This window comes from Streptomyces sp. NPDC052910, assembly GCF_055585605.1.
Genome location: NZ_JBVJJR010000003.1, coordinates 624,820 through 734,497, shown reverse-complemented (window position 1 = coordinate 734,497; position 109,678 = coordinate 624,820). Strand labels below are relative to the sequence as shown.

The 109,678-nt window shown below is 72.5% G+C and carries 106 protein-coding genes, 4 tRNA genes and 1 pseudogene (1 of these 111 cut by a window edge); 58 read left to right on the top strand and 53 right to left on the bottom strand.

All coding sequences use genetic code 11. The annotated features are described in order from the left end of the window. The first annotated feature begins 126 nt into the window (after window positions 1–126). Together recO and ACZ6X9_RS14310 are read left to right on the top strand one after the other, a co-directional pair. Window positions 127–873, top strand: coding sequence for a DNA repair protein RecO (recO, locus tag ACZ6X9_RS14315; protein WP_469778286.1), 747 nt, complete (start codon window positions 127–129; stop codon window positions 871–873). 18 nt (window positions 874–891) lie between these two features. After that, complete coding sequence (locus ACZ6X9_RS14310; RefSeq protein ID WP_469778285.1) at window positions 892–1,740, top strand: isoprenyl transferase; 849 nt, start codon at window positions 892–894, stop codon at window positions 1,738–1,740. A gap of 142 nt (window positions 1,741–1,882) precedes the next feature. Here the strand turns inward: ACZ6X9_RS14310 and ACZ6X9_RS14305 are convergent, their stop codons facing one another. From ACZ6X9_RS14305 to ACZ6X9_RS14290, 4 genes are all read right to left on the bottom strand, one after another. Further along, window positions 1,883–2,302 (bottom strand): Fur family transcriptional regulator, encoded by a 420-nt coding sequence (locus tag ACZ6X9_RS14305; RefSeq protein ID WP_469778284.1) that lies wholly within the window; start codon window positions 2,300–2,302, stop codon window positions 1,883–1,885. A gap of 226 nt (window positions 2,303–2,528) precedes the next feature. Next, complete coding sequence (locus tag ACZ6X9_RS14300) at window positions 2,529–3,449, bottom strand: iron chelate uptake ABC transporter family permease subunit (RefSeq protein WP_469778283.1); 921 nt, start codon at window positions 3,447–3,449, stop codon at window positions 2,529–2,531. Beyond that, the gene (locus ACZ6X9_RS14295; protein ID WP_469778282.1) at window positions 3,449–4,240 is read right to left on the bottom strand and encodes a metal ABC transporter ATP-binding protein; all 792 of its coding nucleotides are present in this window, start codon (window positions 4,238–4,240) and stop codon (window positions 3,449–3,451) included. Before ACZ6X9_RS14295 ends, ACZ6X9_RS14300 begins: the two co-directional genes overlap by 1 nt. A gap of 83 nt (window positions 4,241–4,323) precedes the next feature. Beyond that, window positions 4,324–5,310 (bottom strand): metal ABC transporter substrate-binding protein, encoded by a 987-nt coding sequence (locus ACZ6X9_RS14290; RefSeq protein ID WP_469778281.1) that lies wholly within the window; start codon window positions 5,308–5,310, stop codon window positions 4,324–4,326. A gap of 208 nt (window positions 5,311–5,518) precedes the next feature. Between ACZ6X9_RS14290 and ACZ6X9_RS14285 the strand changes: the two genes are divergently transcribed. From ACZ6X9_RS14285 to ACZ6X9_RS14275, 3 genes are all read left to right on the top strand, one after another. After that, the gene (locus tag ACZ6X9_RS14285; protein ID WP_469778280.1) at window positions 5,519–6,901 is read left to right on the top strand and encodes a glycine--tRNA ligase; all 1,383 of its coding nucleotides are present in this window, start codon (window positions 5,519–5,521) and stop codon (window positions 6,899–6,901) included. Window positions 6,902–7,498: 597 nt separating this feature from the next. Continuing rightward, window positions 7,499–8,101 carry a GNAT family N-acetyltransferase gene (locus ACZ6X9_RS14280; RefSeq protein WP_469778279.1) on the top strand — a complete coding sequence of 201 codons (603 nt, stop codon included), beginning with the start codon at window positions 7,499–7,501 and terminating at the stop codon, window positions 8,099–8,101. Between the two features lie 194 nt (window positions 8,102–8,295). After that, window positions 8,296–8,805 (top strand): hypothetical protein, encoded by a 510-nt coding sequence (locus ACZ6X9_RS14275; RefSeq protein ID WP_469778278.1) that lies wholly within the window; start codon window positions 8,296–8,298, stop codon window positions 8,803–8,805. Window positions 8,806–8,880: 75 nt separating this feature from the next. Here ACZ6X9_RS14275 and ACZ6X9_RS14270 read toward each other — a convergent pair whose 3' ends face one another. The 3 genes from ACZ6X9_RS14270 to ACZ6X9_RS14260 all read right to left on the bottom strand — a co-directional run bounded on the left by ACZ6X9_RS14270 (window position 8,881) and on the right by ACZ6X9_RS14260 (window position 11,598). Continuing rightward, window positions 8,881–9,684, bottom strand: coding sequence for an NAD-dependent epimerase/dehydratase family protein (locus tag ACZ6X9_RS14270; RefSeq protein ID WP_469778277.1), 804 nt, complete (start codon window positions 9,682–9,684; stop codon window positions 8,881–8,883). Window positions 9,685–9,798: 114 nt separating this feature from the next. After that, the gene (locus ACZ6X9_RS14265; RefSeq protein WP_469778276.1) at window positions 9,799–10,224 is read right to left on the bottom strand and encodes a hypothetical protein; all 426 of its coding nucleotides are present in this window, start codon (window positions 10,222–10,224) and stop codon (window positions 9,799–9,801) included. Window positions 10,225–10,785: 561 nt separating this feature from the next. Next, window positions 10,786–11,598 carry a RibD family protein gene (locus tag ACZ6X9_RS14260; RefSeq protein WP_469778275.1) on the bottom strand — a complete coding sequence of 271 codons (813 nt, stop codon included), beginning with the start codon at window positions 11,596–11,598 and terminating at the stop codon, window positions 10,786–10,788. Between ACZ6X9_RS14260 and ACZ6X9_RS14255 the strand changes: the two genes are divergently transcribed. From ACZ6X9_RS14255 to ACZ6X9_RS14235, 5 genes are all read left to right on the top strand, one after another. Further along, window positions 11,597–12,835 (top strand): helix-turn-helix domain-containing protein, encoded by a 1,239-nt coding sequence (locus ACZ6X9_RS14255; protein ID WP_469778274.1) that lies wholly within the window; start codon window positions 11,597–11,599, stop codon window positions 12,833–12,835. The two genes, ACZ6X9_RS14260 and ACZ6X9_RS14255, sit on opposite strands and share 2 nt — an antisense overlap. A gap of 70 nt (window positions 12,836–12,905) precedes the next feature. Further along, window positions 12,906–13,157, top strand: a complete 252-nt coding sequence (locus tag ACZ6X9_RS14250) for a hypothetical protein (RefSeq protein WP_469778273.1) — start codon at window positions 12,906–12,908, stop codon at window positions 13,155–13,157. Next, a complete protein-coding gene (locus tag ACZ6X9_RS14245) occupies window positions 13,157–13,393 on the top strand; it encodes a hypothetical protein (RefSeq protein ID WP_469778272.1) in 237 nt (78 codons plus the stop codon). Before ACZ6X9_RS14250 ends, ACZ6X9_RS14245 begins: the two co-directional genes overlap by 1 nt. A gap of 59 nt (window positions 13,394–13,452) precedes the next feature. After that, on the top strand, window positions 13,453–13,677 hold the full coding sequence (locus ACZ6X9_RS14240) for a DUF7848 domain-containing protein (protein ID WP_469778271.1): 225 nt from the start codon (window positions 13,453–13,455) through the stop codon (window positions 13,675–13,677). Continuing rightward, window positions 13,674–14,225 (top strand): hypothetical protein, encoded by a 552-nt coding sequence (locus ACZ6X9_RS14235; protein WP_469778270.1) that lies wholly within the window; start codon window positions 13,674–13,676, stop codon window positions 14,223–14,225. The genes ACZ6X9_RS14240 and ACZ6X9_RS14235 overlap by 4 nt, the downstream gene beginning before the upstream one ends. Before the next feature lie 365 nt (window positions 14,226–14,590). Here the strand turns inward: ACZ6X9_RS14235 and ACZ6X9_RS14230 are convergent, their stop codons facing one another. Beyond that, complete coding sequence (locus tag ACZ6X9_RS14230) at window positions 14,591–15,208, bottom strand: SMI1/KNR4 family protein (RefSeq protein ID WP_469778269.1); 618 nt, start codon at window positions 15,206–15,208, stop codon at window positions 14,591–14,593. A gap of 21 nt (window positions 15,209–15,229) precedes the next feature. Then, a complete protein-coding gene (locus ACZ6X9_RS14225) occupies window positions 15,230–15,751 on the bottom strand; it encodes a hypothetical protein (RefSeq protein ID WP_469778268.1) in 522 nt (173 codons plus the stop codon). 163 nt (window positions 15,752–15,914) lie between these two features. Between ACZ6X9_RS14225 and ACZ6X9_RS14220 the strand changes: the two genes are divergently transcribed. Continuing rightward, window positions 15,915–17,144, top strand: a complete 1,230-nt coding sequence (locus ACZ6X9_RS14220; protein ID WP_469778267.1) for a sensor histidine kinase — start codon at window positions 15,915–15,917, stop codon at window positions 17,142–17,144. After that, window positions 17,132–17,776: a response regulator gene (locus tag ACZ6X9_RS14215; protein ID WP_469778266.1), complete on the top strand. Its 645-nt coding sequence runs from the start codon at window positions 17,132–17,134 to the stop codon at window positions 17,774–17,776. The genes ACZ6X9_RS14220 and ACZ6X9_RS14215 overlap by 13 nt, the downstream gene beginning before the upstream one ends. 24 nt (window positions 17,777–17,800) lie before the next feature. Here ACZ6X9_RS14215 and ACZ6X9_RS14210 read toward each other — a convergent pair whose 3' ends face one another. The 8 genes from ACZ6X9_RS14210 to ACZ6X9_RS14175 form a co-directional block, all read right to left on the bottom strand. Next, complete coding sequence (locus tag ACZ6X9_RS14210) at window positions 17,801–18,373, bottom strand: hypothetical protein (protein ID WP_469778265.1); 573 nt, start codon at window positions 18,371–18,373, stop codon at window positions 17,801–17,803. Between the two features lie 22 nt (window positions 18,374–18,395). Beyond that, complete coding sequence (locus tag ACZ6X9_RS14205; RefSeq protein ID WP_469778264.1) at window positions 18,396–18,857, bottom strand: hypothetical protein; 462 nt, start codon at window positions 18,855–18,857, stop codon at window positions 18,396–18,398. A 31-nt stretch (window positions 18,858–18,888) separates the two neighbouring features. Next, window positions 18,889–20,160, bottom strand: coding sequence for a hypothetical protein (locus ACZ6X9_RS14200; protein ID WP_469778263.1), 1,272 nt, complete (start codon window positions 20,158–20,160; stop codon window positions 18,889–18,891). Next, window positions 20,157–20,459 carry a DUF6317 family protein gene (locus ACZ6X9_RS14195; protein WP_469778262.1) on the bottom strand — a complete coding sequence of 101 codons (303 nt, stop codon included), beginning with the start codon at window positions 20,457–20,459 and terminating at the stop codon, window positions 20,157–20,159. The genes ACZ6X9_RS14200 and ACZ6X9_RS14195 overlap by 4 nt, the downstream gene beginning before the upstream one ends. Further along, window positions 20,452–20,760 carry an SAV_915 family protein gene (locus ACZ6X9_RS14190; protein ID WP_469778261.1) on the bottom strand — a complete coding sequence of 103 codons (309 nt, stop codon included), beginning with the start codon at window positions 20,758–20,760 and terminating at the stop codon, window positions 20,452–20,454. The genes ACZ6X9_RS14195 and ACZ6X9_RS14190 overlap by 8 nt, the downstream gene beginning before the upstream one ends. A gap of 118 nt (window positions 20,761–20,878) precedes the next feature. Then, window positions 20,879–21,460, bottom strand: a complete 582-nt coding sequence (locus tag ACZ6X9_RS14185; RefSeq protein WP_469778260.1) for a TetR/AcrR family transcriptional regulator — start codon at window positions 21,458–21,460, stop codon at window positions 20,879–20,881. 207 nt (window positions 21,461–21,667) lie between these two features. Continuing rightward, window positions 21,668–22,672 (bottom strand): aldo/keto reductase, encoded by a 1,005-nt coding sequence (locus ACZ6X9_RS14180; protein ID WP_469778259.1) that lies wholly within the window; start codon window positions 22,670–22,672, stop codon window positions 21,668–21,670. A gap of 253 nt (window positions 22,673–22,925) precedes the next feature. Continuing rightward, on the bottom strand, window positions 22,926–24,251 hold the full coding sequence (locus ACZ6X9_RS14175) for an MFS transporter (protein WP_469778651.1): 1,326 nt from the start codon (window positions 24,249–24,251) through the stop codon (window positions 22,926–22,928). A gap of 309 nt (window positions 24,252–24,560) precedes the next feature. On the opposite strand from ACZ6X9_RS14175, the gene ACZ6X9_RS14170 reads away from it, so the two are divergent. From ACZ6X9_RS14170 to ACZ6X9_RS14155, 4 genes are all read left to right on the top strand, one after another. Continuing rightward, window positions 24,561–25,511, top strand: a complete 951-nt coding sequence (locus ACZ6X9_RS14170) for a helix-turn-helix transcriptional regulator (RefSeq protein WP_469778650.1) — start codon at window positions 24,561–24,563, stop codon at window positions 25,509–25,511. 197 nt (window positions 25,512–25,708) lie between these two features. Next, window positions 25,709–26,842, top strand: a complete 1,134-nt coding sequence (gene dusB / locus ACZ6X9_RS14165) for a tRNA dihydrouridine synthase DusB (protein WP_469778258.1) — start codon at window positions 25,709–25,711, stop codon at window positions 26,840–26,842. 522 nt (window positions 26,843–27,364) lie between these two features. Next, window positions 27,365–30,082: a pyruvate, phosphate dikinase gene (gene ppdK / locus ACZ6X9_RS14160; RefSeq protein WP_469778257.1), complete on the top strand. Its 2,718-nt coding sequence runs from the start codon at window positions 27,365–27,367 to the stop codon at window positions 30,080–30,082. A 546-nt stretch (window positions 30,083–30,628) separates the two neighbouring features. Further along, window positions 30,629–31,651 (top strand): ArsR/SmtB family transcription factor, encoded by a 1,023-nt coding sequence (locus ACZ6X9_RS14155; protein ID WP_469778256.1) that lies wholly within the window; start codon window positions 30,629–30,631, stop codon window positions 31,649–31,651. 143 nt (window positions 31,652–31,794) lie between these two features. Here the strand turns inward: ACZ6X9_RS14155 and ACZ6X9_RS14150 are convergent, their stop codons facing one another. The 3 genes from ACZ6X9_RS14150 to ACZ6X9_RS14140 all read right to left on the bottom strand — a co-directional run bounded on the left by ACZ6X9_RS14150 (window position 31,795) and on the right by ACZ6X9_RS14140 (window position 34,912). Further along, entirely contained in the window at window positions 31,795–32,598 is an 804-nt protein-coding gene (locus ACZ6X9_RS14150) for a carbohydrate ABC transporter permease (RefSeq protein ID WP_469778649.1), read from the bottom strand. Window positions 32,599–32,713: 115 nt separating this feature from the next. Then, window positions 32,714–33,655: a carbohydrate ABC transporter permease gene (locus ACZ6X9_RS14145; protein ID WP_469778255.1), complete on the bottom strand. Its 942-nt coding sequence runs from the start codon at window positions 33,653–33,655 to the stop codon at window positions 32,714–32,716. Further along, entirely contained in the window at window positions 33,656–34,912 is a 1,257-nt protein-coding gene (locus tag ACZ6X9_RS14140; RefSeq protein ID WP_469778254.1) for an ABC transporter substrate-binding protein, read from the bottom strand. Between the two features lie 468 nt (window positions 34,913–35,380). Between ACZ6X9_RS14140 and ACZ6X9_RS14135 the strand changes: the two genes are divergently transcribed. Then, window positions 35,381–37,402: a glycosyltransferase family 2 protein gene (locus ACZ6X9_RS14135; RefSeq protein WP_469778253.1), complete on the top strand. Its 2,022-nt coding sequence runs from the start codon at window positions 35,381–35,383 to the stop codon at window positions 37,400–37,402. A 240-nt stretch (window positions 37,403–37,642) separates the two neighbouring features. Here ACZ6X9_RS14135 and ACZ6X9_RS14130 read toward each other — a convergent pair whose 3' ends face one another. After that, window positions 37,643–38,218 (bottom strand): hypothetical protein, encoded by a 576-nt coding sequence (locus tag ACZ6X9_RS14130; protein WP_469778252.1) that lies wholly within the window; start codon window positions 38,216–38,218, stop codon window positions 37,643–37,645. A gap of 237 nt (window positions 38,219–38,455) precedes the next feature. Here ACZ6X9_RS14130 and ACZ6X9_RS14125 point away from each other — a divergent pair, with 237 nt between their 5' ends. Beyond that, window positions 38,456–40,369 (top strand): APC family permease, encoded by a 1,914-nt coding sequence (locus tag ACZ6X9_RS14125; RefSeq protein ID WP_469778251.1) that lies wholly within the window; start codon window positions 38,456–38,458, stop codon window positions 40,367–40,369. A 222-nt stretch (window positions 40,370–40,591) separates the two neighbouring features. Here ACZ6X9_RS14125 and ACZ6X9_RS14120 read toward each other — a convergent pair whose 3' ends face one another. Continuing rightward, window positions 40,592–41,527 (bottom strand): oxidoreductase, encoded by a 936-nt coding sequence (locus tag ACZ6X9_RS14120; protein ID WP_469778250.1) that lies wholly within the window; start codon window positions 41,525–41,527, stop codon window positions 40,592–40,594. 160 nt (window positions 41,528–41,687) lie between these two features. On the opposite strand from ACZ6X9_RS14120, the gene ACZ6X9_RS14115 reads away from it, so the two are divergent. Together ACZ6X9_RS14115 and ACZ6X9_RS14110 are read left to right on the top strand one after the other, a co-directional pair. Continuing rightward, the gene (locus tag ACZ6X9_RS14115) at window positions 41,688–42,473 is read left to right on the top strand and encodes a TSUP family transporter (protein WP_469778249.1); all 786 of its coding nucleotides are present in this window, start codon (window positions 41,688–41,690) and stop codon (window positions 42,471–42,473) included. Between the two features lie 187 nt (window positions 42,474–42,660). Continuing rightward, window positions 42,661–43,623 (top strand): trypsin-like serine peptidase, encoded by a 963-nt coding sequence (locus tag ACZ6X9_RS14110; RefSeq protein WP_469778248.1) that lies wholly within the window; start codon window positions 42,661–42,663, stop codon window positions 43,621–43,623. Window positions 43,624–43,668: 45 nt separating this feature from the next. On the opposite strand, the gene ACZ6X9_RS14105 is transcribed toward ACZ6X9_RS14110, so the two are convergent. Beyond that, window positions 43,669–44,352, bottom strand: coding sequence for a SanA/YdcF family protein (locus ACZ6X9_RS14105; RefSeq protein WP_469778648.1), 684 nt, complete (start codon window positions 44,350–44,352; stop codon window positions 43,669–43,671). Between the two features lie 170 nt (window positions 44,353–44,522). On the opposite strand from ACZ6X9_RS14105, the gene ACZ6X9_RS14100 reads away from it, so the two are divergent. The 4 genes from ACZ6X9_RS14100 (at window position 44,523) to ACZ6X9_RS14085 (ending at window position 50,667) form a co-directional block, all read left to right on the top strand. Further along, entirely contained in the window at window positions 44,523–45,851 is a 1,329-nt protein-coding gene (locus ACZ6X9_RS14100; protein WP_469778247.1) for a deoxyguanosinetriphosphate triphosphohydrolase, read from the top strand. A 158-nt stretch (window positions 45,852–46,009) separates the two neighbouring features. Then, window positions 46,010–47,287, top strand: a complete 1,278-nt coding sequence (locus tag ACZ6X9_RS14095; protein ID WP_469778246.1) for an NAD(P)/FAD-dependent oxidoreductase — start codon at window positions 46,010–46,012, stop codon at window positions 47,285–47,287. A gap of 109 nt (window positions 47,288–47,396) precedes the next feature. Further along, window positions 47,397–49,301: a DNA primase gene (gene dnaG, locus ACZ6X9_RS14090; RefSeq protein ID WP_469778245.1), complete on the top strand. Its 1,905-nt coding sequence runs from the start codon at window positions 47,397–47,399 to the stop codon at window positions 49,299–49,301. 205 nt (window positions 49,302–49,506) lie between these two features. Then, on the top strand, window positions 49,507–50,667 hold the full coding sequence (locus ACZ6X9_RS14085) for an RNA polymerase sigma factor (protein ID WP_469778244.1): 1,161 nt from the start codon (window positions 49,507–49,509) through the stop codon (window positions 50,665–50,667). 60 nt (window positions 50,668–50,727) lie between these two features. On the opposite strand, the gene ACZ6X9_RS14080 is transcribed toward ACZ6X9_RS14085, so the two are convergent. Both ACZ6X9_RS14080 and ACZ6X9_RS14075 read right to left on the bottom strand, forming a co-directional pair. Then, window positions 50,728–52,158, bottom strand: a complete 1,431-nt coding sequence (locus ACZ6X9_RS14080) for an FGGY family carbohydrate kinase (RefSeq protein WP_469778243.1) — start codon at window positions 52,156–52,158, stop codon at window positions 50,728–50,730. A gap of 42 nt (window positions 52,159–52,200) precedes the next feature. Further along, the gene (locus tag ACZ6X9_RS14075; RefSeq protein ID WP_469778242.1) at window positions 52,201–52,488 is read right to left on the bottom strand and encodes a YtxH domain-containing protein; all 288 of its coding nucleotides are present in this window, start codon (window positions 52,486–52,488) and stop codon (window positions 52,201–52,203) included. A gap of 207 nt (window positions 52,489–52,695) precedes the next feature. Between ACZ6X9_RS14075 and ACZ6X9_RS14070 the strand changes: the two genes are divergently transcribed. The 3 genes from ACZ6X9_RS14070 to ACZ6X9_RS14060 all read left to right on the top strand — a co-directional run bounded on the left by ACZ6X9_RS14070 (window position 52,696) and on the right by ACZ6X9_RS14060 (window position 53,114). Then, window positions 52,696–52,768 (top strand) — tRNA-Asn (locus tag ACZ6X9_RS14070). 5 nt (window positions 52,769–52,773) lie between these two features. Then, window positions 52,774–52,849: transfer RNA gene (locus tag ACZ6X9_RS14065), tRNA-Asn, on the top strand. Between the two features lie 191 nt (window positions 52,850–53,040). Further along, window positions 53,041–53,114: transfer RNA gene (locus tag ACZ6X9_RS14060), tRNA-Ile, on the top strand. A gap of 103 nt (window positions 53,115–53,217) precedes the next feature. Here the strand turns inward: ACZ6X9_RS14060 and ACZ6X9_RS14055 are convergent. Continuing rightward, window positions 53,218–54,267, bottom strand: coding sequence for a DUF1259 domain-containing protein (locus tag ACZ6X9_RS14055; protein ID WP_469778241.1), 1,050 nt, complete (start codon window positions 54,265–54,267; stop codon window positions 53,218–53,220). 181 nt (window positions 54,268–54,448) lie between these two features. On the opposite strand from ACZ6X9_RS14055, the gene ACZ6X9_RS14050 reads away from it, so the two are divergent. From ACZ6X9_RS14050 to ACZ6X9_RS14040, 3 genes are all read left to right on the top strand, one after another. Beyond that, window positions 54,449–54,835 carry a thioredoxin family protein gene (locus ACZ6X9_RS14050; protein ID WP_469778240.1) on the top strand — a complete coding sequence of 129 codons (387 nt, stop codon included), beginning with the start codon at window positions 54,449–54,451 and terminating at the stop codon, window positions 54,833–54,835. Further along, window positions 54,828–55,466, top strand: a complete 639-nt coding sequence (locus ACZ6X9_RS14045; protein WP_469778239.1) for a histidine phosphatase family protein — start codon at window positions 54,828–54,830, stop codon at window positions 55,464–55,466. Before ACZ6X9_RS14050 ends, ACZ6X9_RS14045 begins: the two co-directional genes overlap by 8 nt. 116 nt (window positions 55,467–55,582) lie before the next feature. Further along, the gene (locus ACZ6X9_RS14040) at window positions 55,583–56,008 is read left to right on the top strand and encodes an OsmC family protein (RefSeq protein WP_469778238.1); all 426 of its coding nucleotides are present in this window, start codon (window positions 55,583–55,585) and stop codon (window positions 56,006–56,008) included. A gap of 87 nt (window positions 56,009–56,095) precedes the next feature. Here ACZ6X9_RS14040 and ACZ6X9_RS14035 read toward each other — a convergent pair whose 3' ends face one another. The 3 genes from ACZ6X9_RS14035 to ACZ6X9_RS14025 all read right to left on the bottom strand — a co-directional run bounded on the left by ACZ6X9_RS14035 (window position 56,096) and on the right by ACZ6X9_RS14025 (window position 57,962). Next, entirely contained in the window at window positions 56,096–56,719 is a 624-nt protein-coding gene (locus ACZ6X9_RS14035; protein ID WP_469778237.1) for a sortase domain-containing protein, read from the bottom strand. 124 nt (window positions 56,720–56,843) lie between these two features. Next, window positions 56,844–57,428: a hypothetical protein gene (locus tag ACZ6X9_RS14030; RefSeq protein WP_469778236.1), complete on the bottom strand. Its 585-nt coding sequence runs from the start codon at window positions 57,426–57,428 to the stop codon at window positions 56,844–56,846. A gap of 72 nt (window positions 57,429–57,500) precedes the next feature. Beyond that, window positions 57,501–57,962, bottom strand: coding sequence for a MarR family winged helix-turn-helix transcriptional regulator (locus ACZ6X9_RS14025; RefSeq protein ID WP_469778235.1), 462 nt, complete (start codon window positions 57,960–57,962; stop codon window positions 57,501–57,503). An 88-nt stretch (window positions 57,963–58,050) separates the two neighbouring features. Here ACZ6X9_RS14025 and ACZ6X9_RS14020 point away from each other — a divergent pair, with 88 nt between their 5' ends. Continuing rightward, window positions 58,051–59,073 (top strand): NADP-dependent oxidoreductase, encoded by a 1,023-nt coding sequence (locus ACZ6X9_RS14020; protein WP_469778234.1) that lies wholly within the window; start codon window positions 58,051–58,053, stop codon window positions 59,071–59,073. 41 nt (window positions 59,074–59,114) lie between these two features. Further along, complete coding sequence (locus tag ACZ6X9_RS14015) at window positions 59,115–59,543, top strand: organic hydroperoxide resistance protein (protein WP_469778233.1); 429 nt, start codon at window positions 59,115–59,117, stop codon at window positions 59,541–59,543. Between the two features lie 25 nt (window positions 59,544–59,568). Here the strand turns inward: ACZ6X9_RS14015 and ACZ6X9_RS14010 are convergent, their stop codons facing one another. After that, entirely contained in the window at window positions 59,569–60,303 is a 735-nt protein-coding gene (locus ACZ6X9_RS14010; RefSeq protein WP_469778232.1) for a carbon-nitrogen hydrolase family protein, read from the bottom strand. Between the two features lie 7 nt (window positions 60,304–60,310). After that, entirely contained in the window at window positions 60,311–61,597 is a 1,287-nt protein-coding gene (locus ACZ6X9_RS14005) for a pyroglutamyl-peptidase I (protein ID WP_469778231.1), read from the bottom strand. A 109-nt stretch (window positions 61,598–61,706) separates the two neighbouring features. Here ACZ6X9_RS14005 and ACZ6X9_RS14000 point away from each other — a divergent pair, with 109 nt between their 5' ends. Continuing rightward, window positions 61,707–62,519, top strand: a complete 813-nt coding sequence (locus tag ACZ6X9_RS14000; protein ID WP_469778230.1) for an MgtC/SapB family protein — start codon at window positions 61,707–61,709, stop codon at window positions 62,517–62,519. A gap of 132 nt (window positions 62,520–62,651) precedes the next feature. Here ACZ6X9_RS14000 and ACZ6X9_RS13995 read toward each other — a convergent pair whose 3' ends face one another. After that, window positions 62,652–63,545, bottom strand: a complete 894-nt coding sequence (locus ACZ6X9_RS13995) for an SGNH/GDSL hydrolase family protein (RefSeq protein ID WP_469778229.1) — start codon at window positions 63,543–63,545, stop codon at window positions 62,652–62,654. 323 nt (window positions 63,546–63,868) lie between these two features. Between ACZ6X9_RS13995 and ACZ6X9_RS13990 the strand changes: the two genes are divergently transcribed. Next, a complete protein-coding gene (locus ACZ6X9_RS13990; protein WP_469778228.1) occupies window positions 63,869–64,363 on the top strand; it encodes a DUF3145 domain-containing protein in 495 nt (164 codons plus the stop codon). Between the two features lie 46 nt (window positions 64,364–64,409). Then, window positions 64,410–65,300, top strand: a complete 891-nt coding sequence (locus tag ACZ6X9_RS13985) for an NAD(P)-dependent oxidoreductase (RefSeq protein ID WP_469778227.1) — start codon at window positions 64,410–64,412, stop codon at window positions 65,298–65,300. Window positions 65,301–65,373: 73 nt separating this feature from the next. Here the strand turns inward: ACZ6X9_RS13985 and fabF are convergent, their stop codons facing one another. The 5 genes from fabF to ACZ6X9_RS13960 all read right to left on the bottom strand — a co-directional run bounded on the left by fabF (window position 65,374) and on the right by ACZ6X9_RS13960 (window position 70,323). Continuing rightward, window positions 65,374–66,636, bottom strand: a complete 1,263-nt coding sequence (fabF, locus tag ACZ6X9_RS13980; RefSeq protein WP_469778226.1) for a beta-ketoacyl-ACP synthase II — start codon at window positions 66,634–66,636, stop codon at window positions 65,374–65,376. Window positions 66,637–66,703: 67 nt separating this feature from the next. Further along, the gene (locus ACZ6X9_RS13975) at window positions 66,704–66,952 is read right to left on the bottom strand and encodes an acyl carrier protein (RefSeq protein ID WP_469778225.1); all 249 of its coding nucleotides are present in this window, start codon (window positions 66,950–66,952) and stop codon (window positions 66,704–66,706) included. A gap of 108 nt (window positions 66,953–67,060) precedes the next feature. Next, window positions 67,061–68,077: a beta-ketoacyl-ACP synthase 3 gene (locus tag ACZ6X9_RS13970; RefSeq protein ID WP_469778224.1), complete on the bottom strand. Its 1,017-nt coding sequence runs from the start codon at window positions 68,075–68,077 to the stop codon at window positions 67,061–67,063. 12 nt (window positions 68,078–68,089) lie between these two features. After that, a complete protein-coding gene (locus ACZ6X9_RS13965) occupies window positions 68,090–69,049 on the bottom strand; it encodes an ACP S-malonyltransferase (RefSeq protein ID WP_469778223.1) in 960 nt (319 codons plus the stop codon). 98 nt (window positions 69,050–69,147) lie between these two features. After that, window positions 69,148–70,323 (bottom strand): PucR family transcriptional regulator, encoded by a 1,176-nt coding sequence (locus tag ACZ6X9_RS13960; protein WP_469778222.1) that lies wholly within the window; start codon window positions 70,321–70,323, stop codon window positions 69,148–69,150. 57 nt (window positions 70,324–70,380) lie between these two features. On the opposite strand from ACZ6X9_RS13960, the gene ACZ6X9_RS13955 reads away from it, so the two are divergent. Continuing rightward, entirely contained in the window at window positions 70,381–71,085 is a 705-nt protein-coding gene (locus ACZ6X9_RS13955) for a pirin family protein (protein WP_469778221.1), read from the top strand. 139 nt (window positions 71,086–71,224) lie between these two features. Here the strand turns inward: ACZ6X9_RS13955 and ACZ6X9_RS13950 are convergent, their stop codons facing one another. Further along, on the bottom strand, window positions 71,225–72,043 hold the full coding sequence (locus ACZ6X9_RS13950) for a serine hydrolase domain-containing protein (protein ID WP_469778220.1): 819 nt from the start codon (window positions 72,041–72,043) through the stop codon (window positions 71,225–71,227). 138 nt (window positions 72,044–72,181) lie between these two features. Between ACZ6X9_RS13950 and ACZ6X9_RS13945 the strand changes: the two genes are divergently transcribed. Further along, a complete protein-coding gene (locus ACZ6X9_RS13945; protein ID WP_469778219.1) occupies window positions 72,182–72,643 on the top strand; it encodes a MerR family transcriptional regulator in 462 nt (153 codons plus the stop codon). Here ACZ6X9_RS13945 and ACZ6X9_RS13940 read toward each other — a convergent pair. The 5 genes from ACZ6X9_RS13940 to ACZ6X9_RS13920 all read right to left on the bottom strand — a co-directional run bounded on the left by ACZ6X9_RS13940 (window position 72,607) and on the right by ACZ6X9_RS13920 (window position 77,683). Continuing rightward, entirely contained in the window at window positions 72,607–73,284 is a 678-nt protein-coding gene (locus ACZ6X9_RS13940; protein WP_469778218.1) for a response regulator, read from the bottom strand. The two genes, ACZ6X9_RS13945 and ACZ6X9_RS13940, sit on opposite strands and share 37 nt — an antisense overlap. Beyond that, window positions 73,281–74,513, bottom strand: coding sequence for a sensor histidine kinase (locus ACZ6X9_RS13935; protein WP_469778217.1), 1,233 nt, complete (start codon window positions 74,511–74,513; stop codon window positions 73,281–73,283). The genes ACZ6X9_RS13940 and ACZ6X9_RS13935 overlap by 4 nt, the downstream gene beginning before the upstream one ends. A 104-nt stretch (window positions 74,514–74,617) precedes the next feature. After that, window positions 74,618–75,487 carry a DUF4429 domain-containing protein gene (locus ACZ6X9_RS13930; protein WP_469778216.1) on the bottom strand — a complete coding sequence of 290 codons (870 nt, stop codon included), beginning with the start codon at window positions 75,485–75,487 and terminating at the stop codon, window positions 74,618–74,620. Window positions 75,488–75,571: 84 nt separating this feature from the next. Next, a complete protein-coding gene (locus ACZ6X9_RS13925) occupies window positions 75,572–76,798 on the bottom strand; it encodes an alpha/beta hydrolase (protein WP_469778215.1) in 1,227 nt (408 codons plus the stop codon). 186 nt (window positions 76,799–76,984) lie between these two features. Further along, complete coding sequence (locus ACZ6X9_RS13920; RefSeq protein ID WP_469778214.1) at window positions 76,985–77,683, bottom strand: TetR family transcriptional regulator; 699 nt, start codon at window positions 77,681–77,683, stop codon at window positions 76,985–76,987. 117 nt (window positions 77,684–77,800) lie between these two features. Here ACZ6X9_RS13920 and ACZ6X9_RS13915 point away from each other — a divergent pair, with 117 nt between their 5' ends. Next, on the top strand, window positions 77,801–79,396 hold the full coding sequence (locus tag ACZ6X9_RS13915) for an MFS transporter (RefSeq protein ID WP_469778213.1): 1,596 nt from the start codon (window positions 77,801–77,803) through the stop codon (window positions 79,394–79,396). A 100-nt stretch (window positions 79,397–79,496) separates the two neighbouring features. Here ACZ6X9_RS13915 and aceE read toward each other — a convergent pair whose 3' ends face one another. Beyond that, on the bottom strand, window positions 79,497–82,229 hold the full coding sequence (gene aceE, locus ACZ6X9_RS13910; RefSeq protein ID WP_469778212.1) for a pyruvate dehydrogenase (acetyl-transferring), homodimeric type: 2,733 nt from the start codon (window positions 82,227–82,229) through the stop codon (window positions 79,497–79,499). Between the two features lie 471 nt (window positions 82,230–82,700). Here aceE and ACZ6X9_RS13905 point away from each other — a divergent pair, with 471 nt between their 5' ends. The 6 genes from ACZ6X9_RS13905 to ACZ6X9_RS13880 all read left to right on the top strand — a co-directional run bounded on the left by ACZ6X9_RS13905 (window position 82,701) and on the right by ACZ6X9_RS13880 (window position 87,411). Then, entirely contained in the window at window positions 82,701–83,123 is a 423-nt protein-coding gene (locus ACZ6X9_RS13905; RefSeq protein ID WP_436781903.1) for a DUF3052 domain-containing protein, read from the top strand. Between the two features lie 222 nt (window positions 83,124–83,345). Further along, window positions 83,346–83,804 carry a peroxiredoxin gene (locus ACZ6X9_RS13900; RefSeq protein ID WP_004946731.1) on the top strand — a complete coding sequence of 153 codons (459 nt, stop codon included), beginning with the start codon at window positions 83,346–83,348 and terminating at the stop codon, window positions 83,802–83,804. A 130-nt stretch (window positions 83,805–83,934) separates the two neighbouring features. Continuing rightward, window positions 83,935–84,510, top strand: coding sequence for a TerD family protein (locus ACZ6X9_RS13895; protein WP_469778211.1), 576 nt, complete (start codon window positions 83,935–83,937; stop codon window positions 84,508–84,510). A 145-nt stretch (window positions 84,511–84,655) separates the two neighbouring features. After that, entirely contained in the window at window positions 84,656–85,231 is a 576-nt protein-coding gene (locus ACZ6X9_RS13890) for a TerD family protein (RefSeq protein ID WP_469778210.1), read from the top strand. Between the two features lie 185 nt (window positions 85,232–85,416). Further along, on the top strand, window positions 85,417–86,553 hold the full coding sequence (locus tag ACZ6X9_RS13885) for a DUF475 domain-containing protein (RefSeq protein ID WP_469778209.1): 1,137 nt from the start codon (window positions 85,417–85,419) through the stop codon (window positions 86,551–86,553). Between the two features lie 114 nt (window positions 86,554–86,667). Beyond that, complete coding sequence (locus tag ACZ6X9_RS13880) at window positions 86,668–87,411, top strand: TerD family protein (RefSeq protein ID WP_469778208.1); 744 nt, start codon at window positions 86,668–86,670, stop codon at window positions 87,409–87,411. A gap of 154 nt (window positions 87,412–87,565) precedes the next feature. Here ACZ6X9_RS13880 and ACZ6X9_RS13875 read toward each other — a convergent pair whose 3' ends face one another. Beyond that, window positions 87,566–88,960: a TerD family protein gene (locus ACZ6X9_RS13875; protein ID WP_469778207.1), complete on the bottom strand. Its 1,395-nt coding sequence runs from the start codon at window positions 88,958–88,960 to the stop codon at window positions 87,566–87,568. Window positions 88,961–89,303: 343 nt separating this feature from the next. Between ACZ6X9_RS13875 and ACZ6X9_RS13870 the strand changes: the two genes are divergently transcribed. The 4 genes from ACZ6X9_RS13870 to ACZ6X9_RS13855 all read left to right on the top strand — a co-directional run bounded on the left by ACZ6X9_RS13870 (window position 89,304) and on the right by ACZ6X9_RS13855 (window position 95,346). Beyond that, the gene (locus tag ACZ6X9_RS13870; protein ID WP_469778206.1) at window positions 89,304–90,479 is read left to right on the top strand and encodes an HpcH/HpaI aldolase/citrate lyase family protein; all 1,176 of its coding nucleotides are present in this window, start codon (window positions 89,304–89,306) and stop codon (window positions 90,477–90,479) included. 174 nt (window positions 90,480–90,653) lie between these two features. Continuing rightward, entirely contained in the window at window positions 90,654–93,581 is a 2,928-nt protein-coding gene (locus ACZ6X9_RS13865) for a phosphoribosyltransferase (RefSeq protein ID WP_469778205.1), read from the top strand. Between the two features lie 32 nt (window positions 93,582–93,613). Next, window positions 93,614–94,432 (top strand): HAD family hydrolase, encoded by an 819-nt coding sequence (locus ACZ6X9_RS13860; RefSeq protein ID WP_469778647.1) that lies wholly within the window; start codon window positions 93,614–93,616, stop codon window positions 94,430–94,432. 251 nt (window positions 94,433–94,683) lie between these two features. Beyond that, a complete protein-coding gene (locus ACZ6X9_RS13855) occupies window positions 94,684–95,346 on the top strand; it encodes an O-methyltransferase (RefSeq protein ID WP_469778204.1) in 663 nt (220 codons plus the stop codon). 339 nt (window positions 95,347–95,685) lie between these two features. Here the strand turns inward: ACZ6X9_RS13855 and ACZ6X9_RS13850 are convergent, their stop codons facing one another. Then, window positions 95,686–95,916 (bottom strand): FmdB family zinc ribbon protein, encoded by a 231-nt coding sequence (locus ACZ6X9_RS13850; protein WP_469778203.1) that lies wholly within the window; start codon window positions 95,914–95,916, stop codon window positions 95,686–95,688. Here ACZ6X9_RS13850 and ACZ6X9_RS13845 point away from each other — a divergent pair. Then, the gene (locus tag ACZ6X9_RS13845; protein ID WP_469778202.1) at window positions 95,915–96,499 is read left to right on the top strand and encodes an NUDIX hydrolase; all 585 of its coding nucleotides are present in this window, start codon (window positions 95,915–95,917) and stop codon (window positions 96,497–96,499) included. The genes ACZ6X9_RS13850 and ACZ6X9_RS13845 overlap by 2 nt on opposite strands. Before the next feature lie 349 nt (window positions 96,500–96,848). Here ACZ6X9_RS13845 and ACZ6X9_RS13840 read toward each other — a convergent pair whose 3' ends face one another. Then, window positions 96,849–98,339, bottom strand: coding sequence for a hypothetical protein (locus ACZ6X9_RS13840; RefSeq protein ID WP_469778201.1), 1,491 nt, complete (start codon window positions 98,337–98,339; stop codon window positions 96,849–96,851). A gap of 318 nt (window positions 98,340–98,657) precedes the next feature. On the opposite strand from ACZ6X9_RS13840, the gene ACZ6X9_RS13835 reads away from it, so the two are divergent. Next, a tRNA-Val gene (locus ACZ6X9_RS13835) sits at window positions 98,658–98,732 on the top strand. 94 nt (window positions 98,733–98,826) lie between these two features. On the opposite strand, the pseudogene ACZ6X9_RS13830 reads toward ACZ6X9_RS13835, so the two are convergent. Then, window positions 98,827–99,114: pseudogene (locus ACZ6X9_RS13830) on the bottom strand (site-specific integrase); the annotation flags it as partial. Window positions 99,115–99,519: 405 nt separating this feature from the next. Between ACZ6X9_RS13830 and ACZ6X9_RS13825 the strand changes: the two are divergent. Further along, the gene (locus tag ACZ6X9_RS13825; RefSeq protein ID WP_469778200.1) at window positions 99,520–101,133 is read left to right on the top strand and encodes an MFS transporter; all 1,614 of its coding nucleotides are present in this window, start codon (window positions 99,520–99,522) and stop codon (window positions 101,131–101,133) included. Here the strand turns inward: ACZ6X9_RS13825 and ACZ6X9_RS13820 are convergent. After that, complete coding sequence (locus ACZ6X9_RS13820; RefSeq protein WP_469778199.1) at window positions 101,093–101,905, bottom strand: AraC family transcriptional regulator; 813 nt, start codon at window positions 101,903–101,905, stop codon at window positions 101,093–101,095. The two genes, ACZ6X9_RS13825 and ACZ6X9_RS13820, sit on opposite strands and share 41 nt — an antisense overlap. A 326-nt stretch (window positions 101,906–102,231) precedes the next feature. Here ACZ6X9_RS13820 and ACZ6X9_RS13815 point away from each other — a divergent pair, with 326 nt between their 5' ends. The 5 genes from ACZ6X9_RS13815 to ACZ6X9_RS13795 all read left to right on the top strand — a co-directional run bounded on the left by ACZ6X9_RS13815 (window position 102,232) and on the right by ACZ6X9_RS13795 (window position 105,224). After that, the gene (locus ACZ6X9_RS13815; protein WP_469778198.1) at window positions 102,232–102,633 is read left to right on the top strand and encodes a PPOX class F420-dependent oxidoreductase; all 402 of its coding nucleotides are present in this window, start codon (window positions 102,232–102,234) and stop codon (window positions 102,631–102,633) included. A 359-nt stretch (window positions 102,634–102,992) separates the two neighbouring features. After that, the gene (locus ACZ6X9_RS13810; RefSeq protein WP_469778197.1) at window positions 102,993–103,670 is read left to right on the top strand and encodes a hypothetical protein; all 678 of its coding nucleotides are present in this window, start codon (window positions 102,993–102,995) and stop codon (window positions 103,668–103,670) included. A 124-nt stretch (window positions 103,671–103,794) separates the two neighbouring features. Next, window positions 103,795–103,977: a hypothetical protein gene (locus ACZ6X9_RS13805; RefSeq protein ID WP_436783550.1), complete on the top strand. Its 183-nt coding sequence runs from the start codon at window positions 103,795–103,797 to the stop codon at window positions 103,975–103,977. A 253-nt stretch (window positions 103,978–104,230) separates the two neighbouring features. Then, complete coding sequence (locus ACZ6X9_RS13800; RefSeq protein ID WP_469778196.1) at window positions 104,231–104,407, top strand: hypothetical protein; 177 nt, start codon at window positions 104,231–104,233, stop codon at window positions 104,405–104,407. A 484-nt stretch (window positions 104,408–104,891) separates the two neighbouring features. Beyond that, on the top strand, window positions 104,892–105,224 hold the full coding sequence (locus ACZ6X9_RS13795) for a hypothetical protein (protein WP_469778195.1): 333 nt from the start codon (window positions 104,892–104,894) through the stop codon (window positions 105,222–105,224). 122 nt (window positions 105,225–105,346) lie between these two features. Here the strand turns inward: ACZ6X9_RS13795 and ACZ6X9_RS13790 are convergent, their stop codons facing one another. Then, entirely contained in the window at window positions 105,347–105,802 is a 456-nt protein-coding gene (locus ACZ6X9_RS13790; RefSeq protein ID WP_469778194.1) for a gamma-glutamylcyclotransferase family protein, read from the bottom strand. A 160-nt stretch (window positions 105,803–105,962) separates the two neighbouring features. On the opposite strand from ACZ6X9_RS13790, the gene ACZ6X9_RS13785 reads away from it, so the two are divergent. Further along, on the top strand, window positions 105,963–106,676 hold the full coding sequence (locus tag ACZ6X9_RS13785) for a histidine phosphatase family protein (RefSeq protein ID WP_469778193.1): 714 nt from the start codon (window positions 105,963–105,965) through the stop codon (window positions 106,674–106,676). Between the two features lie 163 nt (window positions 106,677–106,839). On the opposite strand, the gene ACZ6X9_RS13780 is transcribed toward ACZ6X9_RS13785, so the two are convergent. Continuing rightward, a complete protein-coding gene (locus ACZ6X9_RS13780) occupies window positions 106,840–108,105 on the bottom strand; it encodes a serine hydrolase domain-containing protein (protein ID WP_469778192.1) in 1,266 nt (421 codons plus the stop codon). Between the two features lie 479 nt (window positions 108,106–108,584). Between ACZ6X9_RS13780 and ACZ6X9_RS13775 the strand changes: the two genes are divergently transcribed. Then, window positions 108,585–109,007: a hypothetical protein gene (locus tag ACZ6X9_RS13775; protein ID WP_469778191.1), complete on the top strand. Its 423-nt coding sequence runs from the start codon at window positions 108,585–108,587 to the stop codon at window positions 109,005–109,007. Window positions 109,008–109,312: 305 nt separating this feature from the next. Here ACZ6X9_RS13775 and ACZ6X9_RS13770 read toward each other — a convergent pair whose 3' ends face one another. Both ACZ6X9_RS13770 and ACZ6X9_RS13765 read right to left on the bottom strand, forming a co-directional pair. Beyond that, the gene (locus tag ACZ6X9_RS13770) at window positions 109,313–109,561 is read right to left on the bottom strand and encodes a plastocyanin/azurin family copper-binding protein (protein WP_469778190.1); all 249 of its coding nucleotides are present in this window, start codon (window positions 109,559–109,561) and stop codon (window positions 109,313–109,315) included. Window positions 109,562–109,668: 107 nt separating this feature from the next. Continuing rightward, window positions 109,669–109,678: the 3' end of a LysR substrate-binding domain-containing protein gene (locus tag ACZ6X9_RS13765; protein ID WP_469778189.1), read on the bottom strand. It continues 1,814 nt past the right edge of the window; only the last 10 of its 1,824 coding nucleotides appear in the window; its start codon lies beyond the right edge, outside the window — the gene reads right to left on this strand; its stop codon occupies window positions 109,669–109,671.

Genomic DNA, 109,678 nt, shown 5'->3' with positions numbered 1-109,678 from the left:
ATGGTGAGCCCGGGCGCGACAACCAGCCCGTCCGGTGTTTGAGGACAACCGCGCGGAGCGCGGTTTCGGGGGTGTGGGGGCGCAGCCCCCGCCGTCACCGGTCCCGCCGTGCGGGACAATGGCCCCATGACCCTCTTCCGCGACGACGGCATCGTGCTCCGCACGCAAAAGCTCGGCGAAGCGGACCGCATCATCACCCTCCTCACCCGCGCCCACGGCCGCGTCCGCGCCGTAGCCCGCGGCGTCCGCCGGACGAAGTCCAAGTTCGGTGCCCGGCTCGAACCCTTCTCGCACGTGGACGTGCAGTTCTTCACGCGCGGCGGGGAGCTGGTGGGGCGGAGCCTGCCGCTGTGCACGCAGAGCGAGACGATCGCCGCGTACGGCGGGAAGATCGTCACGGACTACGCCCGGTACACCGCCGGGACGGCCATGCTGGAGACGGCCGAGCGGTTCACGGACCACGAGGGCGAGCCGGCCGTCCAGCAGTACCTGCTGCTGGTGGGGGGCCTGCGGACGCTCGCCGCGGGGGAGCACGCCCCGCACCTGATCCTCGACGCGTTCCTGCTGCGCTCGCTCGCCGTCAACGGGTACGCGCCGAGCTTCGACGCATGCGCGCGCTGCGGGATGCCGGGCCCCAACCGGTTCTTCTCGACGGCGGCCGGCGGCGTGGTCTGCGGTGACTGCCGGGTGCCCGGTAGCGTCGTACCCTCCTCGGAGGCGATCGGGCTCCTCGCCGCCCTGCTGTCCGGGGACTGGGCCACGGCGGACGCGTGCGAGGCGCGGCACGTCCGGGAGGGCAGCGGCCTCGTCGCCGCATATCTGCACTGGCATCTCGAGCGGGGGCTTCGGTCGCTCCGCTACGTCGAGAAGTAAATAGGAGTAGTGGCAGCCATGGCACGACGCGGGTTTCTGGGCCGTTCCCGTCGCGAGTACCGCACCCCCGAGCCGCACCCGTCGGGCGCGCGGCCGCCGAAGATCCCGGGTGAGCTCGTCCCCGAGCACGTCGCGATCGTCATGGACGGCAACGGCCGCTGGGCCAAGGAGCGCGGGCTGCCGCGCACCGAGGGGCACAAGGTCGGCGCCGAGCGGGTGCTGGACGTGCTCCAGGGCGCGATCGAGATGGGGGTCGGCAGCATCTCGCTGTACGCCTTCTCCACCGAGAACTGGCGGCGCTCCCCGGACGAGGTGCGCTTCCTGATGAACTTCAACCGGGACTTCATCCGCAAGACCCGCGACCAGCTCGACGCGCTCGGCATCCGGGTGCGCTGGGTGGGCCGGATGCCCAAGCTGTGGCGCTCGGTGGCCAAGGAGCTCCAGATCGCCCAGGAGCAGACCAAGGACAACGACCTGCTGACGCTGTACTTCTGCATGAACTACGGCGGGCGTGCCGAGATCGCGGACGCGGCCCAGGCGTTGGCGGAGGACGTCCGCGCCGGCCGGCTGGACCCGTCGAAGGTCAGCGAGAAGACCTTCGCGAAGTACCTCTACTACCCGGACATGCCGGATGTGGACCTGTTCCTGCGCCCGTCCGGCGAGCAGCGCACGTCCAACTACCTGCTCTGGCAGAGCGCCTACGCGGAGATGGTGTTCCAGGACGTGCTCTGGCCGGACTTCGACCGCCGCGACCTGTGGCGCGCCTGCCTGGAGTACGCGCAGCGGGACCGGCGGTTCGGCGGCGCGATCCCCAACGCGGTGGAGCGGGGCGCGGAGGGCGCGGAGGAGACCGGCGCCCAGGTCTGAGCCGGCGGCGTGTGCGACCGGCTGCGCGAACGCCCGGCCCTCTCTCCGGGGGCCGGGCGTTCGCGTCGGCGGTTCAGGTTCAGGCGGTTCAGGCGGTGAACAGGCTTCAGGCGGTGAGGAAACTTCAGGCGGTGAAGAGGCTTCAGGCGGTGGCGGCGGTGCGGGCGCAGTCGCCGCAGGTGCCGAAGACCTCGACGGTGTGGGCGACGTCCACGAAGCCGTGCTCGCGGGCGATGGTGTCCGCCCATGTCTCGACGGCCGGGCCCTCGACCTCGACGGCCTTGCCGCACATCCGGCACACCAGGTGGTGGTGGTGTCCGCTGGAGCAGCGGCGGTAGACCGCCTCGCCCTCGCTGGTGCGCAGCACGTCCACCTCGCCGGCGTCGGCGAGGGACTGCAGGGTGCGGTAGACCGTGGTCAGTCCCACGGAGGCGCCGCGGTGCCTGAGCATGTCGTGGAGTTCCTGAGCGCTGCGGAACTCGTCCACCTCGTCGAGCGCCGCCGCGACGGCGGCGCGCTGCTTGGTGGCTCGGCCGCGTACCGGGGGACCGGCGGTCGCCACAGTTGCCTCCTCAAGCTCGGCTGACACACCCACGCACGGGTTCGCCGGCGTGCGGGCCAATTGTGCCAGGCCCCGCGCACCGGCCGGATGCCGCGATCCGTCATGATCCATGCGTTCCGGACGACCTGCGGAGTACAGGTTTGGTTAGCCTAACCTGCACCCCACGGTCGCCGCAGCAGGTGTGATCGCCGATGTGACCGCCGTCGCACACGGGAGGCCGGGGGCCTCAGACGCGTACGTCGTCGGGAGCGCCCGGGGTGCCGGGAGTGCCGGGGCTGCCAGGGGCGCCGGGATCCGCCAGTGTGCACCGCTCCTCGTCCAGCGCCTTCTTCCGGGCGCGCGACCGGGCCAGCGGCGTGGCGATCGCGGTGAGGGCGATGAAGACGCCGATCGCCATCAAGACGATGGTGGCGCCCGGCGGGACGTCCACGTAGTACGAGGTCGTGGTGCCGGACAGGGTGACCAGCACCCCGATGCCCACGGACAGCGCGAGTGTGGTCGCGAAGCTGCGGGCGATCTGCTGCGACGCGGCCACCGGGATCACCATCAGGGCGCTGACCAGCAGCAGCCCCACCACCCGCATGGCGACGGTGACCGTCAGCGCGGCCGTGACGGCCACCAGCAGGTTGAGCAGGCGGACCGGAAGGCCGGTGACGCGGGCGAACTCCTCGTCCTGGCAGATGGCGAAAAGCTGCCGTCGCAGGCCCAGTGTGGCGAGGATCACGAAGGCGGCCAGGATGCAGATCGCGACGATGTCCTGCCGCGAGACCGTGGTCAGCGAACCGAAGAGGTACGTGACCAGGTTGGCGTTGGACCCGTTGTCGGAGAGGTTGATCAGCATCACGCCGCCGGCCATGCCGCCGTAGAACAGCATGGCGAGGGCGATGTCGCCGCGGGCCTTGCCGTAGGAGCGGATCAGCTCCATCACGACGGCGCCCACCACGCACACCGTCGCGGCCACCCACACCGGGCTGGTGTGGAGCAGGAAGCCCAGGCCCACACCGGTGAGGGCGACGTGGCCGATGCCGTCGCCCATCAGCGCCTGGTGGCGCTGGACGAGGTAGATGCCGATCGCGGGGGCGGTGATGCCCACGAGGAGCGCGGCGAGCAGTGCGCGTTGCATGAACGCGGCGTCGAGGATCTCCATCAGCTCAGCAGCCCTGTCCGAGTCGGGCCCGCGGCCGGGCCGGCGTGCGGGTGTACGTGGTCGTGGCCGGGGAGCGCGTGCTGGCCCACGGCCTCGGGCGGCGGTCCGTCGTGCACGACGCAGCCGTCGCGGAGCACGATCGCCCGGTCGATGAGGGGCTCCAGCGGCCCCAGTTCGTGCAGGACGAGCAGGACGGTGGTGCCCCGGGTGACCTCCTCGCGCAGGGCGTTCGCCAGCACCTCCTGGCTGGCGAGGTCCACGCCGGCCATCGGCTCGTCCATGATCAGCAGTTCGGGTTCGACGGCGAGCGCGCGGGCGATCAGCACCCGCTGGTGCTGGCCGCCGGAAAGCGCGTTCACCGAGTCCTTGAGCCGGTCCGCCATGCCGACCAGCTCCAGCGCCTTCACCACGGCGTCGCGGTCGGCCCGGCGGCTGAACCCCAGCTTCGTCCGGGCCAGCCGGCCCGCGGAGACCACCTCGCGCACGGTCGCCGGGACGCCGGCCGCGGCGGTGGTGCGCTGCGGTACGTACCCGATCCGCGCCCAGTCGCGGAAGCGGCGCTTCGGCGTCCCGAACAGCTCCAGCTCACCGCCGGTCAGCGGGACCTGGCCGACGATCGCCCGGACCGCCGTGGACTTGCCGGACCCGTTGGCGCCGAGCAGCGCGACGACCTCGCCGCGCCGGACCTCCAGGTCCACCCCGCGCAGCACGGGCCGCGCCCCGAGCGACGCCGTCGCCCCGCGCAGGGATATGACGGGCCGCTCCGTGCCGGGTCCCGTGTCGGGTTTCATGTCCGCCTCCTCAGGCGCGCGCTGGTCGGTGGTCGCCTCGGTGCTCGCCCCGGGGGCGGCCGGGGTGCTGCTCGTCCGCGTGCTCACTTCGCACCGAGCGCTTTCCGCAGGGCCGTCAGGTTGGACTCCATGACCTCGAAGTAATCGTGTCCCCTGGACTCGTCCGTGATGCCCTCCAGCGGGTCCAGGACGTCGGTCCGCAGGCCGAGGTCGCCGGCGATGGTTTTGGCGGTGGCCGGGCTGGCGATGGTCTCGAAGAAGACCGTGCCGACGTGGTGGTCCTTCGCCAGCTTGTGCAGGTCCTTGATCCGCGCCGCGCTCGGCTCGGCCTCCGGGTCGACGCCGCTGACGGCCTCCTCGGTGAGCCCGTAGCGCTCGGCGAGGTAGCCGAAGGCGGCGTGGGTGGTGATGAAGGTGTCGGAGGCGCGGTTCCGCAGGCCGTCCGAGAACGTGGCGTTCAGCTCCTTGAGGCGGCCCACCAGGATGTCGGTGTTCTTCCGGAAGATCTCCCGGTGGTCCGGGGCGGCCTTGGCGAGGACCTTGTTGACGCCCTGGGCGACCTCGGCGTACTTCACGGGGTCGAGCCAGACGTGCGGGTCGGCGGCGCCTTCGTGGTCGTGGTCGCCGTGCTCTTCGTGGTCGCCGTGTTCGTGGCCGTCGACCTCGTCCCCGTGGGTCTCCAGGCGGGTGAGGGAGGCCGCGTCGGCGACGTTCTTCGCGCCGGACTGCTTGATCGCCTCGTCCACGGCGGGCTGGAGCCCCTTGAGGTAGACGACGGCGTCCGCCTTCTCCAGGGAGGCGACCTGCCGGGGCTTGAGCTCCAGGTCGTGCGGCTCCTGACCGGGCTTGGTGAGGCCGGTGACGTGGACGTGGTCCCCGCCGATCTGCCGGACGAGGAACTCCATCGGATAGAACGACGCCACGACGTCCAGCTTGCCGTCCTTCGTCGCCGACCGCTCGCCGGAACCGCAGGCGGAGAGTGTGCCGAGGCCGAGCACCGTCGCCAGGGCGACGGCGAGCCCGGTTATTCGGGGGGACCGGGAGGCGGGGCGGCGAGGGTTGTCGTTCATGACACTCATTTTCAACGAAAATGGAAACGATTGTCAACAAGAGCGGTCACCGGGTGGTCCGGACGTCGGCCCGCCGACCCGGCGGCCGACGGGCGCCCGGGCGGTGGCCGATCACGGACCGGTCGGGGCGGGACCGATTTGATGAGAGGGGGTGTCGCGCCGGTAACCTGAAGCATTCGCTGTTCGTCGTCGCAATGAAGAGAGCACCGTGGCCGCCGACAAGATCGACACCATCGTCAGCCTGAGCAAGCGCCGTGGCTTCGTCTATCCGTGCAGTGAGATCTACGGCGGTCAGCGTGCCGCCTGGGACTACGGACCGCTCGGTGTGGAGCTCAAGGAGAACATCAAGCGCCAGTGGTGGCGTTCCATGGTCACCTCGCGCGACGACGTGGTCGGTCTCGACTCGTCGGTGATCCTGGCCCGTGAGGTGTGGGAGGCGTCCGGTCACGTCGCCACCTTCACCGACCCGCTGACCGAGTGCACCTCCTGCCACAAGCGCTTCCGCGCCGACCACCTGGAGGAGGCGTACGAGGCCAAGCACGGCAAGCTCCCCGAGAACGGCCTCGCCGACCTCAACTGCCCGCACTGCGGCAACAAGGGCGGCTTCACCGAGCCCAAGCAGTTCTCCGGCCTGCTCTCCACCCACCTCGGCCCGACGCAGGACAGCGGCTCCGTGAGCTACCTGCGCCCCGAGACCGCGCAGGGCATCTTCACCAACTTCGCCCAGGTGCAGCAGACCTCGCGCCGCAAGCCGCCGTTCGGCATCGCCCAGACCGGCAAGTCGTTCCGCAACGAGATCACGCCGGGCAACTTCATCTTCCGTACCCGCGAGTTCGAGCAGATGGAGATGGAGTTCTTCGTCAAGCCGGGCGAGGACGAGCAGTGGCACGAGTACTGGATGGAGCAGCGCTGGAGCTGGTACACCGGCCTCGGCATGCGCGAGGAGAACATGCGGTGGTACGAGCACGCCGCCGAGAAGCTCTCGCACTACTCCAAGCGCACCGTTGACATCGAGTACCGCTTCAACTTCGGCGGCACCGAGTTCTCCGAGCTGGAGGGCCTCGCCAACCGCACCGACTACGACCTGAAGGCCCACTCCGCCGCCTCCGGCCAGGACCTGTCGTACTTCGACCAGGAAGCCGGCGAGCGCTACTTCCCGTACGTCATCGAGCCGGCGGCCGGCCTCAACCGCGCCATGCTCGCCTTCATGCTCGACGCGTACAACGAGGACGAGGCCCCCAACGCCAAGGGCGTCATGGAGAAGCGCGTCGTCATGCGCCTCGACCCGCGCCTGGCCCCGGTCAAGGTCGCCGTCCTGCCGCTGTCCCGCAACCCGCAGCTCTCCCCGAAGGCCAAGGGCCTCGCGGCGGACCTGCGCAAGCACTGGAACATCGACTTCGACGACGCCGGCGCCATCGGCCGCCGCTACCGCCGCCAGGACGAGATCGGCACGCCGTTCTGCGTCACCGTCGACTTCGACACCCTCGACGACAACGCGGTGACCGTGCGCGAGCGCGACACGATGAAGCAGGAGCGCGTCTCCCTCGACCAGATCCAGGCGTACCTGGGCGGGCGTCTGCTCGGCTGCTGAGGTCGCTCGCTGAGCTTGCTTGTTGAGCTCGCTTGCCGAGCTCGCTCTTTCCGAGCCTGCTTTCGGAGGCCCCGGTCCCGCCGCGTGCGGGGGCGGGGCCTTCGGGCGTGTGGGGCGGGGTCTTTGACCGACCGCGCCACCACCCGCGGCACGACACGCCGGCCCGGGCGGCCGTCGCCGTGGTGCCCGCGCCGCCGTGGGGGTGCGCTGCTGTTCCGCCCGCAATTCCCAGGTGCCGGTGGCGCAGCCGCCCGTGTGCCTGGGTTTGCCCGGGTGACGGAACTCCGGCCAGTCCCCGGCTTCGAACGATCCGTCACCTTTGAGTCTCAGTGTGCCGAAAGGCTCGGCCCGGTAAGTGCCGGCCATGTCCTGCCGGGTGATTCCCCCCCCGGGCGTTTGCCTTCGTCGCCGCACGCGGCGGGGTGCGCGCACCCGGTATCGGTGACGGACACGATCGCGACGAGAACGCAGGTCGCACCGATGGCACGCCGGCGCCTCCTGAACTCCGAAATCGCCGGAATACGCCCGGAATTGCAGACGCGGAATCGCATGCGTCACCGGGAGCCCTCATATGGCCTGCTGGGGCACACTGGGCCGATGCCGCGATTGATCACGCCTGATGTGCGCGTCCACCTCTCGTTCGTCGAAGCCATGGCCGAGTTCCGGGGGGAGGGGCGGGGGGTGCCCGAGGACGACTCGATGATCGGGCGGGACATCCTGCGTTTCCACCCGAGGTGGCGAGACCCCGAGGTGTTCGCGGAGTACGTGAAGTCGGTGCGCGCCGACACCCGGGAGGACACCCCCCGCCCCGCGGGCCGTGTCCCCGCCACCACCCTGTGGTACGTCGAGGGCGACACCTGGCTGGGACGCGTCGCCGTCCGCCACCGCTCCACACCACGGCTGTTGGAGTGGGGCGGCCACATCGGCTACGACGTCCGCCCCTCCGCCCGCCGCCGCGGGCACGCCACCGCGATGCTGCGTTCCGTACTGCCGGTCGCCGCGGGCCTGGACCTCGATCCGGTTCTGGTCACCTGCGACCCGGACAACGTCGCCTCCCGCAAGGTCATCGAGGCGTGCGGCGGCGTCTTCGAGGACGAGCGGAGCGGCAAGCTCCGGTACTGGATCCGCACCCGGCAAGGGGCGCCGGACGCGGCCCAGCGGGGTCCGGGCGACCGTGGCGGCCCGGCCGTCGAGGGGTGAGGCGCCCGAGGCCCCGGCCGTGGTGCTCGGCGGGCGCAGGGCGTCGTCGGGCTGCGGGTCGTGTCGGCCTGCCGGGTGCCCGGCCCCGCGGCCCCGGGCGGGCGGCAGGCGGGACGCGGGCGTTGGGCCCGGGGCGGGTCTCCGCGGTCGGTTGTGCGAGCCTGCTGTCCCAGACGCCGACCGGGAAGGCTCCGATGCATCGCGACGACGCCGTCAAGCAGCTCACGCATATCGCTCAGGAGCGGGCATTCGGCCGGCACGTCGGGTCCGACCGGCTCATCCAGGCCGGACTGGACGCGCTCCTCGCCGGGGTCGACAGCCCCTCTCTCGCCATGCTGGCCGGGCTCGGCCGGAGAGAGGAACCCGAAGCACCGGCGCTTTTCGACCGGGTTCTGGAGGAATTGGGGCTGACATTCCGCGCGCCCGCCGATCCGCGGGCCGCGCAGTGGGCGATGGCCTATTGGGTCGCCGGTCGGATCGCCGACGGAACCCTCAGCCCCGCCGCCGGCACCCATCTCATCCAGGCGGAAATCACCGACAACCTCGGCTATCCGGAGGAGTTGGCACCTCTTGTCCACTGCGCGCACAGCCTGCACTGCTGGGAAGAGAACTGGGGAGTCTCCCTTGAGGAACTCGACAGGGAGGCCGTCCAGGCGGCGAAGCGGTTCCTCAGCCGGGGGCCGGCGGTAGGGGAGGGGAGCTGACGGCTTGGCTCGTGTTCGCCGGGGCCAGGCCGGCCCAAGGGGCTTGTGTACAAGCGGGCTTTGGTGCCGGAGCGTTCACGGCCGCAGGTGTTTCAACGTGAACTCGGGCGAGGCGTAGGGGCCGCCTTGCGGAGCTTCCGGATCCGTACCGAGGTCAGTGTCGCTGAGGCGCGACGCGTGCTCTTCGGCGTTGTCGAGCGGCGTGTAGGCCAGTTCGGATTCCGCGGGGAGTTCCCAATAGCGGCGGGTATTGGCGGAGACGGCGTACACCGTGGTGAAGCGCGTGGACAGTGGGGCGGTCAGCGCGGCGCGGCAGAAGCCGACGGCATCGCGCGGGCTGAGCCACGTCGCCAGGTGGCGCGGTTCCGTGGGCGCCTCCTCGAAGCTGCCGATGCGCAGGCAGACAACGGAGACGCCGAACTTGTCCGCGTACAGCCGTCCCAGGGCCTCGACGGCCGCCTTGCTCACCCCGTACAGGCCGTCCGGGCGCACCGGATCCCGGGGGCCGGTGTGGTGGGCGGTGGGGTAGAAGCCGGTCACGCGGTTGCTGCTCGCCAGTACGACCCGTGGAATCGCCCCGCGCCGGGCGGCTTCCAGCACATGGTGGGTGCCCAGCACGTTGGCGTCCAAGAGGTCTTCGAGCGGTGCCTCGTCCGGCAGGCCGCCCAGGTGGATCACGGCATCCGCACCCGCGAGCGCGGCTTCGACGGCGGCCGCCTCCCGGAGGTCCACGGTGTGGACCACCTCGTTCGCGGCCTCGGCCCGGAGCGGCACGCGGTCGAGCAAGAGCAGGCGGCTCACCTCGCCGCGCAACGCTTCGCGCAGAACCGAGCCGATGTTCCCCGCCGCCCCGGTGATCGCCACTGTTCCCCATGCCACTGTACGTCTCCTTCGTGTGTACGTCTCCTTCGTGGTCGAGTGATCCTCTCATCGCCGGTCGCGGTAACCCACGGGCGGGGAACGGGCGATGGGGCTTGTGGCATCGAGCGGGCGTCAGTGGACGATGGACACGAAGCGGCAGGCGGCCGCGGCGAGGGCGGGATCACCGGCGACGTGGGCTCGCGCCAGGGCCGTGTCCGGCCGGATGCCGCGCGTGCACAGGCGCCAGGCGGTCCCCGCGTCCAGGCGGAGGAGCGCGGCGGGGCGTCCGGTGTCCGGTTCGGTCAGTGACCAGCGGGTCTTGGTGGCCGTGGCCGTGGCCGTCCGGACTCCGCCGGCCGGACCGTCGACCCTGACCCGGATCCGCGTGCCCAGCGGTACGCCGACCGTGTGCAGGGTGTGCGGCAGAGCCCGCATGAACGTGTCCGGGACCACCGACAGGAGCATCGGGTCCGGGTCGGTCGGCAGACCGACCGCGTGGTGGATCCGCCGGCGGTGGGTCCGAAACTCGGTGAGGTCCCGGGCGCTGTCCGGCCACATCGGCGCCGGATCGATCCCCGCCCAGGACACTCCCGGCGCCGGGGCGTACGGGTCCGCACCCTCGAAGAAGCGGGTGGTCCGGCCGCCGACCAGTCCAGGGTGTCCGTGAGCGCGGCCGGGCTGACCCGGGCGAAGGCGTTCACCCACTCCTGGTCGCCGCGGTGAATGAACGCTTCCGGCGTTTCGCCCGGCGCGGGGGCCGATCCGTGCCGGTGCCGGTGCCGGTGCCGGTGCCGGTGTCCGTGCCGGTCGCGGTCGCGGGCGAGGCGGCCCGTAGCCGTCGCCCACCACGTGCGCGGCGACGTCGCGCACGGTCCAGCCCGGCGCCGCTTCCTTGTGCCGGCCGGAAGGGGTCAGGCCGCGCAGCGTGGCCATGAGCGCGGCGTGTTGGGAGCGAACAGGGGGCGGGCGTCGATCGGCGTGCCGAGCCAGGGACGGCCCGGTACGTCACCAGGCGGGTGGCCCATGACCGAAGCGTGGCCCTCGCGGGGGCGCGTGGCCACCGCATTACCCGCTCGGGTCGTGCGGGCGTTCGGCCGCGCGGCCGGGTCGTCCGTCCGCTCAGCCCCGCGGCCGGGCCACCAGGCGGACGTCCGGGCCCGAGCGGGCCACGTCGAGCAACTCGCAGCGGAGCGTGTCGCCGATCGTGCCGATCGAGCCGCCCTGCAAGGCACTCTTGCCCCTGCCGAGGAAGGCCGGTGCGATGTACGCGATCACGCGATCGACCAGCCCGGCCGACACGAACGACGCGGCCAGGGTGGGGCCACCCTCCAGGAACATGCCGCGCACCTCGCGCTTGCGCAACTCGCGCAGCAACGACGCGATGTCCAGGCCCGCGCCGTCGCCGTCGCGGGACTTCGGGAGCCTGACGATGGTCGCCCGGCCTTCCAGGTGCGAGGCATCCGCCTCCTCCGACACCGCGATCAGCGTGGGCGCGGCGTCATCCAGGACGCGGGCGCTTACCGGCGTACGGGCGTGGGTGTCCACGACCACCCGCCACGGCTGCTGCTCGGCCGGTGCTGTGACCCGGAGGGCCGGGTCGTCCTTCGCCGAGCGCACGGCCAGGTGCGGGTCGTCCGCTTGCTGAGTGCCCGAACCCACGACGGTCGCCTGACAGGCGGCCCGCAGCGCGTGCACCTCGGCGCGGGACTCCGCACTGGTGATCCACTGACTGGTGCCGTCCGCCGCGGCGATCCGGCCGTCCAGGGTGGCGGCGTTCGCGTGGACGACGTAGCGGCGCCCGCTGACGGTTGCTCCTCGTCGGCGACGACGGCTCGACCACTGAAGGGGGGAAGTTCTCTTCGCGGCGCCGATGTTCGTAAGCCGCTGGCCTACGCTGGTAGTTGAGCGCCCACCATCAAGGGGAACATCCATGATCGATGTACCGGAACTCAGCATCGGGGAGCGGATCAAGCACTACAGGACGAAGAGCGGGAAGTCACAGGCGGCCCTCGGGGGGCTTGTTGGCCGTTCGGAAGACTGGGTGTCCAAAGTCGAGCGCGGACTCATCCCAGTGGACCGGTTGTCCGTCCTTCTCGACATCGCGCGCGTCCTGGGAATCCGCGACCTGGCCGATCTCACCGGTCCCACGGCTGCGCTGTCGCTCTCGCCCTCTCCGGAGCACCCCACAGTCCCGGCGATTCGACGGGCTTTGCACACGCCGCCCACCCTCCTCGGCTCCAGCCTGCCGGGTGAGCCCGTGTCCATCGACGAACTGTCCCGGCGGGTGGCTGAAACCTGGCAGGTTTACGAGACGCAGACACAGCGGTACGAGCCGGTCGGCCGGGTTCTGCCCGGTCTCCTCGCCGAGGCGTACTGGAGTGTGCGGAACGCCAACGCGGACAATGAGTTGGAGGCGGCACGTTCCCTCGTTTCCCTGCTGCACCTCCATCAGGTCTTCTTGCGGCGCGTAGGCGAACGCAAGCTGTCGTTGACGGCAGCCGATCGAGCGATGCAGATCGCCGATGCCACCGGGGACCCGGCCCTCATCGCTGCCTCCGTATGGAACGTGTGCGGCATCCTCACATCGAGCGGAGAAGTGGCGGACTCCCTCGAACTGGCCCGGGCGGCCATCGACCACGTGCGCCCCGGGGACCACGCCACCCCGGAACACCTCTCCGCTTACGGCGCGCTTCATCTCGCCGCTGTGATCGCGGCCGTGCGAGACGGTAAGGCGCCGGTGGCCTGGGACCTGCTGCGCGGTGCCGACGCCGTCGCGGCGCGCCTCGGGGAGGATCGCAACGACTGGCACACGTCGTTCGGGCCGACGAACGTCAGGATGCACGCCGTGCACTTGGCGGCCGAAGAGGGTGACGCGGCCGAAGCGCTGCGACTGGCCGACGACGTGGAGGTGCCCGACCCGGGCGGCGTACTGCCGTTGGAGCGCACGACGAGGTATCTGGTCGAGGTGATGCACGCGAACCGGTTGACGGGCGACGATTACGCCACGCTGTACATGCTCCGGAAGATCAGGGAGGCGAGCCCGGAGGAAATCCGCTATTTCCCCTTGGTCCGTGACGCGATCGGCGCGCTGCTCAAGCGCGAGCGACCCACGTACCGCCGCGAGCTGCGCGAACTCGCGGCGCACGTAGGGGTGCTGGCGGCGGCCTGACCCCGGAACGCGAGGCGGCCCGGAAAATGCTTCCGGGCCGCCTCCCGTTTCCCGTTCTACGGTCTGCCACATGACGATCACCGAGGGGAAGCCCGGGGCGGCGTCCGTGTCCGCGAACCCCGTGCGGGGCGTGCGGATCGAACGTGACCCCGACAAATCGCTGCACCACACCGAGGCCGGGCGGATCGCCTTGCCGCTCCGCGTCGTGGACAACGGCGTCTCGCTGGCGGCCGGCGAGCTCGTGCTGACGTATGACGCCGCCGCCGGGATGCGCCGGGAGCTCGACAGGCTTCTCGCCACCGCCGAAGGGGGTGCCGAGTGATGGCCGCCCCTCGCCGTAGCCCACAGGACCGCGCCCGCCGCGCCGCGTTGGCCGATGCCGCCGTGGGTGGGCCCCCGGCGGAGCCGGTCGGCGGCGCGCCCGCGCCCGTGCCCGGTTGCGACGTCTGCGCAGCCCTCGCGCGGCAGCGGGCCGTCGCGCGGCGGAACGCGGACTTCTCCCGCGTCGTGGACTGCGACGTCGAGCTGCGGCGGCACCCGCACGGGAGGCGGCGGTGACGGAGGCGCGTGTTCTGGTGCCGGCGAGGGATGGCGGGACAGAGCTTCCGGGCGAACCCGTGCGCCAGCTCCAGTGTCGGGACTGCCGGGACTACTGGGACTACTGGGACTGCCGGGAGGCGTCCCGGGCGGGCGAGGGCGTCCCGTCGGGCGCCGAGGCAGGGGCGCTGAAGCACGCGCGGCCGCACCCGGCGCACCGTTCGTACCGCGCGGTGATGACCTCGTTCCGGCGGGTGGACCCGGGCCCCGTGAACACCGTGGTCCGCGAGGAGGCGGTCCGATGAGCTACTCGCCGCTGCCCCTCACGTACCCCACCCAGCGCCACCCCGCCGCGCTGTGGCTGGTTTCCAGGGCTCTGCGGCCACGGGAGGTCCATGAGGCCTGGGCCGAGGGCAGGACGCCCGCGATCGAGATCGGGCACCGCTTCGACGTCGTCCATCTCCCGGCCGAAACGGTGGAGGGCGGCATCGCCGGGGTGCGGACGGACGACGTGGTCGAGGCGGCGTTCCGGGAGGCGGGGATCGGGTACGGCGTGGTGGTGAACCGCCGGCGGGACGTCTACAGCGTCCTGGTGGGGGCGGGCACGGCGCGGACCTGGTCCGCAGGGAGCGGGACGAGGGCCGTGGGGATCGACGACCCTCTGCGCTATCTGCGCACGCCGCACCCCGCGCGGCGGGAGGGGCCGGGCGCCTTCTGGCTGCTTCCCGCGCCGCATGAGGAAGAAGTGCTGGCCGGGGCGGTGGAGGTGCGTGCGCTGCTTGCGCGGTCGGCCGGGAGGTGGGGGAGGGGCGAGGCTTCCGTGACATGGGCGGTTCGGCCGGGACCGGCGTAGGGCGGGCCGACGCCACGTGGAGGGATCATCTGCGGTGCCCTCCTGTGTCAGGTTCCCGCACTTGGCGGCCCTCGCTGCCGAGTGTCCGGAGGCGCCGTACGACGGCTCACCCCGCCCGGGCGTCATCGAGCCGCGTTTCCGGCCGTTCGGGCCGTCGGGCCGGAGGTCGTTCGACAGCAACGCATGGACCTGGTCGTCGAGGTGCGGCCGAAGGGGTCCGAGAGTCGGGGCGGTTGACCGCCGTGGGGCTGTGTGACGGGATCCGGACGGCGACCGGGCCGGACGGCGTAGCGGGTGCGACTGTCGTTGCCCGTCGCCGCGTGGGCGCTGGGGGACGACAGCCGGCCGGATGACGCGGGGCGCCGTCAGGCGCAGAGCTTCCGGACCGCCCCCGCGAAGGCCGGGAGTTCACGGGCCGCTTCCGCTATGACGGTACTGGCGGGTTGTCGCCGGGCAGGAGCGAAGTGGGCGGCCAGTGCGACAAGTTCGGGGACGCGGCGGACGGAGCGGTGCTGCTCGCGGGGGTCGACGGCCTCGTACGGGCCGAAGCCGTCGGACAGCAGCCACAGGAAGGACGGCAGGTCGCGGGCGACGACGCCCAGTTCGTGGCCCGAGCCGAGGAGGACGACCGGCTGTTCGGTGAGTGGCGCGGCCGGGCGGGCGAGCCAGAGGGCGACGAAGCCGCCCGTGTCGTCCTGGCCGAAGACGCGGAACGCGTCTCCCGACACCGCGGGGTTGCCTGTCCAGGCCCGGAGCCACTCGGTGGTGTCCTCGGCGGAGACGAAGGCGGCGTAGGGCTCGAAGTCGATCCCGATCCGGGACCAGAACTCGAATCCGTCCCCGCTTCCCTCCACCCCCGTCCTGCCATCGTCCCTCCTCTCCACCCCCGTCCTCTCTCCGCCCGTCCGATCCGTGCGGCCGGAGCCGACGTACGCCAAGGCGCTCAGGCAGGCGGGGAAGCGGCGGTCGGCGGTGGTCGTCATCCGCGCAGGTTAGCGGTCTGCTCACCGGAGTGGCCGCGGCCGCGCGCCCTCGTACCCTCGTACCGCCACCGCCCCGCATACGGCGGCGAGCGGCAGTTCGGCGGCGAAGGCCATGACGAGGGCCGAGGTGAGGTCCCCGCCCGGGGCGGCCGTCATCACGTCGAACCAGGCGTCGATGACGAGCAGGGTGGCGGTGGCCGCGGCCGGGAGTGTGTGGAGGGGGTGGCGGCGTACGGCCAGGAGGCCCGTCGTGATCAGGGCGAGCGCCTCCAGCGCGTCCAGGCCGACCCAGGCCGCCGACCACTTCGAGGCGGTCGTCTCGGCCGGCAGGCTCGTGGCGAGGACGAACAGCCAGGGGAGCAGGGCGACTCCGCAGGCGGCCAGGGCGTAGCCGAGGAGGCGCGGGCGCGGCCGGGGTGCGGGGGTGAGGGGCGGGTGCAGGGGGATGACCTCGGCGGACGCGCCCGGGCCGTCCGCCGCGCCCCGCTCGTCCGCCGCGTCGCATCCGGAAGGCACGGGGTGAGGGAGGCGGAGGACGGTCATCGGGGCTCCTTGGCCGGACGGTGGGGTGGCACGTTCCACGATGGCCGCCGGGTGGGCGCCGGTCACGGGTGCCGCTGTCCGTTCCGGGGTGGCACTGGTTTCACCCCGGGGACGGGAGTGTGTGCCATGGCCCCCCGGGGAGCTGCGGAATTACGGTTCTTCCATGCACATGACCACCGTTTCGCGCCCTCTGCTGCGCCCCTTCCAGAACAGCGGCGGTCCGGTCGCCTTCCATGTCACCGGCGGCCTGATCCAGTTCCTGGGGCTGCTGGTGTTCGCCGTGCCGTGGCTGTCCGGCGGACCGACGCGGGCGCTGAGCGTCCTGGCGGTGATTTTCGGGATGTTCGCGCTCCTCGCGGCGGCCTCGCCCGTGCTGACGACGATGCAGCGGGCACGCTTCCGGGGCTGGCTGGGGGTGGACATACCCCGGCCGGAGCGGAAGACGGGGACCCGCTCGGAGCGGTTCTGGCGGCAGGTGCAGTACCACCTGGTGATCGGCCCCCTGATCACCGCCGCCGCGCTGACGGCGCTGGCCGTCGCGGTGGCGTCCGTGGCGGCGGTGAGCGTGTACGTCTGGATCTGGGCACTGCCGCCGGAGATCCGGCTGTCGCAGACCGGATACTCGACACTGGCCGCCTACGTGACCGCCGTCGGCGCGGCCGGACTGTACGCGGCGGTCTGGGCGATGAAGGCCCTCTCCCGGCTCGATACCCGCGTCGCACTGAGCCGCCTCGGCCCCACCCCCGCCGAACGGCTGGCCCGCCGGGTCGCGGAGGTCACGGAGAGCCGGGCGGGTGTCGTGGACGCGGCCGACGCCGAACGACGGCGCATCGAACGGGACCTGCACGACGGAGCCCAGCAGCGGCTGGTGTCGATGGCCGTCAACCTCGGCCTGGCGAAGATCACGCTCACCGATCTCCCCGAAGACGCGCGGAAGGTCATCGACGAGGCGCACCGCGAGGCGAAGGCGGCGATCCAGGAGCTCGGCGACCTCGTCCGGGGCCTCCACCCGGCCGTCCTGGAGGACCGGGGTCTGGACGCGGCCCTGTCCGGGATCGCCGACCGCGCCCCGCTGCCCGTCCGGGTGAGGGTGGACCTGACGTCACGGCCGGCGCCCGCGATCGAGGCGGTGGCCTACTTCGTCGTCTCGGAGGCGCTCGCCAACGTCGTCAAGCACGCCCAGGCGGCCCAGGCGGAGGTCACCGTCGAACGTTTCGGGGGGATACTGCTCGTGGTCGTCTCCGACGACGGCGTGGGCGGGGCGGACGAGGCGGGCGGAACGGGCCTGGCCGGGCTGGCCAAGCGGGTCGCGTCGGTGGACGGCACCTTCTCGATCAGCAGCCCTGTGGGGGGCCCGACCGTTGTGACTGTGGAGCTGCCGTGCGCGCCGTGATCGCCGAGGATTCCGTACTGCTGCGAGTGGGACTGGTGAAAGTCCTGGAAGCGGCGGGATTCGAGGTGGCCGCCGAGGTCGGCGACGCGGAGGCCGTGCTCGCGGCGGTCGAGGAACACCGGCCGGACCTGGTCGTCTCCGACGTCCGGATGCCGCCCGGCTTCACGGACGAGGGCGTGCGCGCGGCGCTCGTCATCCGCCGGCAGTGGCCGTCGACCGCCGTGCTGCTCCTCTCCCAGTACGTCGAGGAGCGGTACGCCACGGACCTCCTGACCGGCGACACGCGAGGCGTCGGCTACCTGCTCAAACAGCGGGTCGCCGACGTCGAGGAGTTCATCGACGCCCTGCGCCGGGTGGCGGCGGGCGGCACGGCGCTCGACCCCCAGGTCGTCTCCCAGCTCCTCCTCCGGCGGCACAGCGACCCCCTCGACCGGCTCACCCCACGCGAACGCGAGGTCCTGGAACTCATGGCCTCCGGCCGCTCCAACGCGGGCATCGCCTCCCACCTCGTCGTCAGCGAAAGCGCCGTCGCCAAGCACATCAACAACATCCTGGCCAAGCTGGACCTGCCGAGAGCGGACGCGGACCACCGACGGGTGCTGGCGGTCCTGCGGTTCCTGGGGGTGGCGTGAGAGGGGCCGACCCCCCTCGGCCGCTCACAGGGCGATGCGCAGCACCACGAACACCAGGAAGAAGCCGAGGGCCGGCCAGAACAGCCCCTTGACCAGACGCCACTGGCCCGTACGCCGCCGGGCATGCCGGTCCGCCGCCCATGTGCTGCCATGGACCACGAGCGGCACGCCGATGCTCAGCAGCAACAGGGCTGCCAGGAGCCCCGCGAACCAACCGCACGCGTTCACACGGTCGATCTTGTAGCAGATTCCGATGAAATCGCAGGAGGCGGTGACCCGGCGTCCCGGCCTGTATTCGCGGTCGATGTCGAGGCCGCTGCGCTTCGCGCCACCGTCCGAGGGCCGGAAGGCGCCCGAGCACTGGAAGGAATCCTTGCCTCCGCGATGGGAAGACGGCAGGCGCTCACACCGCTCGACGGTGAACGTCCCGCGCGTCCCCAGCAGCCCGGACGCATGACTGGAGATGCCGGCCCCGAACGCCCCGAAGACCAGCCCCGACAGGACGAGGAGAAGCCCGCCGAAGCGCACCGCCACACCGGACGACTTGGGCGCGACCGCCGGGGGCGGGTATCTGCGCGGGCGCGTTCTGTGTGCCATGCCGGTGGTTCCTCTTCCGTCCTCAGTTTTCGAGACCGGCACGCTTGCGTTCGTAGCGTTCGCCGACGGTGTAGCGGCCGAAGCTGCGGATGAAATGAGGCAGGACCACACCGAGCGCGACGGGTACCGCGAGGATCACGCCCGCACTGGTGAGAACGGTGAGGGCCTTGGTCGCGGCGGCACTCCGCCGGCTGGGCGAGCGGGCCCGCAGCCGCGCCGCCGTGATACCCATGCGGTCGATGTTCCGGATGTCGCGGGTGGTGAGAACGGCGATACCGACACCGAGCACGGTGTAGAGGACGAGGAAGACGACCAGGACCGTGTCTCCCGCCTGGCCGATCCCCACCATGAAGCCCGCGCACATCGCACCGGTGACCACCGCTCCCACGAACAGAACGAAAGTCCGGGTCAAGCGCCGCCACCAGTAGGCGGGCCCTCTGTCCACCCAGGACAGGCCGAACCAGTGCAGCGGGGCGGGGGGCATGGCACCGGGGGGAGAATCGAAAGTCCTCCTCTTACCCGAAGATGCCATGCCATGCCTTCTTCGCTACGCCTTCGCCCTTATGCCAGGCGCCCTTGGCTGTGTTGCCGACCTTGTCAGCCATGTCCTCCATGTCGTTGTGCCACCACTTGGAACTCGCTTTGGCGAAGCTTTCGCCGATGCCTTTGACCACGCCGTATTTGTGAATGTTCTCGCCCCAGTGGGCGTTGTGGGTGAGCTCGTAGCCGAAGGTCCCCACGCCGTAACCGGCGGCGACGCCGAGAGCGACGCCGCCCGCCACGACCGGATTGGCCGCCGAGGCGCCGACGATCGCGCTCTCCACCCCGGCTCCGACGGCCATCCCGGCGGCGGCGGGTGCCGCGTCCCGTACGAAAGCCTCGCCGTACGACCACCCCCGTGTCCGGTGGTCGTCGTACATTTGCAGGCCGACCATGGCGGCGGTCAGTCCTGTGCTGGCCACCCCTAGTTTCCCCACGGGCCCCACCTCCTTGGCCCGGTAGTTCTCCGCGATCTCGCCGATGGTGAGGCGTGAGGCTCCGCTGCCCTTGAACCTGCTCTCCCAGCCTCTGACGGAGTCGGTGCGCAGGCGCTGTTTACTGAGTGCGGCGCGGGCGGCCCGCCGATCGCGCAACCGTTCGTTCCACGCGTCGCTTCCTTTGGGCAGCCTTTTCGCCGTGCGCTTCAGGTCCTTGGCCTGCTGCTTGAGCCGCTCCAGCTTCTTCGCGCTCTCCTGGGTGAGGGCGGCGGGGGTCGTGTAGAGCCCTCGGAGAACTTCCGCGAGTGTGAACGAGTCCGCGCCGTTCAGCAGCTTCGGATTGCCTTCGTTGAGGATCTGCGCGATGACGGCGTTGAGGTGTTGCGTGGCCAGCTCACGCGCGTTCTGTGCTCGCGTGAGCGCGGTGTCGCGCCCCTTCCGGTACGCGTCCAGGGCCGTCCGCTGGTCTGTCGTGCCGGTGGCCCCGCCTTGGCTGTCCAGGGTCAGCCCGGCTGCTCGCGCCGCGTCCTGGGCGTCCCCCAAGTCATTCCTGGCGACGGACAGTTCCTCTGCCAGCACGCTGATGATGTCCGATACCTGGGACATCGCTTCTGAGATCGCCGCCGCGACGGTGCCGTCATGTGCCCATACGGTCTGGAAGGCCTCCGCGCCTTCGCCGCTCCATCCGGCCTCGTGAACGACCCCGGTCACCTTCTTGTTGAGGACCTTGGAGGAGGCGTCGTACTTCTCGATGGCCGAGGTGTAGTCCTTGACGACATCTTTGAGCCCGGCGATGTCGTCGTCGATCACTTCGTCTTGCCCATCATGTCGTCGAAGACCTCACGGACGTCGATGTCCTTGTCGCGGTACTCACCGGCGGCCGACCGGAGGCTGGTGCCGTGTTTGTCCACCAAGCCGGTGAGGAGTTCGTGCGCGATGCCGAACGCGTCACTGATGTGGGAGAGGGCTGCGCTGAGTCCGGAGTCGCCGACGCCAGGGGTGGGTGGTGAGGAGAGGTGCTTGAACTCACCGAGGTGCAGAGCCTCCCGGTGAAAGCCCTTGCCCGCGTCATCGATGTGCTCAACGGTCGCCTTGAGCCGATCAGTCATGTCCCACCTGCCGCTCCTCCTGCTTTCCCAGGACGTGCGGATCTACCACGACCATGGAGATGCCGGCCTCGCCGAGCAGCGCCCGCAGTGTGTTCACCGGGAGGGCCAGCCAGGTCTGATCGGGTCCATGGAAGGCCACTAGGCGGTCCGCTGAGGTGAAGGCCAGCCCGCAGATACGTCCGTCAGCGGCACGCCGCGTCTCGAACTCGACCTGATTCTCCATCCGTTCCCAGCCGTCCGCCGGGCGGGGGTGCGCCGGGGCGAGGACTATGTCGTCGTCGGCGAGCGTGACTGTGCTCAAGGTACGGCTCCCCTGCTGACCTGGGTGATCGGGCAGGAAGTCAGCCTAGGAAGGCAGCCGACGCGGGTCTATCAAGGCCGCGTTATCGAGGTGTCAAGGAGCCGTCAATATCGGTGTATTAGCCACGCAGTCCGTGGAGGACCAGGCCGCAGACCGTGTCGAAGGCCGCGTCGATGTCCGGGTCGGACCATTCCGGTGCGTAGGCGGGGTCGTGGAAGCGGTTGGTGGCGTCCCAGACGGCGCGGGCGGTGCGGGCGGGGTCCGGGAGGGAGAACTCGCCGCGTTCCGCGCCTTCGCGGAGGATGTCGGTGAGCTGGCCGACCATCGTCGCGATGTGCCGTTCGACCGTGGAACTGTTCTCGCCGACCAGGACCATGTAAGTGGCGAAGAGTTCCGGGTCGTCGCCCGCCTTGCGGCGCTTGGCGGCGAAGAGGGCGGTGAGCCAGTCGCGCAGCCGCTGTTCGGCGGGGGTGTCGGCGGAGGCGATGGCGGACAGGGCGGCGTGCGACTGGTCGAGCCAGCGGCCGGTGACGGCCTCGCGGAGGGCGGCCTTGCTGCCGAAGTGGCGGTAGACGCTGCCGTGGCTGACGCCGAGCGCGCGGGCCACGTCCACGACGGTGGCCTTGGCCGGGCCGAAGCGGCGCAGGACCTCCTCGGTGGCTTCGAGGATGCGGTCTTGGGTCAGGGGCTCGGGCGGCATGTGGGTACGGGTCCTTTCCTCCGGCGCCGACGCGCCTGGGACGACCGTACCCGGCCGGGGGTGTGTCCGGGGTGCGCGGGGCGGCGTCCCGGTGGGAGAGGAGCTGGAGAGGAGCGGGAGGGGACGGGGGCGGTGGGGGTGGCGGGGGACGGGAGGTTCGGCCCTCCCGCCCGCCGCTCCTGCCGGCGCCCCGCGCCGCCCCCTCGCTCACCGTTCGCTGTCCAGGTGTGCCATCTGGTCCGCCGGGTACCGGTCACCGGCCGCCGCGTTCGCGGGGACGGCGGCCTCGATGGCGGCGAGGTCGTCCGCGCCCAGGGTGACGTCCAGCGCGCCGAGCGCCTCGGCGAGGCGTTCGCGGGTGCGGGCACCCACCAGCGGGACGATGTCGGAGCCCTGGGCCAGGACCCAGGCGATGGCCGTCTGGGCGACAGTCGCGCCCCGCTGCTCGGCGACCTTGCGGAGGGCGTCGACCAGGTCCAGGTTGCGCTGGAGGTTCTCGCCCTGGAAGCGGGGGCTCACGCCGCGGAAGTCGCCGGCCGTGAGCTGCCGGTCGCGGCCGAAGTGGCCGCTGATCAGGCCGCGGGAGAGGACGCCGTAGGCGGTCACGCCGATGCCGAGCTCCCGGGCGGTCGGCAGGATGCGGTCCTCGATGCCGCGCGAGATCAGCGAGTACTCGATCTGGAGGTCGGCGATCGGGGCGACGGCGGCGGCCCTGCGCAGGGTGTCCGCGCCCACCTCGGACAGGCCGATGTGGCGGACGTGGCCGGCCTCGACGAGCTCGGCGATGGCGCCGACGGTCTCCTCGATCGGCACGTCGGGGTCGACGCGGGCGATCCGGTAGACGTCGATGTGGTCGACGCCCAGCCGCTGCAGGGAGTACGCGGCGAAGTTGCGCACCGCCGCCGGGCGGCCGTCGTAGCCGGACCAGCCGCCGTCCGGGTCGCGCAGGGCGCCGAACTTGACGCTGGTGAGCGCCCGTTCGCGGTGGGCGGCCGGGGCGGAGCGCAACGCCTCGCCGATCAGCATCTCGTTGTGGCCCATGGCGTAGAAGTCACCCGTGTCCAGCAGGGTGACGCCCGCGTCCAGGGCGGCGTGGACGGTGGCGATCGACTCGGCCCGGTCGGCCTCGCCGTACAGGGCCGACATGCCCATGCAGCCGAGGCCGAGGGCGGACACCTGGGGGCCGGTGGTGCCGAGAGTGCGGTACAGCACGGGGACTCCTTGAGGGGCAGGGGTGGGGAGGGATGAGGGGGGACACGGGAGGAGGAGAGGTGTGAGGAGCGGGCGGTCGGACCGACACCATCAGCCTGACACATGGAATGACAGATTTCAATATCTGTCATTCCATGTGTCGTCCCCGCATGTGTCGCCCCCGCCATGTGTCGCCCCCCGCCGTGAGTCGCCCCCCGCCATGTGTCCCCCTGCCGTGTGTCCCCCCGCCGTGCCGTATCAGCGCATCGCCGTGTCAATGCATCGACTTCGGCAGCCGCGTACTCAGCACCGCCGTCGCCGCCACCGCCACCAACTGCACCGCGAACGTCGTCACCACCGCGTCCCGCACCCCCATCGACGAGGACAGCGACAGGAACAGCGACCCCAGCGTCGCCACGCCCAGCGCCATGAACGACTGCTGCGTGGTGACCATCACCCCGCCGCCCACCCCCGCCTGCGGGGCCGGCACCTCGCTCAGCACCGCCCGCAGCGTGGGCGGCAGCAGCAGGCCCTGGCCCAGTCCCTGTACCGCCAGGGCCGGCATCGGGCCCCAGACGCCGAGGCCGTCCCAGCCCCAGAGGAACGTCAGGGCCATCCCGAGCACGCCCGCCGCCTGCACCAGCGTCCCGGCGGTCACCGCGCGGCGGCCGTAGCGGGCGCCCAGCCGGGGGCCGATCAGGGAGCCCGCGAAGAAGGTGAGGCACAGCGGCAGCAGGGCGAGGCCGGCTTCCATCGGGCTCAGCCGCAGCCCCTCCTGGAACACCACCGCCAGGATGAACATGTAGCCGCCCCAGCCCAGGGAGAAGGGCACCAGGACCGCCAGACCGCTGCGGACCGAGCGGATCCGCAGCAGGGACGGCGGCACCAGCGGGGTCCGTCCGGCGGCCTCCAGCCGCCGTTCGACCGTCCAGAACGCCGCGGCGGCGAACGGGAACGCGCACAGCAGCGCCCAGGCCCAGACCGGCCACCCGGTGGAGCGCCCTTCCGTCAGCGGCACCAGCAGCGAGGTCAGGGTCACCGCGAGCAGGACGGTGCCCGCGCCGTCCACCCGGGTCGGCCGGTCCGAACGCGTCTCGGGGATCGTCCGGGCCGCCATCAGCAGCGCGAGCACCGAGAGCGGCGCGTTCACCAGGAAGATCGGGCGCCAGCCGGAGCCCGCGATGTCGGCGGAGACGAGGAAGCCGCCCAGCATCTGGCCGATCACGCTCGACACACCGGTGGTGGCGCTGTAGAAGCTCATCGCGCGGGTGCGCCGCTCGCCGTGTGTCGTCGCCTGGATCGTCGCCAGGGCCTGCGGCAGGAGCAGTGCCGAGGCGGCGCCCTGGGCGATGCGGGCGACCACCAGGCTCCAGGCGTCCGGAGCCAGACCACAGGCCACGGACGTCACGCCGAACGCGGCCGTTCCCCAGAGGAACATCCGGCGCCGGCCCACCATGTCGCCCAGCCGGCCGCCGAGCACCAGCAGTACGGCGTACGCCACGCCGTACCCGCCGACGACCATCTCCAGGACGGCCGGACCGGCGTGCAGGTCGCGGTCGATGGCGGGCAGGGCGACGTTGACGATGAAGAAGTCCACCATCGGCAGCGCGGCGCCCAGGAGCACCGCGAGGAGACCGCCGGAGCCCAGCGCCGCCGCGCCCGGAGGAGCGGAAGAGGGGGAGGGAGGGGAGGGAGACGGGGAGGAGGGAGACGAGGCGGAGGGAGGGGCGGTCGGGGGAGAGGTCGTCGTGGGGGTGGGTATCTCGTCGGTTGTGCGTGCTTCGCTCACGGGACGACGATGACGCACCCCGCAACCCGGTACCAGAGAGCCTTTATCCTGGTACAAGGGCTACCCGGTAACGGTCCTGACAGCGGGCCGCCCGTACCGCAGGCTGGAGGCATGACCACGATGGTGCCGGAGTCGCCGGCCGCCCCGGCCGTCGACATCGACGATGCCGACGACGGGACGCGCCGCATCGACGATGCCGACGACGGGACGCGCCGCATCGACGACGCCGACGACGCGGCGCGCCGCGCCGAACTCGCGGCCTTCCTCCGCAGCCGCCGCGAGCGCATCACCCCCGAGCAGGTCGGTCTGCCGCGCGGCAGCCGACGGCGGACGCCGGGGCTCCGCCGGGAGGAGGTCGCGCTGCGCGCCGCCGTGGGCGTCATCTGGTACACGTGGCTCGAACAGGGCCGGGACATCCAGGTCTCCGTCCAGGTCCTCGACGCCGTCGCCCGCGCGCTGCTGCTCGACCGCGCCGAACGCGCACACCTCTTCGCCCTCGCCAACGCCTCGGACCCGGCCCCCAACGCCGAGCCCGCCGGCGTCCCGCCCGGGCTGCGCCTGATGCTGGAGCGACTGGAGCCGTTCCCCGCCTGCGTACAGAACGCGCGCTACGACATCCTGGCGTACAACCGCACGTACAAACACCTCATCTGTGACCTCGACGCCCTGCCGCCCGAGGACCGCAACTGTCTCTGGCTGCACTTCACCAACGAGACCTGGTACGCCGACGCGCTCGACCGGCAGGACGCCAAGCGGGCCATGGCGGCGAAGTTCCGGGCCGCGATGGCCGACCACATCGCCGAGCCGGCCTGGAAGTGCCTGCTCAAGCGGTTGCGGGAGGCGTCGCCCGAGTTCCGGGAGGTGTGGGAGCGGCACGAGGTGATCCCGCCCGCCGCCAACCGGCAGCGCACCTTCCGGCAGGCCCGGGTCGGCCTGCTGAACCTCGACCACAGCAACCTCTGGACCGGGCCGCACCCCGGCACCCGCGTGCTCGTCTTCACCCCCGCCGACGAGGAGACGCACCGGCGGCTGCGCCGGCTGCTGGAACTGGTGCGGGCCGAGGAGGGGTGACCCACGTGACCCAGGGGGGCGCGGCCGCGCGGGGCGCGGTCCGGCGTGACCGGAGCCACGGGATCCGGTCCGCCGGATGAGGGACAATGGACGGTCGCCGTTCCGCCGCCCCCACGGGCCTCACCGCCCACACCGGGACCGCGGACGGCCGCCCCGCACCCGCCCGCCCGCACTCGCACGAACCAGGAAGCCCCTCCATGACGCAGCTCCAGATCGGTCCGCACACCGTGCAGCCGCCGGTGGTCCTGGCCCCGATGGCCGGAATCACGAACGCGCCTTTCCGCACGCTGTGCCGTGAGTTCTCGGGCGGCAAGGGGCTGTTCGTCAGCGAGATGATCACCACCCGGGCGCTGGTCGAGCGGGACGCCAAGACCATGCGGCTGATCCACTTCGACGGCACCGAGAAGCCGCGTTCGATCCAGCTCTACGGCGTCGACCCGGTCTACACCGGCCGCGCCGTCCGCATGATCGTGGAAGAGGACCTGGCCGACCACATCGACCTCAACTTCGGCTGCCCCGTCCCCAAGATCACCCGCAAGGGCGGCGGCTCCGCCCTCCCCTACAAGCGGAACCTGTTGCGCGCCATCCTCCGGGAGGCCGTCGGCAACGCCGGGTCGCTGCCCGTCACCATGAAGATGCGCAAGGGCATCGACGACGACCACATCACCTTCCTGGACGCCGGCCGGATCGCCGTCGAGGAGGGCGTCACCGCCATCGCCCTGCACGGCCGCACCGCCGCCCAGCACTACGGCGGCACCGCCGACTGGGAGTCCATCGCCCGGCTGAAGGAGGCCGTGCCCGAGATCCCCGTGCTCGGCAACGGCGACATCTGGTCGGCCGACGACGCCGTGCGGATGATGCGCGAGACCGGCTGCGACGGCGTCGTGGTCGGGCGCGGCTGCCTCGGGCGGCCCTGGCTGTTCGGCGACCTGGTCGCCGCCTTCGACCCCGAAGGGCCGCGCGAGCCCGCCGCTCCCACCCTGCGCGAGGTCGCGCGGGTGATGCTGCGCCACGCCGAGCTGCTGGGGGAGTGGCTGGAGAGCGAGGAGCGCGGCGTCATCGACTTCCGCAAGCACGTCGCCTGGTACACGAAGGGGTTCTCGATCGGGTCCGAGTCGCGGCGGCAGCTTGCCGTGACGTCGTCGCTGGCGGAGCTGGACGCTCTTCTGAGCGGGCTCGACCTGGATCAGGCGTGGCCGGTGGGGGCCGATGGGCCTCGGGGGCGGACGTCCGGGCGGAACCGGGTGGTGCTGCCGGAGGGGTGGCTGGACGATCCGTACGACTGCGCGGTGGTGGGGGCTGACGCGGAGCTCGACACGTCGGGTGGGTGAGGGCGCCTTGCCCCGGCGGGGGGCGCCTGCGGCGGGCTGTGCCCCGGTCCCTCCCTTTCGCCGTTTCCTGCGGGGGCGCCGCCCCCGCACCCCCGAAACCGCGCTTCGCGCGGTTGTCCTCAAGCGCCGGACGGGCTAGTCCGGCGGCGTGATTCTCGCCACCTCTGATAGGGGGCCCGCTCACATGAGCGGAAAACGGGGGCATCCATCTTCCTAAGGGTGGCACTCAGTGCCACCCGCTCTGACTTCACAAACTGACGGCCGAACGGCCCAAATCTCGACGCACCGTGCTGTCGTGACTCCGCAGCGCGAAAGTGCGTTCAAGATGTGAAGGGTGCGCCCGTAAACCCCGTCCCCCCAAGCGACTTTCGATCTGCTGGCAGACGGGCGGTTACGCCCTCATGTCGTTGGAGTGGACCTCCTCAGAAGCCTTCGATCTGGGTACGCTCCCCGCCGTCAGGGCAACCCTCCCCACTGCGGCAGCGCTTTTCCCCGGGAGGTCCAGTGAAGGAGTCGAGTTCCGTGCCGGTATCCGAAGATCAGCAGAAGTTCGTCTACGACTTCACCGAGGGCAACAAGGACCTCAAGGACCTGCTGGGCGGCAAGGGCGCCAACCTCGCCGAGATGACCAACCTCGGTCTGCCGGTGCCGCCCGGGTTCACGATCACCACCGAGGCGTGCAAGGTCTACCTGGCCGAGGGTCAGGAGCCGCCGGCGATGCGGGACGAGGTCACCGCGCACCTGGACGCGCTGGAGGCCCGGATGGGCAAGAAGCTCGGGCAGGCCGACGACCCGCTGCTGGTCTCCGTCCGCTCCGGCGCCAAGTTCTCGATGCCCGGCATGATGGACACCGTCCTCAACATCGGGCTCTCCGACGAGTCCGTGGCCGGCCTCGCCGCGCAGGCCGGCGACGAGCGGTTCGCCTGGGACTCGTACCGCCGCCTCATCCAGATGTTCGGCAAGACGGTGCTGGGCGTCGACGGCGACCTCTTCGAGGAGGCGCTGGAGGAGGCCAAGGAGGCCAAGGGCGTCGCCACCGACGTCGAGCTGGACGCCGACGACCTCCGCGTCCTCGTCGAGCGGTTCAAGGGCATCGTCGCCGAGCGGACCGGGCGGGAGTTCCCGCAGGACCCGCGCGAGCAGATGGACCTGGCCATAAGGGCCGTCTTCGACTCCTGGAACGGCGACCGCGCCAAGCTCTACCGCCGCCAGGAGCGCATCCCCGGCGACCTGGGCACCGCTGTCAACGTCTGCTCCATGGTCTTCGGCAACCTCGGCCCCGACTCCGGCACCGGCGTCGCCTTCACCCGCGACCCCGCCAGCGGTCACCAGGGCGTCTACGGCGACTACCTGCAGAACGCGCAGGGCGAGGACGTCGTCGCCGGCATCCGCAACACCATGCCGCTCGCCGAGCTGGAGCGCATCGACAAGACGTCGTACGACCAGCTCATGCAGATCATGGAGACGCTGGAGACGCACTACCGCGACCTGTGCGACATCGAGTTCACGATCGAGCGCGGCAAACTGTGGATGCTCCAGACCCGCGTCGGCAAGCGCACCGCCGGTGCCGCCTTCCGGATCGCCACGCAGTTGGTGGACCAGGGCCTGATCAGCGAGGCCGAGGCGCTCCAGCGGGTGACGGGGGCGCAGCTCGCGCAGCTCATGTTCCCGCGCTTCGACGAGAAGGCCAGGACCGAGTTCCTCGGCCGGGGCATCGCCGCCTCGCCGGGCGCCGCCGTCGGCAAGGCCGTCTTCGACTCGTACACCGCCGTCAAGTGGTCCCGCTCGGGCGAGAAGGTCATCCTGATCCGCCGCGAGACCAACCCCGACGACCTCGACGGCATGATCGCCGCCGAGGGCATCCTGACCTCGCGCGGCGGCAAGACCTCGCACGCGGCCGTGGTCGCCCGCGGCATGGGCAAGACCTGCGTCTGCGGCGCCGAGGAGCTCGAAGTCGACACCAAGCGGCGGCGGATGACCGCTCCGGGCGGGGTCGTCATCGAGGAGGGCGACGTCGTGTCCATCGACGGCTCGTCCGGCAAGGTCTACCTCGGCGAGGTGCCGGTCGTCCCGTCGCCGGTCGTCGAGTACTTCGAGGGCCGGATGCACGCGGGCGCCGACGACGCCGACGGGCTCGTCCAGGCCGTCCACCGGATGATGGCGTACGCGGACCGGATGCGCCGGCTGAGCGTCCGCGCCAACGCCGACAACGCCGAGGACGCCGCGCGCGCCCGCCGGTTCGGCGCTCAGGGCATCGGCCTCTGCCGCACCGAGCACATGTTCCTCGGCGAGCGCCGCGAGCTGGTCGAACGGCTGATCCTGGCCGACACCGAGACCGAGCGCGACGAGGCCCTGGGCGCTCTCCTGCCGCTCCAGAAGGCCGACTTCGTCGAGCTGTTCGAGGCCATGGACGGCCTCCCGGTCACCGTCCGGCTGCTCGACCCGCCGCTGCACGAGTTCCTCCCGGACATCACCGAGCTCTCCGTGCGCGTCGCGCTCGCCGAGGCGCGCCAGGAGGCGCACGAGAACGAACTGCGCCTGCTCCAGGCCGTGCACAAGCTGCACGAGCAGAACCCGATGCTCGGTCTGCGCGGCGTCCGCCTCGGGCTCGTCATCCCCGGCCTGTTCGCCATGCAGGTCCGGGCCATCGCCGAGGCGGCGGCCGAGCGGCGGAACGCCAAGGGCGACCCGCGCGCCGAGATCATGATCCCGCTGGTGGGCACCGTCCAGGAACTGGAGATCGTCCGCGAGGAGGCCGAGCGCGTCATCGCCGACGTCGAGGCCGCCACCGGCACCAGCCTCAAGCTCACCCTGGGCACCATGATCGAGCTGCCCCGCGCCGCCCTGACGGCCGGTCAGATTGCCGAGGCCGCCGAGTTCTTCTCCTTCGGCACCAACGACCTGACGCAGACGGTCTGGGGCTTCTCCCGGGACGACGTGGAGGCCAGCTTCTTCACCGCCTACCTGGAGAAGGGCATCTTCGGCGTCAGCCCGTTCGAGACGATCGACAAGGACGGCGTCGGATCCCTGGTGCGCGCGGCGGCCGAGGCCGGCCGGGCCACCCGTCCCGACCTCAAGCTCGGCGTCTGCGGCGAGCACGGCGGCGACCCGGAGTCGGTGCACTTCTTCCACGAGGTGGGCCTGGACTACGTCTCCTGCTCCCCGTTCCGCATCCCCGTCGCCCGCCTGGAGGCCGGCCGCGCCGCCGCCCTGACCGGGGCGGGCAGCGACAGCCGGTGACACCGGCCGGATGAACTCCGGAGCCGCCGATGGGATGACCTCGACCCTCGGACCGACGGCGGCTCCGGTACCGCGGAAGGGGCGGTCTCGCGCACGGGACCGCCCCTTCCGCCTGTCCCGGGGCGGACGGAGGACGTCCGTGTCCGGTACGTGGTTAACCCGGGCGTAACGCGGGGGCCACGAGGAGATCACCGCAGCGGAGCCGACGGGTGACCGTACGTGCCCCGGTCGCCCGCTCCGGAGCCCGCGCATGGCGGAGGGGCGGCGCTCGTGCGGGAGCGCCGCCCCTCGTTTACTCCCCCACCGGGAGTTGTTGCCGCCCGCATCGGCTCGGGCGGCAACTCGCATACTCAGCGACCGCTTTTTCGCTCGCCACCCCCCACGGGAACGAGCTGGGGCGGCCCTGAGTGCGTGAATAGCATTTCGCTCCGGGGGTGTTCGCCGCGAGTCCTTTCAACTGTGGCCAAAAGGGCGTGGTAACAGCACGTATCGGTGTGCATACTCAGTGGGCGGGGGGTGACGGCGGATGTCTCATGTGGGGGTTTGGTGCTGCGTGTCCATTTCACTGGACTCGATCTGGCCCGGTTGCGCCTGGCCGGAGACCCGGACGTGCTCTGGGAAACCGTATTGAGTCTGCACCGGCTGCGGGACAAACAAGGCGAGTCGATCTACGGCGATTGGCGCACCGAAACCCGTGCTCGGTTGAATAGTGAAACTCGGCTGCTGGCCCCGCTGGTTCCGCCCCGGGGCTATTTCCCGGACTTCCTGACACCGGCCGAAGGCGTACTCGGACTGGAGACCGGCGTGGAGGCGCTGCGCGCGACTCCGGCCGAACGGGTCCACGACGAGCTCGGCCGGCTGTCCACGGTCCGCACCCTGCCGGCTTGGATACGATCGCTCGCCGAGGGCGACACCCGGGCGTTCGGCAAGCTGATCACCGCCCTGCACGACTACCACGAGGCGGCCATCGCGCCGTACTGGGCGCACATCCAGGCGCGGATCGAGGCCGACCGCGCCGTCCGCGGCCGGGCCCTCCTCGACGGCGGGGCGGACGCGCTGCTGTCCTCGCTGCCGCCCACGATGCGCTGGCACGCGCCCGTGCTGGAGTGCGACTACCCCGCCGACCGCGACCTGCACCTGAACGGCCGGGGGCTGCTGCTGGTGCCGTCCTTCTTCTGCCGGGGCAACCCCGTCACCCTGCGGAACCCGGACCTGACGCCGGTCCTCGTCTACCCGGCCCGGCACTGCTCGGAGTCCGCCCCTCCGGTGCAGGCGGCGCCGCGCTCGCTGGGCAAGCTGGTGGGGCAGACCCGGTCGGCGGTGCTGGGCTCCATCGGCGGCGGCTGCACGACCAGCGAACTCGCCCGCCGCGTCGGGGTGTCGGCGGCCTCGGCCAGCCAGCACGCGGGCGTGCTGCGCGAGGCCGGCCTGGTGCTCACCCTGCGGCACGGCAGCGCCGTACTGCACACCCTCACCCCGCTCGGCGCGGCCCTGCTGCGCGGCGGCCACCGGCCGCAGCCCCGCCGGGACCGCCCGGCGTTCCCCGAGCGGTCGTCCTGGGCCATGTAGGTTGCATGGGGCCTGGTGGTTTACATGGTTGGGGTTTTCTTTTTTCTGCGGGTTTTAGGAGGTCTGCGGGTTTTGGGGGTTCTGCGGGTTCGGCAGGTTCTGCGGACTCTGCGGGCTCTGCGGGTTTTGGGGGCTCGGGTGGGTCAGTCGTCGATGCCCGACCGTTCCACACCCGCCACGATGTACCGCTGGAGGAACAGGAACACCACCAGCAGCGGCAGGATCGAGACCGCCGCCGCGACGAACAGCTCGTGCAGGTTGACCGTCTGTGCGTTGGTGAACGCCGACAGCGCCACCTGGACCGTCCACGCCTCCCGGTCCTGGCCGATGACCAGCGGCCACAGGAACGCGTTCCACGCGCCGATGAAGATGATCGTGCCGACGGCGGCGAAGACCGGCCGTGAGTTGGGGACGACGACGCGCCAGTACGTCCGCCAGTACCCCAGCCCGTCCACCTGGGCGGCGTCCTCCAACTCCCGTGGGAAGCCCAGGAAGTACTGCCGGAAGACGAAGCAGGCGAAGGCGCTGAACAGGGTGGGCACGATCAGGCCGCGTAGGGTGGAGACCCAGCCCAGCGACGACACCAGCACGAACGAGGGCACGAACGTGACGGCAGCGGGGACCATCAGGGTGCCCAGGATCGCGTAGAAGACGGCGTTCGCGTGCCGGTACGGGATGCGGGCCAGGCCGTAGCCGGCGAGAGAGGCGAGGACGAGGGTGCCGACGGTCGTGGCGACCGCGATGAGCGTGGAGTTGAGCAGCGCGTGCGCCATCGGCACGTTCGGGTCGTCGAACAGCTCCCGGACGTTCGACCAATGCAGTTCGCGGGGGAAGAAGGTCCAGTCGCGGGCGGTGATGTCGCTCTCGGTGGCGAGCCCGTTCCGAACCAGCAGGTAGAACGGGATGAGGAACAGCACGGCCAGCGCGACGAGCAGGGCCGACCGCAGCGCGCGGCCGGCGCGGGCGAGGGCGTCGTGCGCGGGATTCTCACGGTGCGCGCGGGTATCACGACTCGCACGGGTATCACGACTCGCACGGTTCGCAGGGGATGGGGACACGGCGTCACTCCTCCTTCCGGCCGAGGCCGGACCAGCGTGCCTGGACGACCGTCACCACGGAGATCACCAGCGCCAGCACGACCGCCCCCGCGCTGCCCAGGCCCAGGTCCTGACCCTGGCCGAGCGCGGTGTAGTAGAGGTAGACCAGCGGCGGCCGGGCGTACGGCGGGTAACCGCGGGCGTCGGAGAGCAGGTTGAAGAACTCGTCGAACGCCTGGAACGCGTTGATGACGAGCAGCAGGGCCACCGCCACCGAGGTGGCGCGCAGCGCGGGGAACGTGATGTGGCGGAACGTCTGCCAGCCGGGGCGCGCCCCGTCGAGTGCCGCCGCCTCGTACAGCCGGACGGGGATCCGCTGGAGCCCGGCCAGGAACAGGATCATGTAGAAGCCGGTCTGGAGCCAGAGCCGGACCGAGCCGATGACCAGCCAGTACCAGGGCGGATGGGTGGTCGCCAGCCAGGCGACGGGCTCGGCGCCGAACCAGCCGAGCACGGTGTTGGCGAGGCCGAAGCGCACTCCGTTGAAGATGGACATCTTCCAGATCAGGGCCGCGACCACGTAGGAGCAGGCCGTCGGCAGGAAGAAGACCGAGCGGAAGAACGCCTGGGCCCACCGCAGCCGGTTGACCGCCAGCGCCAGGGCGAGGGAGAGCGCGAAGGTGGCGGGCACGATGATCGCGGTGAAGACCGCGAAGGTGACCATCGACGAGCGGAACTCGGGGTCGGTCAGGATGCGGCGGTAGTTGCCGAACCCGGTGAAGTCGCTGGGGGTGACCGTGTTGTGTGCGTCGAAGAAGCTGAGGTAGACGCTCCAGCCGAGCGGGACGTAGGTGAACAGGGCGAGGCCGGCGGCGAAGGGGCCGACGAAGAGCCAGAACCAGAGGGTACGGTTCCGCTGCCGGTGGGCGGCCTTCGGCGGGGCCGACCGGCGGACGGCCGTGGGCATTCAGGACCTCTTCCGGACGCGGGCGAGCTCGGCCTCCGTGGTCCGCACCACCGCCTTGAGCTGCCCCTCCGGGTCGGCGCCGTCCTTGATGATCCGGCTCAGCGCGTCCTGGTACGCGACCTTGCTCGCGACCGTCCACAGCAGCGGGTCGGCATGGCCGTGCTCGGCCGCGAACCGGGCCGCCTCCGCCGCCGGCCCTTGCCGGAGCCGGTCCGCCGTCCGGGCCAGGGAGACGCGGGCCGGGAGGTGCAGACCGTAGGAGAGCGCGAAGTCCTGCTGGTACGCGGTCTGTTCGACCCACAGCCAGCGGACGTACTCCTTGGCCTCCTCCTTCCGGGAGCTGCGCGCGCTGACCGCCGCCGCGTACGCGCCGACCGGAACCGCGGGCTTCCCCGCCGGGCCGTCGGCGGGGAACGGCAGCACCCCCACGTCGTCACCGAGCGCCTTGGTGATCTGCGGCAGCGCCCAGAGGCCGGACCACTGCATGGCGGTGAGCCCCTGGACGAAGGCGGACGGGTCGGACCAGTCGGCGGGCGCGCCGAGCAGCAGCGACTCGTCCGCGTACAGCTTGCGGATCCTGGCGAGGACGCGGGCGGCGGCCGGGTCGTCGAAACCGACCTTGCCGTCGGGGGTGACGGGGGAGAGGCCGGCGGCGTACAGCGGGGTCGCGCCGAGGACGCCCGCGCCGCCGTCGTTGCCGAGGAAGAGGCCCTTGGTCCGCCGGTCGGTGAGCCGGCGGGCGGCGTCCACCAGCTCGTCGAGCGTGCGCGGCGGCCGGACGCCCGCCTTGTCCAGCAGGCTCTTGCGGTAGTAGAGGAGCTGGGCGTCGACGGTCTGGGGGATGCCCCAGATCCGGCCGTCGTGGGTCTTGGGCGCCAGGACGGCCTGCTGGAAGTCGTCCTTGACGTCCTTGACCAGGTCGGTGAGGTCGACGACCTGTCCGCCGAGTATCTGGTCGAGGGTGGGGCCGTTGACCTCGAAGACGTCGGGGCCGGAGCCGGAGAGCAGGGCGGCGGCCGTCTGCTGGTCGTAGTTGCCGGGCCGCCACTGGACGGAGACCTTGGTCTTCTTGTAGGCGGCGGCGTAGCGCCGGACCGCCTGTTCGGTGCCCGCCTCCCCGTACTGGTGGTACCAGTGCGACAGGCCGCCGCCCGAACCGCCGCCGCGGCCGGTGTTGGAGCCGCACGCGACGGCGGTCCCGCCGGCGAGTGCGAGCCCTCCGCCGGCGGCGAGGAATCGTCTGCGGGTGATCGGCATGGTGCTGTCCCCCCTTGGGTGCGTCGGCTGAGCGGTGCCGGTGGGCGGGCAGTGCCGCGGGGCGGTCGGTGCCGTGGGGCGGGTGGTGCCGGTGGGGCCGGGCGCGCCCCCTGCCTTGCTTGCCCTGCGCCTTTCTCGCCTCGTGCCTTCGTCGCCACGTGCCCCGTGTGGACCGGTGGGCCGGTCCCCGGCGTGCCGGCCCGGCCGGTCCGCTCGGCCGGGCGGTGGCCCGGCAGGTCAACGATCAACGATGGGACGCGATCACGACAGGGGTGTTGCGCGGACATGTCGATCGTTCCGGCCATCGGAACGGGCCCGGTCGGAGCCCGGGACGGTCGATTTTCGGACAGTCGTTCGGGATATCACCCTCGTATACCCTGAAATGGCCCGTGCCGGGGACCCGGCCGGCACCGACCAGCCCACCCGGCCGGGAGCCACGCCCCGACCGCAGGAACGGAGCACGCACCCATGCCCGGCCCGGACGTCACGGTCATCATCGCCGCGTACAACGCCATGCCGTATGTGACCCGCAGCGTCACGTCCGTGCTGGACCAGACCCTGGGGGCCGACCGGATCGAGCTGATCGTCGTGAACGACGGCTCCACCGACGGCACCGCCGCCGAGCTGGACCGGCTCGCGGCCGGCGCGCCCTGCATGCGGGTGATCCACCAGCCGAATTCCGGCGGCCCCGCCGGTCCGCGCAACCTCGGTCTCGACCTGGCCGCCGGGCGCCACGTCTTCTTCCTGGACGCCGACGACCACCTCGGGCCCGAGGCCCTGGAACGGATGGTCGGCGCCGCCGACAAGAACGGCTCCGACGTCGTCCTCGGCCGGATCGTCGGCGAGGGCGGCCGCCGGGCACCGGCCTCCATGTTCGGCCGGAACCAGCCGAAGACCGACGTGTTCTCGTCCCGCGTCTACTGGACGCTCAACCCGATGAAGCTGTTCCGGCGCGAGCTGATCGACCGGCTCGGCCTGCGCTTCGAGACCGGTCTGTCCATCGGCGAGGACCAGCCGTTCACCGCGACCGCCTACCTGGAGGCCGCCGCGATCTCCGTCGTCGCCGACTACGACTGCCTGTACTGGGTGGCCCGCGAGGACGGCAACAACATCACCGCGCAGCCGCACGGCACCCGGATGCGCATGGACCTGTTCCGGATGATGACGGAGCTGGTCGCCCGGCACACCGAACCGGGCGACCGGCGCGACGTGCTGATGCACCGTCACTTCGCCGTCGAGCTGCGCGACGCCGTGCTCCAGTTGTGCCGCGAGCCCTACCGCGACACCCAGGACAAGCTCCTCAAGGAGCTGGGCGGACTCATCGAGCCGTACTACCACGAGGGCCTGGCCGCCCGGCTGCCCGCCATGGTCCGGCTCCGGTGCCACCTCATCCGGGAAGGGCTGCTCGACGAGCTCCTCACCGTCGTCCGCTGGGAGCTCGACCGGGGCGCCGCCAGCTACGGCATCACCACCCTGGCCGCCACCGCCGCCCAGGGCCCCGACATCCTGACCGAGGACGGCCGCGCGTACGCGGAGTACCCCTACTTCCGCGACTCCACGCTCAACATCCCCGACGACTGCTTCGACATCACCTCCGAGCTGCGCGTCCGCCACTTCCTGGAGACCGCCGAACTCCGGGACGGCGCACTGCGGCTGGCCGGGCACGCGTACGTGCACCGAATATCCGGCGAGACCGGCGTGGAACTGCTCGTGCGCAAACGCGGCAGCGACGTCGAGCACCGCCTCCCCGTGCGGCCCGTCCCCACCCCGGACCTGGGCGCGGACGAGGACGGCGGGCAGTTCCGGTACCCGGACGCGGGCTTCGACGTGACGGTGGACCTCGCCACGGCGGCCGGCGGGGCGCCGCTCGGCCCCGGCCTGTGGGACTTCACCCTCGCGGTCGACGTCCGGGGCGTCACCAAGCAGGCGCGCCTCGGCAGCCGGCGCGCGGAGACGGTCACTTCGGAAACGGTGACGGTCGTGACGGGGGAGGGGACGGCGGCGGCGCTGTTCACCACCAAGCCGTACGGGAACCTCTCGCTTGACGTGGGGGAGACCCGGCATCGCGTCCTGCCGCTGCTGGGTGTGGACGGGGCGTCGTGGGCCGGCGAGGGGTCCGCCGTGCTCGTCGTGAACGGGCGCTGCGAGCTGGCCGGTTGGCCGGTCGGCGCTCTGACGCTGCGGGCGACCGAGGTGGCGAGCGGCGCGGTGCGCTCGGTGCCCGTCGAGACCGGGGCGGACGGGGCCTTCGCCGTGCGGTACGACTGCGCCGCCTCGCCGGGGGAGTGGCGCTTGGAGCTGCGGCTCTCGGCCGGTGCCGGCGAGTGGGTCGTTCCCGTTCCGCCGGGGCGGCGGCTGGAGGCGGCGCGGTGGCAGCGGTTCGGGTTGCCGTGGTATGCGAAGGCGGTCGAGGGGCGGGATGTGTTGGTGTTGCGGACGGGGCGCGTCGAGCTGTTGAAGGGGGTGCGGGGGAGGCTGAAGCGGCGGTAGTCGCTTGGAGGTTTGCCCCGGTCCCACCCTTTCACCGTTTCCTGCGGGAGGGCCCGCACCCCGTGGAAGCGGCTTCGCCGCTTGTCCTCAAACTCCCCCAGAGGGGGCACCCCCAACGGGCTGAAGTCAGCCCGTTGGGGCCCCCTCTGGGGGAGTTTGAGGACAGCGCGCGCAGCGCGCTTCGGGGGTCTCGGGGGCTTGCCCCCGGGAATCGGCGAAGGGGAGGGACCGGGGCACACCTCACTCCAGCCCCGACACCCGCAGAATCCCCCGCACCCCCTCCCCGTCGATCCGGCTCCCCAGAGCCGCGAGCACCGCGGCCCCCTCCCGCAGCAACCCCCGCTCCGACGCCCTCCGGGCCCCCCGCTCCACCTGATGCCAGAGCAGCGGATTCGTCCGCAGCACCCGCGGGTCCAGCTCCACCCGGCCCCCGCCCACGTCGCGGAGGACGAGCCGGGGTGCCACGCCGTCCGACTGCCGTACGCGGGTGAGCAGATCGGTCCGTACGCGCCGTTCGCGGAGCAGGCCGCGGGAGGCCAGCCAGCCGTCGCCGGCGGTGACGCGGGGCGGCCGCAGGACCGCGACCAGAGCCACGCCGAGCGTGACCCAGCAGCACGCCCGTGGCGCGTCGAGCTCCCCGCGCAGCAGGTCGACCAGGGTGAGGAGGCCGCCGAGCGTCGTCCCCCAGCACCACGCCTCGCGGGCCTCGCGTCGCCAGCCGCGGTCGTGGGCGAGCACGTCGCCGGGGGCCGTGGCGGTGGGGGGTCCGGAGCGGGCCCCGTGTCTGCGCGTCCTTACCGTCGGTCGCCGTCCCATGGCGTGAGGTTAGGGCCGCCCGGTCCGTGATCCCGTCCCCGTTGACGCCAAGCTGACGGAAACGTGTCCGAACCTGACGACCTCCTGACGTCCTCTTGACAGTGCTCCGGTCAATATCCGTTAAAGGAACGCCAAGATGGCCACGTGAGGCGTCAAGAGACCGCCAAGAATCAGCGCCTTCCGGTCGCCTCCGGCGCAGGCTGAGCCTCCCACGTCACCACGGAGGTACGAACAGAGATGTCCACGCCGGCCCACACGGATGAACGGCCCGACGGGACCGGCGAGGAACCGCCGGATACCGGCGCCGCGACCGCGCGCGGCGATGCCACGACGGACGGGCGCGAGGACCACCGGGAGGAGCGGCACCGGCTCACCGCCCTCCAGGGCTTGGCCGCGCTGTCACTCGACGCGATGGCCTCCGTCGCGTACGGGCCGGAGTCGATCGTCCTCGTGCTGGCCGCGGCCGGCGCCCACGGGCTGGGCTGCACCCTGCCCGTCACCCTCGCCATCGCGGCCCTGCTGGCCGTGCTCGTCGCCTCGTACCGGCAGGTCATCGCCGCCTTCCCGGATGGCGGCGGCTCCTACGCGGTGGCCAAGCGGCACCTCGGGCGCCGCACCTCACTCGTCACCGCCGCCTCGCTGGTCCTGGACTACGTCCTGAACGTCGCGGTCTCCGTCACCGCCGGCGTCGCCGCCCTCACCTCCGCCTTCCCCGGCCTCCACGCCGACCGGCTGTGGATCTGCCTCGGTGTGCTCGTGCTGGTCACCGCGGTCAACCTGCGGGGGATCGCGGAGTCGGCCAAGGCGTTCACCGTCCCCACCGCCGTCTTCGTCGGCTCGATCCTCGCCATGATCGCCGTCGGGCTGTTCCGGGACGCGCCCGCGAGCACCGAGGCCGCCGCAGGACACGCGTCCGCGCTGAGCGCCGACGCGACCTCGGTCGGCGCCCTGCTGCTGCTCAAGGCGTTCGCCGCCGGCTGCTCCGCCCTCACCGGCGTCGAAGCCGTGGCCAACGCCGTTCCCTCCTTCCGCACCCCGCGCGCCCGCCGCGCCCAGCGCACGGAGGTGGCACTCGGCGCACTGCTGGGCGCCATGCTCATCGGACTGTCCGTGCTCATCGGCCGCTTCCACCTCCAGCCGGTGGAGGGCGTCACCGTCCTGGCCCAGTTGGCCGACGCGTCGCTCGGCCACAACTGGGCCTTCTACGTCGTGCAGTTCGCCACCGTGGTGCTGCTGGCACTGGCCGCCAACACCTCCTTCGGCGGGCTGCCCGTCCTGATGAGCCTGCTCGCCCGGGACAACTACCTGCCCCACGTCTTCGCCCTCAAGGCCGACCGCCAGGTGCACCGGCACGGCGTCCTCGCACTGGCCGCCGTCTCGGCACTGCTGCTGGTCTTCTCCGGCGGTGACGTCAACACGCTGGTGCCGCTGTTCGCCATCGGGGTCTTCGTCGGCTTCACCGTCTGCCAGGTCGGCATGGTCCGGCACTGGCGCGGGGAGCGGTCGCCCGGGTGGCGCGGCAAGGCCCTGCTGAACGGCTTCGGCGCGCTGCTCACCGGAGTGTCGGCCGTCGTCGTCACGGCCACGAAGTTCACGGAGGGCGCCTGGCTCATCGTCCTGGCACTCCCGCTCATGGTGCTGTCCTTCGAGGCGGTCCACCGCGCGTACGGCCGGATCGGCGACCGGCTGGAACTGGGCCGGGTGCCCGAACCGCCCCGCCGCTGCCACTCCGTCGTCGTCGTGCCCGTCTCCTCCCTCTCCCGGCTGACCAGCAAGGCCCTGACCGCCGCCGTCTCCCTCGGCGACGAGGTGGTCGCGGTCACCGTCACACAGCCCGACGCGGAGGGACGGCGGGCGGCGGAATCGCTGCGGCGCGACTGGGAACTCTGGAACCCGGGCGTCGACCTCGTCGAACTCCCCGCTCCCACACGCGCGTTGGGCCGCCCCATCGTCGACTACGTCCAGGAGCTGACCGGCCGGCATCCCGACAACCGGGTCACCGTGCTGATTCCGGAGGTCGAACCCGCCCGGCTGTGGCAGCGGTTGCTGCAGAACCAGCGGGGGGCGGTGGTCGCGCACGCGGTGCGGCGGGATACGGACGCGGTGATCTGCCGGTTGCGGTTCCGGGTGGAGGCGGCGGGGGGCCGCTGACGCGGAGGGTGCCCCGGTCCCTCCCTTTCACCGTTTCCTGGGGGCAAGCCCCCAGCCCCCCGAAACCGCGCTCCGCGCGGTTGTCCTCAAACGCCGGACGGGCTGGATGGTGCCTGAGCGGGCACTTCCAGCCCGTCCGGCGTTTGAGGACGAGCGGCGAAGCCGCGACAAGGGGGGCTGGGGCACAGCCCCAGGAATCGGCGAAGGGGAGGGATCGGGGCCTCACACCCCCGCCGGCCACCCGTACCGCACCCCCGTCAGCCGCTCCGACATCCGCCACAGCCCCTCCGACGCCCGATCGTCCCGCGTCCAGGGGGCCCGCGGCGCCCGCACCGGGGCGCCCCGCAGCAGCGGGCCGCCCGGCCCGATGAAGTCGTCCTGGCGGACCTCGGGAGCCGTCGCGGCGTAGAGCGTCGGCAGGGCGCCGTGCTCGGCGGGCTGCGCCACCAGGCGGGTGGCCGTGGCGATGAGGCGTTCGGTGCGCCGCCGGCCCGTCATCCGTACCGCGGCCGTCTGGAGGCCGGTCGCCGCGAATCCGGGGTGGGCCGCCGCGGCGACCAGCGGGGAGCCGTCGGCGGCGAGGCGCCGGGCGAGTTCGTGGGTGAAGAGGAGGTTGGCGCTCTTGGAGCGGGCGTAGGCGGTCCACCGGCGGTAGCCCAGGTCCATCTGCGGATCGCGTGGGTCGACCGTGCCCAGGCAGTGCATGAAGCTGGAGACGGTCACCACCCGCGCGCCGTGGCCGGCCTCCCGCAGGCGCGGCAGCAGCAGTCCGGTCAGCGCGAAGTGCCCCAGGTGATTGGTGCCGAACTGCGTCTCGAAGCCGTCGACCGTGCGCCGCCGCGGCAGGGCCATCACCCCGGCGTTGTTCACCAGCAGGTCCAGACGCTCCTCGGGCAGGTCCGCGGCGAAGGACCGGACCGACGCCAGGTCGGCCAGGTCGAGCCGGGCCGGGCGGACGGCCGCGCCGGGCACCTGCTGCCGCAGCAGGTCCGCGGCGGCCCTGCCGCGCGTCTCGTCGCGGCAGGCCAGCACGACGCGGGCGCCGCGGCGGGCCAGTTCGCGCGAGGTGACGAAGCCGATGCCGCTGTTGGCGCCGGTCACCACGGCCGTCCGGCCCTTCTGGTCGGGCATGTCGTCCAGGGTCCAGCCGTTCGTCACGTGCTCCTCCGCCCTGCCTCACCAGGCACATCAGGGGTGACCGCCACCTGCCGCACCCAGCCTAGGGGCCGGGACCGGCAACGGCCCGCCCGATACGGGAAGGGACACCGGGCGGGTGAGGAACCGGAGTTGACCCGTCCCCCGCCCGTACGATCCCGAGGTGACCCACGACATATCCCTGACCACACTGCTCCTGCTCTGCCTCGCCGCGGGCACCGCCGGCTGGATCGACGCCGTCGTGGGCGGCGGCGGCCTCCTCCAGCTCCCCGCCCTGCTGGTCGGCCTGCCGCACGCCGCGCCCGCGCACGTGCTCGGCACCAACAAGGCCGTGGCGATCTGGGGCACGGCCGCCGCCGCGGTCTCCTACGCCCGCCGCGCCCCCCTCGACCTGCGCACCGCCTTCCGGACCGGTTTCGCCGCGCTCGCGGGCTCGCTGGCAGGGGCGGTCTTCGCGGCCGGCATCGACAGCGCGGTCCTCCGGCCGCTGATCATGGTGATCCTGGTCGTGGTCCTCGCCTTCGTGCTGCTCCGTCCCGGCTTCGGCTCCGTCGCCGCGGCCGCCGGTCCGGTGAGCCGCCGCCGGGTGTGGACCGCGATCCTCGTCGCCGGCCTGGGCATCGGCTTCTACGACGGCCTGATCGGCCCCGGGACCGGCACCTTCCTCGTCCTCGCGCTGGCCGGGATCCTCCACATGGACCTGGTGACCGCCTCCGGCACCGCCAAGATCGTCAACGTCTGCACCAACGTCGGCGCCCTGGTCACCTTCTCGCTCCAGGGCGCGGTGCTGTGGTGGGTGGCCCTGCCGATGGCGGTCTTCAACCTGGCGGGCGGGACGCTGGGCGCCCGGATGGCGCTGAAGCGGGGGAGCGGCTTCGTGCGCGGGGTGCTGGTCGTCGTGGTGCTGGGGCTGCTCTGCAAGCTCGGTTACGACCAATGGGCCGCGTAGGACGGGGAAGGCGGGCAGGGCGGACGTCCGTTCGTGTGATCGGAGGGGACGGGACGGGACGTTCCGCCCCGGATGTGGTGGATGGTTGACGATCATTCGTACGCTGGTCATACACCGGATCGTCGGTCGTCCGACGGTACGGAAAACCGTCCGGTGCGCCGTTCGCGCCGGACGGTGCGGTTAGCCTGTGAACGACCTTCCGAACGTGGTGGGGGTGCCCGTGCGTTTTCCCCGGTGGAGCCGGGCCCGGTGGGGCCGGGCCACGCTGGCGGGACTCTATGTCGTCGTCCTGGCGGCGGCCGTCCCGCAGGCCGGCGGCCACGGGAAGGACCGCAACTGGACCAGTGAGCAGGCGCGACGCTTCTGGGGGCCCGACCCCACCCCGTCCGCCGGACGGGCGACGGCCGACGACGCGGCCGGCGCCGACGGCCGGAGCGAGGCGCAGCGGGTCACGGGCAGCGCGCGGCACTTCGGCGGGGTGCCGTCGGTGGGGGTCCTCTTCTACACCGGCGAGGACATGAAGAGTCATCACTGCACGGCCAGCGTCGTGCACAGCCCCAAGGGGAACCTGATCGTCACGGCGGGGCACTGCTCGATCGGGGAGGACGCCGCGTTCGTGCCGGACTACCAGCAGGGCGCCAAGGAACAGCCGTACGGGGTGTGGGCGGTGGACCGCACCTTCGTCGACCCCAGACGCACCGACACCGGTGAGGGCTCCGACCTGGACTTCGCCTTCGCCACCGTCCGGCCCGACGCGAAGGGCCGTCAGATCGAGCAGGTCACCGGCGCCAACCGGCTGGCCCGCACCCCCGGCTACGTCAACCGGGTGACCGTCATCGGCTACCCCAGCGCGGACGACGACCCGGCCGACGAGGCCATCCGCTGCACCGCCCTGACCAGCAAACTGGAGAGCCACCGCCAACTGAAGATGCGCTGCGACGGCTTCTTCTCCGGCACCTCGGGCAGCCCCTGGCTCGTCCATTTCGACGAGCGGACCAGGACCGGCGACCTGGTCGGCGTCCTGGGCGGGCTCAACGGCGGCGGCCCGGACGGCGACCGCTCGTCCCAGGTGTCGTACAGCCCCCTGAACGACGACGAGATCTTCCGGCTGTACGTGGACGCCATAAACAACCGCGAGCCCAAGCGGTAGCCGCCCTCCTTGAGAGGGCGCGTGCGCGCGCCTCCTGAGGAAGGCTCAGCGCTCCGCCGCCCGCAGGGCCCGGTCCACCCCCGGCTCGCGCGGCCCCAGGAACGTCGGCCCCGGCCGCACGGCCGCGTCCACCGCCGCCTTGCCGGCCGCCAGGATCTCCCGCGCGCCGGCCGCGTACCAGGTGCGGTCGCGCCTGGCCTCCACGGGCACCCCGTACGCGTCGATCCCGGCCGCGTCGCACAGCGCCACCGCCCGCCGGATGTGGAAGTCCTGTGTGACCAGCACCGCCTTGCGCACCCCGAAGACGCGCCGGGCACGGGTGCAGGAGTCCCAGGTGTCGAAGCCGGCGTAGTCGGCGACGACCCGGCTCTCGGGCACGCCGTGCGTGCGGAGGTAGGCGCGCATGGCGTCCGGCTCGTTGTACTGCCGGCGGCCGTTGTCGCCGGTGACCAGCACGACGCGGACCTTGCCCGCGCGGTAGAGGCCGACGGCGGTGTCGAGCCGGTGCGCCAGGTAGGGGGACGGCTTGCCCTGCCACAGGCCGGCGCCGAAGACGATGGCCACCGGGGCCGGCGGCACGTCGTCGGCGCTCCGCAGCCGCGACTCGGCGGCGGCGTGCACCCAGGTGACGGGCAGCAGGGCCAGCACGCAGGCCGCCATCACCGCCTGGACGGTCCGGCGCCTGCCTTTGCGGGTGGCGGGCAGCCGAAGGAACGGCCACTTTTTCATACACATGTTCGCCTCCCCCTTTCCGCAGGAAGGAACGCCGTGCGGGACCGCACGGTTCCACGAGCGCGCGGGCCGGACGGGGTGCGGACAGGCCGTACGGGCCCCCGGACCGGCGGGAACGGGCCGAGGGGCCCATGCCCATGTCCGACCCGGGGGCTACCGTCGGAGGTATGAACGGCTCAGCAGCAACCGCACGCGGCGAAGCGCCCGCCCTCGACGGCTACGACGCCCCGGACCTGGAGCGCTGGGTCACCGAGCCCGACAAGCGGCCGGGCCGCACCGCCTTCCAGCGCGACCGCGCCCGCGTCCTGCACTCCGCCGCGCTGCGCAGGCTGGCCGGGAAGACACAGGTCGTCACCCCCGGCGCCAGCGGGCAGGTGTGGGACGCCAGCCCGCGCACCCGGCTCACGCACTCCCTGGAGTGCGCCCAGGTCGGCCGGGAGCTCGGCGCCGCGCTCGGCTGCGACCCCGACCTGGTCGAGACCGCCTGCCTCGCGCACGACCTCGGCCACCCGCCGTTCGGCCACAATGGCGAGCAGGCGCTCGACGAAGTCGCCGGGCTGTGCGGCGGGTTCGAGGGCAACGCCCAGTCCCTGCGGCTGCTGACCCGGCTGGAGCCCAAGCGCTTCACCCTCGACCCCGAGACCGGCGAACCGGCCAGCGTCGGCCTCAACCTCACCCGCGCCGCGCTCGACGCCGCCACCAAGTACCCCTGGCCGCGCGCCGGCCACCCCACCGACCCCACCTCCGCCAAGTTCGGCGTCTACCCCGACGACCTGCCGGTCTTCCACTGGCTGCGGCAGGGCGCGCCCCCGCACCGCAGAAGCTTCGAGGCCCAGGTCATGGACTGGGCCGACGACGTCGCCTACTCCGTCCACGACGTCGAGGACGGCCTGCACGCGGGCCACCTCGACCCCAACGTCCTCGCCGCCGAACCCGAACGCCGCGAGATCTTCGCCGTCGCCGCCCGCCGCTACGCCCCCGGGGCGGACCCCGAGGAGCTGGCCGAGGCCCTCGACCGGCTGCTCGAGCAGGAGTGGTGGCCGCACGGCTACGACGGTTCGGCCGTCGCCCAGGCCCGGCTCAAGGACGCCACCAGTCAGCTCATCGGCCGGTTCTGCCTCGCCGCCGAGACCGCCACCCGCGAGGCCTGGGGGCCCGGCCGGCTCACCCGGCACCGCGCCGGGCTCGTCGTCCCGCACGGCACCCGGCTGGAGTGCGCCGTGCTCAAGGCCGTCGCCGACCGGTACGTCATCCAGCGCGAGGACCAGGAGAAGCTCCGCGCCGACCAGCGCGTCGTGATCGCCGAGCTGGCCGAGGCGCTGATCGCCCTCGCGCCCGACGGCCTCGACCCGCAGTTCCGCTCCCTGTACACCGCGGCGGCCGACGACGCGGGCAGGCTGCGCGCCGTCGTCGACCAGATCGCCGCCCTCACCGACGCCTCCGCGCGCACCCTGCACGCCCGGCTCACCGGAGGCCGGCCGCCGGCCGCCGGCTGAATCCCACGCATGACCTTGGGGGGAAGGGTGAGGGCCCGGGCCGCGGACGGTCCCCGGCGCGGCCCTCTTCCGGCGGCCCGCCGCGTGCGGGACGCTCACACTGGCCGTTCCGGCGATCGCACCGGGGACTCGAAGCACATCGAGCGAGGAGGCAGCAAGTGGTGGACGCGAACCAGACGTTCGTCATCGTCGGAGGGGGACTCGCCGGCGCGAAGGCGGCCGAGACCCTCCGCGCGGAGGGATTCACCGGGCGGGTGATCCTCGTCTGCGACGAACGCGACCACCCCTATGAGCGCCCGCCGCTCTCCAAGGGGTATCTGATGGGGAAGGACGAACGGGACAGCGTCTTCGTCCACGAGCCCGCCTGGTACGCCCGCGCCGACATCGAGCTCCACCTCGGACAGCCCGCCGTCCACCTCGACCGTGCCGCCCGCACGGTCCGGCTCGGCGACGGCACGTGCGTCCACTACGACCGGCTGCTGCTCGCCACCGGCGCCGAACCGCGCCGCCTCGACATCCCCGGCACCGGCCTCGCCGGCGTCCACCACCTGCGCCGCCTCGCCCACGCCGAGCGGCTGCGCGGCGTCCTCGCCGCCCTCGGCCGGGACAACGGCCACCTCGTCATCGCCGGCGCCGGCTGGATCGGCCTGGAGGTGGCCGCCGCCGCCCGCGGCTACGGCGCCGAGGTGACCGTCGTCGAGCCCGAGCCCACCCCGCTGCACGGGGTGCTCGGTCCCGAGCTCGGGCAGGTCTTCACCGACCTGCACGCCGAGCACGGCGTCCGCTTCCACTTCGGCGCCCGCCTCACCGAGATCACCGGCCAGGACGGCATGGTCCTCGCGGTGCGCACCGACGACGGCGAGGAACACCCCGCCCACAGCGTCCTCGCCGCCATCGGCGCGGCCCCGCGCACCGCCCTCGCCGAGGCCGCCGGGCTGGCCCTCGTCGACCGCGAGGACGGCGGCGGCATCGCCGTCGACGCCTCCCTGCGCACCTCCGACCCGGAGATCTTCGCCGCGGGCGACGTCGCCGCGATCGGCCGCCCGGACGGGACCGGCCGGCTCCGCGTCGAGCACTGGGCCAACGCCCTGCACAGCGGCCCGGCGGCGGCCCGGGCCATGCTCGGCAGGCCGGTCGTCTACGACCGGGTCCCCTACTTCTTCTCCGACCAGTACGACGTCGGCATGGAGTACTCCGGCTACGCGCCGCCCGGCTCCTACGACCAGGTGGTGTGCCGCGGGGACGTCGGCAAGCGCGAGTTCGTCGCCTTCTGGCTGTGCGAGGGCCGGGTCCTGGCGGGGATGAACGTCAACGTGTGGGACGTCACGGAGTCGGTTCAGCGCCTCATCCGGTCCGGCGCCCGTCCGGACCCGGAGGCACTCGCCGACCCCGGTGTCCCGTTGGACTCACTGGCCCCGGAGGCCGGAGCGTCCTGAGGGCGCGCCCCCGGGACGGGTCTCCGGGAACCCCCGAGATCCCCCGGAGATCCCCCGGTTCCGCCGGCCATGGGCCGGGCGTGTCACCGGCCGCCAGTAGACTTCACGCGTGGCAGGCAGGATCAACGATGACGACGTGAAGGCGGTCCGGGACGCCGTCCCGATCGACGCCGTCGTGTCCGAATACCTCCAGTTGCGCAACGCCGGCGGCGGCAACCTCAAGGGCCTCTGCCCGTTCCACGACGAGAAGTCCCCGTCCTTCCACGTCAGCCCGTCCAAGGGGCTGTACCACTGCTTCGGCTGCCAGGAGGGCGGGGACACGGTCGACTTCGTCATGAAGATCGACCACCTGTCGTTCACCGAGACCATCGAGCGGCTCGCCGCCCAGGCCGGCATCACCCTGCGCTACGAGGAGGGCGGCTACACGCCCGGCCGCCAGCAGGGCGAGCGCACCCGGCTGGTCGAGGCGCACAAGGTCGCCGCGCAGTTCTACGCCGAGCAGTTGGACGGCGCCGAGGCCGAGATCGGCCGGGCCTTCCTGGCCGGCCGCGGCTTCGACCAGGCCGCCGCCCGGCACTTCGGCGTCGGCTACAGCCCGGCCGGCTGGGACCACCTCACCCGGTTCCTGCGCGGCCGCGGCTTCACCGACAAGGAGCTGATCCTCTCCGGCCTCTCCCAGGACGGCCGGCGCGGTCCCATCGACCGCTTCCGCGGCCGGCTGATGTGGCCCATCCGCGACATCACCGGCGACGTCGTCGGCTTCGGCGCCCGCAAGCTCCGCGACGACGACAACGGCCCCAAGTACCTCAACACCCCCGAGACGCCGATCTACCGCAAGTCCCACGTCCTCTACGGCATCGACCTCGCCAAGAAGGACATCGCCAAGGGCAACCGCGCGGTCGTCGTCGAGGGCTACACCGACGTGATGGCCTGCCACCTGGCCGGCGTCACCACCGCCATCGCCACCTGCGGCACCGCCTTCGGCGGCGAGCACGTCAAGATCCTCCGCAGGCTGCTGATGGACAACTCCCGGGCCAAGGTGATCTTCACCTTCGACGGGGACGCGGCCGGTCAGCGGGCCGCCCTGCGCGCCTTCGAGGACGACCAGAAGTTCGCCGCGCACACCAACATCGCCGTCACCCCCGGCGGCATGGACCCCTGCGAGCTCCGGCTCGACAAGGGCGACGACGCGGTGCGGCAGTTGGTCGAGGAGAGCACGCCCCTCTTCGAGTTCGCCCTGCGTTCCGTCGTCGCCCGGCACGACGTCGACACCCCGGAGGGCCAGGCGGCGGCCCTGGAGGAAGCCGCCCCGATCGTCGCCCACATCAAGGACAGCTCCATCCGGCACCAGTACGCCGTGCGGCTGGCCGGGCTGCTGGGCATCCTCGACACCCAGTTCGTCGTCATGCGCGTGAGCCAGTTGGCCCGCTGGGCCCGCGAGCGCGAGGGCCGCGACGGCGGCCGGGGCCGGCAGACCCCCCGCGCGACGGCCCCGCGGCCCGCGGCCGCCCCCGCCCCCGCGGCCCCGCGCGGCCCCGCCCTCAACCTCCGCAGCCCCGCCCACCGCACCGAGCGCGAGCTCCTCAAGCTCGCCCTCCAGCGGCCCGAGCTGGTCGCCCCCGCCTTCGACGCCTACGGCGAGGACGAGTTCACCGCCCCGCCCTACGCGGTCGTCCGCCGCGCCATCGAGCAGGCCGGCGGCGTCGCCCTCGCCGACGCCGACTACCTCACCCGGGTCCGCGAGGCCGCCCCCGACGACACCGTCCGCTCCATGATCACGGAGCTGGCCGTCGAGTCGATCCACGCCCGGACGGTCGACGAGGTGTACGCCGGGCAGCAGCTCGTCCAGGTGCGGCTGCGGGCCGTGGAGCGGCGGGTCAAGGAGGTCCAGGGGAGCCTGATACGGCTCGGTGCGCAGTCGGCGCCGGATCATCTGGCGGCGGTGCAGAACGAGTTGTGGGTGCTGCAGCAGTACGGGAAGGCGTTGCAGGAGCGGGGCGCGGCGGCGCTTTAGCCCTGACGGGCGGAGTGCGGTGCGGCCCTGGGCGCACACTTCAGCCTGTCCGGCGTTTGAGGACAACCGCGCGGAGCGCGGTTTTCGGGGGGTGCGGGGTCCTCCCCGTAGAAACGGCGAAAGGGCGGGCCCGGGGCGCAGCCCGCGCAGCGTCACCCTCCGTCCACAGAAAGTGGTCGCACGACCCTCGTGGCGGAGCCGCGTCGTGCCCCACACTGGTGGGCGGTGCCGCCGCCGCGCCGAGACTCTGCCCAGAGCAGCGATCACCCTGGAGGTCGCCCCCGTGCAGACCCGGACCCCTACCCTCCCCGAGGCCCTGGCCGACCCCGTAGGGGCCGTTCCGCGGCAAGCCGGGCCGCCACCGCCCGAGACCCTGGCCGACGAGCCGGAGCCGCTTCCGGAGCGGGAGCGCGACCGCGACCGTGACCGCGAGCGGCGCGCCGCCGAGACCGGCGGCCCGTCCTCGGACCTGTTCCGCCAGTACCTCCGCGAGATCGGCCGGATCCCGCTGCTCACCGCGGCGGAGGAGGTGGAGCTGGCCCGCCGGGTGGAGGCCGGGCTGTTCGCCGAGGAGAAGCTGTCGAACGACCCCGACCTCGACACCTGTCTGGCGCTCGACCTCGACCGTCTCGTCGTCCTGGGCCGGATGGCCAAGCGCCGCCTGATCGAGGCCAACCTGCGCCTCGTCGTCTCCGTCGCCAAGCGCTACATCGGCCGCGGGCTCACCATGCTGGATCTGGTCCAGGAGGGCAACCTCGGGCTCATCAGGGCGGTCGAGAAGTTCGACTACGCGCGGGGCTACAAGTTCTCGACGTACGCGACGTGGTGGATCCGCCAGGCCATGTCCCGGGCCCTGGCCGACCAGGCCCGTACGATCCGTGTCCCGGTGCACGTCGTCGAGCTGATCAACCGCGTCGTCCGGGTGCAGCGCCGGATGCTCCAGGAACGCGGCAGCGAGCCGACGGCCGAGGAGGTCGCCGCCTATCTCGACCTCTCCGAGGAGCGGGTCAGCGAGGTGCTGCGCCTCGCCCAGGAGCCGGTGTCGCTGCACGCGCCGGTCGGCGAGGAGGACGACGTCGCGCTCGGCGACCTCATCGAGGACGGGGACGCCGCCTCGCCCGTCGAGTCCGCCGCGTTCCTGTTGCTGCGCGAGCACCTGGAGGCCGTGCTGTCCACGCTGGGCGAGCGTGAGCGGAAGGTCGTGCAACTGCGGTACGGGCTGGTGGACGGCAGGCCGCGGACGCTGGAGGAGATCGGCCGGATATTCGGCGTCACCCGGGAGCGGATCCGGCAGATCGAGTCCAAGACCCTCAACAAGCTGCGCGACCACGCCTTCGCCGACCAGCTCCGCGGCTACCTGGACTGACGCCCTGCCGACTGACGTCCTGCCGGACCGGCGCCCTGCCGAATGACGTCCTGCCGCGCGCTACTGCTGGAACGCCCCCGGGTGCGTCTGCTCGCGCACCGTCGCGTACTGCTGCCGCACCGCGTGGCCCGACGGCAGGTCCTCACCCGGCTCGAACACCTGCCCGGCGCCCTGCGGCCAGCGCGGCGGCTCCTGCGGGGACAGCACGCCGTGCTGCACGCCCAGCGCCCAGGCGGCCTGCCGGGCCGCGCCCAGCGCCGCGTAGTCGGCCGGCTGGGGGACGACGACCTGCGTCCCGAACAGGGCCGGGGCCAGCGCCTGCACGGCCGGCAGCTCCGCCGCCGCGCCCAGCAGGAACACCCGCCGCACCACGACGCCGCGCCCGCGCAGCACGTCCAGCGCGTCCGCGAGCCCGCACAGCATCCCCTCGAAGGCGGCCCGCGCCAGGTGCTCCGGCTTCATGCTCTCCCGTCGCAGCCCGGCCAGCGTGCCCGCGGTGTGCGGCAGGTGCGGGGTGCGCTCGCCCTCCAGGTAGGGCAGCAGCACCAGCCCGTACGAACCCCAGGACGAGAGCAGCGCCCGCTCCGAGAGCCCGGCCAGGTCCAGGCCGAGCAGCTCGGCCGTGCCGCGCAGTACCCGGACGGCGTTGAGGGTGTGGACGACGGGCAGGTGCATGCCGGTGGCGTCGGCGAACGAGGTAATGGTGCCGGAGGGGTCGGTCAGCGCCTGGTGGTGGACGGCGAAGACGGAGCCGGAGGCGCCCAGCGAGATCACCGCGTCGCCCGGCCCCACGCCGAGGCCGAAGGCGGCGGCCATGGTCTCGCCGGTGCCGGCGGAGATCAGCAGGCCCTCGGGGGTGTGCCCGGCCGGCTGGGCGGGCGCGAGGACGTCGGGGAGCGCCGCGGTGTGCCCCAGGGCGAGTTCGACCAGGTCGTGACGCCACTGGCCGGTGGCGGCGGACCAGTAGCCGGTGGCCGAGGCAGCGCCCCGGTCCGTGGTCCGGCGCGCCGGCCGGCCGAGCAACTGCCACACCAGCCACTCGTGCGGCTGGAGCAGCATGGCGGTGCGGGTCGCCGACTCGGGTTCGTTCCTGGCCAGCCAGCGGAGCTTGGCGACGGACATCGCGGACTGCGGCACCGTGCCGACGGCCTCCGCCCAGGCGGCCCGGCCGCCCAGCGCGTCGGTCAGGTCGGCGGCGGCGGGCTGCGCCCGCTTGTCGTTGCCCAGCAGCGCGGGACGGACGAGCACCCCACCGGCGTCCAGCGTCAGCAGCCCGTGCTGCTGCGCCGAGACGCCGATGGCCTGGACGCCTTCGAGCAGCCCGCCGGCGGCGGCCTCGCCGAGTGACATCAGCCACGCCTGGGGGTCACCCTCGGCGGCGGACGGGGGATGGGGCGCGTACCCCTGCCGGAGCACGGCACCCGTGTCCGCGTCGCAGACGACGATCCGTGTGCTCTCGGTCGAACTGTCCAGCCCCGCGACTATGCCCATGCCGAGGATGATGCCAAACGGCCGACGCCCGCCCGCATCCGGTCAGGTGTTGGTGGTGCCCCACTCGTCCTCGTCGGGGGTCCGCTGCTCGCGCAGCGAGCGGACCCGGTCCGCCACCGAGCCGGGGACCCGTTCGCCCACTTTGCCGAGGGCACGGCCGGCCAGGGCCTTGCCGTTCACCGCGGCGGTTTCCGCGGTGTTCCGCACGGCCGGGTTCTGCGCGATCCGCCGTGCCCCCTTGCGCAACTGCTCGTACCGCTCGCGGCCCGCCCGCGCGCCGAACACATAGCCGACGGCGGCGCCGGCGATGAACGTCAGCCGGTAGCGCATCACACCCCATCCTTCCCTCGGATCCCGTGGAACCCACGGCCTCGCGGGCCCCTGCCGGGCTGTGCCCGCCGCCTACCCTGTGTGCCCGGAGGTCACTCCGGGCAGACCGATTGGCGGAGCACCCCCCTGCTTGCGCTAATGTATGTCTCGCAGCGAGCGCACGCCGCCCGGGAGACCGGACGAAGATGCATTCGAGGCACGCGATGATCCCCTGTAGCTCAATTGGCAGAGCAGCCGGCTGTTAACCGGCAGGTTACTGGTTCGAGTCCAGTCGGGGGAGCGCGATCCTCTGTAGCTCAATTGGCAGAGCAGCCGGCTGTTAACCGGCAGGTTACTGGTTCGAGTCCAGTCGGAGGAGCCACCCGGAAGAGGACCCCCGCGGGGGTCCTTTTTTCATGCCGGGATTTCCCGCCGGGCGGGAACCATCCCGCCCCGCCCGCAGTCCTCAAGGTCAGGCTGGTCACACGATGTGCCCCCACCGGGGCAACAGATCGTATGAGCGGCTATGCTGCGGCAGACGGCGCGCACAGATGTGCGCGACGCGCCGTGAACGGGGCGGTAGCTCAGCCGGTTAGAGCAGCGGACTCATAATCCGTCGGTCGTGGGTTCGAGTCCCACCCGCCCCACACGAGCGATCCGTTCGAAAGAATGATCCAGCCCGCCGTCCCGCGGGCAGCCGGGCCGCCACTGTTTCCGTGACGGCCCTTCGCCGTATCCGGCGCCGGGTTCTCAGCCCATGGCGGCCGCCGCCGAGACGTTGGTCTTGACCACCGCGGCGCGCAGCGCGCGGGCGAGGCGGACGCCGTCGCCGACGCCCCAGAAGTGCAGGAAGAACAGGCGCGGGTCGTCGGTCAGCATGTGGCTGTGGATCGAGACGATGTCGATCCCGCCGCGCCGCAGGGTCCTGATGACGTCCTGCACCTCGTGGCCGGTCATCACGAAGTCGCCGTTGACGATCGCCTTGCGCTTCCCGACCGGCTGGAAGGAGATCGCCGTGGTCGAGCCGGTCATCCGGGGCAGCACCCGGTCGTGGTCGACGATGGTCTCGTTCCGGGCGAAGGCGATCTTGTAGATGTCGCCCTCGACGTCGCCCTGGGCGCCGAGCGCCTTGTCGATGCCCGCCATGTCCAGGTCGAGCTGCTTCTTGACGGGCAGTCCGGTGCCGGCCGGGGTGCCGGTGGCACGCAGCGCCTGGCGGAGCGCCTCGGCCAGGTAGCCGGCGTCCTCGTGCATCCCGTGGACGTGCATCCACCAGACCGCCGGCTCGTGCGACAGCAGGTGCTTGTGGATCGCGGTCTGGGTGATGCCGCGCGCGTCGAGGACGTCGATGACGCGCTGCATCTCGCGCTCGGTGACCGCCATGTCGCCCATCATCATCGTCTTGCCGTCCTCGTAGCGGAGGAAGGAGACGAACGACCCGACGCCCAGGCTGGGTTTGACGGCGTAACCGTAGGAGCTGACCTTGAGGTCGTGCCGGAGGAAGCCCATGCGGTAGACCTGGTTGCCGGCCAGCCGGCCGCGGTGCTGGAGGATCTCGGTGACCTCCGCCCAGTCCGACTCGCCGGTGGACGCCGGGTGGACCAGCGCGCGGCGGCCGCCGCACGGGTCCGGCGTGGTCCGTCCCGGCGCGGCGGTGCCGGCCCGGGCCGGTCCGGCGCCGGCCAGTATCGGCACCAGCGCGGCGGTGGCCAGCACCAGGCGCCGTGAAGTCTGTGACGTCGATGTACGGACCTGCTCGTCGTGGGGTCTGCCACCGCTCTGCGGTCTGTCGCCGGTCATACAAAAGCACCTCCGGCGATGATGTAACCACGGTCACACCGGTTCGCCGCGGAGGCGGCTGTAGGCCATCCGGTGGCTGCGGAATAGGGCGCACCGGTACCGGGTTACCGCTGCCGGGCCCCCACCGGGCCGATCGCCGGGCCCCTCACCGGGCCGACCGAAGGGAAGCGGGTAGACGCGCATGAGCAGCACCGTGGAGCTGACCAAGGAGAACTTCGACGGGACGGTCTCGGACCACGGGTTCGTTCTGATCGACTTCTGGGCCGCCTGGTGCGGGCCCTGCCGGCAGTTCGCCCCGGTCTACGAGCGGGTGGCCGGGCGCCACGAGGACCTGCTGTTCGGCAAGGTCGACACGGAGGCCCAGCCGGAACTGGCCGCCGCCTTCGAGATCACGTCGATCCCCACCCTGATGATCGTGCGCGACAACATCGCCGTCTACGCTCAGCCCGGGGCGCTCCCCGAGGCCGCGCTGGAGGACGTCATCCGGCAGGCCCGCGCCCTCGACATGGACGAGGTGCGCGCCGCCGTGGCGCGCGAGCAGAAGGAGAGCGGGCGGGACGGTGAGTGAGCTCCTCCTCGTCCGGCACGGCGAGACCGAGTGGAGCCGCGACGGCCTCCACACCAGTTGGACCGACCTCCCGCTGACTGCCCGCGGCGAACGGCAGGCGGCGGCGCTCCGCCCGCTGCTCGCGGAGCGGACCATAGGCCACGTCCTGGCCAGCCCGCGCGCCCGCGCGCTGCGCACCGCGGAACTGGCCGGGCTGCGCGGCGTACGGATCGAACCCGAGCTGCGGGAATGGGACTACGGCGGTTACGAGGGGATCACCACCGCCGAGATCCACAAGGAACGCCCGGACTGGTTCCTCTTCGACGACGGCGTCATCCCCGGCCCGGACGGGCACCCCGGCGAGACGCCCGCCGAGGTGGGCGCCCGCGCCGACCGGGTGCTGGCCCGGATCGAGCCCTGGCTGGCGGCGGACGACGGGGATGTCGTCCTCGTCGCCCACGCCCACTTCCTGCGGGTGCTGACGGCCCGCAGGCTCGGGCTGCCGCCGTCGGCCGGCGCGCTGTTCCGGCTGGACACCGCGACCGTCAGCCGGATCGGCACCGAGCACGGGCGGCCCGCTCTGGTGGCCTGGAACACACCGGCTCCGGAGGGGCGTGTCGGAGCGGTGCGGCCGGGGAACGGAACCGGATGATCGACCGGGGCGTCGCCCCGATGGCCGTACGGCCGTACCGTCCGATCGTTCCGCCGTGTACCGGGGACACCGACCGCCGGTGCCCCCGGCATCCGTCACACCCCTGGAGGACCGCCATGGCCACCACCCGCACCGCGCACACCGTCTGGGAGGGCGAGCTGCTCAACGGCAGCGGCACCGTCACCTTCGACTCCTCCGGCATCGGCTCGCAGCCGGTCTCCTGGCCTTCCCGCGCGGAGCAGGCCAACGGGAAGACCAGCCCGGAGGAGCTGATCGCCGCCGCCCACTCCAGTTGCTTCAGCATGGCGCTCTCGCACGGCCTGACCGGCGCGGGCACCCCGCCCACCCGCCTGGAGACCAAGGCCGACGTCACCTTCCAGCCGGGCGAGGGCATCACCGGCATCCACCTGTGGGTCCGCGGCGAGGTGCCCGGTCTGGACGAGGAGGGCTTCGCCGCGGCGGCCGAGGACGCCAAGAAGAACTGCCCGGTCAGCCAGGCGCTCGCCGGGACGACGATCACCCTCTCGGCCGAGCTCGGCTGACCCCCGGCGCACGGGCCGGCCGCCCGGTGGGAGCAGCGGACTCATAATCCGTCGGCCCTCCCGAACGCGGTGGCCCGCCCCCGGCCGTCACGACCGCAATACCGCGTCCACGACGAGGGCACGGTGTTCGTCCCGGCCGCCCGGGTCGGCGCCCGCGCAGGTGACGAGGCGCAGGGCCCGTTCGGCGGGGGCCGTCGCCGGTTCCTTCCGGGTGGCGAAGGCGGCGTCGCGGTCGAGGGTGCGGACGGCCGTCACGGTGAACCGCAGGACCGCGCCGTCGCCGCGTTCGACCTCCACCACCGCGCCCTCGCGCAGGGTGCCGAGCTTCCGGAAGACCCCGGCCCCGCCGCCGCCCCCGTCGCCGTCCTCCCGGTGCCCGACGAGGACGGCGGTGCCGGGCCGGCCGGGCAGGGCGCTGCCGGTGCACCAGCCCGCGGTGCCGCTGTGGTCCCGCGGCGGCTGCCGCACCGGGCGGCCGGTGTCCCGGTCGGTGCCGAGGCGGATCAGGGGGCTGTCCACGCCGAGGGAGGGGATCCGCACCCGCTGCGGTTCGGCGGGGGAGGCCGGGGCGGTGACGGCCTTGGAGTCGTCGATCCCGCCCCAGGAGCAGCCGGTCAGCCCGGTCAGCAGGGCCACCGGCAGCACGAGGGCGGCCAGGACCAGCGCGGTCCGGGCCAGGGTGGTGCGATGCGGCCAGAGGGAGGGAGCCATGGGGTTCCGTCCGGGACGGGAACAGGGGACGCGCCCACGCTACGGACGCCGCGCGGGGGCCCGCCTCGGGTAAACGGCCGGGTCCGCCGCCGGCCGCCTCGTCCGAAAGGAGGAGACGCCGGGGTCAGCGCACCAGCCGCTGGTAGAGCCCCCAGGTGAACTCGGCCACGTGCTCGCGCCGCGCGCCGGACGCGTCGGGGGCGGTGAAGGCGAGCTGCCAGCGGGTCGGGGCCGTGCCCTCCATCGGGCGGGCCGGGGCGAAGGCGCGGGCCACCTCGTCCACCGTGCACGACCAGGGCCGCAGCTCCTCGATGGTGCGCGGGACGGGGGAGGGGGCGCCGGGCGCCCGGACCAGCCACTCGTTCCAGACCGCGCCGCCCGGCGCGGTGAGCACCTCGAACCGCAGGTCCGGCCAGAGCGGCACCGGCCAGGCCGCGGCCTCGGCGGTGAGGTCGCCGATCCGGCGCTCGGTGACGGTCTCGGGCGGGCCGAGGACGGCGCGGTAGCGGGCGCCGGCGCCGCGCCGCCGGGGCGAGCGCAGCATGGCCTGCCACCGCCGGTTGGCCTCCCGCAGGGCGGCGCGGCCGGTGTTCAGCTCCCGCAGGGCGTCCTCGACCAGGCCGGGCTGGTGGTCGGCCATCCGGCGCAGCAGGACGAGCTGGAAGTCCAGGGGGGTGAAGGGCGGCGTGGGGCCGGGGGTCGCGTCCATGGGCCCATCGTGCCGTGGGCGTGGGTGCGGCGGGTGCGGTGGGTGGGGCCGTACGCGGCCCGTCCCGAGGTCTCAGGGCGCCTCCTCGCCGTCGTCGTCCGGGATCTCGCCCACCACGCGGCGCAGCAGGTCGCGCAGGTGCCGTCGCTCGTCCCCGGAGAGCCCGGCCAGTGGCTCCCGGGCGAAGTCCAGCTCCTCGCGCAGTTGCCGCGCGGTCTCCCGGCCGTCCTCGGTGACGGCGGCCAGTTTGACGCGGCGGTCGGCCGGGTCGGGCCGGCGCTCGACCAGGCCGCGGGCGGCGAGGCGGTCGACGATGCCGGTGACGTTGGACGGCTCGCACTTCAGCTTGCGGGCGATCCGGCGCATGGGCAGCGGTTCCCGGGACAGGAGGGCGAGGAGGCGGGCCTGGGCGCCGGTGAGCGCGTGCCGGCCGGCCGCCGCGTCGTACTCCTCGTGGTAGCGCGTGACGACGGTCGCGATGAGCTCGACGACCTCGATCGTCACGGGGTCGGGGCGGGGTGTCGGCGGGGCCATGGAAGAAGAGTACCCAGTTGCTTGACAACCTAAAATATCTAGGTCAACTATTGTTTCAGTACCTGAAACAACGCAGGAGGTCCTTCCGATGTCCGCACCGCTCCCCGGCACCACCCGCGCCTGGCACCTCGTCTCCTACCCCAAGGGCACCCCCACCCCCGCCGACTTCGACCTCCGCGAGACGCCGCTCGCCGAGCCCGCCGAGGGCCAGATCGCGGTCCGCAACCTGCACCTGTCGGTCGACCCGTACATGCGCGGCCGGATGACCGGCAAGAAGACCTACGTCGAGCCCTTCGCGCTGGACAAGCCGATGACCGGCGGCGCGGTCGGCGAGGTCGTCGCCTCGCGCGCCGAGGGCTTCGCCGTCGGCGACCACGTCCTGCACGACCTCGGCTGGCGCGAGCACGCCGTCCTCGACGCCAAGTACGCCGTCAAGGCCGACGCCGGCGACGTACCGCTCTCCGCCTACCTCGGCGCGCTCGGCATGCCGGGCATGACCGCCTACGCGGGGCTGCTGGAGGTCGCCTCCTTCAAGGAGGGCGACGCCGTCTTCGTCTCCGGCGCGGCCGGCGCCGTCGGCAGCCAGGTCGGTCAGATCGCCAAGCTCAAGGGCGCCTCCCGGGTCATCGGCAGCGCCGGCTCGGACGAGAAGGTGCGCCGCCTCGTCGAGGAGTACGGCTTCGACGCCGCCTTCAACTACAAGAACGGCCCGGTCGCCGAGCAGCTCGCGAAGGCCGCGCCCGACGGCATCGACGTCTACTTCGACAACGTGGGCGGCGAGCACCTGGAGGCGGCCATCGGCGCCCTCAAGCTGCACGGCCGCGCCACCCTCTGCGGCGCCATCTCGCAGTACAACGCCACCGAGCCGGCGCCCGGCCCGCGCAACCTCGCCCTGATGATCCAGAACCGGCTGCGCCTCCAGGGCATGATCGTCATGGATCACGGCCACCTCCGCCCGCAGTTCTTCCAGGAGGTCGGCGGCTGGATCCGGTCCGGCGCCCTCAAGCGGGACGAGACCGTCGTCCACGGCATCGAGAACACCGCCGACGCCTTCCTGGGCATGCTGCGCGGCGAGAACACCGGCAAGATGATCGTCTCCCTCGCCGGCTGACTCCCTTTCCCTCAGAGACCCTCGGACACCAGGAGCACCCCATGAGCATCCAGCCCGTCGACGTCGCCTACACCGCCGTCGCCACCGCCGAGAACGGCCGTGACGGCCGCGTCGCCAGCAGCGACGGCAAGCTCGACGTCGTCGTCAACCCGCCGAAGGAGCTGGGCGGCAGCGGCGCGGGCACCAACCCCGAGCAGCTCTTCGCCGCCGGTTACAGCGCCTGCTTCCAGGGCGCGCTGGGCGTCGTCGCCCGCCAGGAGAAGGCCGACATCTCCGGCTCGACCGTCACCGCCGAGGTCGGCATCGGCAAGACCCCCGAGGGCGGCTTCGGCCTGAAGGTCGCCATCTCGGCGCACATCCCGAACGTGGACGAGGCCACCGCCCTCGCGCTGGTCGAGAAGGCGCACCAGGTGTGCCCGTACTCCAACGCCACCCGCGGCAACATCGAGGTCGCGCTCTCCGTCCGCTGACGCCCGGCGCGGGGGCCGGACGCCGTCAGAGCGGCACGTCCGCCGTCACCACGCCCGACGCCGCCTCCGGCGCCCCGGCGAGGAGACCGCCGTCCGGCCCCCACACCCCGCTGCCGCCGCAGCCGACGTAACCGCCGGCCGGGCCCACGTGGTTGGCGAGCAGCACGTACATCCCGGTGTCCCGGGCCAGCGCCGGGAAGAGGCGCTCCCGCTCGTCCCGGCCGCCCTCGCTCCCGTACAGCGAGGTGGCCACCAGCAGCGCGCAACCGTCCGCCGCCGCCCGGGCGCCGACATCGGGGAAGTCGACGTCGTAGCAGATCGCGAGGCCGATCCGGACGCCGTCCAGCACGAACCGGCCGTCCTCCGCGCCCGCCGCGAAACCGGCCGCGGCCTCCTTCTCCGTCACGTGCCGCTTGTCGTAGCGGACGAGCGGCGTGCCGTCGGGCCCGTACACGAACGCGCTGATCGTCGGCCCGGAACCGGCCTGACGGGGGCTTCCGGCGCAGTTGACGACGGCCGCCGTGCCGGTCTCCCGGCAGGCCGCGCGGAGCGGGCCGAGCCGGGGGTCGGCCGGCTCCAGGGCGAGCCGGCCGGGGTCGGCGGTGATCGCGGCCAACTCGTAGCCGCTGGCGGCCAGCTCGGGGAAGGCCACCAGCGCGGCACCCCGCCCGGCCGCCTCGCGGACCAGCCCGGCCATGGTCTCGACGTTGGCCCCGATGTCGCCCGGCCGGGCCGTGAACTGCGCGCTTGCGATGATCATGCGCTCATCATGACCGCCGGAGCGTCCCCGCGGCCACCCCGAGCAGCGACCTGACCTGCGCGGTGATCCGCTGCCGGTCTCGCTCGAACTCCGGGTCCGTGACGCTCCCCGCCGGTGACCGGTTGTCCGCGCCGAACCGCAGCACCGGTGTGTGCAGATGGCCGCCCGGCACGGCGAGGCGGGTGGCGTCGCGCAGCAGCGTCGCCCGGTACGCGATCTCGTTGGACAGGTAGTCGCCCCCGCCGCCCTCGCGCGCCGCCGAACCCGGCGTCGGCCCGTCCGGCCGCTCGACGGGTGTGTCCGCACCGGCCGGGACCTCGGTGACCGCGGTGTTGTCGTACACCGGGAACGGGCCGGTGGCCGCCGAGGTCAGCGCGGTGTACGGCAGCGTGGTCCGCGTCCACTGCGGCTGCGGGCGCACGGTGGGGATCCCGGCGGGTATGGGCACCGGGCCGGGGCCGCCCGTGAGCCGCTCGTTGTCCGTGGCGCCGCCGCGCCAGGCGCCGTTGGTCCGCTCCACGTCGAAGCGGTCCGGGCGGCCCTGGCTGATGGTGGTGAACAGGTCCACCCGGCGCGGCCCCGGCCGGAAGTGGGGGAGCAGCGTCCGCTCCACCGTGCCCCGCGCGAAGTCCTCCCAGCGCACCGGGAAGACGGCCGCCTCCACCCGGGCCGGGCCCGCCGGGGTGTCGATCACGGTGCCGTCCAGCGCGAGCGCCGCCGCGCCCGACGGGTTGGAGCGGCGGGTGTCGTCGTCGAGCCGGAACGGGTCGAAGCCGGTGACCAGCACCCGCTTGACCTGGTGGCCCGCCGGGAAGTCGATCGAGTCCTGGCCGCGCGAGCCGCGCTCCAGCGCGTCCAGCAGGGCCGCGCGCCGCTCGTCGGACAGCGTGAACCCCGGCTTCCAGGCCCGTAGTTCGCGGGTGAGGCTCAGCCGTGCCCAGTACAGCGGCCGGTCGTCGTCGCGGGGCAGGTCGCCGGCCGCGGGGCCGCGGCCCTGGGCCCGGTCCACCGCGCGCCGCCAGAGCCGGTGGCCGGCGTCGGCCGCCGCCCGTTCGGCCTGCCCGGGCGTCCGGGCGCGGGCCAGCGCCCCGGCGAGGTCGCCGGCCGCCCCGTCGAAACCGGAGCGCCGCAGGATCTCCTGGGGCACCCGCCCGTCCAGCCGGCTCTCCTCCCGCGTCGGCCGTACGGGCGTGGGGGCGGCGGTCGCCAGGGGAGCGGCGAGGCAGGACAGGGCCAGCGCGGAGGCGACGAGGGCGGCGCCCGGAAGACGCGGTGCGAGCGTGGTGAGTCTCATGGGGCCGTATGAAATCAGCGTTGTCCACATCGCGGAAGGGGTGGCCCCGCCACCCGTCCCACCGAAGGATTCAGGCCCCCCACCGACTGCTTTCAGGCCACAATGACGCATGAACACAGCCGAGTTCATCGCAGCACACCCCCTTGTATCCCCCGGCCCCTCCGGTCACTCCTGGGCGTCCGCGCTGTTCGGCACGGGCGCCGGACAGGGCGCCCGGCAGTTCACCGAACTGGGCCTCGCCCTGCTCCTCTCCTCCCTCATCGGCCTCGAACGCGAGCTCCAGCAGAAGAGCGCGGGACTGCGCACCCACACCCTGGTCGGGGTGGGCAGCGCCCTCTTCGTGGAGGTCTCCCTGCACGGTTTCGGCCCGGCGAACGGCCTGGCCGGCTCGGCCTTCGACGGTTCGCGGGTCGCCGCGCAGATCGTCTCCGGCATCGGCTTCATCGGCGGCGGCCTGATCTTCGTCCGCCGTGACGCGGTCCGCGGTCTGACCACCGCCGCGACGATATGGCTCACCTGCGCCGTCGGCATGGCCTGCGGCGGCGGGCTGCCCCTGCTCGGCGCCGCCGCCACCGTGGTGCACTTCCTCGTCGTACGCGGCTTCCCGCTGCTCACCCGGCGGCTGACGGCGGTCCCCACGGTCGAGCGGTTCGAGCTGCTGCTCTCCTACCGGACGCGGCGCGGGGTCCTCGGGCGGGTGCTGGAGCTCTGCACCAGCCAGGGGTTCCGGGTCACCGACGTGCACATCCACTCCGAGTCCCGGGACGGCGAGAACGGCAGGGGCAAGGGGAAGGGGCGGGAGGCCGAGGTGGTGCTGGGGCTGGAGGGACGCAAGCCCGCCCACCCGCTCGTCGAGGAGCTGACGGACTGGGAAGGCGTCTTCGACGTCGGCCTGCGCGCCCACCGCGACAGCACCGAATGACCCACGAACACACGTACCACACGCGCGAGTTGGCCCTGCGAACGGCGATCATCCGCTACCGTGCGGAACGGGTGGGGGCGGTGTCACCTGACGGACGCCGCCCCCGCCCGCCCTTCCGCCGCGGACCGGGCGTCAGCGGCCCCCGGCCGTGATCCGCCGGTAGGCGAGCTCGGCGAGCCGCCGCTGCCCCTCCTTGCTGGGGTGGAACCAGTCCCAGTGGCTGAGGTCCGCGCCGGTGAAGCCGTAGGAGTGCACCGAGCCCCCGTCGTAGCGGCAGAGCAGGTCACGGCGGCAGACGTCCTCCAGGGCGGCGTTGTACTCCGTCACCCGCCGCTCCACCTTCTCCCGCCGCTCGCGGGTGGGGGCGTCCACCAGCTCGGAGTCCCGCAGCATCGACGGGCAGATGCCCAGCTTCCACACCTGCTTGCCCAGCGGACTCTTGCTCCCCTCCGACCACAGCCGTTTGAGGTCGGGGACGCTCGCCACATAGACCTGGGTCTTCGGCAGCGACCGGCGGAGCTCCTTGAGCGACCTCTCGAAGTCGGCCCGGAAGTCCTTCACCGGCGTCATCTCGGCCACGTCGGCCCGGCAGGCGTCGTTCGCCCCGAGCAGCACCGTCACCAACTGCGGCCGGTGCGGGACGGCCGCGCGCACCTGGCGGGGGAGGTCCGCCATCCGCGCGCCGGTCCGGGCGAAGTTCCAGCTCCGGGTCTCCGGCGAGGGCAGCAGCCGGGCCGCCAGGCTGTCCACCTCGGTGCCGGTGGCCCAGGAGACCTCCGGGCAGTCCTTGAGCAGCCGGCAGGCGTCGTACCCCCGGGTGATCGAGTCGCCGAGGGAGGCCAGGGAGTCGGGCCGGGTGTTCCAGACGGGCCCCGCGCTCGCTCTCGGCTTCGCCGCCGGGCGCTCCGCCGCCGCGCCCGGAGCCCGGTCGTCACAGCCCGCGGTGAGCAGCCCCGCGGTCAGCGCGGCCACCGCCGTGAGCGCCGCGGCGGCGGCCCGCGACGGGCGGTCGGTGCCGATGCGCATCGTCTTCCCCCTCCGGCCGGGTGACAGGTGTACTGGACCGACGGTACGTCACCCGGCCGGCGTCCCGGCGGCGCGCGGGGTTCCTCCCGGGAGTGACCGAGGCCTTACGGGTCCTGTCCGCACCACCACTGCGCCGGATCACAACACGTCACATCCTGTCCCTTTCCGGAAAATTGCCCCCTATGGTGTTTACTGTTGGTAACCTCGCGAGCTGGTGCGGGAGGGGCCATGGGGACGGAACCGTCCGGTGCCGCCCCGGGCGGGACCGGTACGGACGCGAGGCCGCTGAGGAAGGCGAACCTCGAACCGCACTGGAGGTCCCGGTGACGACACGTGGCGTTCTCTACGTGCACTCCGCGCCGCGCGCGCTCTGCCCCCACGTCGAGTGGGCCGTCGAAGGGGTGCTCGGCGCCCGCGTCACCCTCGACTGGATCCGGCAGCCCGCCGCCCCCGGCACCTGGCGCACCGAGTTCTCCTGGCAGGGCCGCCCCGGCACTGCCTCCCGCCTCGCCTCCGCCCTCCGCGGCTGGCACCTGCTGCGCTTCGAGGTGACCTCCGACCCCGCCGCCGGCACCGAGGGCGAGCGCTACAGCTCCACCCCCGACCTGGGCGTCTTCCACGCGGTCACCGGCGTCCACGGCGACATCCTGGTCCCCGAGGACCGCCTCCGCGCCGCCCTCGGCCGGGCCCAGCGCGGCGAGACCGACCTGGCCACCGAGGTGGCCGGCCTCCTTGGCAAGCCCTGGGACGACGAACTGGAACCCTTCCGCCACGCGGGCGAGGGCGCCCCCGTGCGGTGGCTGCACCAGGTGGTGTGACCGGCGGACTTGCCTTCGAGCGCGCTCCAGCCCGTACGGTTCCGGCATGACCCACACCGCTTCCGTCGCCGTCCTCGGCACCGGCATCATGGGCGCCGCCATGGCCCGCAACCTCGCCCGCGCGGGCCTCGACGTCCGGGCCTGGAACCGCGACCCCGCCAAGGCCGAACCGCTCGCCGCCGACGGGGTCCGGATCGCCGCCACCCCCGCCGACGCCGTCCGGGACGCCGGCACCGTCCTCACCATGCTGTACGACGGCGCGGCCGTCCTGGACGTCATGCGCCGGGCCGCCCCCGGGCTGCGGCGGGGCGCGGTGTGGCTCCAGTCGACCACCGCGGGCCTCGACGTCCTCGACGCGTTCGCGGCCCTCGCCGACGAGCACGGCGTCGTCCTCGTGGACGCCCCGGTCCTGGGCACCCGGGCGCCGGCCGAGAAGGGCGAACTCACCGTCCTCGCCGCCGGGCCCGCCGCCGTCCGCCCCGCGCTCGCCCCCGTCCTGGACGCCGTGGGCACGCGGACGGTGTGGACGGGCGAGGACGGCGCCGCGGGCAGCGCCTCCCGGCTCAAGCTGGTGCTCAACAGTTGGGTGCTGACCGTCACGCACGGCGCCGCCGAGGCACTGGCGCTCGCCGAGGGGCTGGGCGTGGACGCCCGCGACTTCCTGGCGGCCGTCGAGGGCGGCCCGCTGGACATGGGCTATCTGCGGGCCAAGTCCGCCCTGCTGCTCGACGGCGGTCTCACCCCGCCGAGCTTCGCGACCACCACCGCCGAGAAGGACGCCCGGCTCATCGTGGCCGCCGGCGAGCGGGCCGGCGTACGGCTCGACGTCGCGGCGGCCGGCGCGGAGCGCTTCCGGCGGGCCGTCGAACAGGGGCACGGCGACGAGGACATGGCGGCGTCGTACTTCGCGAGCTTCGAGGAACCGCGGGAGCGGTGAACGCCGAGGGCCCGCCCGGTCGATGAACGACCGGGCGGGCCCTCGTGCGTCAGGAGCGCGCGGCAGGCGGGCGTCAGACCGTCCGCAGGGCGAGCACCACGTTGTGGCCGCCGAAACCGAACGAGTTGTTGATCGCCGCGATGGTGCCCTCGGGCAGCTCGCGGGGCTCGCCGCGGACGATGTCCGCGTCGATCTCGCCGTCCAGCTCGTCGACGTTGATGGTCGGCGGGGCGACCCGGTGGTACAGCGCGAGGACGGTCGCGACCGTCTCGACACCGCCCGCGCCGCCCAGCAGGTGACCGGTCATCGACTTGGTGGCGGAGACCGCGACGTGGTCGAGGTCGTGGCCCAGCACCTTGCGCAGCGCCTTGATCTCCGCGAGGTCGCCCTGCGGGGTCGAGGTGGCGTGCGCGTTGAGGTGCATCACCTCGGACGGCTTGAGGTCGCTGGAGTCCAGCAGGCCCCGGAGCGCCGCGGCGATGCCCCGGCCGGTGGGCTCGGGCTGCGCGATGTGGTGGCTGTCCGCGGACAGGCCCTGGCCCAGGATCTCGCAGTAGACGCGGGCGCCGCGGCGGGCCGCGTGCTCGGCCGACTCCAGGACGACGACGCCGGCGCCCTCGCCCAGGACGAAGCCGTCCCGGTCCTTGTCGTAGGGGCGGGAGGCCTTCTCCGGCTCGTCGTTGTTCTTGGACATCGCCATCATGCTGGCGAAGGCCGCGACGGGCAGCGGGTGGATGGCCGCCTCGGTGCCGCCCGCGACGACCACGTCGGCGCGGCCGGTGCGGATCATCTCCACGGCGTAGCCGATGGCCTCGGCGCCGGACGCGCAGGCGCTGACCGGGGTGTGCACGCCCGCCTGGGCGTTCACCTCCAGGCCGACGTTGGCGGACGGGCTGTTGGGCATCAGCATCGGCACCGTGTGCGGGGAGACGCGGCGGGCGCCCTTCTCCTTGAGCACGTCGTACTGGTCGAGCAGGGTCTGCACGCCGCCGATGCCGGAGGCGATGACCGCGCCCAGCCGCTCGGGGGCGATGGCCGCGTCGTCACCGGCCCGGGCGGTGTAGCCCGCGTCGGCCCAGGCCTCGCGGGCCGCGATCAGCGCGAACTGCGCCGACCGGTCGAGCTTGCGGGTGAGGGGGCGGGGGAGGACCTCCGAGGGGTCCACCGCCGCCGTGGCGGCGATGCGGACCGGGAGGTCGGCGAACCGCTCGCCCTCCAGGGACTTCACGCCGGAGCGACCGGCGAGCAGTCCTTCCCAGGTAGACGCGCTGTCGCCACCCAGCGGTGTGGTTGCGCCGATACCGGTGACGACCACGGTGCGATTGGTCGAGTTCACAGGAATTCTGTCTCCACGAATAGAAGTGCTGGAAACGCCACCCGCCGGGGTGGCGACGAACGCGGGATCAGGCCTGGTGCTTGGCGATGTAGTCGGCCGCGTCACCGACCGTCTTGAGGTTCTTGACGTCCTCGTCGGGGATCTTCACGTCGAAGCGCTCCTCGGCGGCGACGACGACCTCGACCATGGAGAGCGAGTCGACGTCCAGGTCGTCGGTGAAGGACTTGTCCAGCTTGACGTCCTCGACCGGGATGCCGGCGATCTCGTTGACGATCTCGGCGAGGCCCTTGAGGATCTCTTCCTGCGTGGCGGCCATGGTGGCGCTCCTTTTAATTGTGCGGTGGTTCTGGAAAAACTGCTCAGGGAACTGCTGTGGAGAGCTCCCGCACCGTGGTCGGCTGGTGCCGTTCCGTGCGGATCTCGCCTAGGGGAGGGTAACGACCGTCGCGGCGAACACGAGACCCGCCCCGAAGCCGATGAGCAGCGCGGTGTCGCCGCTCTTCGCCGCTCCGGTGGCCAGGAGACGCTCCATGGCCAGCGGAATGGAGGCCGCCGAGGTGTTCCCGGTGGTCTCCACATCCCGGGCGACCACGACATTCTCCGGCAGCTTCAGCGTTTTGACCATCGAATCGATGATCCGCATGTTCGCCTGGTGCGGAATGAAGACGTCCAGGTCGTCGGCGGTGATCCCGGCCTCGTCCAGCGCCTGCTGGGCGATCTTCGCCATCTCGAAGACGGCCCAGCGGAACACCGCCTGGCCCTCCTGCGTGATGGCCGGGAAACGCACCTCGGTACGGACCTCGGAGCTCTCGCGGTAGACGTCCCACGGCAGGTTCTGCCGGATGGTCTCCGACTTGTCGCCCTCCGAGCCCCACACCGTCGGGCCGATGGCCGGCTCCTGGGCCGGGCCCACGATCACGGCGCCGGCGCCGTCGCCGAACAGGAACGCGGTGGAACGGTCGTCCAGGTCCGTCAGGTCCGACAGCCGCTCGACGCCGATGACCAGTACGTACTCGGCCGAGCCGTCCGTGACCAGGCCCTTGGCCATGGTCAGGCCGTAGCCGAAGCCCGCGCAGCCGGCGGAGATGTCGAAGGCGGCCGGCTTGCCCGCGCCGATCCGGTGGGCGATCTCGGTGGCGATGGCCGGGGTCTGCTTGAAGTGCGACACGGTCGAGACCAGCACGGCACCGATCTGCTCCGGGGTGATCCCGGCGGCGGCGATGGCCTTGCCCGCGGCCTCCACCGACATGGTGGCCACCGTCTCCTCGGGGCCGGCCCAGTGCCGGGTGGCGATGCCGGAGCGGGAACGGATCCACTCGTCCGACGAGTCGATGCGCTTGAGGATCTCCTCGTTGGGCACCACGCGCACCGGGCGGTAGCCGCCGACGCCCATGATGCGCGCGTACGGCGCGCCCTTGGCGGCCTTGATCTTGGCAGTCATGTCCGGGGCTCCTTACGCGGCCGAGGAATCGGCGGCGGCGTGCTCGGCGATCAGCTCACGCGCGGCGTCGAGATCCGCCGGCGTCTTGAGGGCCAGCGTCTTCACACCGGGCAGGGCCCGCTTGGCGATGCCCGTCAGGGTGCCGCCGGGGGCCGCTTCGATGATCGCCGTGACGCCCAGCTCCTTGAAGGTCTCCATGCACAGGTCCCAGCGGACCGGGTTGGCCACCTGGCCGACCAGCCGCGCCACGACCTCGGCGCCGCCCGTCACCACCGCTCCGTCGCGGTTGGAGACGTAGCGGGTGCGCGGGTCGGCCGGCTCCAGCTCGCGGGCCGCGGCCTCCAGGGCGGAGACCGCCGGGGCCATGTGCTCGGTGTGGAAGGCGCCCGCGACCTTCAGCGGCACCACGCGGCGGGTGCCCTCGGGCTTGTCCGCGGCGAGCGCCGCCAGTTGTTCCATGGTACCGGCGGCGACGATCTGACCGGCGCCGTTGACGTTCGCCGGGGTCAGGCCGAGCTTCTCCAGATGCGGGAGGACGACGTCGGCCTCCCCGCCCAGCAGTGCCGACATGCCGGTCTCGGTGACCGCGGCGGCCTCGGCCATCGCCAGACCGCGCTTGCGGACCAGCAGCATGGCGTCGCGCTCGGACAGCACGCCCGTCAGCGCGGCGGCGGCGAGCTCGCCGACGCTGTGACCGGCGGCGGCGCCCACCTGCCGGGCGACGGCGGCGGTGAGGTCGGGCCCGGGGAAGAGCTGTCCCGCGGACACCAGCGCGGCGGCGACCAGCAGCGGCTGGGCGACGGCGGTGTCACGGATCTCTTCCTCGCCGGCGTTCGTGCCGTAGTGGACGAGGTCCAGGTCGATGGCCTCCGACCAGCCCCGCAGGCGGTCGGCGACACCGGGAAGGTCGAGCCAGGGGGTCAGGAAGCCGGGCGTCTGAGCGCCCTGGCCGGGAGCGACGAGTACGAGCACCCTCACACTCTCTCTCGTGGACGGGTTCGGCCACCCGTGGGGACAGGGACGAAGAACCGTCAGGGGAATTGTTTACGTTCCACAAAAGCCTACGGCTGTCACTCCGTGTCGGCCAGACGCCCCAGGATCAGCGCGATGCGCAGCGTGAAGGCCGAACGGACGTCGGAAGGCGACCATCCGGTGACGTCCGTCACACGTCGGAGCCGGTACCGCACGGTGTTTGGGTGGACGAACAGCATCCGCGCCGCACCCTCCAGACTGCTTGCCTGTTCCAGGTAGACGCTCAGCGTCTCCAGCAGTGCGGAACCCGCCTCCTCCAGCGGTCTGTAGATCTCCTCCACCAACTGCACCCGCGCCACAGGATCACCGGCCATCGCCCGCTCCGGCAGGAGATCGTCGGCGAGCACCGGACGGGGGGCGTCCGGCCAGGCCTGGCACGCCTTCAGGCCCGCGGCGGCGGCCTGCGCGGACCGCGTGGCCGCCAGCAGGTCCGGAACCACAGGACCGGCCACCACCGGGCCCGCGGCGAACGGCCCGATCAGCGCCTTCGCCGCCTGCAACGGGTTGTCGCTGCCCCCGGCGATCACCACCAGGCGGGTGCCCAGCACCCCGGTCAGCACCTGGAGCTTGGCATGCCGGGACGCCCGCCGGATCGCCTCCACGGTCAGCTCGCTGTCGCCGTTCGGCGCCGTCCCCAGCACCACCGCGACATGCGCCGGCGAGTTCCAGCCAAGCGCCGCCGCCCGGGACAGCACCCCCTCGTCCGCCTCGCCCGACAGCACGGCGTTGACCACCAGCGACTCCAGCCGGGCGTCCCAGGCGCCGCGCGCCTCCGCCGCCTGCGCGTACACCTGAGCGGTGGCGAAGGCGATCTCCCGGGCGTAGACGAGCAGCGCCTCCCGCAGCGCCGACTCGTCACCCGGCGCGGCGACCTCGTCGATCGCCGACTCCATGACCTCGATCGTCGTCCGGACCATCTCCACGGTCTGGCGCAGGGTGATCGCCCGGGTCAGCTCGCGGGGCGCGGTCCCGAAGACGTCCGTACTGATCGCCTGCGGGGTCTCCGGATGCCGGAACCACTCCGTGAAGGCCGCGATACCGGCCTGGGCCACCAGCCCGATCCACGAACGGTTCTCCGGCGGCATCGCCCGGTACCACGGCAACTGCGCGTCCATCCTCGCGATGGCGGCGGCGGCCAGGGTCCCGGACGACTTCTCCAGGTTGCGCAGGGTGGCGCTGTGCGGATGCGGGGGGCGAGCGGCGGTTTCAGGCACGGGGACAAGCCTGCCCTATTCGGGTACGCCTCGGGGCGGCCGGGCTACCGTAGCCCGATGATCGACGCGCGGATCCAGGTGTGGCGGGCGGCGGAACGGTATCGCGGAGGCGACCCGGAGGCCGGCATCGAGACGCGGCACGCGTTCTCCTTCTCCGGTTTCTACGACCCCGACAACGTGCGCTTCGGCCCGCTGATCGCCTGCAACGAGGAGTCGCTCGCGCCGGGTGCGGGGTTCGACGAGCATCCGCACCGGGACGTGGAGATCGTCACGTGGGTGGTGGAGGGGGAGTTGACGCACGAGGACTCGGCCGGGCATGTCGTGACGGTCCGTCCCGGTGACGTGCAGTGGCTGAGTGCGGGGGCCGGTGTGCGACATGTGGAGCGCAATGCGGCTGGTGTGCCGGTGCGGTTCGTTCAGATGTGGCTTGATCCGGTCGAATCCGGCGGGACGCCTCAGTACCGGGTGACGCGCGGGGTGGCGGACGGGATCGTGTGCGCCATGCCGGGTGCCGCGCTGCACGTCCTGCGCCCGGGAGCCGGCGAGCGGGTCGCCTTGCCTGCGGCGGAGTGGCTGTACGCGCACGTGGTGCGGGGGGTTGTGCGGGTGGGGGAGTACGAGCTCGGGGCTGGGGACGCGGCTCGCGTGCGCGATGCTTCGGGGTTGGATGTGGTTGCGGTGGGGGGAGGGGCTGAGGTTTTGGTGTGGTGCCCCGGTCCCTCCCCTTCGCCGATTCCCGGGGCTCTGCCCCGGACCCCGTGAAAGCGGCTTCGCCGCTTGTCCTCAAGCGCCGGACGGGCTGATACAGCCCGTCCGGCGCTTGAGGACAACCGCGCGAAGCGCGGTTTCGGGGGTGCGGGGGCGCAGCCCCTGCAAGAAACGGGAAAGGGCGGGGTTGGGGCTACTTCCCACCCAGCTCGGCCAGGACCGCGTCCGACAACGCCGGCCACACCTCCACCGCCCACGCCCCGAAGTCCCGGTCCGTCAAGGCGATGCACGCCGCCCCCGCCTCCGGGTCGACCCACAGGAACGTCCCGGACTGCCCGAAGTGGCCGTACGTACGAGCCGAGTTGCGGGCACCCGTCCAGTGCGGCGACTTCCCGTCCCGCAGCTCGAACCCCAACCCCCAGTCGTTGGGCCGCTGATGCCCGTAGCCGGGCAGGACCCCGGTCAGACCGGGGAAGACGACCGTCGTCGCCTCGGCCAGCGTCTCCCCGGAGAGCAGTCGCGGCGCCTGCAACTCCGCCGCGAAGCGGCAGAGATCGCCGACCGTGGAGACGCCGTCCTTGGCCGGGGAGCCGGGGAGATCGGTGGCGGTCATGCCGAGGGGTTCCAGGACCGCCTGGCGGAGGTAGTCGGTGAACGGGATGTCCGTCGCCTTGGCGATGTGGTCGCCGAGTACCTCGAAACCGGCGTTGGAGTAGAGCCGCCGGGTGCCGGGCTCGGCCGCCGGGCGGTGTTCGTCGAAGGCCAGGCCGGAGGTGTGTGCGAGGAGGTGACGGACCGTGGACCCGGCGGGGCCGGCCGGTTCGTCGAGCTCGATCGCGCCCTCCTCGACGGCGATCAGCGCGGCGTAGGCGGCGAGCGGTTTGGTGACCGAGGCCAGGGCGAAGCGGTGCGCGGTCGGTCCGTGCGTCCCGGCCACCGTCCCGTCGGCCCGTACGACGGCCGCCGCGGCGGTCGGCACCGGCCAGTTCTCGATCTTCCGCAGGCTCTCCATGAGCACGAGCCTAACGCGCTCCGCCGGTCCAAGATTCCGTCAAGGATCCGGGGGCGCGGAGTGTGGGGCACCGCTTCGGCGTTGCCCAGGGGTGAACAGGGTGCCGGAAGGGACCGTTGGTACACGAGGGGGAGCCGTATGACCGTCATCGACACCACACCGGCCGAAACCGGGCGCCGCCCCCGGGGACGCGGCCGGTACACGATCGGCGAGGTGGCCGCGTACACCGGACTGTCCGCCCACACGCTGCGCTGGTACGAGCGGATCGGGCTGATGCCGCACGTCGACCGCTCCCACACCGGGCAGCGCCGGTACACCGACCGCGACCTGGACTGGCTGGACCTGGTCGGCAAGCTGCGGCTCACCGGCATGCCGGTGGCGGACATGGTCCGCTACGCCGAGCTGGTGCGCGAGGGCGAACACACGGTGGCCGAGCGCGAACGGCTGCTGAGCGCGCACCGGGAGGACGTCCGGCGGCGGATGGCCGAGCTGCGGAGCACGCTCGACGTCCTCGACCACAAGATCGACCGGTACGCGGAGGCCCGGCGGGCCGACGAGAGCCGCTACGCCGCCCCCGGCTTCACCAGCCCCGACTCGTAGGCGAAGATCACCGCCTGGGCCCGGTCCCGCAGCCCCAGCTTGGCCAGCACCCGGCCGATGTGCGTCTTCACCGTCTGCTCGGCCAGCACCAGCGACCCGGCGATCTCCTGGTTGGACAGCCCGCGGGCGATCAGCTCCAGCACCTCCGTCTCACGCGGCGTCAGCCCCTTCAGCCGCAGGGAGCGGTCCCGGCGCGGGGCCGGCCGCTGCCGGGCGAAGTCCGCGATGAGGCGGCGGGTCACCGACGGCGCGAGCAGCGCCTCGCCGGCCGCCACCACGCGGACCGCCGAGATGAGGTCGGCCGGCGGCGCGTCCTTGAGCAGGAAGCCCGAGGCGCCGGCGCGCAGCGCCTCGTAGACGTAGTCGTCCACGTCGAAGGTGGTCAGCATCAGCACCTTCGGGCGGTGGACGACGCCGGCCGGGGGGTCGAGGAGGCGGCGGGCGGCCTCCAGCCCGTCCATCTCCGGCATGCGGACGTCCATCAGCACCACGTCCGGGTGCGCGGTGCGGCTCAGCTCCACGCCCCGGACGCCGTCGGGGGCGTCCCCGACCACGTCGATGTCGGACTGGGCGGCGAGCAGCGCGGCGAAGCCCGCCCGCACCATCGCCTGGTCGTCGACGATGATCACCTTGATGGTCATGCGGCCGGGGATTCCTTCGCTGTCGGTTCGGTGAGGGGGGCGGGCACGTCCGCCGTATACGGCAGCCGGGCGGCCACGCGGAAGCCGCCGTCCGGCAGGGGGCCGGTGTCGAGGGTGCCGCCGACCAGGCGCACCCGCTCGCGCATGCCGACCAGGCCGTGGCCGGTGCCGGTGGTCTCCAGCGGGACGTGCGGGCGGTCGGCGGGCGCGTTGACGACGAGGACGGTCAGCCCCTCGTCGTCCGCCGTGACCGACACCCGGGTGTCGGCGCCCGGCGCGTGCCGGACCGCGTTGGCCAGGGCCTCCTGGACGATGCGGTACGCGGACAGGTCGACGGCCTGGGGGAGCGACTCCGGCGCCGCCTCCCTGTCGAGCGTGAGCTCCACCGGCTGCCCGGCCCGGACGGTCGCCTCGACGAGCTGCCCGACCCGGTCGACGCCCGGCTGCGGAGTCCGCTCCGCGCCGCCCTGCCCCGCGTCCTCGCTGCGCAGCACGCCCAGCAGCCGGCGCATCTCGCTCAGCGACTCGCGCGCGGTGGCGGCGATCGTGCCGAACTCCTCGGCGGCCTCCGGCGGCAGGCCGGCGAGGCGGTAGGGGGCGCTGTCCGCCTGCACGGTGATCACCGACATGTGGTGGGCGACGACGTCGTGCAGCTCGCGCGCGATCCGCGCGCGCTCCTCCAGCAGCGTGCGGCGGGCCCGTTCGGCCTCGCTGATCGTCGCTTGCTCGTCGAGGGCGCGCTCGGCCCGCTTGCTCCTCTGCAACGCCGCGCCGAGCAGCAGCAGCGTGCCGCCGAGCAGGGTGACGATCAGCCAACTGCCGTTGCTGCGCCGCGGGTCCGACGCGTCGAAGCCGTAGCTCAGGGCCGTGTAGGCGGCCCAGACCGCCAGCATGGCGCGGGGGCGGGAGCGCAGGCCGAGGAAGAACATCATCGGGAGGAAGCCGACGAGAAGGGTGGGGGGCCAGGGCCAGACGCCGTTCGGCGACGCCCCCGGGGGGATGGTCAGGGCGGATGCCGTCGCGGCGGTGAGGGTGATCGCCCAGGCGGGGAGGGGTCTGCGGACGGCGAGGAGGAGGGGGCCGATCTCCAGCGTCGCGTAGACCAGGGCGAGGCCCGGGTGTACGCCGTAGTCGTTCGGGAGGATCGTGGCCGTGACCGGGAGGAGGATCGCGGTGAGGAGAGCTGTGAAGGCGTAGGGGAGGTGGGGGCGGAGCGAGGCTTTGGGCATGGCTTGCTCAGGGTAAGGGGAGGCGGGTGGGGCGCCCACTCCAGCCCGTCCGGCGTTTGAGGACCTCGCGGCGAAGCCGCGATGCCCGGGGTCCGGAAGCACCCCTAAAGCTCCGCCAGCAACTCCGCCTTCTTCGCGCTGAACTCGTCATCCGTCAGCAACCCCGCCGAATGCAGATCCCCCAGATGCCGGATCCGCTCCGCGATCGCCCCCGGATCCGGCCGGGCCGCCGCCGCGGGCGAGGCGGGATGGGCGGGCATGCCGGAGGAAGCGGCCCGTACCGCGTCGAGTACCGCCGCCGCGAACGGCAGTGATTCGTGGACGGGCCCGTACCCCATCCCGAAGACCACGGACGCGGGGTCCTGATCGGGCTGGCCCGCCGCGGACCGCTCCGGGTCGCGGAGGACCAGCCGCAGGTGGCCGCCCATGAGGTCGGGCGAGCGCCACTGGACGTCGGCGAGCTCGCCGACGGAGAAGCGCTGGTCGCCGGCCTTCCACTTGGCGGAGGTCGCGCCGGACCAGAACCAGCGGAAGGCGACGGTCCGGCCGTCGAAGGAAGCGCGGCCGTCGTACGCCTTGAAGGAGCGCGGCGGCTCGGGAGCGACGACGAGCGGGCGTTCCACGGGCTCGGCCGCGCGTGCGGGGAGCAGCGCCCGTATCTCGTCGGCGTAGTACTCGGCGAGGGTGGCGCGCTCGGCCGGCAGGACCAGCCGGTAGGGGTCGGTGCCCTCCTTGAGCTGGCCGTCGGCGGCGTCCATCAGCGGATCGGCGCCGGGCCGGGGCACGGCGCGCAGCACCACCGTGCCGCGTCTGCCGGGGCCCTGTTCGACCGCCGCGAGCGCCTCGTAGGGGATGCGCCGTTCACCGAGCGCCTGGAGCAGCTTCGGTGTCCGGATCCCCCGTTCGAAGCGGATGAGCACGGAGTCGGTGTCGAACTCCCAGACGGTGTGGAAACCGGCCAGCACATCACCCATGCGGGTCATCGTATGCGGCGCCCGCCCGCGCGTCCCCCCTCCGGTGCTACGCGCGTCATGCCGGGCCCGGCCGGGCCCGGGGCGTCAGCGGAGCGGGGCGGTGCCGGCGGCACAGTCGGTGTCGGACGGGGAGCAGCGGATTCCGCCGGTGTCCCCGGTGCCGAGACGGGCGAAGTTGGCGAGGCTGACGGTGCCGGGCTCGAAGTAGCCGGCGTGGCCGTCGGCGTCGGCGGCGGACAGCAGGCGGGCGCCGAAGCCGGAGGAGACGGGGTCGGCGCCGTGCCCGAGGCCGCCGACCTCCAGGTGGGGGATGTCCCTGATCCAGTCGTCGGCGTCCCGCATGGCCCATATCCGGGCGCTGGTGTGCAGCTCGGAGACGCGTCGGGCGCGCATGCCGGGGCTGCCGGCCACGGCGATGTCGGTGACCCGGGGGTCGAGGTCGCGGGCGGCGACGCCGCACACCACCGAGCCGTAGCTGTGGCAGAAGAGGGAGACGGAGGAGTCGCCCGGCAGCCCGCGTACCAGGGCGCGCAGGCGCAGCGCCCCTTCGGCGGCGAGCTTGCCGGTGGCCGCGTCGACCCCCACCCCGGCGGGGGAGGTGTAGTCGGCCCAGGCGATGACCGCGGTGCGGGTGGCGGGGCGGAGGCTGCGCTCGGTGGTGTAGAGGGCGTCGGCCATTCCGGCGGGGGCGGCGTACGGACGTCCGCTCTTCTCGAAGGTGAGGACGTTCGTATCGACACCGGGCACTACGACGGAGACCCGCTCGGCGTGGGCGAGGTCGCCGAGGACCTCCGCGACCCGGCCGGTGCCGCCGGGGTCGAAGGCGAGGACCTGCCGCCCGCGGGAGAGCAGCGAGTCGAAGCGGTGCATGCGCCGCTTGGCCTCGTAGCGGCCGGCCGGGGTGAGACCGCTGTCGTGGGTGCGGCGTTCCTCGACCGTGCGGGCCTGGGTGAGGGCCGCCCGGTTGGCGCGGTACCGCAGGGACAGCGGGGCGCCGTTGAGGTTGCCGACGACGAGGGGGTAGCGGTCGGCGAGCCGGTCGCGGTCGGTGCCCGAGAGCGCGGCGAAGAAGCGGGCGAGCACGCCCGGTTCCGCGTACGGGGAGGGCAGCGGGTGACCGGCGATGCTGCCGTGCAGCCAGGCGGTGAGCGCCGCCCGGCGCGGGTCGGCCGCGCCGCGGCCGCGGACGGCCGTCCAGCCGGTCGTGGCGAGCATGACGAAGACCACGGTGAGCGCCAGCAGCGCGCGCCAGACCGTGGCCGTGTTCGTCCACGGCGAGGAGGGGGAGCCGAGCCCCGGGAAGGAAGTCACCGCGGACCACCCTAGGAGAAAGGGCGGCGCGTCCGCCAAGACAGTGACAGGGATCACGTTTGATCGCGAGTGACGCTGGACATACGTGCGCTGCCTCACTCCGGCCGGTGCCGTACTCCGGCGGCCGGCGTCGCACTCCGGCGGGCGGCGCACTCCGGCCGTCGGTGCCGCGTTCCGGCCGCCGTCTCACTCCGGCCGGTGCCGCACCCCGTCCCGCGCCTCGCTCCGCCCCCGCCAGTCGTCCGTCAGGGCCGGGCCGAGCAGGCCGAGGTAGTCCGTGACCAGACGGAGCAGATCGTCCAGGTCGCCGTCCTCCTTCTCGCCCCAGACCCGGGACGCCGCCCGCAGGACCCCGCTGCACGCGGCCACCAGGACCCGCGGCCGGGGGTCGGCGGCCAGGTCGACGCCCTCGCGGCGGGCGATCTCCGCCGCCAGCCGGTCCTCGAAGTGGCCGAGCCGGCGCAGCCGGGCGGCCAGCAACTGCGGAGTCGACTCGATCATGCGCTGGGTGTGCAGGTGCAGTTCGAGGGGGACGACGGCCTGGATGGCGCCGCCCATCGCGTCCCAGGTCGCCATGGCCGCGTTGCACATCGCCGTGAGCGGCGGCTCCTCCGGCGGGCGGGTCTCCAGCGCGGCGAGGGCCACCGCCTCCTCCACCTCCTGGAGGGCGAGCGCGACCTCCTCCTTGTTGGCGAAGTAGCGGAAGAAGGTGCGCTGGGAGACGTCGGCGGCCTCGGCGATCTCGTCGACGGTGGTGCCGTCGTACCCCTGGCGGGCGAAGAGCTCCAGGGCGCACCGCGTCAGGGTGTTCCGTGTCCGCTGCTTCTTGCGTTCCCGCAGTCCGGGGAGCGCTTCACGCTCCGCCACGCCGTCGATCGCCTGCATGGATCCCTGCCTCTGCTCGGTGTTTGCGCTGGTCAGAATAGTGCTCTGGACAAGTTGTCAGATAACGACTCATGAAGTCGTTTGTCAATTGTCAGCACCTGCCATAATCTCGAATCCATGACGTCTCAGACCACCGTCGCGGACGCGACGCCGCCGGACCTCGGGCCCCGGAGTGGACTGCGGGGACATCCCTGGCTGACTCTTGTGACGGTCGCGATAGGCGTGATGATGGTCGCGCTCGACGGCACGATCGTCGCCATCGCCAACCCGGCCATCCAGAAGGACCTGGACGCTTCGCTCGCCGACGTCCAATGGATCACCAACGCCTACCTCCTCGCCCTCGCGGTCGCGCTGATCACGGCCGGGAAGCTGGGCGACCGCTTCGGGCACCGCCTGATCTTCCTCATCGGTACCACCGGATTCGCCGCCGCCTCGGGACTCATCGCCCTCTCCGGAAGCGTGTCGATGGTCGTCGCCTTCCGGGTGCTCCAGGGCCTCTGCGGCGCGCTGCTGATGCCGGCCGCGCTCGGCATGCTGCGGGCGACCTTCCCGGCCGAGAAGCTCAACATGGCCATCGGCCTCTGGGGCATGGTCATCGGCGCCTCCACCGCGGGCGGGCCGATCGTCGGCGGGCTGCTGGTCGAGCATGTGAACTGGCAGTCCGTCTTCTTCATCAACGTGCCGGTGGGTGCGCTCGGACTGGTCCTGGGCCTGGTCATCCTCAAGGACCACCGGGCGGAGAACGCCCCCCGCTCCTTCGACCTCCTCGGCATCGCGCTGCTGTCCGGCGCGATGTTCTGCCTCGTCTGGGCGCTCATCAAGGCGCCCAAGTGGCAGTGGGGCGACGCCAAGACCCTGATCTTCCTGGGCGTGGCGCTGGTGGGCTTCGTCGCCTTCGTCCTCTGGCAGAACCGGGTGCGCGAACCCCTGCTGCCGATGAGGCTCTTCCGGTCCGTACCGCTCTCCGCCGGTGCCGCCCTGATCGTCCTGATGGCCTTCTCCTTCATGGGCGGCCTCTTCTACGTCACCTTCTACCTGCAGAACGTGCACGGGATGACGCCGGTCGACGCGGGCCTGCACCTGTTGCCGCTCACCGGGATGATGATCGTCGCGTCGCCGGTGGCCGGTGCGCTGATCGGGCGGATCGGGCCGCGGATCCCGCTGTTCGTGGGCATGGTGTGCACCGCCGTGGCCTGCTTCGGCATGTCGGCCCTGGAGGTGGACTCCGGCACCGGCCTGATGTCCGTCTGGTTCGCCCTCTTCGGCATCGGCCTGGCCCCGGTCATGGTCGGCGCCACCGAAGTGATCGTCGGCAACGCCCCCCTGGAGCACGCGGGCCTGGCCGGCGGCCTCCAGCAGGGCTCGATGCAGGTCGGCGGCACCTTCGGCACGGCCGTCCTGGGCGCCGTCATGGCCTCGCGCGTCGGGCACGAACTGCCGGAGAAGTGGGCCGACGCCGGGCTGCCGCCGCTGACGAAGGAGCAGAAGGACGCGGCCTCCGCCGTGGTGGAGGTGGGCGTGCCGCCGGTGCCCAAGGGCACCCCGCCGGAGATCGCCGGGAAGATCACCGGCGCCGCGCACGAGACCTTCGTCTCCGGGATGAGCACCTCGTTCGTCGTCGCCGGCTGTGTCGCCGCCGTCGCCGCTCTGCTCGCGCTGCTCACCCGGCGCGGCGAAAACGCCGAGGCCGCCCAGGGCGCCGCCCACATCTGAGCCGCGCGCCGTCGCCCCTCACGAATAGCCCGAACGAGCGAAGGGGCCCCGGCCGGTTCTCACCGGCCGGGGCCCCTTCACGCGTTCCGAGGGACGGCGCTTACGCGTCGCCGCCCGCGGCGCCCGGGTCGGCCGCCGCCACGTCGAGCAACTGGTAGCGGTCGATCGCCTGCTTCAGCGCCGAGCGGTCGACCTTGCCCTCCTTGGCGAGCTCGGTGAGCACGCCCAGGACGATCGACTGCGCGTCGATGTGGAAGAAGCGACGGGCCGCGCCACGGGTGTCCGCGAAGCCGAAGCCGTCGGCACCCAGCGACTGGTACGTGCCCGGCACCCAGCGCGCGATCTGGTCGGGAACGGCACGCATCCAGTCGGACACGGCCACCTTCGGACCCTCGGCGCCGGCGAGCTTCTTCGTCACGTACGGGACGCGCTGCTCCTCCTCCGGGTGGAGCAGGTTGTGCTCCTCCACCGCGATGGCGTCACGGCGCAGCTCGTTCCAGGAGGTCGCCGACCAGACGTCCGCCTTGACGTTCCACTCCTCGGCGAGGATCTTCTGGGCCTCGAGCGCCCACGGCACGGCCACGCCGGAGGCGAGGATCTGCGCCGGGATGGCGCCGGCCTCGCCCGCCTTGTAGCGGTACAGACCCTTGAGGATGCCCTCGGCGTCCACGTTCTCCGGCTCGGCCGGGTGCTGGATCGGCTCGTTGTAGACGGTGAGGTAGTAGAAGATGTCCTCGGCGTTCTCGCCGTACATCCTCCGCAGACCGTCCTGCACGATGTGCGCGATCTCGTAGCCGAACGCCGGGTCGTACGCGACGACGGCCGGGTTGGTGGAGGCCAGCAGGTGCGAGTGGCCGTCCGCGTGCTGGAGACCCTCACCCGTCAGGGTGGTCCGGCCGGCGGTCGCGCCCAGGACGAAACCGCGCGCGAGCTGGTCGGCCATCTGCCAGAACTGGTCACCGGTGCGCTGGAACCCGAACATCGAGTAGAAGACGTAGATCGGGATCAGCGGCTCGCCGTGCGTGGCGTACGCGGAACCGGCGGCGATCAGCGACGCGGTGCAGCCCGCCTCGGAGATGCCGTCGTGCAGCATCTGGCCGGTCGGGGACTCCTTGTACGCGAGCAGCAGCTCGCGGTCCACGGCCTCGTACTGCTGGCCCAGCGGGTTGTAGATCTTCGCCGAGGGGAACAGCGAGTCCATGCCGAAGGTGCGGTACTCGTCCGGGGCGATCGGCACGAAGCGCTTGCCGATCTCCTTGTCCCGCATCAGGTCCTTGAGCAGGCGGACGAACGCCATGGTGGTGGCGATCGACTGCTGGCCGGAGCCCTTCTTGATAGGCGCGTAGGCCTTGTCGCCGGGCAGGTTCAGCGGCTTGGAGCGCACCACACGGGTGGGCACGTAGCCGCCGAGCGCCTTGCGGCGGTCGTGCATGTACTGGATCTCCTCCGAGTCGCGACCCGGGTGGTAGTACGGCGGCAGGCCGGACTCCAGCTCCTTGTCGGCGATCGGGATGTGGAGGCGGTCCCGGAAGCGCTTCAGGTCCTCGACCGTCAGCTTCTTCATCTGGTGGGTCGCGTTGCGGCCCTCGAAGTTCGGGCCGAGCGTCCAGCCCTTGACCGTCTGCGCCAGGATCACGGTCGGCTGGCCCTTGTGGGCCTTGGCCGCCGCGTACGCCGCGTAGATCTTCTTGTGGTCGTGACCGCCGCGGCCCAGGTGCAGGATCTGGTCGTCGGTCATGTTCTCGACCATCTTGCGGAGACGGTGGTCGTCGCCGAAGAAGTGCTCGCGGATGTACGCGCCGGTCTCCGTGGCGTACGTCTGGAACTGGCCGTCGGGGGTGCTGTTCAGCTTGTTGACCAGGATGCCGTCGCGGTCCTGGGCCAGCAGCGGGTCCCAGGAGCGGTCCCACACCAGCTTGATCACGTTCCAGCCGGCACCGCGGAACTGCGACTCCAGCTCCTGCATGATCTTGCCGTTGCCGCGCACCGGGCCGTCGAGGCGCTGCAGGTTGCAGTTGACGACGAAGGTCAGGTTGTCCAGGCCCTCACGCGCGGCCAGGGACAACTGGCCGAGCGACTCGGGCTCGTCCATCTCGCCGTCGCCCAGGAACGCCCAGACGTGCGACTTGGAGGTGTCGGCGATGCCGCGCGACTCCATGTAGCGGTTCATCCGGGCCTGGTAGATCGCACCCAGCGGGCCGAGGCCCATGGAGACGGTCGGGAACTCCCAGAAGTCCGGCATCAGGCGCGGGTGGGGGTACGACGACAGGCCGTAGGGGGCCTTCGACTTCTCCTGGCGGAAGGCGTCGAGCTGCTGCTCGGAGAGTCGGTCCAGCAGGAAGGCGCGGGCGTAGACACCCGGCGAGGCGTGGCCCTGGAAGAAGATCTGGTCGCCGCCGTCGCCCTCGTCCTTGCCCCGGAAGAAGTGGTTGAAGCCCACGTCGTAGAGGGAGGCGGAGGAGGCGAAGGTGGCGATGTGACCGCCGACGCCGATCCCCGGGCGCTGGGCACGGGAGACCATGACGGCCGCGTTCCACCGGGTCGCGTTCAGGACCTTGCGCTCGATCTCCTCGTTGCCGGGGAAGAACGGCTCGTCCTTGGTCGCGATGGTGTTGACGTAGTCCGTGCTGCGCATCTCGGGCACGGCCACACGCTTCTCGCGCGCCCGTTCGATCAGGCGAAGCATGAGGTAGCGGGCACGTTCCCGGCCTCGCTCGTCGACGGCCGCGTCGAGCGAGTCGAGCCACTCCTGGGTCTCTTCGGGATCGAAGTCCGGGACCTGGCTGGGAAGACCGCCAATGATGATCGGGTTGCGATCGGATCCGGAAGCCACGCTGTTCCTTCGCTGTTCGGGTGTGTCGTGCTTTGCACGCAATCGTTGCTGCGCGCGCGGTCACATGCTGTCTTCGCTTATGTCGCGCCGGCTCCCATCGTGGACCGCTGCGACGGAAACGTCATCTCTACTGGGCGGTAACCACCACTCGGTAGACGAAGCGTCGGAGGGCGGCCGCAACGCGGCGGCCAAATCGCAACCATACGCCCCCAATGGGGGTCCCCCGCGTACGGCCGTTCGGCCCCGACCGCCGCGATCCCAGGGAGTAACTTCGCAAACCCGGCGGAACGCTGTGGCGTGAATCACTCGCGGCTGCTGCCTCATGGTGGGAGTTGCCATGAGACGTCAACGTTTGGGAGGGATCGCTGAGCGGGTACTTGCGCGATCCGTCCGGCACGTGTGGACTACGCCCAATGCCTCGCGTACGCGGGGGGCACGACAGCATTCTCGAAAGATGACAGGAGGCAATCCGTGAGCGCGACCGCGGACCACGCGGAGGAGCGGACCAACCCCGCCGCAAGGCTGGGTTTCGAGCCCGGACAGGTGGTCCAGGAGATCGGTTACGACGACGACGTCGACCACGATCTCCGTGAAGGTATCGAGTCCCTCATCGGCCAGGACCTCGTGGACGAGGACTACGACGACGTGGCCGACGTCGTCCTGCTGTGGTTCCGGGATGAGGACGGAGACCTCACGGACGCGCTGGTGGATGGCATCGGCCTGCTGGAGGACGGCGGCCTGATCTGGCTGCTGACCCCCAAGACCGGCCGCGACGGCTACATCGAGCCGAGCGACATCTCCGAGGCCGCCCAGACCGCGGGCCTCTCCCAGAGCAAGAGCATCAGCGTGGGCAAGGACTGGACCGGCACACGCCTGGTGACCCCCAAGCGCTGATCCCGGCTCGCCGGCCCATCCCGGCCCTTCCCGGCCCTTCCCTGCCGTTTCGCGGCAGTTTCGCGGCCGTTTTCGCCCCACCGCGCCCCCGGCGGCCTCGCTGCCGGGGGCGCCGTGCGTTCCCCCGGGACGGCAGTGACAGACTGGCCGCCTACCCGCGCCGGTGGCCGGGGCCCGCGCACCGCGGACCCGGGGCCGGCCCGCCGAGAGAGGGATGCGACCATGGCGATCGACGTCGGCACCGAGGCCCCGGACTTCGCGCTGAAGAACCAGCACGGCGAGACCGTCCGCCTCTCCGACTTCCGGGGCGAGAAGAACGTCGTCCTGCTCTTCTACCCGTTCGCCTTCACCGGCGTGTGCACCGGCGAGCTCTGCGCCCTCCGCGACGAGCTGCCGCACTTCGTGAACGACGACGTCCAGTTGCTCGCCGTCTCCAACGACGCGCCGTTCTCGCTGCGCGTCTTCGCCGAGCAGGAGAAGCTGGACTACCCGCTGCTCTCCGACTTCTGGCCGCACGGCGAGGTCAGCCGCGCCTACGGCGTCTTCGACGAGGAGAAGGGCTGCGCGCTGCGCGGCACCTTCATCATCGACAAGCAGGGCGTCGTCCGCTGGACGATCGTCAACGGGCTGCCCGACGCGCGCGACCTGAACGAGTACACCCGGGAACTGGCCGCGCTCTGACGCGAGACCCCTGACGCAAGACCCTGTAATCGGTGGGAACCGGTCACTAGGATCCGTACGTTCACCGGATGCCATCGCACAACCGGGGGCAGGGCCGGCCGGCCAGGCCCCTCGAACCTATGGAGGACTCGTGGGAGTCAGTCTCAGCAAGGGCGGCAACGTCTCGCTGACCAAGGCAGCCCCGAACCTGACCGCGGTCATCGTCGGTCTCGGCTGGGACGCCCGTACCACCACCGGTACGGATTTCGACCTGGACGCCAGCGCGCTGCTCACCAACGAGCAGGGCAAGGTCGCGAACGACCAGAACTTCGTGTTCTTCAACAACCTGAAGAGCCCCGACGGTTCGGTCGAGCACACCGGCGACAACCTCACCGGTGAGGGCGAGGGCGACGACGAGGTCATCAAGGTCAACCTGGCCGGCGTCCCCGCCGATGTGCACAAGATCGTGTTCCCGGTCTCGATCTACGACGCCGAGAGCCGCCAGCAGAGCTTCGGCCAGGTGCGCAACGCGTACATCCGCGTCGTCAACCAGGCCGACAACACCGAGCTGGCCCGCTACGACCTGAGCGAGGACGCCTCGACCGAGACCGCCATGGTCTTCGGCGAGCTGTACCGCAACGGTGCGGAGTGGAAGTTCCGCGCCATCGGCCAGGGCTACGCCTCCGGCCTGCGCGGCATCGCGCAGGACTTCGGCGTCAACGTCTGACCGACGGCCCGGCCGCCCGCGCGGCCGCAGCGGCTCACCTCCGGCGCCGTACTCCCGTGTTCAGGCAGTCCGTCCTGGGCAGTTCCGGGAGTACGGCGCCGGACGTGCGCGGCGACCTACGTTCAACTCGGGGAGGAACAGGACCATGGGTGTCACGCTCGCCAAGGGAGGCAATGTCTCCCTCTCCAAGCACGCGCCGAACCTGACCGCCATCGTGGTCGGTCTGGGCTGGGACGCCCGCACCACCACCGGTGCGGACTTCGACCTGGACGCCAGCGCCCTGCTGTGCGCCTCCGGACGGGTGCTCGGCGACGAGTACTTCGTCTTCTACAACAACCTCAAGAGTCCCGAGGGTTCGGTCGAGCACACCGGCGACAACCTCACCGGTGAGGGTGACGGCGACGACGAGACGATCCTGGTCGACCTGGCCAAGGTCCCGGCGTCCTGCGACAAGATCGTGTTCCCGGTCTCCATCCACGAGGCCGACCTCCGAGGCCAGAACTTCGGCCAGGTCAGCAACGCGTACATCCGCGTGGTCAACCAGGCGGACGGCTCCGAGCTGGCCCGGTACGACCTGAGCGAGGACGCCTCCAGCGAGACGGCGATGATCTTCGGCGAGGTGTACCGCTACGGCGGCGAGTGGAAGTTCCGCGCGGTCGGACAGGGGTATGCGTCGGGCCTGCGGGGGATCGCCCTGGACTTCGGCGTCAACGTCTCGTGAGCCACGCCCGGTGAGCGCGGGCGCACACGGCGTGGTCACGGGAGCCCCTGTGGCACCGGGCGACGCCGCGCGCGCCCGCAGGTCGGCCCTCCCGGCTGCGGGGCGGGCCCTCTAGACTGCGTGGTCAACGTTTCGTAAAGCCGCGCACCGCGCGGGCAGTATCGCAGCGAAGGATTGGGTAGCCAGTGCTCCTGAAAACCTTTGGTTGGTCGTTCGCCATCACGGCGGCCGGCTTTGCCTTGGCCGGCGTGCTCTGGGGGTGGAAAGGGCTGGCGCTCGTCGCGATCCTGTCCGTCCTGGAGATTTCGCTCTCGTTCGACAACGCGGTCATCAACGCCGGCATCCTCCGGAAGATGAACGCCTTCTGGCAGAAGATGTTCCTGACGGTGGGCATCCTCATCGCCGTCTTCGGCATGCGGCTGGTGTTCCCGGTCGTCATCGTGGCGATCACCGCCAAACTCGGGCCCATCGAGGCCGTCGACGTGGCGATCAACGATCACCACCGCTACGAGCAACTGGTCACCAGCGCCCACCCGGCCATCGCCGCGTTCGGCGGGATGTTCCTGCTCATGATCTTCCTGGACTTCGTCTTCGAGGACCGGGACATACAGTGGCTGGGCCCGGTGGAGCGGTTCCTGGCCAAGCTGGGCAAGGTCGAGGGCCTGTCGGTCATCGTCTCGCTGGTGGTGCTGATCATCACGGCCACCACCGTGGCCACCTCCGTCCCGGTGCACGGCGGGGACGGCACGATCGACAAGGCCGCCACCGTCCTGCTGGCCGGTGTCGCCGGTCTGGTGACCTACCTCGTCGTCGGCGGTATCTCGGGCTTCTTCGAGGAGCGCCTGGAGGATGAGGAGGACGAGGCCGAGGAGTCCGCTCCGGCGGAGAAGAAGAGCGGCGGCTCGGTCGTCGGACTGGCCGGCAAGGCCGCGTTCTTCATGTTCCTCTACCTGGAGGTCATCGACGCCTCCTTCTCCTTCGACGGGGTCATCGGCGCCTTCGCGATCACCAACGACATCTTCGTGATGGCGCTGGGCCTCGGTATCGGTGCGATGTACATCCGTTCGCTGACGGTCTTCCTGGTCCGCAAGGGGACCCTGGACGACTACGTCTACCTGGAGCACGGCGCGCACTACGCGATCGGCGCGCTCGCCCTGATCCTGCTGGCCACGATCAAATACGACATCCCCGAGGTCGTCACCGGCCTCATCGGCGTGGCCCTGATCGGCCTGTCGTTCTTCTCCTCCGTGCGGCGCAACCGCAAGGAGGCCGAGGCCGGCGGCGGCGACGGCAGCCGACAGGAGGTCACGTCCGGGGTGTGACCCCGGCACCTGTGCGGGAACCCTCTGAGCGGGGCGGCGGTGAGATCACCTCACGGCCGTCCCGCTCACCGGTTTCCGGGGCGGGAACCGGACCTTGAGGGGTGGGGGCAGCAGATGACGGTACGGGACAAGCTGTTCGGCAACTGGGGACGTGGCGCGGCCTGGCAGTTCGACTCCCAGCACAGCGCCTCGGGCGCGGTCGAACTCACCAAACGCCGCCCGGTCTACTCGCTGACCAGGAACGGAGCGGTCAGCGGCAACATGCGGGTCAACCTGTCGTGGCAGATGCGGACCACGGTCATCCACGAGAAGCCGGCCCGCGGCGGGATGCGGCACCCGTTCCGCAAGTTCACCCCCGAGATGGTGCAGGCGCAGGGGCCGGCGATGGTCAGTGTGGACCTGGACCTCGCCTGCATGTACGAGCTGTGGGACGGCTCAAAAGGCGTAGTGCAACCGCTCGGCGACATACTGGGCAGCATCAACTCTCCACCGTATGTCCAGCTCAGCGGCGACGACCGGTTCGGCTCCGGCTCGGGGGAGACCATCTACATCAACATGGACCACCGGGATGAGATCAAGCGACTGCTGATCTTCGTCTACATCTATGACGGCACCCCGGCGTTCGACCGTACCCAGGCCACGGTGACGCTGTATCCCGGCAACGGCCCCCGGCTCGAAGTCGCACTCCACGAGCGCGCGCCGGAGGCGCGGTCGTGCGCCGTGGTCCTGATCGAGAACGACAAGAAGGAGATCGTCGTCCGGCGGGAGATGCGGTACGTGTACGGGTTCCAGTCGGAGCTGGACCGGCTGTACGGGTGGGGGCTCCAGTGGGGGCGGGGGTACAAGTCGAAGGTGTGACGGTGTGGTGGTGCGGTGGTGTGGCGTGACGGGTGTGGGGCGTGACGGCGTGACGCGTGGTGGTGTGGCGGGTCGGGTGTGGTGATGCGGGTGGGCGGCGGCCTTGTGTGCGGGCCGCCGCCCGTTCCGCGCGGTACGGCCCCGGGCGGGGGCTTCAGCGGCCCGGTAGGAACTGCGGTCCCTGTGGCGGGAGCCGGAAGGCGGCCGGGTCGGGGACCGACGGCGGGGGCAGCGGGTAGTCGGCCTGCGCGTCCTGGGCGTCCTGGAAGGGCTGCTGCGTCCGGGACGACTGCTGCTGTGTGTGCTGTTGCGCGTGCGGAGGCTGGTAGGGCTGCTGCGGGTAGCCGTAGGACGGCTGGGCGGCCGGGTACTGCGGGTAGCCGTACGCGGGCGGTGCCGGGGGCGCCGGCGGGACGGCCGGAGGGGCGCCGGGCGGTGGCGGGTAGCCGTATCCCGGCCCGGCCGGGCGAGGGACGGCGGTGGTGGGCGCGTCGGCGGCGGGGGCGAGCGGGGTGGTCGGCAGGGGAGGCGGCGCGGTGACCGGCGCGGCCTGGGAGCCGGACGGGACGGATGCGGCGGGCGTGGAGGGTACGACCGGCGTCCCGTGGGCTCCGGGAGCAGGCGCCGGTGCGGCGGGGAACGCCGGCCGGGCGGGCGCCGGAGACGTCGGAGATATGGGCTCGGGGTGCCGGAGCGGGCTGCCGGGCGTGGTGTCGGGGGAGGCGGGCGGGCGGGTGTCGCCCCCGGTTCCGGGCCGGCTCCCGGTTCGGGTCCGGGTTTCGCTCGCGTTGGCGGGTTCGGCCGCGGCCGGGGTGCCGCCTGGGGCCGGGGTGCCGTCTGCGGCCCGGGTTCCGGCTGGGGCCCGGGTCCCGGCTGGGGCCGTTCCGTCGGAGCTCGATGGTCCGCCTCGGCTCGGCGTTCCATCGGCGACCGCGGCCCCGGAGCCGGTCCCGTCCGGTTCGTCGGTCTCGTCCTCGACGGAGATGCCGTACTCGGTGGCCAGTCCCACCAGGCCCGTCGCGTACCCCTGGCCGAGGGCCCGGAACTTCCAGGTGTCGCCGCGGCGGTAGAGCTCGCCGCAGATCATCGCCGTCTCGTCGCCCGTCTCGGGCCGGACGTCGAAGCGGGCGACGAGGGGGCCGGGGGCGGCGGCGGTGTCGCCGGGCGCCGCGCTCCCGCGGGTAGCGGCGGAGGCGTCGTAGAGCAGCAGGCACAGGTCGTCGACCAGGCCGAACGTCCCGCCGTCGGCGGAAGCGGCGATCACCACCCGGCGCACGGAGCCGTCCAGCCGCGCGAGGTCGGCCTCGACGGTGTCGGTCAGCCCCTCGTGCAGCCGCTTCTTGGGCAGGTGGCGCACCAGGCCGGAGGGGTGGCGGGGCTGGTTGTAGAAGACGAAGTCCTCGTCCGAACGCACGCGGTCGTCGGCGCCCAGGAGCAGGGCGGAGACGTCCACGTCGGGGATGCCGGCACCGGGGGTCCAGCGCAGCACCGCCCGTACGGCCGGGGCCTCCAGCGGGATGTTCGATCCCTTCAGCATCGCGTGCGTCATGCCCGCAATCCTGCCCTCCCGCGCGGGCCGCGGACAACGCGGGCCCCGCCCGCGGCCGAAGCGCGGCCGGGGGAACCGGGGGAGCGCCCGGGGCGCGCGGGGGCCGCGCTCTCGAGGGCCGGTCGGCGGCGGGTGCCGGTGGCCGGCGCCGGCGGCGGGTATCGGTGACGGGTGGCGGTGCCGGCGCCGGGTTGCCGGGTGGCGGTGCCGGAGTGTCGGGGCGGGCGGAACGAGATTCGTCCGGCGTTTGGGGAACTCTTGACCCTTCCCCGGACGTACGATAATCGGCCACGCTCGTCGGCTGGACGGCCCGGCGGGACGGCGCGGCACAACGGGGAGAGAGATGCGGCATTTTGGACACCTCGCGCCCGAGGTCCGGAACGGTTTGTTCCACCGGGAGCCGGGCGAGTTCGGCGTCGACTCCCCGGCCCGTACGCTCGCCGTCGCCCTCGGCGCCACCCTCTACAGCCCCGCCACCCGGCCGGCGCTCGCCCGGGACATCCTCAAGCAGGCCGGACAGGGTGTCGTGTCCATGGTCCTGTGCCTGGAGGACTCCATAGCGGACGGCGAGGTGGCCGAGGCCGAGGAGAACCTGGTCCGGCAGTTCGCCGAGCTGGCCGCCGCCCCCGCCGACCGGATGCCGCTGCTGTTCGTCCGCGTCCGCCGCCCCGGGCAGATCACCGACCTCGTACGCCGCCTGGGCCCCGCCCGGAAGCTGCTCTCCGGCTTCGTCCTCCCCAAGTTCACCGAGGACCGCGGTCTGCCCTTCCTGGAGGCCCTCGCCGAGGCCGAAACGGCGTACGGGCAGCGGCTGTTCGCGATGCCCGTCCTGGAGTCACCGGAGCTGCTGCACCTGGAGACGAGGACCGAGACGCTGGGCGGCATCGCCCGGGCCGTCGCCAAGTACCGCGACCGGGTGCTGGCCCTCCGGCTGGGCGTCACCGACTTCTGCTCCGCCTACGGGCTGCGCCGCGCGCCCGACATGACCGCCTACGACGTCCGGCTCGTCGCCTCCGTCATCGCCGACGTCGTCAACGTCCTCGGCCGCGCGGACGGCAGCGGCTTCACCGTCACCGGGCCGGTGTGGGAGTACTTCCGACAGCACCAGCGGATGTTCAAGCCGCAGTTGCGGCGCAGCCCGTTCGCCGGGCCGGCCGAGGCGCTGCGCTCGGCTCTCATCGAGCACGACATGGACGGCCTGCTGCGCGAGATCGAACTCGACCGCGCCAACGGCCTCCAGGGCAAGACGTGCATCCACCCCTCGCACGTCGCCCCGGTGCACGCCCTGTCCGTGGTCAGCCACGAGGAGTTCAGCGACGCCCAGGACATCCTGCGGTCGGTGGACGGGGGCGGCGGGGTGCTGCGGTCCGCTTACACCAACAAGATGAACGAGGTGAAGCCGCACCGCGCCTGGGCGGAAAGGACGCTGCAGCGGGCCGAGGTGTTCGGTGTGGCACGGGAGGACGTCGGGTTCGTGGAACTGCTGGGGGCGTGCGTGCCGACGATGCGGGTGGGATGAGGGTGAGGGGTGGGTGATGGTGTGAGGGGGCGGGTGGTCTGAGCGGTGCGGGTGGTGCGGAGCGTGGGGGATGTGTGAGGTGTGTGGGGTGTGGAGCGTGCGGGGCGTCGACAGAGTGCGAGTGGTGAGAGTGGTTCGAGTGTTGAGAGTGCCGCGAGAGGGAGTGACGTTCTGATGTGGTCGGGCCAGTGGGTGGCCGATCGGCTCGGCGTACGGCTGGAGGGCGACGCGGAGCTGCCCGGCCTGCTCGGCCTGGCCCTGCGCCGCAACCCCAAGCGGGCGCACCTGCTCGTCTCGAACGTCCTCGGCAAGCACGTGCCGCAGCGGCCGTCCGTCGTCCACGGCGTGGGCCTGGACCTCGGCCGCCGGGTGCGGGCGCTGCTCGGCGAGGCGGAAGCCGCCCGGTCGGTCGTCCTCGGCTACGCCGAGACGGCCACCGGCCTCGGCCACTCGGTCGCCGACGGTCTCGGGCTCGCGCCCTACCTGCACTCCACGCGCCGCCCGGTGGCCGGCGTCGCACCGGCCGGCGGCTTCGAGGAAGAGCACAGCCACGCCACGTCCCACCTGCTGCTGCCCGAGGATCCGCGGTTCTTCGCGGGCGACGGCCCGCTGGTGCTCGTCGACGACGAACTGTCGACCGGCCGCACGATCCGCAACACCATCGCCACCCTGCACGGCCGGCGCCCGCGCGACCGGTACGTCGTCGTCTCCCTCGTCGACCTGCGCCCGGTCGAGCAGCGTGCCGCGCTCGACGCCTTCGCGGCGGAGCTCGGCGCCCGCGTGGACGTCGTCGCCCTGGCGTCGGGGACGGTCGCGCTGCCGGAGGGGGTGCTCCGGAGGGGGCAGGAGCTGGTGGCGGAGTGGGAGGGCCGGAGCGGTGGGGAAGGCGGCGCCGCGGGTGCTTTTGCCGCTCCCGCTTCCGCTGCGGCTTCCGCTCCCGCTCCCGCTATGGCTTCCGGCGCTGCTTCCGCTGCTTCCGCTGCTTCCGCTGCTTCCGCTGCTTCCGTCGCTTCCGGGGGCGTGGTCCGAGTCGATCTCGGTTGGCCCGTCGGTCTGCCCGACGGGGGCCGGCATGGCTTCACCCCCGCACACCGCGACCGGCTGGAAGCCGCGCTGCCGCGCATGGCGGCGCGGGTCGCGGAGGCGCTGGCGGAGCGGCCGTCCTCCGGGGGCGGGGGCGATGTGAGCGACGCAGCCGGCGGGAGCGGTGGGTTTGACGCGACCGGTGGGGTCCGCGGGGCGGGTTCCGGGGCCGACGCGATCGGTGGGGCCCGCAGGGTCGGTTCCGGGGCCCGGCGCGTCCTCGTCCTGGGGACCGAGGAGCTGATGTACGCGCCGCTGCGGCTCGCCGGAGCGCTGGAGGACTTCTTCGCGGGAGCGGCGGAGACGGCGGGAGTTGCGGGAGCGGGGAGTGCGGTGAGCGCTGGGGGCGCTGCGGGCGCTTCGGGTGCTTCGGGCGTGGGCGGTGGAGTGCCGGGCGCCGGCTCGCGCTCCGGCTCCTCGCCCGGCGCGGGCGCCCCGGCCCTCTCCGCCGCCCGCAGCGGAGGCATCGAGGTGCTGTTCTCGACCACGACCCGGTCGCCCGTGCTGCCCGTGGACGACCCCGGGTACGCGATCCGCACCCGTCTCGTCTTCCCGGCGCACGACGCGCCGGACGGCGCCCCTGCCGACGCGCCGGACGGCGGCTCTCCCGGCCGCGACGTGTCTCCCGTCGGTCACGGTTCCCTCGACCGCCAGGCGTCTCCTGACTGTCATGTCTCACCCGACCGCCACGCTTCTCCCGACCGTCGCGATGCCCCCGACCGTTACGCGTACAACGTCGCGGGCGCCGGTTTCGACGCGGTCGTCGTCGTCACCGATTCGACGGGCGACACCCCCGCCCTGCACGCACCCGGCGGCCTGCTGGACCGGCTCGCCGCGCACACCCGGAAGGTCCTGCTGGCCGTGATCCCGTCCCACCGCGCCGCCGGGGAGCCCCTGCGCGGCCCCGCCTTCTCCTCGTACGAACCGGAGGACGTCGGCTGGCTGCTCCAGGACCTGTCGTCCGTCACCCTCGAAGTGCCCACCGAGGAGCGGGAGGAGGCGATCCAGAGCGGCGGCGCGCACTACGCGGAGTCGCTGCCCGTCGAGTACCAGCCGTCCGAGCGCTACCAGGCCCTGTACGCCGCCGCGTTGGAGTCGTCCGCCGGCCGGATCGCGCGTGCCGTGGGCGCGGTCACCGAGACCGTGCTCGCGGAGCGGTCGCCGCGCCCGGTGCTGGTCTCGCTGGCCCGCGCCGGCACCCCCGTGGGCGTCCTGATGCGCCGCTGGGCGCGGCACGCGCACGGCCTGGACCTGCCGCACTACGCCGTGTCCATCGTGCGTGGCCGGGGCATCGACACCGCGGCGCTGCGCTGGCTCGCCGACCACCACGACCCGGCCGACGTCGTCTTCGTCGACGGCTGGACGGGCAAGGGCGCCATCACCCGCGAGCTCGAACAGGCCCTGCGCGGAACGGAGTTCGACCCGCGACTCGCCGTCCTCGCCGACCCCGGTCACTGCGTGGAGACGTACGGCACCCGGGACGACTTCCTCATTCCGTCCGCCTGCCTCAACTCGACGGTCTCCGGCCTGATCTCGCGGACCGTGCTGCGCGCCGACCTCGTCGGGCCGGGCGACTTCCACGGCGCCAAGTTCTACCGCGAGCTGGCGGACGCCGACGTCTCCCGCGCCTTCCTCGACACCGTGACCGCGCGGTTCGCGGAGGTCGAGGAAGGTGTCGCCCACGACGCCAAGGAGCTCGCGGGCGCCGACCGCGCGCCGACCTGGCGGGGGTGGGCGGCGGTCGAGCGGATCAGCGAGGAGTACGGCATCCACGACGTCAACCTCGTCAAGCCCGGCGTCGGCGAGACCACGCGGGTCCTGCTGCGCCGCGTCCCCTGGAAGATCCTCGCCGAGCGCGGCGCGGGCGCGGACCTGGACCACGTCCGGCTGCTGGCCGCCCAGCGCGGGGTGCCGGTGGAGGAGGTCGAGGGGCTGCCGTACATCTGCGTCGGGCTCGTCCACCCGCGGTACACGCGCGGGGCGACGGGAACCGACGGGCGGGCGGTGCGGTCCTCGTGAAGGTGAACCCGGTGAATGATCTCGCTCATTCGGTGGAGACGCTCGTCGCCAGCGACCTCGACCGCACACTCATCTACTCCGCCGCCGCCCTCCGCCTCGGGACGGACGACGCGCGGGCGCCGCGCCTGCTGTGCGTGGAGGTGTACGAGGGGAAACCGCTGTCCTATGTGACGGAGACGGCGGCGGCGCTGCTCGACAGCCTCGCCCGGACCGGCGCGTTCGTGCCCGCCACCACGCGCACGCGGGCGCAGTACGGCCGGATCCGACTGCCCGGGCCCGCACCCCGGTTCGCGGTCTGTGCCAACGGCGGCGAGATCCTCGTCGACGGCGAACCGGACACCGGCTGGCGGGAGCGGGTGCGCCGGGCCGTCGCCGCCGAGTGCGCGACCCTTGACGAGGTCCGGGCGCGCCTGCTGGCGACGGCCGACCCGGCGTGGCTGCTGCGCGAGCGGACGGCCGAGGACCTCTTCGCCTACCTGGTCGTCGACCGGGAGCTGCTGCCCGTCGCGTGGGTCAAGGAGTTCACCGAGTGGGCGGACGAGCGCGGCTGGAACGTCTCGCTCCAGGGCCGCAAGATCTACGCCGTCCCGCGGCCCGTGACCAAGAGCGCGGCGGTCGCGGAGGTCGCCCGCCGCACCGGTGCCGGGTGCGTCCTGTCCGCCGGCGACTCCCTGCTCGACGCCGACCTGCTGCTCGCCGCCGACCGCGGCTGGCGGCCCGGCCACGGCGAACTGGCCGAGACGGGATGGGGAGCGCCGCACGTCACGGGGCTGGAGACGGCCGGTGTCGCGGCGGGCGAGGAGATCGCGCGGGCGTTCGCGGAGGCGGTGGGGGTGCCGGGACTGGGGTGAGGGATGTGGGCTGAGGCGAGGGATGTGAGCTGGGGGGAGGTGTGGGACGGCAGCAGGGACGGAATGTCTGGTAAGCGGCTGTTTTCCGAAACCCGGTCGCCGTAGCGTTCGTTGAGGCATCAACGTGTGCGGGACAAACATGGGGATGTCCCGACCCGCCCCCCGTGCCGTCGGCGGTTCGGCGCCCCGGCGACGACCACAGCCGGGGCGCCGGACCGCCCGTGCGGCGTCAGCGAACCGAGGAGCCTCGCGTGACCGAGTCCAAGAGCAGTCCGCTCACTTCCGAGCTCTACCAGTACATGATCGACCACAATCCGCCGCTCGACTCCGTACAGCGCGCCCTGGTCGAGACCACCCGCTCGCTGCTGCCCGACAGCGCCCACCTCCAGGTCGCGGAGGAGCAGGCTCCGCTGCTCGCCTTCCTGGTCCGGCTGACCGGCGCCCGCGACATCCTGGAGATCGGCACCTTCACCGGCCTCTCCGCCCTCTCCATGGCCCAGGCGCTGCCCGCGGACGGGCGGCTGATCGCCCTCGACATATCGGAGGAGTGGACGGCCCACGCCCGCGAGGCCTGGGCCAAGGCCGGAGTCGCCGACCGCGTCGAACTGCGCCTCGGCGACGGCCTGGAGTCCGTCCGCGCACTGCCCGCCGAGCCGCACCTCGACCTCGCCTTCCTCGACGCCGACAAGGAGCACTACGTCGACTACTGGGAGGAGGTCGTCCCCCGGCTGCGCACGGGCGGGCTGATCGTCGTCGACAACGTCTTCTTCCACGGCGAGGTCGTCGCCCCGAAGGCGTCGGCGGCGGGCGAGGGCGTCAAGGCGTTCAACGAGCACGTGGCCGCGGACGGACGGATGGAGTCGGTCATGCTCACGGTGGCGGACGGGTTGACGCTGGCGCGGAAGAAGGGCTGAGGCGGGCGCGGGCGCTGAAGGCGGGCCGGCGACCGCGGGTGTGGTGGGCGGGGCGCTGACAACTGTGGGCGCGGACGGCGGACCTGATGACCACCGTTGCGGACGGCGGGCTGACGGCCGCGGGTGCGAACGTCGGAGTCGACGGCCGCGGGCGCGAATGTCGACTTCGGCGACCGCGGGTGTGAACGGCGAAGTCGGCGACCGCCGGGCCCGGCCCGCCCCTACCCGCCCCCACCCACCCGTCCCGACGCTGCTCGGTGCCGGGTTCGAGGAGCTCAGGTTCGCACCGGAGGCGAGCCGGGCACCGGCCGCGCCCGGCCGGCCCCGTCGGCCCCTGCCTCAGCCGCAGCAGCCGCCTCCGCAGCACCCGCCGCCTCCGCCCCCGCCGCCCTCGGACGACGGCCCGGCGGAGGCGGCGCCCGCCGCCCCGGTCACCGCGACGGTGGAGAGCAACTTGACGCTGTCCAGGTGGCCCTGAGGGCACATGGCCGGAGCGGAGGACTGCGCCATGGGGCGGCGCAGCTCGAAGGTGGCACCACAGGCTTTGCAGCGGTATTCGTAGCGAGGCATGTCAGGCAGCATAACGACGGAGGACGCGCGGGGGAGCCCGGGCGGGGGCCGACGGCACTGGCAGGCCGGGGTGATGCGGATACCCGGACGAGCAGCCCGTGTCGCGGTCCTGGACCCGGCGGGGGCGGTCTTCCTGTTCCGGTACGACAACGAGGAGGTCGGCGTCCACTGGGCGATGCTCGGCGGCGGGCCGGACCCGGGCGAGTCACCGGCGCGGGCGGCCGAGCGGGAGGTGCGCGAGGAGACCGGGTGGACCGACATCGAGGTCGACGGCACCATACTGTGCCTCTGGTCGCACGACTTCACCCGGGCCGGGGTGCCGGTCCGGCAGTACGAGCACGTCTTCCTCGCGCGGGGCCCCCGCCGGGAGCCGGCCGGTGACCTGACCGCCGCGCACGCCGCGGACGCCGCGGACGGGATCCTCCGGTGGCGGTGGTGGACGCCGGACGAACTGTCCGGCGACACCGAGCCGCTGTGGCCGCCGCAACTGCCCGCACTGCTCGCGGGGGTGCGTGAAGCCGGCGCGCCGGCGGTGCCGGTGGACCTGGGGTACGTCGGGAACGGGGTGGCAGGGCGGGGCTGACCGGGGAGCGGGGAAACGGCTCCGCTTCGTCGCGGCCAGGCACCGGTCATGGTCCGGTTCCACGGCCCGTCCACGCGCTGCTGCCTGTTCTCGGGCGGCGGGGCGGCCGCCCGTCCACGTGCCGCTGTCCGTCCGAGCGCCACTGCCCGTTTGCGGGCCGCTGCCCGTCCACGCGCCACTCCCCGTTCGCGGGCCGCTGCCCGTTCTCCGTCCGCCGTCCGTCCACGCGTCGGCTCTCACCCGGCGGCCGGTGGCCGTCCCGCGTCCGCTCTCGTCCGGCGCCGATCCCGGCCCGGCGCCGATCCCGGCCCGGCGCCGAGCCTGGTCCGGCGCCGGACCAGGCGCCCGGTCAGCGTCCCCCGCCGCGCTCCTCGCGGATCGCCTGCACCACGGCCGCGACCGACTGCCGCACGGCCTCCGTCTCGGTCAGGAACCGCCACCAGTCGGGGTGCCGCCCCTCCAGGCCGGCCACGGCGCGGTCGAGCCGGGCCACGGCCTCGTCCAGCGGGGCCGCGTGCCGGGGGTCCGGGGTGCTGCGTCCGGCCATCGCGAGCCGCTGGGCGTCCCGGATGGCGAACCGGGTGCGTTCGACCTCCTGCTGCCGGTCGGCGGACACCTCGTCCAGCCGTCGCAGCCGGTCACCGGCGGCCGAGACGGACGCGTCGGTCGTCGTCAGGAGCGCGCGGACGGTCGACAGCAGGGCGGTGGCGTCCGGCCACCGCTGCTCGTCGCGGGCCGTCCGGGCCTCGGCGAGCTTGGCCTCCGCCTGGGCCACGGCCTGCCGGGCCTCCTCGGGCACCTGCTGGAGGTCCTGCCAGCAGGCGGTGCTGTACCGCCGGCGCAGTTCGCTGAGGACGGGCGCCACCTGCTCGGAGCGGGTGGCGAGCGCCTGGGCGCGGGTGCGCAGGGACACCAGCCGCTTGTCGATCTCGGCGGCCCGCTGGGGCAGTTGCGCCGCCGCCTCGCGGATCGCGTCGGCCTCGCGCAGGACCCGTTCCGCGCGGCCGATCGTCTCCGCGACGCCGTGCTGCCCGGCGCCCTGGTTGAGCTTGGTGAGCTCCGGGGAGAGCGCGGCGAGCCGGGCTGCCAGGTCGTCGGCCCGCAGCCCGGCGGCCCGGGTCGCGTCCAGGGCCTCGGTCGCCGCGAGCAGCGCCTGCCGGGCCCGTTCGACGGCGGGCGCCAGCCGGGACAGCTCCGCCTCGGCGGCGGCGAGCAGCGGCCCGAGCCCCTGCGCGAACCGCTCCAGGTCCGCCTTGACGCGGACGAGCTCGTCCCTGGCCCGGTTCAGGTCGGCGCGGGCCCGGGAGGCGGCGGCGGAGTCGAGGTCCTCGCGGTCCAGGTCATGGGTGTCGACGGCGGTGATGTACGCGCCGGACACCTCGTCGATGCGGGCGCCGAGCGCGGCGAAGTCCTGGGCGGCGCGCCGGGCGGCGGGCGAGGAGTCCACGGCGGCGATGGTCTCGAGGGAGATCCGCAGGTCCCGCTGGGCGGTGTCCAGCTCGTAGAACGCGGTCGCGGCGGCGTCCTTCGCGGCCTGTGCCTCGGCCCGCTGTGCGTCGCCGCGTCCCCAGCCCCAGCGCCGCGTCCCGCCCCCGGCGAAGGCCGCGGGAGCGGCCGCGACGGCGACGGCGGTGGCGGCGGCGAGCAGGGGGAGCGGCAGGAGGACGAGCGCGACGGCGTCACGGAGAGCCGGCCGGATGCCGCGCGCGGGGGCGCGGGGGCCCTCGGGGGCCGGGGCGGACCGTAGGGGCGCGGCGGCCCGGCCGGCGGCGGAGGCGGACGGTCCGGATATGGCAGGCCGTCCGGCCGGTCGTACGGACTGCGCGAAGGTAGCCGTCACGTGCCCTCTGCCTCTCCCGTTGATCGCCCCAGGCCCGAAGAACATTGTCCCATCCACCGGGGACGCCCACACAGGACGGTCACCGCGCGAACAAGCCGGCACACGCAGCCCCCACCCCACCGGTGGCCCGCCCACCCTCCACCACCCACTCTCCACCACCCGCCCCCGCCGCCCTCGGCCGCCGCCCCACCCCACGCGCTCCTCCGCGCCCCGGGGTGCCGAACCGAAGGCCGGCCCGGCACCCGAACCGACCCGGACGCGGGGCCCGACGGGTTTGCCGGGAGCCCGCCGGGGACATGTAGGCTGTCCTTTTGTTGCGGGCGCATAGCTCAGCGGTAGAGCGCCGCTCTTACAAAGCGGATGTCGGCGGTTCAAATCCGTCTGTGCCCACCAGCGGACAGAGCCCCGGAGCGATCAAGCTCCGGGGCTTCTGACATCCGGCCCCGACAGCAACGGGCACGGTCACGAGCGGTCGAGCCGCTTCCCGCCGACAGACGTTCCGCGGTTCCACCGGGCGACCGGTCCGAGCCGCGAACACGAAGCCACCGTCGTTCCACCGCTCACCGGCGCGCTCCCTCGCGGCAGTCCGGCGCATCCGGTGCCACCGAAGCGGCCGCGACGCACATGGCAGGCAGCGGAACCGTGCGGCGTCGGCGGTTCCTCGTCACGTCGTCGTGGAGGACGCCGCGCCGGCGCTGGATCCGCTGCCGGACGTGAGCACCCGCCGCTCCAAGTCGACGTCGGACCACCGGTGACCGACGATCTCACCCTGCCGGCTCAACCCCGTGGGCGACGAAGGGCCGGGAGGGGGCGCGCGGTTGACCGGCCGATGCCCGTCGGGAGGCGCCGGTCACCAGTCCTGTGCGCTGAGTGGATGCGCTTATCGGAACGTTCCTTGGCCGGAGAGGAGGAGCGTGCGGTGTCAGGAAAGTCAGCGATCCAAAGAGTGCCGGACGACCCCTCAAGGCTTCCGTGACCGGTGCGGACAGTCGTGTGTCCGCTCCGCGAAATCGCTCCGGCCGAACGGCCGGAAGTTGTCCGCTACGCGAAATCGGCCGTCCTCAAACGCCATTCCCGAGCGGCCCGTCGGGCATTTAGCGTGATCGGCGCGGCACCCGACCGGCATCCACGGGTGGCTTCTCCGCAGCCGACATCCACGCCTGATTCCGGGGAGTTTCCCATGTCCACGACTGCGACGGCCACGCGTGGGGACACGCCGGGCGATGTCGAACAGCGCCGGCCTGGACTGGTGCTGTTCATGGTCTGCGTCGCGATCTTCATGCTGATGCTCGACGCGATGGTCGTGTCCGCCGCCCTCTCCGATGTCCGCTCGGAATTCAACGCTTCCATCGACGGGCTCCAGTGGATCGTCGATGCCTACTCGATCCCGCTGGCCGGCCTCATGCTGACCTTCGGCACGCTCGGCGACCGGTTCGGCCGCAAGAGCCTCTTCATCACCGGCATGATCGTGTTCACCGCCGCTTCGCTGGCGCTGATGCTGGCGGGCGGCATCGTGGAACTCGACGTCCTGCGCGTGGTGCAAGGCATCGGTGCGGCGATGCTGTTCGCCACCGCGCTGCCGCTGCTGGCCGTCGCGTTTCCCGGGGCTGGGGAGCGGGCGAAGGCGATCGGTGTCTACGGGGCGGTGATGGCGGGCGCGACCGTCCTCGGACCGGTCATCGGCGGCGTGCTGGTCACCCAGTTCGGCTGGCGCTCGATCTTCACCGTCAACGTGCCGATCGGGATCGCCGTCACCTTGCTGGCCGTACTGAAGATGCCCGCCACCACGAGCACGCCGGGCCGCCGCGCCGACTGGCTCGGCTCGCTGCTGCTCACCGGCGGCCTGGTCTCGGCCGTGTCGGCGCTGACCCGAAGCAACGCGCTGGGCTGGACGTCGGGGACGGTCGTCTCCCTCCTCGTCACCGGCGTCGTCCTGGTGATCGCCTTCCTGTACTGGCAGACCCGGGCCAAGCACCCGCTGTTCGACATCTCGATGGCGAAGAAGCCCGGGTTCGCCGGCACCGCGGTCGTGTCCGTCGCGCACATGGCCACCCTGATGGCCGCGGCCACCTACCTGTCGCTGTTCCTGATGGGCGCGCTCGGCTACACGCCGTTGCAGATGGGCCTCAGGCTGCTGCCGATCAGCGCCTGTGCGATGGTCGCCGCGGCCCTGACCCCGATCGTCGCCAAGCGGGTGCCGGTCAGCGTCGGGCTGACGGGCACCATGGCGATGGTGACCGTGGGCATGTTCCTGCTGGGCAACTACGATCACGGCGACGGGTGGACCCACTTCCTGCCCGGCATGATCATCGGCGGTCTCGGCATCGGCGCCCTGACCGCGGTCAACCAGGCCGCGTCGCTGACCTTCGCCTCGCAGGAGAACGCGGGCATGTCCTCCGCGACCTTCGCCACGCTGCGGCAGGTCGGCATGGCCATGGGCATCGCCGGGCTCGGCGCGATGTTCAGCCATGTCGCGCAGGACAAGGCGCAGTCCGGGCTCCAGACGGTCGCCGGAAGCCACGCGGTGCCGCAGGATCTGCGGCAGGAGTTCGCCCACCAGGTCGGATCCGGCGCGGGGCACCAGGTGGTCGAGGCGGTGCCGCCGCAGTTCCACGACCTGGTGCCCGCCCTGGCCCGGGTCGCCGACAACGCGTCGATCGACGGGCTGAACTCCCTGGCCGCTCTGGGCACCTGGATCGGCGCGGGCTCCGTGGTCATCGCGGGCATCGCCTTCGCGATCGACCGCGGCCGGGTCAGCCGCCGCCGGGAGGAGGAGCGGCCGGTGTCCGCGTAAACCGGGACTGTGCGCCGCTCCCGCCGAAATACGCGGCGGGAGTGGCGCCGATCTCGCGCCGGAACGCGGTGATGAAGGCGCTCGCGGTACCGTAGCCGACGGCGCGGGCGACCCGCGAGATCGGCTGTCCCATGCCGAGCATGGGCAGCGCCGCGTTCAGCCGCTCGTACGTACGCCAGCTCGCGAAGCTCACACCTGTCTCGGCACGGAAGCGGCGCGAGAGGGTGCGCGGCGACGCCCCGACCTCCCGGCCCCAGTCCTCCAGGTCCCGGGGGTCCGCGGGAGCCTGCTTGATGGCGAGCGCGACGCGCAGGGCCAGCGGGTCGGTGGGCAGGATCGTCGGGATCGTCGCGACCGACACCGGCTTCATCAGGTCCCACAGCACGGCGGTGACCCGGGCGCGATGGTCCTCGGCGTCGGCGCCGATGGTCACGAGGTGGCTCAGCAGCGGCCCGACCAGCCCGGTGGCGTCGATGACGGTCGGGGCGTCCCAGCGCAGCGGGCATTCGTCCGGTTCGAAGTACAGCGAGACCATCGACACGGACGATTTCGGGTAAACCGAGTGATCCACGCCCCCGGGGATCCACAGGGCTCGCGAACGCTGCACCACCCAGCGGAAATTGCCCACCCCCATGGTGAGCAGACCGGTGGGCGCCCAGGTCAACTGGTGCTGCGGGTGGCTGTGGGCGGCGACATCGGCCCCGGCCTCGAGCGGGACGACCATGCTCGCGACGGCCGGATGGTCGATGGTGAAGTGCGTTTCGCCGATCACGGGCGCCCACTCTAACGTCAACTCCCGCCGTCCTGCGGGCTTCGACCGCCCGGATTCCGGCCCCTGCGTGATCGGGAGTGGGGCCCGGCCGGAGCGCGTCCGGAAAGCAGCCGGTTGCCCGCTTCCGGTGTCGGGAACCCGCCCGCCCGCCTGACGCCACGGCAGCGCACCGCACCGGAGCAGTGGGCCACCGGTTGGTGACGTGGGGGCCGGCGGCGGTTCTTCGGTCCCGGTGGCCTTCCGGATCCGGGCGGGGCAGCCGGTCGTTCTTCGGTGAGTAAGGAAGTTGGGGAAGAAGGAGCGTCGGCCTGCTGTTGTCACGCGGCATGACACGATTCGACGGCTTCGACGCCGCCACTGCCGATCTTCTCGACGGCAAGAACTTCGCCACCCTCGCCACGATCAACCCCGATGGCGGTCCGCAGTCTTCGGTCGTCTGGTTCGAGCGCGAGGGCGACACGGTGCTCGTCTCCGTGACCGCCGGCCGCAAGAAGACCCGGAACATCGAGCGTGACCCGCGCGTCAGCCTCACGGTCTTCGACCTGGGCAACCCCTACCGTTCCGCCGAGATCCGGGGCACCGCCGAGCTGCTGCCGGACCCGGGCAAGGAGCTGCCGAAGCGGCTCTCGCAGCGCTACCTCGGCGAGGACCCGCCGCAGGAGAAGGCGACGGAGGTCCGACTGATCGTCCGGATCACCCCGGAGCGGGTGAACGGTTTCTCCGTGTAGGTCCCGAGCCGGTCGCGTAGCCCGCCGGTCCGAGGGTGGGAACGGCGGGGCAGGGCGAGTTCTCGGAGGGGCCGGTCTGGATTTCCAAACTGGATCCCGGTCTGGATCCCGGTCTGGATCCCGGCCTGGGCCTGCCTCTCGGTACCCGGCGGTTCATCGAACCGTGTTCGGCCGGGCGTGCCTTGAGGCGCCGGTCGGTCGCTCCGTCGGTCGGTCGGTCGTTCAGGTTGGCGTCGTCGTGCTGTTCCGGGGGCGTACCGCAAGGCGCCTTGCGTGATGCTGTTCCACCGGTGGGGCCGAACAACCGGGGGACGGGGACTGAGCGGGGAGAGCGCGGGCGGGCTGGGTAGGGTCGGGGGATGGTTTTGGGACGGATGAGGGCAGGGCGGGGGCGTGAGCCGTTGCCGGAGATCGTCGACTGGCGGGACGTCACCAGGTTCACCGTGGGCACCGTGGAACGGCACGGGGCGAAGGGCCGGGGCATGGTGTTCGGGCCCACCGCCGTCCGCGTGTCTCGCCGGGAAGGCGAGGGGCGCGTCAACCCGCCGTGTGCGCTGATCGTCGCCGTCGACGAGAACACGAAGGTGCTCTACGAGGACAGGGAGCGGCAGCGCGTCCTGTGCACGGTCGAGCGGACCGACGGCGCGGCCGACGACGCCGAGCGGTGCTACGCGGTACGGGACGGTGAGGGGCGCGAGATCGGCGGCGTCCGGCGCGTCCCTCCGGCGCGCAGGCTGCTGCGGCACACCTGGCGCGTCGACCAGCCCGGGCGTCCGGAGATTGTGGGGCGTAACAAATGGGCCGCCATCTCCCGGCAGGATGCTGCCCTCCGTGCCGCGGGCAAGCTGGCCGAAGGAGTGCTGGACACGGTGCTGTCCTTCGGCGCCGAGGACGACGGAGCCCGCCGCGACCGCACCCTGCTGTGGCGGGCGGGGGACGAGGAAGTGATGCAGTCCGTGGGGCCCGACTTCCGCCTGACCTCCCGCTGGCCGGATCGCCGGCTGGTCTTCGCGGTGGCGGCCCTCGGGGACCGCTGAGCCAGGGCGGCCGGTGTTCTTCCCCGGCCCGTACACCGGCGGAACCCGATCGAACGGCCGGCCATGGCGGAGGGCGGGGCGTTATTCGGATGCGGTGGTCCGCGTGGCTTCGTACGCTGAGCGCATGTTCCAGACCCGGACCGTAGGTCCCGCATGCCCTGAGGAGATCAACCACGCCATCCGCAGCTTCCTCGCCGCGCGCAGCAGCCGCGCGCTGACCGGAGACGAACGGCGGGAGTACGCCCGCCTGCGCACCGAGTGGCTCGCGGCCACGCGCGGCCGGGGGCGGTACTGCACAGCGGCTTGATCGGCCGCCCCCCGGACGCGGGGGTGACGTGGGGGAGTCGGGGAGGTGTCCCGGCGGGCGGGGCCGGTTCCTTCGGTGCCAACGGGTCAGGGGAGGGACCCGCGCTGGACGGAGCCGCAGGGGCCGATGTCACGACCGGTGTACGGACGCTGTGCCGGCCGCCGTGCCCCGCTTGATGAGGATTTGATGAGCTTCTCCTGAACTCTTCCCGGATCAAGGGCCGTTTGTCAGTGGCTCCCCTTAGCCTGTCGGCATGTCCCTGGTCCCCATCCGTCAGCAGCCACGCGCCGAAGAGATCAACCGTGCCATCCGCGCCTTCCTGACCGAGCGCCGGGGACGCGCGCTCACCACCACCGAGCGGCGGGAGTACGAGCGGATGCGCGCCGCGTGGCTGGCCGCCGGCCAGTTGCGGTGGCGGAACGGGCGCTGAGCTCGCCTTCCCGCTGAGCGCTCCGTAACCGGCACCGAGTTCGTGGTGGGCCGACCGGCAACAACCGCATATCGACCGCGGTCGACGCGGCCGTCTCCCCGGCGCGACAGTCGCCACCACAGGTGTGATGCGGGAGCCTGGGCCCGGGAGTTGGCGCAGGCGGCAGGTCGAGGGCTGGTGGGACTTGTTGGGATCGTCGTGACTGCCGCGGTCGCGGTGTGCGGATGTGCCTCCGCGCCTTTCTGCCGGCCACCATCAAAAAGCAGCGGCGCCCCGAGGGGGCTGCGATGGTCTCTGCCCGGCTCTGGTCGTGGTCACGTTCCGCCTCGCTCCGGGGCCGGACGATGTCCCGTCGCCCGGAGGGGCGGGATGCGCGGCGAGAGGAGCCCGACAGCGATGCCCCAGACCCGACGGCGATGTCCCAGTCCCGAACGACGGCAAGCGTCACGCCGTGACCGGCTTTCCCGGGGCGAGGGTCCTCCGCGTGGAGCCCGACGGTGCCGGGAAGGCCTGCGTCGTCGGTCCGCAGGCCGACGGGCACCTCTGGGAGGTCACCCTTGTCGGCGGAGGTGACGGCGGTGCCGTCGGCGGAGTGCACCGGGTGGTGGCCTCCGGGCTCCAGACCCGTAAGGGGCTCGCCTTGGACGTCGGTGATGTCGGTGATGTCGGTGACCTCGGCGATGTCGGTGACCTTGGCGATCCAGGCGACGAACCGATCTACGTCGGCAACCGGCAAAGCCAGTTGTGGCAGGTCCGCAAGCATGCCGTCGAGGCCAGGGCAGGCGTCGCCAAGGTGCTTCCGCCGCCTGGCACTTGAGACTGTGGTGGCGAGGGAGGGGCGTGGCCCCGGCCCCTGGGAGGGCTTTTGCCGTTCGCGGCCGCTCCGTTACCGTTCGCGGATCGCTTGCGCAGTCGGCCCGCTGCCGGGGGCGATGTCGCTCACGCGGCCGTCCCCGCGCCGGTCGGCGTCTCTGCGCCGGCTGCCGTTCCCGCGCCCGCCGCCTCCCCAATGCTCGCCGCTTCCCCCGCGCCCGCCGCCTCCCCGGTGCTCGCCGGCGCGTACACCCACGCTTCGGCGCCGGAGGCGAGCGGCACCAGGGTGCGCTCGTAGTCGTCCACCTCGTAGTCGTCCGCCGCGGTCAGTTCGGTCTCCGTGATCAGCAGGGCGGTGCCCTCGACCCGGTCGGCGGGGTCGCCCGTGGGCTGGAGGATCGGGTGGTGGGCGGAGCCGCTGAGTGCGATGACGTGCGGGTCGGTGATCTCCACGGTGGCCAGCCGGTAGCCGGGCAGCGCGTCGGGCGTGCCGGTGGGCTCGCGGCCGAAGAGGGAGCGCTGGACCTCGGCCTGGCGCAGGGTGCCGTAGGAGAAGAGACGGACGGTGGGCTGTTCGATCATGGAACCAGCATCGGTGGGGGTGACGGGCCGGTGCAATGTGAGGTGTACCTCGGGGTACATACAGCGGAGGCTCAGGTGTGGCGGCGGCCGAGTGCTCCTGCTCGCTCGCCGCCTTCCCCCATGTCCCCGGCTGTCGCCGACCTCTCTTAGGAGCCCGCCCGTGCCCGGACCCGTCGGACCTGTCGAACCCGCCGGACCCGTCGGTGCCACCGGCCCCGCCGAGCTCATCGCCGTCCGGCACGGCGAGAGCACGGCGAACGTGCTGTTCGACCGGGCCCGTGCCACCGGTACGCCCGCCGTGCTGCCCGCCGGCGTCGATCCGCGCGTGCCGTTGTCCCCGCTCGGCCGGGAGCAGGCCGCCGGGCTGGGCCGGTGGCTGGCGGCGACGGTTCCGGACGCCGTCGTCGTCTCCCCGTACGTCCGGGCCCGGCAGACGTGGGAGGCGATGGCCGACGCGGCCGAACGGCTCGGTTGCCGGCCGCCCCTGCCCCCGCCCGTCCTCGACGACCGGCTCCGCGACCGGCAGATGGGCGTCTTCGAGGGTCACGACGCCACCGCCGTCCGGCTGCGCGCCCCCGACGAGGCGCTGCGCCGCGAGCGGGTCGGCGAGTGGGCCTACCGGCCGCCCGACGGGGAGTCGCTGTCCGATGTCGCCGCCCGCGTCCGGGCCCTGCTGGACGATGCCGACGTCGTGCCGCCCGGGCGACGGGTGCTGCTCGTCGCGCACGACGCGGTCGTCGTGGCGCTGCGCCACGTATTGGAGGACGAGACACCGGACCGGCCGTGGCCGGTGCCGAACGCCTCGGTCTCGCGATGGGCCGACGGCGGGGCCGGGTGGCGGCGGGTGGAGTTCGGGGTGCGGCCGTCCGCGTAGCCGGGAGGCGGGGGCGCCTCCATCGGAGTGGGGGTTACCCGTATGCGGGATGCCTCAGGGCAGGCAGGCAGGCAGGCAGACAGACAGGTAGGTAGGCAGGGCAGGGGCGGGAGGGGGGAGGCCGGGGCGGGGCGCCCTATCCCTGTCGGGGCCGGGGCATCCCCTACCGCTCGGTGCGCCCGCACAGCGCGTCGTCGGCCAGTTCGCGCATGGCCTTGCCGAGGCGGACGAGGTCGGGGAGGTCCCCGTCGCTGGTGACGGTCACCGCGACGGTGCGGCGGCCGTCCGGGGTGACGCCGGTGCGGGTGTACGAGCCGAAACCGTCGCCCTCGTGGTGCCAGTAGCCGCCGCCGCAGGTGAGCGGGGTCCAGCGCAGGCCGAGCCCGTACCCGCCCTCAGGCCATTCGGCGAGGTCGTCCGTGTCGCCGGTCCTGGCCACCGTACGTTGCATCTCGCGCAGTTGGGCGGGCGGGAGCAGCTTGCCGCCGGCCAGGGCGCGGAAGAAGGTGCGGAGGTCGGCGGCGGTGGTGACCAGCCCGGAGTCGGCCGTGTGCTGGATGCTGTGGTCGGTGACGTCCGTCCGCCCGCCGTCGGGGGTGGGCAGGACGACACGGGCGTGCGGGGCGGGGAGGTAGGGGTTGGCACCCGGCACGGACGTGCCGCGCAGGGCCAGCGGGGCGATGATGCGGTGTTCGACCTGTTCGCGCCAGCCCAGGCCGCCCGCCTTCTCGGCGATCATGCCGGCGAGCAGGTAGTTGGTGTTGGAGTACGCCCAGCGCCGGGGCGCGCCGCGGTGCCCGCCGGGGGCCGGGCGGTCCGGGGTGACGCGGTTCGGGGCGACGTGGTTCGGGGTGACGTCGTTCGGGGTGAACAGCGGGCGGTGGCGCATGGCGACGGCCACCCACTCCGCAGCGGGGGTCGTGTCATAGCGGTACTTCTCGAAGTCCTCGGCGAGTGCCCGGCCCAGCGCCGGGTCGTCGACGTAGTCGAACAGCCCGCTCGTCTGCTGGAGGAGGTCCCGGACGGTGATCCGCGACCCGTCGTTTCCGTGCCCCCGGACGACTCCCGGTAGCCATCGCTCGACGGTGTCGTCGAGCGACAGCCGCCCCTCCGCGACCAGTTGGAGGACGACGACGGACGTGAACGTCTTGGTGGTGCTCGCGGCCCGGAAGTGCGCGTTCCAGGGCGTCGGCGCCAAACCGCCGCCCGCTCGCGCCCGGAGGACCCGGCGGCCCGTGTCCGTCTCGGCGAGCACGCGGACGTTCCCGCCGGCTGCCCGGACGGCCTGGACGTCCGTGTTCAGCGTTTTCCGGGAGGCGGTACCGGTGGTGGGGCCGGATGGGGCGGTGGTGTCGGCGGGCGGCGTGAGGCGGGCCGCGAACTGTGGGGGTGCGGCGGCCGGGGTGAAGCCCGTCAACAGTGCCGTCACCACGGCGACCACACCGCCGATCGCGCCGGTCCTCCCGGTCCTCCCAGTCCTCCCGGCCCTTCCAGTCTTCCCGGTCTTTCCAGTCCTCTCAGTTCCCCCGGTCTTACGGGCCGTTCGCCCGCGTTCGCGCACCCGCATGTTCCGCTCTCCTCGTGCTCGTTGACGGGCAAGGGCACGTCGCTGCCCGCGCTTCGTCCCCACCCTGCCCCCACCCTGCTCCCGGTCCTGTTCCCGCGCCGTCGCGTACACCGATCCCATCACCGGCCCGTCGGACGGACCATGGGTCTGTGTCCCCGCGTGGGGTGTACCTGGCACCACCGCGCTCCGGCCGGGTGCGCGCCCTGTCCTCCGCCTCGCAGGTCCGGTCGTGGCGGACGTCGGGTGACCTCGGCTGCACCCGTGACCCCTTGCGTCCCGGGGCTGTTGGTTGCACGAGGGAAGGCCGGCGGGGGTAACCGGCGCAAGGGGAGGGGACGAGTATGGCCAGGCGCATCACCGGCTCGGACCGCGTGATCATGGCGCGTTTCACGGCCCAGTGGCCGGACGCCCGGTGCGTGCTGGCGTACGCCAGGCACGAGTCGATGGCGGTGGTGGCCTCCGTGCCCGTACCGGGCACCTCCCCGGTCGCGGCCTCGCTGTGGGAACTCGCGGGCCGCCATCTGCCCGCCAACACCACCAACGAGACGGACGTGTACGGGAGATGGCTGCTCGGAGCGGGCTGGAGCATGAGCGTGATGCCGCCTGCCGACGGGCTCGTCCTGCACGGCGAGCCCTGGACGCTGGACGTCTTACGGAGCGCCGTCCTCAAGGAACCGGCGTACGGGTCGGACGGGGTGCACGTGGGGCGGATGACGTTCGCTGACCCGCAGGTGATGGAGCGAGCGGCGGCGTTGTTGGCGTGAGGTGAGGGGTGTGCGAGGAGGTAAGTGTGAGGGGGTGGCGGCAAGTCCCTGGTGCATGGGCCTGTAGGGCCCGTAGGGGAAAGCCGTAAGGGTGCGGGTGGGAGTACGGGTGTGGGTACGGGAACCGGGTGTACGGGCAAGGGGCGCCGGCACGGCGGGCGGTGACGGTGAGGACGTCCGTCACCGCCCGCCTGGGTCCGGCCCGCCGGGAGGACCGCCGAACCCCCGGCCGGACACGGACGCTTCGGACGGCGATGCCCGAGCAGGCCTCGCCAGCGGCTGCCCATTCCCCAGGGACCGACTCCTCAGGCGACCGTGACGGTCCCCCGCATCGAGGGGTGGAGGGAGCAGTGATACGGGAACCGGCCCCGAGCGGTGAAGGTGTGGGAGAAGGTTCCCCGTGGCGGGAACGGGGCCGAGTCGAACGAGCCGTCGTCCGCGGTCACCGTGTGGTCACTGTCGGTCTCGTCGTTGGTCCAGGTGACCGTCTCGCCGACGGTGACGGTCAACTCGCCGGGATGGAACGCGAAATCCCGAATGGATACTTGGGGCATGGGGCGTGCTCCTCGTGTCCGGGCGCGTGGGTCCGCCCGAGTGAGAGGGAACTGCCCGCCCTCGCACGTTCCCATCCGGGAATTTGTCCGGACTCACCCGGGCGGCCTCACGCGGAG

Bases quoted from the DNA above. Each gene is read 5' to 3' on its own strand.
- ACZ6X9_RS13900 (WP_004946731.1), top strand. From the start codon at position 83,346: ATGGCGATCGACGTCGGCACCGAGGCCCCGGACTTCGCGCTGAAGAAC.
- ACZ6X9_RS13995 (WP_469778229.1), bottom strand. From the start codon at position 63,545: ATGCGCATCGGCACCGACCGCCCGTCGCGGGCCGCCGCCGCGGCGCTC.
- ACZ6X9_RS14175 (WP_469778651.1), bottom strand. From the start codon at position 24,251: ATGGTGGACTTCTTCATCGTCAACGTCGCCCTGCCCGCCATCGACCGC.
- ACZ6X9_RS14295 (WP_469778282.1), bottom strand. From the start codon at position 4,240: ATGAAACCCGACACGGGACCCGGCACGGAGCGGCCCGTCATATCCCTG.
- ACZ6X9_RS13930 (WP_469778216.1), bottom strand. From the start codon at position 75,487: ATGGGTGATGTGCTGGCCGGTTTCCACACCGTCTGGGAGTTCGACACC.
- ACZ6X9_RS13945 (WP_469778219.1), top strand. From the start codon at position 72,182: ATGACCGTCATCGACACCACACCGGCCGAAACCGGGCGCCGCCCCCGG.
- ACZ6X9_RS13845 (WP_469778202.1), top strand. From the start codon at position 95,915: ATGTCAGGCAGCATAACGACGGAGGACGCGCGGGGGAGCCCGGGCGGG.
- ACZ6X9_RS14080 (WP_469778243.1), bottom strand. From the start codon at position 52,158: ATGGGCATAGTCGCGGGGCTGGACAGTTCGACCGAGAGCACACGGATC.
- ACZ6X9_RS13875 (WP_469778207.1), bottom strand. From the start codon at position 88,960: ATGACGCACGCGATGCTGAAGGGATCGAACATCCCGCTGGAGGCCCCG.
- ACZ6X9_RS14145 (WP_469778255.1), bottom strand. From the start codon at position 33,655: ATGCCCACGGCCGTCCGCCGGTCGGCCCCGCCGAAGGCCGCCCACCGG.
- ACZ6X9_RS14280 (WP_469778279.1), top strand. From the start codon at position 7,499: ATGCCGCGATTGATCACGCCTGATGTGCGCGTCCACCTCTCGTTCGTC.
- ACZ6X9_RS14185 (WP_469778260.1), bottom strand. From the start codon at position 21,460: ATGCCGCCCGAGCCCCTGACCCAAGACCGCATCCTCGAAGCCACCGAG.
- ACZ6X9_RS14170 (WP_469778650.1), top strand. From the start codon at position 24,561: ATGGTGCCGGAGTCGCCGGCCGCCCCGGCCGTCGACATCGACGATGCC.
- ACZ6X9_RS14210 (WP_469778265.1), bottom strand. From the start codon at position 18,373: ATGGCACACAGAACGCGCCCGCGCAGATACCCGCCCCCGGCGGTCGCG.
- ACZ6X9_RS14255 (WP_469778274.1), top strand. From the start codon at position 11,597: ATGATCGATGTACCGGAACTCAGCATCGGGGAGCGGATCAAGCACTAC.
- ACZ6X9_RS14055 (WP_469778241.1), bottom strand. From the start codon at position 54,267: ATGACCGGCGACAGACCGCAGAGCGGTGGCAGACCCCACGACGAGCAG.
- ACZ6X9_RS13955 (WP_469778221.1), top strand. From the start codon at position 70,381: ATGATCGACGCGCGGATCCAGGTGTGGCGGGCGGCGGAACGGTATCGC.
- ACZ6X9_RS13805 (WP_436783550.1), top strand. From the start codon at position 103,795: ATGTTCCAGACCCGGACCGTAGGTCCCGCATGCCCTGAGGAGATCAAC.
- ACZ6X9_RS13850 (WP_469778203.1), bottom strand. From the start codon at position 95,916: ATGCCTCGCTACGAATACCGCTGCAAAGCCTGTGGTGCCACCTTCGAG.
- dusB (WP_469778258.1), top strand. From the start codon at position 25,709: ATGACGCAGCTCCAGATCGGTCCGCACACCGTGCAGCCGCCGGTGGTC.
- ACZ6X9_RS14130 (WP_469778252.1), bottom strand. From the start codon at position 38,218: ATGGGACGGCGACCGACGGTAAGGACGCGCAGACACGGGGCCCGCTCC.
- ACZ6X9_RS14010 (WP_469778232.1), bottom strand. From the start codon at position 60,303: ATGATCATCGCAAGCGCGCAGTTCACGGCCCGGCCGGGCGACATCGGG.
- ACZ6X9_RS14195 (WP_469778262.1), bottom strand. From the start codon at position 20,459: ATGACTGATCGGCTCAAGGCGACCGTTGAGCACATCGATGACGCGGGC.
- ACZ6X9_RS13985 (WP_469778227.1), top strand. From the start codon at position 64,410: ATGACCCACACCGCTTCCGTCGCCGTCCTCGGCACCGGCATCATGGGC.
- ACZ6X9_RS14125 (WP_469778251.1), top strand. From the start codon at position 38,456: ATGTCCACGCCGGCCCACACGGATGAACGGCCCGACGGGACCGGCGAG.
- ACZ6X9_RS14135 (WP_469778253.1), top strand. From the start codon at position 35,381: ATGCCCGGCCCGGACGTCACGGTCATCATCGCCGCGTACAACGCCATG.
- ACZ6X9_RS13865 (WP_469778205.1), top strand. From the start codon at position 90,654: ATGTGGTCGGGCCAGTGGGTGGCCGATCGGCTCGGCGTACGGCTGGAG.
- ACZ6X9_RS13775 (WP_469778191.1), top strand. From the start codon at position 108,585: ATGGCCAGGCGCATCACCGGCTCGGACCGCGTGATCATGGCGCGTTTC.
- ACZ6X9_RS14220 (WP_469778267.1), top strand. From the start codon at position 15,915: ATGCACATGACCACCGTTTCGCGCCCTCTGCTGCGCCCCTTCCAGAAC.
- ACZ6X9_RS13920 (WP_469778214.1), bottom strand. From the start codon at position 77,683: ATGCAGGCGATCGACGGCGTGGCGGAGCGTGAAGCGCTCCCCGGACTG.
- ACZ6X9_RS14140 (WP_469778254.1), bottom strand. From the start codon at position 34,912: ATGCCGATCACCCGCAGACGATTCCTCGCCGCCGGCGGAGGGCTCGCA.
- ACZ6X9_RS14300 (WP_469778283.1), bottom strand. From the start codon at position 3,449: ATGGAGATCCTCGACGCCGCGTTCATGCAACGCGCACTGCTCGCCGCG.
- ACZ6X9_RS13970 (WP_469778224.1), bottom strand. From the start codon at position 68,077: ATGACTGCCAAGATCAAGGCCGCCAAGGGCGCGCCGTACGCGCGCATC.
- ACZ6X9_RS13975 (WP_469778225.1), bottom strand. From the start codon at position 66,952: ATGGCCGCCACGCAGGAAGAGATCCTCAAGGGCCTCGCCGAGATCGTC.
- ACZ6X9_RS13810 (WP_469778197.1), top strand. From the start codon at position 102,993: ATGGTTTTGGGACGGATGAGGGCAGGGCGGGGGCGTGAGCCGTTGCCG.
- ACZ6X9_RS14265 (WP_469778276.1), bottom strand. From the start codon at position 10,224: ATGTGGCCGGACAGCGCCCGGGACCTCACCGAGTTTCGGACCCACCGC.
- ACZ6X9_RS13890 (WP_469778210.1), top strand. From the start codon at position 84,656: ATGGGTGTCACGCTCGCCAAGGGAGGCAATGTCTCCCTCTCCAAGCAC.
- ACZ6X9_RS14260 (WP_469778275.1), bottom strand. From the start codon at position 11,598: ATGGATGTTCCCCTTGATGGTGGGCGCTCAACTACCAGCGTAGGCCAG.
- ACZ6X9_RS13880 (WP_469778208.1), top strand. From the start codon at position 86,668: ATGACGGTACGGGACAAGCTGTTCGGCAACTGGGGACGTGGCGCGGCC.
- ACZ6X9_RS13940 (WP_469778218.1), bottom strand. From the start codon at position 73,284: ATGACCATCAAGGTGATCATCGTCGACGACCAGGCGATGGTGCGGGCG.
- ACZ6X9_RS13770 (WP_469778190.1), bottom strand. From the start codon at position 109,561: ATGCCCCAAGTATCCATTCGGGATTTCGCGTTCCATCCCGGCGAGTTG.
- ACZ6X9_RS13870 (WP_469778206.1), top strand. From the start codon at position 89,304: ATGCGGCATTTTGGACACCTCGCGCCCGAGGTCCGGAACGGTTTGTTC.
- ACZ6X9_RS14250 (WP_469778273.1), top strand. From the start codon at position 12,906: ATGACGATCACCGAGGGGAAGCCCGGGGCGGCGTCCGTGTCCGCGAAC.
- ACZ6X9_RS13915 (WP_469778213.1), top strand. From the start codon at position 77,801: ATGACGTCTCAGACCACCGTCGCGGACGCGACGCCGCCGGACCTCGGG.
- ACZ6X9_RS14005 (WP_469778231.1), bottom strand. From the start codon at position 61,597: ATGAGACTCACCACGCTCGCACCGCGTCTTCCGGGCGCCGCCCTCGTC.
- ACZ6X9_RS13950 (WP_469778220.1), bottom strand. From the start codon at position 72,043: ATGGAGAGCCTGCGGAAGATCGAGAACTGGCCGGTGCCGACCGCCGCG.
- ACZ6X9_RS14020 (WP_469778234.1), top strand. From the start codon at position 58,051: ATGTCCGCACCGCTCCCCGGCACCACCCGCGCCTGGCACCTCGTCTCC.
- ACZ6X9_RS14015 (WP_469778233.1), top strand. From the start codon at position 59,115: ATGAGCATCCAGCCCGTCGACGTCGCCTACACCGCCGTCGCCACCGCC.
- ACZ6X9_RS14100 (WP_469778247.1), top strand. From the start codon at position 44,523: ATGAACGGCTCAGCAGCAACCGCACGCGGCGAAGCGCCCGCCCTCGAC.
- ACZ6X9_RS14275 (WP_469778278.1), top strand. From the start codon at position 8,296: ATGCATCGCGACGACGCCGTCAAGCAGCTCACGCATATCGCTCAGGAG.
- ACZ6X9_RS14050 (WP_469778240.1), top strand. From the start codon at position 54,449: ATGAGCAGCACCGTGGAGCTGACCAAGGAGAACTTCGACGGGACGGTC.
- ACZ6X9_RS14205 (WP_469778264.1), bottom strand. From the start codon at position 18,857: ATGCCCCCCGCCCCGCTGCACTGGTTCGGCCTGTCCTGGGTGGACAGA.
- ACZ6X9_RS14040 (WP_469778238.1), top strand. From the start codon at position 55,583: ATGGCCACCACCCGCACCGCGCACACCGTCTGGGAGGGCGAGCTGCTC.
- ACZ6X9_RS14025 (WP_469778235.1), bottom strand. From the start codon at position 57,962: ATGGCCCCGCCGACACCCCGCCCCGACCCCGTGACGATCGAGGTCGTC.
- ACZ6X9_RS13935 (WP_469778217.1), bottom strand. From the start codon at position 74,513: ATGCCCAAAGCCTCGCTCCGCCCCCACCTCCCCTACGCCTTCACAGCT.
- ACZ6X9_RS13800 (WP_469778196.1), top strand. From the start codon at position 104,231: ATGTCCCTGGTCCCCATCCGTCAGCAGCCACGCGCCGAAGAGATCAAC.
- ACZ6X9_RS13790 (WP_469778194.1), bottom strand. From the start codon at position 105,802: ATGATCGAACAGCCCACCGTCCGTCTCTTCTCCTACGGCACCCTGCGC.
- ACZ6X9_RS14235 (WP_469778270.1), top strand. From the start codon at position 13,674: ATGAGCTACTCGCCGCTGCCCCTCACGTACCCCACCCAGCGCCACCCC.
- ACZ6X9_RS13815 (WP_469778198.1), top strand. From the start codon at position 102,232: ATGACACGATTCGACGGCTTCGACGCCGCCACTGCCGATCTTCTCGAC.
- ACZ6X9_RS14245 (WP_469778272.1), top strand. From the start codon at position 13,157: ATGGCCGCCCCTCGCCGTAGCCCACAGGACCGCGCCCGCCGCGCCGCG.
- ACZ6X9_RS14030 (WP_469778236.1), bottom strand. From the start codon at position 57,428: ATGGACGCGACCCCCGGCCCCACGCCGCCCTTCACCCCCCTGGACTTC.
- recO (WP_469778286.1), top strand. From the start codon at position 127: ATGACCCTCTTCCGCGACGACGGCATCGTGCTCCGCACGCAAAAGCTC.
- ACZ6X9_RS13825 (WP_469778200.1), top strand. From the start codon at position 99,520: ATGTCCACGACTGCGACGGCCACGCGTGGGGACACGCCGGGCGATGTC.
- ACZ6X9_RS14105 (WP_469778648.1), bottom strand. From the start codon at position 44,352: ATGAAAAAGTGGCCGTTCCTTCGGCTGCCCGCCACCCGCAAAGGCAGG.
- ACZ6X9_RS14225 (WP_469778268.1), bottom strand. From the start codon at position 15,751: ATGACCGTCCTCCGCCTCCCTCACCCCGTGCCTTCCGGATGCGACGCG.
- ACZ6X9_RS14000 (WP_469778230.1), top strand. From the start codon at position 61,707: ATGAACACAGCCGAGTTCATCGCAGCACACCCCCTTGTATCCCCCGGC.
- ACZ6X9_RS14290 (WP_469778281.1), bottom strand. From the start codon at position 5,310: ATGAACGACAACCCTCGCCGCCCCGCCTCCCGGTCCCCCCGAATAACC.
- ACZ6X9_RS14230 (WP_469778269.1), bottom strand. From the start codon at position 15,208: ATGACGACCACCGCCGACCGCCGCTTCCCCGCCTGCCTGAGCGCCTTG.
- ACZ6X9_RS14035 (WP_469778237.1), bottom strand. From the start codon at position 56,719: ATGGCTCCCTCCCTCTGGCCGCATCGCACCACCCTGGCCCGGACCGCG.
- ACZ6X9_RS14075 (WP_469778242.1), bottom strand. From the start codon at position 52,488: ATGCGCTACCGGCTGACGTTCATCGCCGGCGCCGCCGTCGGCTATGTG.
- ACZ6X9_RS14310 (WP_469778285.1), top strand. From the start codon at position 892: ATGGCACGACGCGGGTTTCTGGGCCGTTCCCGTCGCGAGTACCGCACC.